The sequence below is a fragment of the Pseudochrobactrum lubricantis genome (genome assembly GCF_041929865.1).
Classification (GTDB): Bacteria; Pseudomonadota; Alphaproteobacteria; order Rhizobiales; family Rhizobiaceae; genus Pseudochrobactrum; species Pseudochrobactrum saccharolyticum.
In genome coordinates, this window is record NZ_JBHEEE010000009.1 from 1 (window position 1) to 115,343 (window position 115,343).

General features: G+C 50.2%; 106 protein-coding genes, 1 tRNA gene, 1 pseudogene and 1 other annotated feature (1 of these 109 running past the window's edge). Of the genes and pseudogenes, 65 read left to right on the top strand and 43 right to left on the bottom strand.

Annotated elements, in window-relative coordinates; all coding sequences use genetic code 11:
* The first annotated feature begins 418 nt into the window (after nucleotides 1-418).
* The 5 genes from JNC80_RS16295 (at nucleotide 419) to JNC80_RS16315 (ending at nucleotide 4,894) form a co-directional block, all read left to right on the top strand.
* Entirely contained in the window at nucleotides 419-982 is a 564-nt protein-coding gene (locus tag JNC80_RS16295) for a hypothetical protein (protein ID WP_376710905.1), read from the top strand.
* A 127-nt stretch (nucleotides 983-1,109) separates the two neighbouring features.
* A complete protein-coding gene (gene sseA, locus JNC80_RS16300) occupies nucleotides 1,110-1,943 on the top strand; it encodes a 3-mercaptopyruvate sulfurtransferase (protein WP_376710906.1) in 834 nt (277 codons plus the stop codon).
* Nucleotides 1,944-2,136: 193 nt separating this feature from the next.
* Nucleotides 2,137-3,477, top strand: coding sequence for a c-type cytochrome (locus tag JNC80_RS16305; RefSeq protein ID WP_376710907.1), 1,341 nt, complete (start codon nucleotides 2,137-2,139; stop codon nucleotides 3,475-3,477).
* Nucleotides 3,477-4,394 (top strand): c-type cytochrome, encoded by a 918-nt coding sequence (locus tag JNC80_RS16310; protein WP_220160267.1) that lies wholly within the window; start codon nucleotides 3,477-3,479, stop codon nucleotides 4,392-4,394. The genes JNC80_RS16305 and JNC80_RS16310 overlap by 1 nt, the downstream gene beginning before the upstream one ends.
* 248 nt (nucleotides 4,395-4,642) lie before the next feature.
* Entirely contained in the window at nucleotides 4,643-4,894 is a 252-nt protein-coding gene (locus JNC80_RS16315; RefSeq protein ID WP_075657136.1) for a hypothetical protein, read from the top strand.
* Between the two features lie 71 nt (nucleotides 4,895-4,965).
* On the opposite strand, the gene JNC80_RS16320 is transcribed toward JNC80_RS16315, so the two are convergent.
* The 3 genes from JNC80_RS16320 to JNC80_RS16330 all read right to left on the bottom strand — a co-directional run bounded on the left by JNC80_RS16320 (nucleotide 4,966) and on the right by JNC80_RS16330 (nucleotide 7,796).
* Complete coding sequence (locus JNC80_RS16320) at nucleotides 4,966-5,778, bottom strand: ABC transporter permease (RefSeq protein WP_376710908.1); 813 nt, start codon at nucleotides 5,776-5,778, stop codon at nucleotides 4,966-4,968.
* On the bottom strand, nucleotides 5,775-6,539 hold the full coding sequence (locus JNC80_RS16325) for an ABC transporter ATP-binding protein (protein WP_376710909.1): 765 nt from the start codon (nucleotides 6,537-6,539) through the stop codon (nucleotides 5,775-5,777). The genes JNC80_RS16320 and JNC80_RS16325 overlap by 4 nt, the downstream gene beginning before the upstream one ends.
* A gap of 207 nt (nucleotides 6,540-6,746) precedes the next feature.
* The gene (locus JNC80_RS16330) at nucleotides 6,747-7,796 is read right to left on the bottom strand and encodes an ABC transporter substrate-binding protein (protein WP_022710623.1); all 1,050 of its coding nucleotides are present in this window, start codon (nucleotides 7,794-7,796) and stop codon (nucleotides 6,747-6,749) included.
* Between the two features lie 496 nt (nucleotides 7,797-8,292).
* Here JNC80_RS16330 and asnB point away from each other — a divergent pair, with 496 nt between their 5' ends.
* From asnB to nadE, 4 genes are all read left to right on the top strand, one after another.
* Nucleotides 8,293-10,221: an asparagine synthase (glutamine-hydrolyzing) gene (asnB, locus tag JNC80_RS16335; protein WP_376710910.1), complete on the top strand. Its 1,929-nt coding sequence runs from the start codon at nucleotides 8,293-8,295 to the stop codon at nucleotides 10,219-10,221.
* A gap of 156 nt (nucleotides 10,222-10,377) precedes the next feature.
* On the top strand, nucleotides 10,378-10,632 hold the full coding sequence (locus JNC80_RS16340) for an acyl carrier protein (RefSeq protein ID WP_022710621.1): 255 nt from the start codon (nucleotides 10,378-10,380) through the stop codon (nucleotides 10,630-10,632).
* 21 nt (nucleotides 10,633-10,653) lie between these two features.
* A complete protein-coding gene (locus tag JNC80_RS16345; protein ID WP_376710978.1) occupies nucleotides 10,654-12,216 on the top strand; it encodes a class I adenylate-forming enzyme family protein in 1,563 nt (520 codons plus the stop codon).
* Nucleotides 12,209-13,201 (top strand): NAD(+) synthase, encoded by a 993-nt coding sequence (gene nadE / locus JNC80_RS16350; protein WP_376710911.1) that lies wholly within the window; start codon nucleotides 12,209-12,211, stop codon nucleotides 13,199-13,201. The genes JNC80_RS16345 and nadE overlap by 8 nt, the downstream gene beginning before the upstream one ends.
* 41 nt (nucleotides 13,202-13,242) lie before the next feature.
* Here nadE and JNC80_RS16355 read toward each other — a convergent pair whose 3' ends face one another.
* Nucleotides 13,243-14,358: a hypothetical protein gene (locus JNC80_RS16355; RefSeq protein ID WP_376710912.1), complete on the bottom strand. Its 1,116-nt coding sequence runs from the start codon at nucleotides 14,356-14,358 to the stop codon at nucleotides 13,243-13,245.
* A gap of 328 nt (nucleotides 14,359-14,686) precedes the next feature.
* Here JNC80_RS16355 and JNC80_RS16360 point away from each other — a divergent pair, with 328 nt between their 5' ends.
* The 4 genes from JNC80_RS16360 (at nucleotide 14,687) to JNC80_RS16375 (ending at nucleotide 20,189) form a co-directional block, all read left to right on the top strand.
* Nucleotides 14,687-16,894 carry a TonB-dependent receptor domain-containing protein gene (locus JNC80_RS16360; RefSeq protein ID WP_376710913.1) on the top strand — a complete coding sequence of 736 codons (2,208 nt, stop codon included), beginning with the start codon at nucleotides 14,687-14,689 and terminating at the stop codon, nucleotides 16,892-16,894.
* 247 nt (nucleotides 16,895-17,141) lie between these two features.
* Nucleotides 17,142-18,770 (top strand): MFS transporter, encoded by a 1,629-nt coding sequence (locus JNC80_RS16365; protein ID WP_213599024.1) that lies wholly within the window; start codon nucleotides 17,142-17,144, stop codon nucleotides 18,768-18,770.
* Nucleotides 18,771-18,958: 188 nt separating this feature from the next.
* Entirely contained in the window at nucleotides 18,959-19,354 is a 396-nt protein-coding gene (locus JNC80_RS16370) for a hypothetical protein (protein ID WP_376710914.1), read from the top strand.
* A 10-nt stretch (nucleotides 19,355-19,364) separates the two neighbouring features.
* On the top strand, nucleotides 19,365-20,189 hold the full coding sequence (locus JNC80_RS16375) for an AraC family transcriptional regulator (RefSeq protein ID WP_376710915.1): 825 nt from the start codon (nucleotides 19,365-19,367) through the stop codon (nucleotides 20,187-20,189).
* Here JNC80_RS16375 and JNC80_RS16380 read toward each other — a convergent pair whose 3' ends face one another.
* The 4 genes from JNC80_RS16380 to JNC80_RS16395 all read right to left on the bottom strand — a co-directional run bounded on the left by JNC80_RS16380 (nucleotide 20,190) and on the right by JNC80_RS16395 (nucleotide 24,945).
* Nucleotides 20,190-21,122: a phosphatidate cytidylyltransferase gene (locus JNC80_RS16380; protein ID WP_376710916.1), complete on the bottom strand. Its 933-nt coding sequence runs from the start codon at nucleotides 21,120-21,122 to the stop codon at nucleotides 20,190-20,192.
* Entirely contained in the window at nucleotides 21,115-21,777 is a 663-nt protein-coding gene (locus JNC80_RS16385) for a lysophospholipid acyltransferase family protein (RefSeq protein WP_022710611.1), read from the bottom strand. The genes JNC80_RS16380 and JNC80_RS16385 overlap by 8 nt, the downstream gene beginning before the upstream one ends.
* A 100-nt stretch (nucleotides 21,778-21,877) precedes the next feature.
* Nucleotides 21,878-23,170 carry a phosphatase PAP2/dual specificity phosphatase family protein gene (locus JNC80_RS16390; RefSeq protein WP_376710917.1) on the bottom strand — a complete coding sequence of 431 codons (1,293 nt, stop codon included), beginning with the start codon at nucleotides 23,168-23,170 and terminating at the stop codon, nucleotides 21,878-21,880.
* Nucleotides 23,170-24,945: a bifunctional alpha/beta hydrolase/class I SAM-dependent methyltransferase gene (locus JNC80_RS16395; RefSeq protein ID WP_376710918.1), complete on the bottom strand. Its 1,776-nt coding sequence runs from the start codon at nucleotides 24,943-24,945 to the stop codon at nucleotides 23,170-23,172. The genes JNC80_RS16390 and JNC80_RS16395 overlap by 1 nt, the downstream gene beginning before the upstream one ends.
* Nucleotides 24,946-25,057: 112 nt before the next feature.
* Between JNC80_RS16395 and JNC80_RS16400 the strand changes: the two genes are divergently transcribed.
* Nucleotides 25,058-25,663, top strand: coding sequence for a CDP-alcohol phosphatidyltransferase family protein (locus JNC80_RS16400; RefSeq protein ID WP_376710919.1), 606 nt, complete (start codon nucleotides 25,058-25,060; stop codon nucleotides 25,661-25,663).
* A gap of 6 nt (nucleotides 25,664-25,669) precedes the next feature.
* Here JNC80_RS16400 and JNC80_RS16405 read toward each other — a convergent pair whose 3' ends face one another.
* Nucleotides 25,670-26,830 carry an aminotransferase gene (locus tag JNC80_RS16405; RefSeq protein ID WP_376710920.1) on the bottom strand — a complete coding sequence of 387 codons (1,161 nt, stop codon included), beginning with the start codon at nucleotides 26,828-26,830 and terminating at the stop codon, nucleotides 25,670-25,672.
* 68 nt (nucleotides 26,831-26,898) lie between these two features.
* Nucleotides 26,899-27,822: a LysR substrate-binding domain-containing protein gene (locus tag JNC80_RS16410; protein WP_116088946.1), complete on the bottom strand. Its 924-nt coding sequence runs from the start codon at nucleotides 27,820-27,822 to the stop codon at nucleotides 26,899-26,901.
* 169 nt (nucleotides 27,823-27,991) lie between these two features.
* Between JNC80_RS16410 and lysA the strand changes: the two genes are divergently transcribed.
* The 6 genes from lysA to JNC80_RS16440 all read left to right on the top strand — a co-directional run bounded on the left by lysA (nucleotide 27,992) and on the right by JNC80_RS16440 (nucleotide 33,540).
* A complete protein-coding gene (gene lysA, locus JNC80_RS16415) occupies nucleotides 27,992-29,269 on the top strand; it encodes a diaminopimelate decarboxylase (protein ID WP_376710921.1) in 1,278 nt (425 codons plus the stop codon).
* 113 nt (nucleotides 29,270-29,382) lie between these two features.
* On the top strand, nucleotides 29,383-30,270 hold the full coding sequence (gene dapF, locus JNC80_RS16420) for a diaminopimelate epimerase (protein WP_376710922.1): 888 nt from the start codon (nucleotides 29,383-29,385) through the stop codon (nucleotides 30,268-30,270).
* Between the two features lie 122 nt (nucleotides 30,271-30,392).
* Nucleotides 30,393-31,139 carry an amino acid ABC transporter ATP-binding protein gene (locus JNC80_RS16425; RefSeq protein ID WP_022710604.1) on the top strand — a complete coding sequence of 249 codons (747 nt, stop codon included), beginning with the start codon at nucleotides 30,393-30,395 and terminating at the stop codon, nucleotides 31,137-31,139.
* A gap of 94 nt (nucleotides 31,140-31,233) precedes the next feature.
* Nucleotides 31,234-32,043, top strand: a complete 810-nt coding sequence (locus JNC80_RS16430; protein WP_151160177.1) for an ABC transporter substrate-binding protein — start codon at nucleotides 31,234-31,236, stop codon at nucleotides 32,041-32,043.
* Nucleotides 32,044-32,150: 107 nt separating this feature from the next.
* Nucleotides 32,151-32,849, top strand: coding sequence for an amino acid ABC transporter permease (locus JNC80_RS16435; protein WP_376710923.1), 699 nt, complete (start codon nucleotides 32,151-32,153; stop codon nucleotides 32,847-32,849).
* A gap of 4 nt (nucleotides 32,850-32,853) precedes the next feature.
* On the top strand, nucleotides 32,854-33,540 hold the full coding sequence (locus JNC80_RS16440) for an amino acid ABC transporter permease (RefSeq protein WP_022710601.1): 687 nt from the start codon (nucleotides 32,854-32,856) through the stop codon (nucleotides 33,538-33,540).
* Between the two features lie 142 nt (nucleotides 33,541-33,682).
* Here JNC80_RS16440 and JNC80_RS16445 read toward each other — a convergent pair whose 3' ends face one another.
* The gene (locus JNC80_RS16445) at nucleotides 33,683-33,937 is read right to left on the bottom strand and encodes a YjhX family toxin (RefSeq protein WP_028233546.1); all 255 of its coding nucleotides are present in this window, start codon (nucleotides 33,935-33,937) and stop codon (nucleotides 33,683-33,685) included.
* A 372-nt stretch (nucleotides 33,938-34,309) separates the two neighbouring features.
* Here JNC80_RS16445 and JNC80_RS16450 point away from each other — a divergent pair, with 372 nt between their 5' ends.
* Nucleotides 34,310-35,068, top strand: a complete 759-nt coding sequence (locus tag JNC80_RS16450; protein ID WP_075657119.1) for a gamma-glutamyl-gamma-aminobutyrate hydrolase family protein — start codon at nucleotides 34,310-34,312, stop codon at nucleotides 35,066-35,068.
* 45 nt (nucleotides 35,069-35,113) lie between these two features.
* Here JNC80_RS16450 and JNC80_RS16455 read toward each other — a convergent pair whose 3' ends face one another.
* Nucleotides 35,114-35,839: a FadR/GntR family transcriptional regulator gene (locus tag JNC80_RS16455; RefSeq protein WP_376710979.1), complete on the bottom strand. Its 726-nt coding sequence runs from the start codon at nucleotides 35,837-35,839 to the stop codon at nucleotides 35,114-35,116.
* A 274-nt stretch (nucleotides 35,840-36,113) separates the two neighbouring features.
* On the opposite strand from JNC80_RS16455, the gene JNC80_RS16460 reads away from it, so the two are divergent.
* The 9 genes from JNC80_RS16460 (at nucleotide 36,114) to JNC80_RS16500 (ending at nucleotide 45,041) form a co-directional block, all read left to right on the top strand.
* Nucleotides 36,114-37,115: an arabinose ABC transporter substrate-binding protein gene (locus JNC80_RS16460; protein WP_376710924.1), complete on the top strand. Its 1,002-nt coding sequence runs from the start codon at nucleotides 36,114-36,116 to the stop codon at nucleotides 37,113-37,115.
* Nucleotides 37,116-37,209: 94 nt separating this feature from the next.
* Nucleotides 37,210-38,745 (top strand): L-arabinose ABC transporter ATP-binding protein AraG, encoded by a 1,536-nt coding sequence (gene araG / locus JNC80_RS16465; RefSeq protein ID WP_151160173.1) that lies wholly within the window; start codon nucleotides 37,210-37,212, stop codon nucleotides 38,743-38,745.
* 3 nt (nucleotides 38,746-38,748) lie between these two features.
* Nucleotides 38,749-39,699: an L-arabinose ABC transporter permease AraH gene (gene araH / locus JNC80_RS16470; RefSeq protein ID WP_075657115.1), complete on the top strand. Its 951-nt coding sequence runs from the start codon at nucleotides 38,749-38,751 to the stop codon at nucleotides 39,697-39,699.
* A gap of 3 nt (nucleotides 39,700-39,702) precedes the next feature.
* The gene (locus JNC80_RS16475; RefSeq protein ID WP_376710980.1) at nucleotides 39,703-40,626 is read left to right on the top strand and encodes a 2-dehydro-3-deoxygalactonokinase; all 924 of its coding nucleotides are present in this window, start codon (nucleotides 39,703-39,705) and stop codon (nucleotides 40,624-40,626) included.
* A 16-nt stretch (nucleotides 40,627-40,642) separates the two neighbouring features.
* Nucleotides 40,643-41,284, top strand: coding sequence for a 2-dehydro-3-deoxy-6-phosphogalactonate aldolase (locus tag JNC80_RS16480; RefSeq protein WP_376710925.1), 642 nt, complete (start codon nucleotides 40,643-40,645; stop codon nucleotides 41,282-41,284).
* A complete protein-coding gene (locus JNC80_RS16485; protein ID WP_376710926.1) occupies nucleotides 41,277-42,155 on the top strand; it encodes an SMP-30/gluconolactonase/LRE family protein in 879 nt (292 codons plus the stop codon). The genes JNC80_RS16480 and JNC80_RS16485 overlap by 8 nt, the downstream gene beginning before the upstream one ends.
* 12 nt (nucleotides 42,156-42,167) lie before the next feature.
* Nucleotides 42,168-43,073, top strand: a complete 906-nt coding sequence (locus JNC80_RS16490) for an aldose 1-epimerase (RefSeq protein WP_376710927.1) — start codon at nucleotides 42,168-42,170, stop codon at nucleotides 43,071-43,073.
* Nucleotides 43,074-43,085: 12 nt separating this feature from the next.
* Nucleotides 43,086-44,234 (top strand): galactonate dehydratase, encoded by a 1,149-nt coding sequence (gene dgoD / locus JNC80_RS16495; protein WP_376710928.1) that lies wholly within the window; start codon nucleotides 43,086-43,088, stop codon nucleotides 44,232-44,234.
* A 27-nt stretch (nucleotides 44,235-44,261) separates the two neighbouring features.
* Nucleotides 44,262-45,041 carry an SDR family oxidoreductase gene (locus JNC80_RS16500; protein WP_376710929.1) on the top strand — a complete coding sequence of 260 codons (780 nt, stop codon included), beginning with the start codon at nucleotides 44,262-44,264 and terminating at the stop codon, nucleotides 45,039-45,041.
* Between the two features lie 20 nt (nucleotides 45,042-45,061).
* Here the strand turns inward: JNC80_RS16500 and JNC80_RS16505 are convergent, their stop codons facing one another.
* The 6 genes from JNC80_RS16505 to JNC80_RS16530 all read right to left on the bottom strand — a co-directional run bounded on the left by JNC80_RS16505 (nucleotide 45,062) and on the right by JNC80_RS16530 (nucleotide 51,792).
* Nucleotides 45,062-45,976, bottom strand: coding sequence for a carbohydrate kinase family protein (locus tag JNC80_RS16505; protein ID WP_376710930.1), 915 nt, complete (start codon nucleotides 45,974-45,976; stop codon nucleotides 45,062-45,064).
* Complete coding sequence (locus tag JNC80_RS16510; protein ID WP_376710931.1) at nucleotides 45,973-47,019, bottom strand: ABC transporter ATP-binding protein; 1,047 nt, start codon at nucleotides 47,017-47,019, stop codon at nucleotides 45,973-45,975. Before JNC80_RS16510 ends, JNC80_RS16505 begins: the two co-directional genes overlap by 4 nt.
* On the bottom strand, nucleotides 47,019-48,533 hold the full coding sequence (gene argH / locus JNC80_RS16515; protein ID WP_376710932.1) for an argininosuccinate lyase: 1,515 nt from the start codon (nucleotides 48,531-48,533) through the stop codon (nucleotides 47,019-47,021). The genes JNC80_RS16510 and argH overlap by 1 nt, the downstream gene beginning before the upstream one ends.
* Before the next feature lie 10 nt (nucleotides 48,534-48,543).
* Nucleotides 48,544-49,395, bottom strand: coding sequence for a carbohydrate ABC transporter permease (locus JNC80_RS16520; RefSeq protein WP_376710933.1), 852 nt, complete (start codon nucleotides 49,393-49,395; stop codon nucleotides 48,544-48,546).
* Nucleotides 49,392-50,315 carry a carbohydrate ABC transporter permease gene (locus tag JNC80_RS16525; protein WP_022710584.1) on the bottom strand — a complete coding sequence of 308 codons (924 nt, stop codon included), beginning with the start codon at nucleotides 50,313-50,315 and terminating at the stop codon, nucleotides 49,392-49,394. Before JNC80_RS16525 ends, JNC80_RS16520 begins: the two co-directional genes overlap by 4 nt.
* Nucleotides 50,316-50,544: 229 nt before the next feature.
* Nucleotides 50,545-51,792 (bottom strand): sugar ABC transporter substrate-binding protein, encoded by a 1,248-nt coding sequence (locus JNC80_RS16530; protein ID WP_022710583.1) that lies wholly within the window; start codon nucleotides 51,790-51,792, stop codon nucleotides 50,545-50,547.
* Nucleotides 51,793-52,098: 306 nt separating this feature from the next.
* On the opposite strand from JNC80_RS16530, the gene JNC80_RS16535 reads away from it, so the two are divergent.
* From JNC80_RS16535 to JNC80_RS16600, 14 genes are all read left to right on the top strand, one after another.
* Nucleotides 52,099-53,328, top strand: coding sequence for an ROK family protein (locus JNC80_RS16535; protein WP_213598978.1), 1,230 nt, complete (start codon nucleotides 52,099-52,101; stop codon nucleotides 53,326-53,328).
* A gap of 24 nt (nucleotides 53,329-53,352) precedes the next feature.
* The gene (locus JNC80_RS16540) at nucleotides 53,353-55,782 is read left to right on the top strand and encodes a PIG-L family deacetylase (protein WP_376710934.1); all 2,430 of its coding nucleotides are present in this window, start codon (nucleotides 53,353-53,355) and stop codon (nucleotides 55,780-55,782) included.
* Between the two features lie 114 nt (nucleotides 55,783-55,896).
* Nucleotides 55,897-57,024 (top strand): LLM class flavin-dependent oxidoreductase, encoded by a 1,128-nt coding sequence (locus JNC80_RS16545; RefSeq protein ID WP_376710935.1) that lies wholly within the window; start codon nucleotides 55,897-55,899, stop codon nucleotides 57,022-57,024.
* Between the two features lie 63 nt (nucleotides 57,025-57,087).
* The gene (locus JNC80_RS16550; RefSeq protein WP_376710936.1) at nucleotides 57,088-57,762 is read left to right on the top strand and encodes an FMN reductase; all 675 of its coding nucleotides are present in this window, start codon (nucleotides 57,088-57,090) and stop codon (nucleotides 57,760-57,762) included.
* 75 nt (nucleotides 57,763-57,837) lie between these two features.
* A complete protein-coding gene (locus JNC80_RS16555; RefSeq protein ID WP_376710937.1) occupies nucleotides 57,838-58,875 on the top strand; it encodes an LLM class flavin-dependent oxidoreductase in 1,038 nt (345 codons plus the stop codon).
* 121 nt (nucleotides 58,876-58,996) lie between these two features.
* Complete coding sequence (locus JNC80_RS16560) at nucleotides 58,997-59,647, top strand: NADPH-dependent F420 reductase (RefSeq protein ID WP_376710938.1); 651 nt, start codon at nucleotides 58,997-58,999, stop codon at nucleotides 59,645-59,647.
* A gap of 30 nt (nucleotides 59,648-59,677) precedes the next feature.
* Complete coding sequence (locus JNC80_RS16565) at nucleotides 59,678-60,001, top strand: GNAT family N-acetyltransferase (protein ID WP_022710576.1); 324 nt, start codon at nucleotides 59,678-59,680, stop codon at nucleotides 59,999-60,001.
* 503 nt (nucleotides 60,002-60,504) lie between these two features.
* Nucleotides 60,505-63,261, top strand: coding sequence for a xanthine dehydrogenase family protein molybdopterin-binding subunit (locus JNC80_RS16570; RefSeq protein WP_376710939.1), 2,757 nt, complete (start codon nucleotides 60,505-60,507; stop codon nucleotides 63,259-63,261).
* Entirely contained in the window at nucleotides 63,258-63,797 is a 540-nt protein-coding gene (locus JNC80_RS16575; protein WP_022710574.1) for a (2Fe-2S)-binding protein, read from the top strand. Before JNC80_RS16570 ends, JNC80_RS16575 begins: the two co-directional genes overlap by 4 nt.
* Entirely contained in the window at nucleotides 63,794-65,056 is a 1,263-nt protein-coding gene (locus JNC80_RS16580; RefSeq protein ID WP_376710940.1) for a c-type cytochrome, read from the top strand. Before JNC80_RS16575 ends, JNC80_RS16580 begins: the two co-directional genes overlap by 4 nt.
* 76 nt (nucleotides 65,057-65,132) lie before the next feature.
* Entirely contained in the window at nucleotides 65,133-66,056 is a 924-nt protein-coding gene (locus JNC80_RS16585) for an XdhC family protein (RefSeq protein ID WP_376710941.1), read from the top strand.
* On the top strand, nucleotides 66,049-66,639 hold the full coding sequence (locus JNC80_RS16590) for a nucleotidyltransferase family protein (RefSeq protein ID WP_376710942.1): 591 nt from the start codon (nucleotides 66,049-66,051) through the stop codon (nucleotides 66,637-66,639). The genes JNC80_RS16585 and JNC80_RS16590 overlap by 8 nt, the downstream gene beginning before the upstream one ends.
* Nucleotides 66,640-66,991: 352 nt before the next feature.
* Nucleotides 66,992-67,558: a YceI family protein gene (locus JNC80_RS16595; protein WP_022710570.1), complete on the top strand. Its 567-nt coding sequence runs from the start codon at nucleotides 66,992-66,994 to the stop codon at nucleotides 67,556-67,558.
* Nucleotides 67,559-67,589: 31 nt separating this feature from the next.
* On the top strand, nucleotides 67,590-68,801 hold the full coding sequence (locus JNC80_RS16600) for a lactate oxidase (protein ID WP_022710569.1): 1,212 nt from the start codon (nucleotides 67,590-67,592) through the stop codon (nucleotides 68,799-68,801).
* A 62-nt stretch (nucleotides 68,802-68,863) separates the two neighbouring features.
* Here JNC80_RS16600 and arsC (JNC80_RS16605) read toward each other — a convergent pair whose 3' ends face one another.
* On the bottom strand, nucleotides 68,864-69,277 hold the full coding sequence (arsC, locus tag JNC80_RS16605) for an arsenate reductase (glutaredoxin) (RefSeq protein WP_376710943.1): 414 nt from the start codon (nucleotides 69,275-69,277) through the stop codon (nucleotides 68,864-68,866).
* Nucleotides 69,278-69,499: 222 nt separating this feature from the next.
* Here arsC (JNC80_RS16605) and JNC80_RS16610 point away from each other — a divergent pair, with 222 nt between their 5' ends.
* Complete coding sequence (locus JNC80_RS16610) at nucleotides 69,500-69,760, top strand: DUF7683 domain-containing protein (protein ID WP_376710944.1); 261 nt, start codon at nucleotides 69,500-69,502, stop codon at nucleotides 69,758-69,760.
* A 414-nt stretch (nucleotides 69,761-70,174) separates the two neighbouring features.
* Here JNC80_RS16610 and JNC80_RS16615 read toward each other — a convergent pair whose 3' ends face one another.
* Nucleotides 70,175-70,645, bottom strand: a complete 471-nt coding sequence (locus tag JNC80_RS16615; protein WP_376710945.1) for a GTP pyrophosphokinase — start codon at nucleotides 70,643-70,645, stop codon at nucleotides 70,175-70,177.
* Nucleotides 70,646-70,778: 133 nt separating this feature from the next.
* A pseudogene (locus tag JNC80_RS16620) lies at nucleotides 70,779-71,500 on the bottom strand (IS5 family transposase).
* A gap of 217 nt (nucleotides 71,501-71,717) precedes the next feature.
* Here JNC80_RS16620 and JNC80_RS16625 point away from each other — a divergent pair.
* Nucleotides 71,718-71,999, top strand: coding sequence for a hypothetical protein (locus JNC80_RS16625; RefSeq protein WP_220158821.1), 282 nt, complete (start codon nucleotides 71,718-71,720; stop codon nucleotides 71,997-71,999).
* A 436-nt stretch (nucleotides 72,000-72,435) separates the two neighbouring features.
* Here the strand turns inward: JNC80_RS16625 and JNC80_RS16630 are convergent, their stop codons facing one another.
* The 4 genes from JNC80_RS16630 to JNC80_RS16645 all read right to left on the bottom strand — a co-directional run bounded on the left by JNC80_RS16630 (nucleotide 72,436) and on the right by JNC80_RS16645 (nucleotide 78,125).
* The gene (locus tag JNC80_RS16630; RefSeq protein WP_376710946.1) at nucleotides 72,436-73,386 is read right to left on the bottom strand and encodes a metallophosphoesterase; all 951 of its coding nucleotides are present in this window, start codon (nucleotides 73,384-73,386) and stop codon (nucleotides 72,436-72,438) included.
* A gap of 130 nt (nucleotides 73,387-73,516) precedes the next feature.
* Entirely contained in the window at nucleotides 73,517-74,668 is a 1,152-nt protein-coding gene (locus JNC80_RS16635; protein ID WP_376710947.1) for a response regulator receiver protein, read from the bottom strand.
* Nucleotides 74,665-75,129, bottom strand: coding sequence for a response regulator (locus JNC80_RS16640; RefSeq protein WP_376710948.1), 465 nt, complete (start codon nucleotides 75,127-75,129; stop codon nucleotides 74,665-74,667). The genes JNC80_RS16635 and JNC80_RS16640 overlap by 4 nt, the downstream gene beginning before the upstream one ends.
* Nucleotides 75,126-78,125 carry a hypothetical protein gene (locus JNC80_RS16645; RefSeq protein WP_376710949.1) on the bottom strand — a complete coding sequence of 1,000 codons (3,000 nt, stop codon included), beginning with the start codon at nucleotides 78,123-78,125 and terminating at the stop codon, nucleotides 75,126-75,128. The genes JNC80_RS16640 and JNC80_RS16645 overlap by 4 nt, the downstream gene beginning before the upstream one ends.
* A gap of 191 nt (nucleotides 78,126-78,316) precedes the next feature.
* Here JNC80_RS16645 and JNC80_RS16650 point away from each other — a divergent pair, with 191 nt between their 5' ends.
* Together JNC80_RS16650 and JNC80_RS16655 are read left to right on the top strand one after the other, a co-directional pair.
* Entirely contained in the window at nucleotides 78,317-78,937 is a 621-nt protein-coding gene (locus JNC80_RS16650) for a recombinase family protein (RefSeq protein WP_376710981.1), read from the top strand.
* A 159-nt stretch (nucleotides 78,938-79,096) separates the two neighbouring features.
* Entirely contained in the window at nucleotides 79,097-79,846 is a 750-nt protein-coding gene (locus tag JNC80_RS16655) for an NYN domain-containing protein (RefSeq protein ID WP_376710950.1), read from the top strand.
* A 98-nt stretch (nucleotides 79,847-79,944) separates the two neighbouring features.
* On the opposite strand, the gene JNC80_RS16660 is transcribed toward JNC80_RS16655, so the two are convergent.
* The 3 genes from JNC80_RS16660 to JNC80_RS16670 all read right to left on the bottom strand — a co-directional run bounded on the left by JNC80_RS16660 (nucleotide 79,945) and on the right by JNC80_RS16670 (nucleotide 81,686).
* Nucleotides 79,945-80,328: a YbhB/YbcL family Raf kinase inhibitor-like protein gene (locus JNC80_RS16660; protein ID WP_376710951.1), complete on the bottom strand. Its 384-nt coding sequence runs from the start codon at nucleotides 80,326-80,328 to the stop codon at nucleotides 79,945-79,947.
* A gap of 83 nt (nucleotides 80,329-80,411) precedes the next feature.
* Nucleotides 80,412-81,185 carry an outer membrane protein gene (locus JNC80_RS16665; RefSeq protein WP_376710952.1) on the bottom strand — a complete coding sequence of 258 codons (774 nt, stop codon included), beginning with the start codon at nucleotides 81,183-81,185 and terminating at the stop codon, nucleotides 80,412-80,414.
* A gap of 186 nt (nucleotides 81,186-81,371) precedes the next feature.
* Nucleotides 81,372-81,686: a hypothetical protein gene (locus JNC80_RS16670; RefSeq protein ID WP_376710953.1), complete on the bottom strand. Its 315-nt coding sequence runs from the start codon at nucleotides 81,684-81,686 to the stop codon at nucleotides 81,372-81,374.
* A 221-nt stretch (nucleotides 81,687-81,907) separates the two neighbouring features.
* On the opposite strand from JNC80_RS16670, the gene JNC80_RS16675 reads away from it, so the two are divergent.
* Complete coding sequence (locus JNC80_RS16675; protein WP_376710954.1) at nucleotides 81,908-82,168, top strand: helix-turn-helix domain-containing protein; 261 nt, start codon at nucleotides 81,908-81,910, stop codon at nucleotides 82,166-82,168.
* 54 nt (nucleotides 82,169-82,222) lie between these two features.
* Here JNC80_RS16675 and arsK read toward each other — a convergent pair whose 3' ends face one another.
* From arsK to JNC80_RS16720, 9 genes are all read right to left on the bottom strand, one after another.
* Nucleotides 82,223-83,428, bottom strand: coding sequence for an arsenite efflux MFS transporter ArsK (gene arsK / locus JNC80_RS16680; protein WP_376710955.1), 1,206 nt, complete (start codon nucleotides 83,426-83,428; stop codon nucleotides 82,223-82,225).
* The gene (gene arsH, locus JNC80_RS16685) at nucleotides 83,425-84,129 is read right to left on the bottom strand and encodes an arsenical resistance protein ArsH (RefSeq protein ID WP_376710956.1); all 705 of its coding nucleotides are present in this window, start codon (nucleotides 84,127-84,129) and stop codon (nucleotides 83,425-83,427) included. Before arsH ends, arsK begins: the two co-directional genes overlap by 4 nt.
* A 2-nt stretch (nucleotides 84,130-84,131) precedes the next feature.
* Nucleotides 84,132-84,545, bottom strand: coding sequence for an arsenate reductase (glutaredoxin) (gene arsC, locus JNC80_RS16690; RefSeq protein WP_376710957.1), 414 nt, complete (start codon nucleotides 84,543-84,545; stop codon nucleotides 84,132-84,134).
* Entirely contained in the window at nucleotides 84,545-85,594 is a 1,050-nt protein-coding gene (arsB, locus tag JNC80_RS16695) for an ACR3 family arsenite efflux transporter (RefSeq protein WP_376710958.1), read from the bottom strand. Before arsB ends, arsC (JNC80_RS16690) begins: the two co-directional genes overlap by 1 nt.
* A gap of 92 nt (nucleotides 85,595-85,686) precedes the next feature.
* Entirely contained in the window at nucleotides 85,687-86,049 is a 363-nt protein-coding gene (locus JNC80_RS16700; protein ID WP_075657084.1) for an ArsR/SmtB family transcription factor, read from the bottom strand.
* Nucleotides 86,050-86,159: 110 nt separating this feature from the next.
* A complete protein-coding gene (locus JNC80_RS16705; protein WP_075657083.1) occupies nucleotides 86,160-87,647 on the bottom strand; it encodes a SulP family inorganic anion transporter in 1,488 nt (495 codons plus the stop codon).
* Between the two features lie 61 nt (nucleotides 87,648-87,708).
* Nucleotides 87,709-87,764: a sequence feature (sul1 is cis-regulatory element that is thought to sense ions involved in sulfur or methionine metabolism; They are found in Alphaproteobacteria), on the bottom strand.
* Nucleotides 87,765-87,861: 97 nt separating this feature from the next.
* Entirely contained in the window at nucleotides 87,862-88,554 is a 693-nt protein-coding gene (locus JNC80_RS16710; protein ID WP_075657082.1) for a hypothetical protein, read from the bottom strand.
* Nucleotides 88,555-89,305: 751 nt separating this feature from the next.
* Nucleotides 89,306-90,664: a DUF6538 domain-containing protein gene (locus JNC80_RS16715; RefSeq protein WP_075657081.1), complete on the bottom strand. Its 1,359-nt coding sequence runs from the start codon at nucleotides 90,662-90,664 to the stop codon at nucleotides 89,306-89,308.
* Nucleotides 90,665-90,744: 80 nt separating this feature from the next.
* Nucleotides 90,745-90,834 (bottom strand) — tRNA-Ser (locus JNC80_RS16720).
* A 517-nt stretch (nucleotides 90,835-91,351) separates the two neighbouring features.
* Between JNC80_RS16720 and JNC80_RS16725 the strand changes: the two genes are divergently transcribed.
* The 3 genes from JNC80_RS16725 to JNC80_RS16735 all read left to right on the top strand — a co-directional run bounded on the left by JNC80_RS16725 (nucleotide 91,352) and on the right by JNC80_RS16735 (nucleotide 93,595).
* Nucleotides 91,352-91,660 (top strand): hypothetical protein, encoded by a 309-nt coding sequence (locus JNC80_RS16725; protein WP_022709275.1) that lies wholly within the window; start codon nucleotides 91,352-91,354, stop codon nucleotides 91,658-91,660.
* A gap of 110 nt (nucleotides 91,661-91,770) precedes the next feature.
* On the top strand, nucleotides 91,771-92,415 hold the full coding sequence (gene msrA, locus JNC80_RS16730; RefSeq protein WP_376710959.1) for a peptide-methionine (S)-S-oxide reductase MsrA: 645 nt from the start codon (nucleotides 91,771-91,773) through the stop codon (nucleotides 92,413-92,415).
* A gap of 187 nt (nucleotides 92,416-92,602) precedes the next feature.
* A complete protein-coding gene (locus tag JNC80_RS16735; RefSeq protein WP_376710960.1) occupies nucleotides 92,603-93,595 on the top strand; it encodes a BMP family lipoprotein in 993 nt (330 codons plus the stop codon).
* Between the two features lie 70 nt (nucleotides 93,596-93,665).
* Here JNC80_RS16735 and JNC80_RS16740 read toward each other — a convergent pair whose 3' ends face one another.
* The gene (locus JNC80_RS16740; protein WP_022712433.1) at nucleotides 93,666-93,878 is read right to left on the bottom strand and encodes a SlyX family protein; all 213 of its coding nucleotides are present in this window, start codon (nucleotides 93,876-93,878) and stop codon (nucleotides 93,666-93,668) included.
* 254 nt (nucleotides 93,879-94,132) lie between these two features.
* Here JNC80_RS16740 and JNC80_RS16745 point away from each other — a divergent pair, with 254 nt between their 5' ends.
* The 7 genes from JNC80_RS16745 (at nucleotide 94,133) to deoA (ending at nucleotide 101,066) form a co-directional block, all read left to right on the top strand.
* A complete protein-coding gene (locus tag JNC80_RS16745; RefSeq protein ID WP_122093547.1) occupies nucleotides 94,133-95,683 on the top strand; it encodes an ABC transporter ATP-binding protein in 1,551 nt (516 codons plus the stop codon).
* The gene (locus JNC80_RS16750; RefSeq protein WP_376710961.1) at nucleotides 95,683-96,240 is read left to right on the top strand and encodes a cysteine hydrolase family protein; all 558 of its coding nucleotides are present in this window, start codon (nucleotides 95,683-95,685) and stop codon (nucleotides 96,238-96,240) included. The genes JNC80_RS16745 and JNC80_RS16750 overlap by 1 nt, the downstream gene beginning before the upstream one ends.
* On the top strand, nucleotides 96,237-97,373 hold the full coding sequence (locus JNC80_RS16755; protein WP_022712436.1) for an ABC transporter permease: 1,137 nt from the start codon (nucleotides 96,237-96,239) through the stop codon (nucleotides 97,371-97,373). Before JNC80_RS16750 ends, JNC80_RS16755 begins: the two co-directional genes overlap by 4 nt.
* 5 nt (nucleotides 97,374-97,378) lie before the next feature.
* Complete coding sequence (locus JNC80_RS16760) at nucleotides 97,379-98,350, top strand: ABC transporter permease (protein ID WP_220160214.1); 972 nt, start codon at nucleotides 97,379-97,381, stop codon at nucleotides 98,348-98,350.
* A gap of 176 nt (nucleotides 98,351-98,526) precedes the next feature.
* Nucleotides 98,527-98,919 carry a cytidine deaminase gene (locus JNC80_RS16765; RefSeq protein WP_022712438.1) on the top strand — a complete coding sequence of 131 codons (393 nt, stop codon included), beginning with the start codon at nucleotides 98,527-98,529 and terminating at the stop codon, nucleotides 98,917-98,919.
* A gap of 4 nt (nucleotides 98,920-98,923) precedes the next feature.
* On the top strand, nucleotides 98,924-99,733 hold the full coding sequence (locus JNC80_RS16770) for a purine-nucleoside phosphorylase (RefSeq protein ID WP_376710962.1): 810 nt from the start codon (nucleotides 98,924-98,926) through the stop codon (nucleotides 99,731-99,733).
* A gap of 19 nt (nucleotides 99,734-99,752) precedes the next feature.
* On the top strand, nucleotides 99,753-101,066 hold the full coding sequence (gene deoA / locus JNC80_RS16775; RefSeq protein WP_376710963.1) for a thymidine phosphorylase: 1,314 nt from the start codon (nucleotides 99,753-99,755) through the stop codon (nucleotides 101,064-101,066).
* 101 nt (nucleotides 101,067-101,167) lie between these two features.
* Here the strand turns inward: deoA and upp are convergent, their stop codons facing one another.
* Nucleotides 101,168-101,794, bottom strand: a complete 627-nt coding sequence (gene upp / locus JNC80_RS16780) for a uracil phosphoribosyltransferase (RefSeq protein WP_183956655.1) — start codon at nucleotides 101,792-101,794, stop codon at nucleotides 101,168-101,170.
* Between the two features lie 411 nt (nucleotides 101,795-102,205).
* Here upp and ubiE point away from each other — a divergent pair, with 411 nt between their 5' ends.
* From ubiE to JNC80_RS16800, 4 genes are all read left to right on the top strand, one after another.
* Nucleotides 102,206-103,033 (top strand): bifunctional demethylmenaquinone methyltransferase/2-methoxy-6-polyprenyl-1,4-benzoquinol methylase UbiE, encoded by an 828-nt coding sequence (ubiE, locus tag JNC80_RS16785; protein ID WP_022712442.1) that lies wholly within the window; start codon nucleotides 102,206-102,208, stop codon nucleotides 103,031-103,033.
* 76 nt (nucleotides 103,034-103,109) lie between these two features.
* Nucleotides 103,110-104,678 carry a 2-polyprenylphenol 6-hydroxylase gene (gene ubiB / locus JNC80_RS16790; protein WP_376710964.1) on the top strand — a complete coding sequence of 523 codons (1,569 nt, stop codon included), beginning with the start codon at nucleotides 103,110-103,112 and terminating at the stop codon, nucleotides 104,676-104,678.
* 86 nt (nucleotides 104,679-104,764) lie between these two features.
* Nucleotides 104,765-106,144: a bifunctional phosphopantothenoylcysteine decarboxylase/phosphopantothenate--cysteine ligase CoaBC gene (gene coaBC / locus JNC80_RS16795; RefSeq protein ID WP_376710982.1), complete on the top strand. Its 1,380-nt coding sequence runs from the start codon at nucleotides 104,765-104,767 to the stop codon at nucleotides 106,142-106,144.
* Nucleotides 106,145-106,444: 300 nt separating this feature from the next.
* Entirely contained in the window at nucleotides 106,445-107,764 is a 1,320-nt protein-coding gene (locus JNC80_RS16800) for an ammonium transporter (RefSeq protein ID WP_376710965.1), read from the top strand.
* 96 nt (nucleotides 107,765-107,860) lie between these two features.
* Here JNC80_RS16800 and JNC80_RS16805 read toward each other — a convergent pair whose 3' ends face one another.
* Together JNC80_RS16805 and JNC80_RS16810 are read right to left on the bottom strand one after the other, a co-directional pair.
* Nucleotides 107,861-109,450, bottom strand: a complete 1,590-nt coding sequence (locus JNC80_RS16805; protein ID WP_306402370.1) for a peptide chain release factor 3 — start codon at nucleotides 109,448-109,450, stop codon at nucleotides 107,861-107,863.
* Between the two features lie 132 nt (nucleotides 109,451-109,582).
* Complete coding sequence (locus tag JNC80_RS16810; protein WP_022712447.1) at nucleotides 109,583-110,152, bottom strand: HdeD family acid-resistance protein; 570 nt, start codon at nucleotides 110,150-110,152, stop codon at nucleotides 109,583-109,585.
* 417 nt (nucleotides 110,153-110,569) lie between these two features.
* Between JNC80_RS16810 and JNC80_RS16815 the strand changes: the two genes are divergently transcribed.
* Together JNC80_RS16815 and cls are read left to right on the top strand one after the other, a co-directional pair.
* Nucleotides 110,570-111,637 carry a linear amide C-N hydrolase gene (locus JNC80_RS16815; RefSeq protein WP_376710966.1) on the top strand — a complete coding sequence of 356 codons (1,068 nt, stop codon included), beginning with the start codon at nucleotides 110,570-110,572 and terminating at the stop codon, nucleotides 111,635-111,637.
* A 287-nt stretch (nucleotides 111,638-111,924) separates the two neighbouring features.
* Nucleotides 111,925-113,397 carry a cardiolipin synthase gene (gene cls, locus JNC80_RS16820; protein ID WP_116088901.1) on the top strand — a complete coding sequence of 491 codons (1,473 nt, stop codon included), beginning with the start codon at nucleotides 111,925-111,927 and terminating at the stop codon, nucleotides 113,395-113,397.
* On the opposite strand, the gene JNC80_RS16825 is transcribed toward cls, so the two are convergent.
* Nucleotides 113,394-114,236 carry an endonuclease/exonuclease/phosphatase family protein gene (locus JNC80_RS16825; protein WP_175576120.1) on the bottom strand — a complete coding sequence of 281 codons (843 nt, stop codon included), beginning with the start codon at nucleotides 114,234-114,236 and terminating at the stop codon, nucleotides 113,394-113,396. The genes cls and JNC80_RS16825 overlap by 4 nt on opposite strands.
* Before the next feature lie 185 nt (nucleotides 114,237-114,421).
* Nucleotides 114,422-115,343, bottom strand: partial view of a sensor domain-containing diguanylate cyclase gene (locus JNC80_RS16830; protein ID WP_151160126.1) — the 3' portion only. The gene runs 131 nt beyond the window's last position; the window shows 922 of its 1,053 coding nt (coding positions 132-1,053); its start codon lies beyond the right edge, outside the window; its stop codon occupies nucleotides 114,422-114,424.

The following is a 115,343-nucleotide window of genomic DNA, read 5'->3' on the forward strand; positions in this document are numbered from 1 at the left end:
CGGGGTGGAGCAGCCCGGTAGCTCGTCAGGCTCATAACCTGAAGGCCGCAGGTTCAAATCCTGCCCCCGCAACCAAACAAACAGCCCGCTCTTTGAGCGGGATTTTTTTTGGTAACGGGTCGTAGATTTTAAGCCTAGTCAGGGGCCCGCAAGGAGGCAAAGCCGACAAAGCGGGAGACAAAACCACAAATCCTGCCCCCGAAACCAAATCTCCTGAAATACATCCCAAGCCCCGGCAGAAATGCGCGGGGCTTTTTTGTGTTTAAAACATGCGAATGAGAAAAACAGGGGAGGGGGGAGCGAACTTAGAAAATCACTTTTACTAATTCTAACCATTGCTATGATTATGGGCAGACTGATCAATTTTTAGTAATGAAATGATATTTGTGACTGTTCCACAAGAATGCGGAGTGCCTGAATGATTAAACTATTGTGTGCCGGTGTTCTTGTAAGCCTGATATTGCCGTTGGAAATGGCATCAGCTCAAACCTTTCGTGTCTGTCACGGTTATGATTGCTATTACCGAACCAAAGTGACGCTAAGTTCAAAGGATGAGAGCCGTATCCGTAATCTGTTGCAAAAGGCTACTCGTAGCGCAAATGACGAGAGAAAAGCGTTGCGGATGGCTGTTGCAATATTCGAAGAACGCGGTACAGCAATTATCAGTGTTCGTGACAAACCAAAAATGCAGTTCGGCAAAGCCCGCATTAAAGGCCAAATGGATTGTGTTGATGAATCGATCAACACGGATAATTTCCTACGTTACTTAGAAACACGCGGTTGGTTAAAGCATCATACTGTCGCTAAACGAATGACACGTGGTTCATTCATCGATGGCCGTTACCCGCATTGGACTGCGGTAATCAAAGATATGTCGGGTCATAGCTGGGCTGTCGATTCCTGGTATGAGGCAGGTGGCGGAATGCCTGATATTATGCCGCTTCAGGAGTGGAAACGCCGTGGATATGGCGGCGAGCGTTAATCCCGCAGACATAAGAAGCACTGTAACCGGATACAGACAGCTAATGTGCAGAGATCATACAGATTTCTGCAATTCATTCCTTGCCATTGATAAAGACACTTATATTCTATGTGTGAATGAGTGACATATGGGGAATGAAATGACTCCGGAAGAAATTTTTGTATCGCCGCAATGGGTGAAAGACCGTCAGAAATCAGGCGGTCTGAAAATCGTTGACGGTTCTTGGTATATGCCGGCGACAAAGCGCATCTGCGGTGAGGAATTTGAGCAGGTTCATATTCCGGGCGCAGTCTTTTTCGATCAGGATAAGATTGTCGATCCGAGCTCTTCTTTCCCGCATACTGTTCCTTCACCGGAAGTCTTCGCGGATGCAGTGGGCAAGCTGGGCATCAGCGTTGATGATGAGATCGTTATCTATGAAACCGGTGATTTGTTTGCCGCGCCCCGCGTCTGGTGGCTGTTTCATATTATGGGCGTGCAAAAACTGCATATTCTGCGCGGTGGTATTGCTGCATGGCAGGCTGAGCGCTTTGAAACAGAGAGCGGTAAAGTCGCACCAGAGCCTGTTGCATTCAAACCGGTCTATGCCGGTGAAAAAGTTGTTTTCATTGAAGAAATGGTGCTGATTGCCAAACATGCAAAAGCACATATTACGGATGCCCGTTCGGCTGAACGGTTTACCGGTGCCGTACCAGAGCCGCGTGCGAATGTCCGTTCCGGCTCAATTCCCGGTTCTGTCAATGTGCCTTACGGATCGCTCGTAGAAGACGGTGCTTTCAAAGCGCTTGATACAATGAAGGTTATTTTTGAAGCACAGGGTGTGAAGAAGGATAAGCCGGTTGTAACAACCTGCGGCTCAGGTGTGACAGCCGCTGTGTTGTTTCTTGCGCTCAATTTGCTGGGTTATGAAAATGTCCGTCTGTATGACGGTTCATGGACAGAATGGGGCACAGTGACCTGAGCGGTTTTTCTGCGTAAATGCCAGTTAATGGTATAATTTTCTTTGAATTTACACCATAGAAAACTGTTGTTCTTGTAATTGGCTATGTTTTGGAACGTAAATATCGTGAATGCATGAAGTCATTGATCTGAATCAATGAGAAACATTCCTGACAGTCTCAGATGGAGGTGAAGAGACGACTCAGGAGTTCAACATGAAGCTTGTTAAAACACTGGTCCTATGTGGTCTGGGCTTGTTTGGAGCAAGCTATGCTATCGCAGTCACATCACACCATTGGTACGCACCAAAACAGGAAGCTGACGTTAATATTCAGGATCCGGCACTGATTAAGCAAGGTGAATATCTTGCCCGTGCCGGTGACTGTATTGCTTGTCACACTGCACCCGGCGGCAAGGAATTTGCCGGTGGTCTGGGTATGCAGACACCGCTCGGCACGATTTATTCCACCAATATTACGCCGGATAAGAAAACCGGTATCGGCAATTACAGTTACGGCGATTTCGAGCGTGCTGTACGTCGTGGTGTGCGACCTGATGGCGTGGCACTCTATCCGGCTATGCCTTATGTTTCCTATGTCGTTGTAAAAGATGACGATATCAAAGCGCTTTATGCATATTTCATGTCGCGCGTGGAAAAGGTTGAGCAGGAAAATCAGGCTTCCACTTTGCCTTGGCCGATGAACATGCGCTGGCCGCTGGCCTATTGGCAGCTCGCTTTTGCGCAGCCGCGTGAATTTACTTCGGCAACCGGTATGGATGCGATGATTGATCGTGGTGCCTATCTGGTTGAAGGTTTGGCCCATTGCGGCGCCTGCCATACACCGCGTGGTATCGGCTATCAGGAAACTGCACTCAGCGATGACAAGAAGGGCAATTACCTGTCCGGCTCTGTTCTCGAAGGCTGGTATGCGAAGAACCTGCGTGATGAAGGCACCGGCCTTTCCACCTGGACTGAAGTGGAAATTACTGACTTCCTGAAAACCGGCCGTAATGATCGCACCGCCGCCTTTGGTGGTATGGCCGATGTGGTTGCCCATAGCACCCAATATCTGACAGATGATGATCTGACATCGATTGCCCGCTATCTGAAGAGCCTGCCTGCGCGTGACAGTCATCCGCAGCAATGGACTCCGAAGCAAGATGTGACAACTGCAGCTCTGCGCGCCGGTGATTTCTCCGCTCCGGGTGCCGTTGGTTATGTGGATAATTGTGCGGCCTGTCACCGTCTGGATGGTCGTGGTGCGGAACGGGTTTTCCCTGCGCTTGCCGGTAATTCTATTGTTTTTGCGGAAGATCCGAGCTCACTGATCCAGCTGACACTGGATGGTGCTGCAATGGCTGACACGCCGCATGATCCGATGGTGTTCAAGATGCCGGGCTTTGCCCATCTCACCAACAAGGAAATCGCGGATATTCTGAACTTTATCCGTAACGGCTGGGGCAATCACGGCTCACATATCAAGGATAGCGATATTGCCCGCATGCGGCATCTGATTGAGCACAAGCCTGTGCATTATGTTCCGGAGGCAAAATAATGAGTAAGCAATTCTGGATCGGTACAGTTGCAGCACTTGTCGTAACAATCGCAGCTGCAGGCGCAGGCTGGACATTTTTGGTGAAGCCGTCGCGGGTGGATGCACCGCCGCTGCCGACCTATGATGTGGTGGATGCAGAAGGCAAAGTCGTTGGCAAATATACGATCCCGAGCGATGATCTGATTGCCAAAGAACCGGATGCGGAAGCCATTATGTATGGCAAGCGCCTGCTCAATGAAACAGCCCGTTTACTGCCGGAAAATGTCGGTGCGGGGCTGAATTGTAACTCCTGCCATCTGGCGCAGGGTAAGCTGGATAAAGGCGCGCCTTATATTAACTCCTATAATTTCTATCCGCGGGTGATGCCGCGTGCGGGTAAGGAAGTTAATCTGGTGATGCGTATCAATGGCTGCTTCCAGCGTTCGATGAATGGTAAGCCGCTTGATCCGAAGTCCGAGGAAATGGGCGCTATGATTGCCTATATGAAATGGCTCGGTCAGGGCTTGCCGAAAGAGCATATGGTGAAAGTGTCCGGTGCCGGAAAAATTGATGAGTCACTGGTGCCTGATCCTGTCAAAGGCAAGGCGATCTATGCAACCCAATGCGCCGTTTGTCATGGCAATGACGGTGAAGGCAAAAAAGACCAGTTCGGTGATTATGTCTTCCCGCCGCTTTGGGGTGATGACAGCTTCAACATCGGTGCGGGTATGGCGCGTACCTATAAGGCAGCGGCATTTGTCAAATATAATATGCCGGTCAGCGTCCATCAGGACGGTATGCTCGGGCAGGGTGGCGTGCTGACCGATCAGGAAGCGGTTGATGTGTCTGAATATTTCACACATATGCCGCGTCCGGATTTTGCCGGTAAGGTCAATGACTGGCCGAATGGCAAAAAACCGAAAGATGCCCGCTATTAGAGCGCCGTGCGCCCCGCTGGGCGCACAAAGGTCGCTCTAACACTTTAAAAATAGAGCATAATTTCTTAAGCTGATCCAAGTTTAAGGAATTATGCTCTATACTCACGTGTGGTGCGTGATCGGAAAACCGGCAGCAAGAAATTGCTGCCGGTTTTTTGTTCTTGCTTGCTGGATATTTAGGTGACAAACAGATTTCTCATTCTGAACCGCTGCTTTGTTGTGCGGAAAACGTAAAATTTTGAGGTCCCGTGAATAAGCTGCTGCGAATTATTCTGATTGTTGTGATTGCTGCAATCGCTGTTGCCGGACAGCGTTGGTATAGTTATGTGACCAATACTACAGATCCGTTTGATGAGGTTGGGATTGATCTGCAATCCTATATGCCTGCACCGATCCGCCATTGGGGTTGTATGCAGCTGAAAAAGAATTTCGGCACGAAAACTTTGCCGCCTTATGGTTGTCAGTCACCGGATAACAGCGCAAGCTGGATTGAGGGATAAGTCCTTCAGCAAGATACAAAAAAGGCGCGGACAGGTTATATTGTCCGCGCCTTTTTTGTTGTTATGCCGGATCAGCGCCAGCTGAGGAAATAATGTTCAACCCTGCCGATCATCCAGCTGGTAATCAGCCCCATGACGGAGAGGATAGTAACACCGGCAAACAAGCGCTCCAGATCATAGAGCGAACCGGCTTCCAGAATATAGGCGCCGACGCCATATTGCGCGCCGAGCATTTCAGCAGCAACCAGCAGAATAATGGCAATAGCGATGGAAACGCGCAGGCCTGACAGAATGCCGGGCAGGGCACCGGGCAACACGATCTTGCGGATGATTGACCACCAGCGCAGGTTAAAACTTTGCCCCATGCGGATCAGGCTGCGATCCACATTATCAACTGCACCATAGGTTGCCACGACGGTCGGAGTGAAAGTACCGAATGCAATCAGCGCATATTTTGACATTTCATCAATGCCGAACCAGATCACAAACAGCGGCAGCAATGCAATTTTCGGGATCGGGAAAATAGCGGCGACAAGCGGTACCAGACCGGCACGGACATAGGAGAACAGTCCGATCATTGTGCCAAGCAGCACACCGGCGAAAATCCCCAGCGATGCGCCGACAATCAGTCGTTGCAATGACGGCAACAAATGTTGCCACAGCAGGCCGGTATCATAGAGCTGATAGAAGGTGCCCAGCACCGCAGAAGGACGCGGCAAGGTCAGATTAGAAATAAAACCTGTACGGGTGCCGATTTCAGCCAGTGCAATCAGGGCAATAAACAGCAAAGGCGCTATGAAACGTATTTTTACCGGTGCAAAACCGCCGCCGCGAAAGGGTACAGGACGGGTGATGATTGTCTGGTTATCTGATGGTTTTGTCATTTCAGCAGCTCCTGATCCGCAGCCATCGCTTCATCGCGCATAAGAGCCCATAGTTCCTGCTGCTTGGCATCCAGTACAGGGTCAGCGAGATGGCGCTGATCGAGAGGCGTGTCGATTGTCACAACCTGATTGATCCGCCCCGGACGGCGGGACAGCACCACAATCTTATGGCCGAGGCGGACGGCTTCAGCCAGATTATGGGTGACATAGACAGCGGTGAAAGGCTGGCGTGTCCAGAGCGATACCAGATCGTCCATCAGCAATTCGCGGGTCTGGCTGTCGAGTGCCGAGAGCGGCTCATCCATCAGCATGACATCAGGGCGCACAGCCAGCGCGCGGGCAATGGCAACGCGCTGCTTCATCCCGCCGGAGAGCTGTTTGGGATAGGCATCTGCAAAATCCGAGAGACGGGTGCGGGCCAGCACATCACTGATGATTGCATCCATCTCTTTGGTGGACAATTTGTGATCTTCCAGTACCAGCCGGATATTACCGGCAACAGTGCGCCAGGGCAGCAATGCAAAATGCTGGAAAACATAGGTCAGCGGATTGAGAGAGGACGGGGAAGGTTCCCCGACTTGCAGAACCTGACCGGATGTCGGCTGTTCAAGACCGCCGATAAAACGGAGCAAAGTGGATTTGCCGCAACCGGAAGGGCCGATCAGACAGACGATCTGCCCCTGATTGATTTCAAGCGTGATATCACGCAAAACTTCGACCTTGCCGTAATGGTGGCCGACATTTTTTAACAGCAAATCCATGCCAGTTTTTACTTCTTCTTGTCAGGGCGGCAGGGTTAAAGTGTATCCCGAAAAGTGTGAAGCGGTTTTCGGATAAGATACACGTAATAACAAAAAGATAGAGTATTTCTATAAATTAAAATAAACTAGAAATACTCGATCGCTACGGGCCCTGATATTTCGCGGAGGGCAGCCGGTTGAACAAAAGAACCGGCTCAGAATAGAAAATCAGATGGTTTTGACGTAGCTGGTGTCAAACAACATTTCAGGGGTGATGGTGTCTTTTACCATCTTCTCGTCTTTGAACCAGTTGAGCTGTTCAGTGACAGAGGCAAGAGACAGGGCAAGACCCTTGTTGATACGCATTGCGCCATTGACCAGATTGGTTTTGGCCTGTTCAAACGGCAAATCCATTTCCACATATTTATGGGCGATCTTGGCAATCGCATCGACTTCTTCCGCAGAGGCGGTTTTGTCGACCAGAGCCGCGTTATAATCATCAATGGCTTTGGAATAAGCGCGGATGAAAGCTTCGGTTTTCGCGCGTTCTTCCGCAGCATTTTTGGTGGAAGTGAAAACAGTGGTCACCTGATAATCCGGCGCAACATCAGAGACCAGACCGATCTGCTTGGCTGCGCCTTCAGCAATCATCTTCTTGGCAATGCTTGGCTGAATAGCCCATGCATCAATCTGGCCGGAAGTCAGAGCGCCGACAACAGCGCCGACCTTCTGCAACGGGCGCAGGGTGATTTCAGACAGCGGAATATTGTTAGCCTTGGCAATTTTGTAAGCCATGAAATGGAAGGACGAACCGGCAGTGGTAATGCCAAAGCTCTTACCTGCCAGATGCTTAGGCTCGGTGAGGCCTGCTTCATAGGCTTTGTTTGAAGCAAGAATGATCTGACCAGCGAGGCCTTTTTCTTCCTGCAGAGAACCGCCGATGACTTTTACCGCATTTTTTTCGGCGAGATTGATCAGACCGCCGCTCATGGCTGTAACGCCGTAATCGACATCACCACCGGCAATGGCTACGGCCATCGGCTGTGCAGCTTCAAAATATTTGAATTCCATATCGAGGTTTTCGGCTTTGAAATAGCCGCGTTCCTGCGCGATGAAGCTTGGTGCCTGACTGGCAAGGCGGATAATACCGAGCACGGCTTTAACCTGTGTGCTTTCCGCTCGGGCACTTAAAGAAAAAGGAGCACCCAGCACAGTCATGGCACCGGCTGCGCTGAGCCCTGCGAGAGTCTGACGGCGGGAGAGCTGGAATTTCTGCATCTGTATATCCTTACCAAAAGCGGTCAGGTGTATTGTTATAAGCGACAATATCCGATGTTCCGCTGTCCGTGCCCGACGCTTTATTACGCAAAGACATGGAATTTTTTGCAATGATTTCGTGCGTTCTTGTAGAGCAAATTCATCGGGATTTGAAGTTAAAAGCAGTCAGATAGCTGTTTCTTCCTCGTAATTGTGAACGGAAACAGCGATTTTAATTGTTGTCCGGCATAAAAATTTTGAATGAGCTTTGTGGTGCAGGGACAGGCATAACAGATCTGTGAAAGCAGAGTCGTTGCATGTGCTTCTCACCAATGAGCGTGCAAAATGCTGTTTGTTAATATTAAACTGACATTTCTTATCGTGCTGCCCTGTTCGTGAAAATGTTGTTTGGTCACAAGGCAGACTCTGCGATACAAGATTATGTCAGGCGGGCTTTTGCTGGCAAGTCCGGATTTTTCCGGTTGCTATTGCCGCCTATGTCAGCGGGAGCGTTATCGTGTGCGGATTAGCAGGCTATGTCGGGCAGATAAAAACAGATCAGGCGCCGGAGATTTTACTGCGCCGCATGGCAGATGCCGTTGCTCATCGCGGCCCTGACGAGCAGGGCGCTGTTGTTCTGAATGGGGCAGGTCTGGCGCATAAGCGTTTGTCCATTGTCGGGATCAGCGACGGCCAGCAACCGATGACAATGGCCGATCAGCGCTACGTGCTGGTCTTCAACGGTCAGATCTTTAATCATGCAGAACTGCGCCGTGATCTGGAAGCACAGGGCGCACAGTTTCGCACCCATAGCGATACGGAAGTGATCCTGCATCTTTATGCCCGTTATGGCACGGATTGCCTGCGCTTCATGAACGGTGATTTTGCCTTTGCTTTATGGGATGTGCAGTTAAAGCGCATGTTCATTGCCCGCGACCGGCTGGGTGTGCGTCCGCTTTTCTATACCCAAACGGACGGGGTGTTATATTTCGCTTCGGAGATCAAGGCATTGCTGCGCGTGCCGTCAGTACAGGCGGAGCTTGATCCGGTTGCGCTGGATCAGATTTTTACGCTCTGGGCACCGGTTGCGCCGCGTACAGCCTTCCGCAATATCTATGAGCTTGAACCGGCGCATATGATGATCTGCGACGAAAACGGTATGAAAATACAGCGTTACTGGACGCTGGATTATCCGGATCGGGATGATGCCGCCGTCATTCATGATGCGGATGCTGCCGCAGAAGAACTGGAAGCTTTGCTGCAGGATGCCACAAATCTGCGTATTCAGGCAGATGTGCCTGTCGGCACTTATCTTTCCGGCGGGTTGGATTCATCATTGATTGCTGCTTTTGCGCAGCCGCTGACAAAAGGTGAATTGCATAGTTTTTCCGTGGGCTTCGAGCAGGCGGATTATGACGAAAGCCGCTATCAGAAAATGGTGGCGCAGGCATTGCATACGCATCATCATTCAATCTCCATTGCGGAAGATGATATTGCCGCTATTTTTCCCGATGTTATTCAGGCTGCCGAAGTGCCGCTGGTACGCACCGCACCGGCACCGCTTTATCGTCTTGCACAATTGGTGCGGGAAAGCGGTATGAAGGCGGTCTTGACCGGTGAAGGCGCGGATGAGGTCTTTGCCGGCTATGATATTTTCCGCGAGGCAAAAGTCCGCCGTTTTTGCGCGCGGCAACCGCAATCGCAAATCAGGCCGCAATTGTTTCGCAAGCTTTATCCTTATTTGCCCGGCTTAAAAGCACAGACACCGGAAACTCTGGCTGCGTTTTTCGGTATTCACGGTACTGATCTGGCGGATCCGCTTTATTCACACCGGCCGCGTTTTAAGGCGACAAGTGCCGCCAAATTATTTTTCTCCGGCGATCTGAAAGGGGAACTCGGCGATTATGATGCGGGTGAGGAGCTGGCTTCCAAACTGCCGGAGCGGTTCGGGCACTGGCATGAGCTGCATCAGGCACAATATCTGGAGTGTCGTTTTCTGCTGCCATCCTATATTCTCTCCAGTCAGGGAGATCGTATGGCTATGGCGCATGGTGTGGAAACGCGCTTTCCGTTTCTGGATTATCGTCTGTCTGAATTTGCAACAAGGCTGCATCCGTCGCTGAAGCTGCATGGACTGACCGAGAAATATCTGCTGCGCCGTGTTGCAAAACAGCGTGTTCCGGCTGAAGTTTTACAGAGGCAGAAACAGCCTTATCGTGCGCCGGACAGTCATTCTTTCACCGGAAAGGGTGAGAAGGAATATGTCCGTGACCTGATGAGTGAAAACCGCATTGAGGAGAGCGGCTATTTTAACGCTAAAGCCGTATCTAAATTATACAATAAGAATAAAGAACAAGGTCTGACTGGCTTCCGTGACAATACAGCCTATGTCGGTGTGCTTTCTACACAAATATGGCTGAAAAAATTTACAAGTTTACTGAGCTAGTTCGGAAAATTTAAGAATCCTATAGACTTTACTGTCAAAGTTATGTGTTAAAACAGCGAATAAAGTATAGTATTTTACGGACTTCATTAGAGTATTCTCAGATTGTTGCTGCGGCAGCTCTGGGAGTGTCAGAAATGATCGAAACAGGATAAGAGCATGAGTGATACAATCAAAGACCGCTTACGTGCGTTCATTATTGAAAATTTTCTTTTCGGCGACACGGATTATGCGCTGGAAGATGATGCATCGCTGATCGATAATGATGTGATGGATTCCACAGGCGTGCTGGAACTGATTGCTTTTATTGATGAGGCCTTCGGGATCAAAATGGCGGATGCAGATATTGTTCCGGCTAATCTCGACAGCCTGTCCAAAATCACTGCCTATGTAACTGCCCGCAAAGCTGCCTGATAGCAGGCAATCTGTCCGATGATGCGTATCGAGAACCATCTTAAATTCCATGCACACAATACCGGCCACAAGACTGTGCTGGTAACCGGACAGGTACGTCTTTCCTATGCGGAATTTAATGCCAAAGCCGAGGCTTTGGCGCATAGTCTGCGGGCGCAGAATGTACAGCGCGGGGATCGCGTTGTCATTTTCATGGATAATTGCTGGCAGGCAGCGGTATCGGTTTTTGCTATTCTGAAGGCCGGCGCGGTTTTCACACTGGTGAACCCGTCAACCAAAGCAGATAAGCTTGGATATATTCTGAACGACTGCACGCCCTCTGCTTTGCTGACACAGGCTAAATTATTGCCGGTTGTTGATGAGGCTGAGGCTTTTGCTGCAATACCGGCTTTGATTGCCGTTAAAGGCCCAAGCCGCTCCAAGCGTCCGCATCTGCTCTTTGAGACGGCAGTTGAGCCGCAGGAAAATCAGGCTGAAATTATCAGCGGTGGCATTGATATTGATTTGGCCATGCTGATTTATACATCCGGCTCAACGGGGCGCCCCAAAGGCGTGATGATGACACATCGCAATATTGAGGCGGCGGCGACCTCTCTGACAGGGCTGCTGAAAAATACAGCTGATGATATTATCCTCTCTGTATTGCCGCTGTCTTTCAATTACGGGCTGTATCAGTTGCTGATGACAGTGAAGCTCGGCGCAACGCTGGTGCTGGAAAAGTCCTTTGCCTTTCCGCAGGCGGTGTTTGATATGATGCGCGCGGAGAAGGTAACCGGATTTCCTATCGTACCGACAATGTCTGCGATTATGATGCAGATGCGTGATCTGACATCCGGTTTTCTGCCCGATCTGCGCTATGTTACCAACACTGCCGCACAATTGCCGGTGCCGCATATCGAGTTTCTGCAACGCATTGTGCCGGATGCAGAAATTTATTCCATGTATGGCATGACAGAATGCAAACGCTGCACATGGTTGCCGCCGCATATGATCAGCGAGAAGCCGGAATCGGTGGGTATCGCACTGCCGAATAGCGAAGTTTATCTGATCGATGAACAAGGCGGATCGGTGCCTGTGGGTGAAGCCGGTGAAATGGTGATACGCGGGCCGAATGTGATGCAGGGCTACTGGAACAATCACGAAGCCAGTGCTGCGGTGCTGAGAAGCGGGCGTAATCCGTGGGAAAAGGTTCTGCATACCGGTGATCTGCTGCGTATGGATGCAGACGGATATTATTATTTCGTCGGACGCAAGGACGACATCATCAAATCGCGCGGAGAAAAAGTACCGCCGAAAGAGGTAGAGACTGTGCTTTACACGCATCCCGCTATTCGGGAGGCTGTTGTAGCCGGTGTGCCTGATACAATGCTGGGGCAGGCGATCACCGCGATGGTGACCACCGCAGATGCAGAACTGACTGATAAGGAGATTATCCGGTTCTGCCGTCAGCATCTGGAAGATTATATGGTTCCGGTTTTTGTTCTGGTTACGGATGAATTGCCGCGAACCGATACAGGTAAAGTCAGCCGTCGTCTTGCGGCGGAAATATTGGCCAAACAATACAGGCAGTTTCAGGATGAATAAGATTCAAGAATTTTCTGCACAGACAATGGTGATTGATGCGGAAGCTGAGGTGGAGAAAATCACCGCTGCCTTGCGTCGTCAGCTGCGCAGTCTGCGCCGCCGTGGTCTGGTTGTCGGTATTTCCGGCGGTATCGATTCCAGCGTGAGTACGGCATTGGCTGTGCGCGCTGTAGGTGCGGATAAAGTTTTTGGTATTTTTATGCCGGAAAATGATTCCGACCCGCTGTCGCTGGCGCTGGGGCAGAAGCTTGCAGGCACCTTTGGCGTGCAGACAGTGATTGAGGATATCGGTCCTGCCTTGGCCGCTATGGGCTGCTATCGCCGCCGCGATGATTTTATCCGCTCGGTTGTACCTGCTTATGGCGAGGGCTGGGCGTCGAAGCTGGTGATCAACAATGCTTCTGAAAATGGCGGCTATAATATTTCCTCGCTGGTGGTGCAGTCACCGGATGGTCAGCAGGAAAAAATCCGCCTGACACCGGAAGCCTATTTAGGCATTGTTGCTGCTACCAATATGAAGCAGCGCACCCGCAAACAGTTTGAATATTATCACGCGGATCGTCTGAATTTTGCGGTCGTCGGCACGCCGAACCGGCTGGAATATGATCAGGGTTTCTTTGTGAAGAATGGTGACGGTGCGGCGGATGTGAAGCCGATTGCCCATCTTTATAAGACGCAGGTCTATCAGCTTGCCGACTATCTGGGTGTGCCTGCAGAAATCCGTCAACGTCCGCCGACAACGGATACTTTCTCGCTGGCGCAGACACAGGAGGAGTTCTACTTCTCCCTGTCATATAATCTGATGGATCTTTGCCTTTACGCGCTCAATCACAATATCAGCGCGGCAGATACAGCTAAAGCCACCAATCTGGGTGAAGATCAGGTGCAGCATGTCTGGGCGGATATTGCGGCTAAACGCAAAACCACCAAGGCGCTGCATGAGCCACCGCTCTTGGTTGAGCCGGTTAAGGACTTCCTGTCATAATAAGAAAAAGCCGCCTTTTCAGGCGGCTTTTTTATCGGTGTTTAAAGCGGATTGGCATAGAGCCTGTTCCAGAATTCTCCGGCAAGGCCGTTCAGTAAGGCTTTTCCTTCAACAAAAGGCGGCAATAAAGCCGGATCCTGCGCCCAGACCATTGTTGAACATAAATGGGTGAAAGCAATGCGTTTCCCGAGCATCGCTTCCATCAGATCCGGTTGTGTGCGGCCGCGAATGGCGACAGCGCCGTTGGAAGCTGCATGGTGGATCAGCGTATCAATCATCTGGCTTGCTGCTTTCGGGTCGCTGAAGAATTCCAGCACGCGCGCTGTTTTGCCAGACTCTAAGTGATAGAGGAAAAGGCCGAGATTTTTGCCGGATTTAGTACCTGCTTTGACCATATAGGCCTTGCCATATTCAGGCTTTTGCACGGCATCTTCCAGACGGTTCAGCAATTGCTCCGTATTCCATTGCGGCCGGCAGGAAAAGCTTTGCGCGTAATGCTGGTAGAGCTCAGCAAATTCTGTTGCATCAATATCCGTGCAGGTCAGTTGCTGAGCCGTTGGCCAATCCGATGGTGTGGCTGACCAGCGCAGGCTTTTACCATGCATGGCATTGCGTTTGCGATCATCAAATTTGCGGGCGAAGGGTTGCAGCATTGCGAGAGGTTTGAGCTTGCTGCCTGCGATTTCTGTCATGAAGCTGAGCGGGCGAATAATCCGCAACCAGTCAAGGCTGTAATTGGTGAGCTGAACCGCATCCAGTTTTTTCCAGATCGCTGCTGCAACCTCACTGGCTGTTTCGGTTATCATCAGATCATAACCGTCTTTTTGCAGACTGCGCATCAGTTTGACACCACCCAGAGGATTATGCTGATGATCCTCAACCATCAATGTGCTGACAATGGCGGTGCGCAGTGTTTTATTGGTCGCCTCACAAAAATAATCAAAATAATTCACGCCGAGAAAGCCGCAGACATTGCCGTTTTTATCGAGCAGAATTTTGGAGGCGGGCACCGTCTCTCCGGCAAAACGGATATAAAGCCGCTGAAGATAGGCGATCAGTTCAGCAGACGGTTCCTTGTCGCTTTTCCGGAATATTTTTTGAAAAAGCTTAGCGACTACCGGTATATCCGCTTCTGCTAAGGATCGGATTTCAGTCATGGTCAGTTTATCCCGTCGTTAGAGTCTGACATTCTGCACATTCATCTGCGCATTATACCTGCTCTGCTTCCCGCTTCTGCTGCTGACAGCTGTCGCTTGGCTCTTGATTGATAGTCATACTATGCGGGAGAAACCCTTTAAAATCTTTTACTTAAATGTTGGGACTGTCCCACAGAAAATTGTGATGAAGATAAACTTGATTTTTTTTATCAAGTTTATTATTCCCGAGGCATAAGAGCCAAACTTACTCTTTCAATTGCTGCTTTTCAAAACTTGTCATGATTATGCATGGCAGGAGAGACGACGTCTGCCTGCCAAAGGGGGTACTATGTCTGTTGTCACGCACTGTCTGCGCGCATCTTTCGCCGGTACGATTTTGAGCCTTACGGGTTTGAGCATAACCGGTCTCGGAATTTTTACAGGTATGGCTGCGGCACAGCAGCGGGAAACAACCGCACAGGATGTGGCAAAAGATAAAGCTGCGGGGAGTGCCACACAGCTGCAAACAATTACAGTCACCGGTGGTCTGAACGGGCCATTTGCTCAGGGTGACGGAATATATCGCACACCGGCACCAGTCAGTTCTGTCAGCAGTGATGCGCTGCAGCAGCGTTTTGGCGGCGATCCGCAAGCGGCATTGCGCTCGACACCCGGTGTATTCACCCGTCAGCAATCCAGTCAGCCCGGCATTGAGGTGAATATTCGCGGGATGAGCGGTTTCGGCCGTGTGAATGCGATGATTGATGGTGTGCCGCAGACATTCCGCAATGTGGCAGGCCATGCTTCATCCGGCGGTACCTTGCTCTATGTGCAGCCGGAACTGCTTGGCGGCATTGATGTGAGCAAAGGTGCCGTAGGAGGCGCCGCCGGTATGGGGACTCTGAGCGGCGCCGCAAATTTCCGTACACTTGACTTTGACGATATTGTTTTGCCGGGGCGTGATGTCGGTGTGCTGACACGCTGGAAAGCCGGAACCAACGGGTTCCGCGGCTCGGGTATGCTGGCAGGTGCCGCGCGTGCCAATCTGAACAATGATAAATCCAGCAATGTCAGTATTCTCGGAGCTTTTGCGCGCACGTCTTACGGTACATTTAAAAATGGTGACGGTGTTTATGTCGATAGCGGGCGCGATGCTACCAACCGTCCGGGGGGCGGGCTGATCAAATTTGAAATTGCACCATCCGCCGAGCATAATCTCAAACTTGGTGCGCGCTGGTATGAGAACCGATTTACCTATGCCAATTACGAGCAGGATCTGAAGAACGCGTCTTACACTGCCAATTATGCCTATACGCCGGATGATAATGACTGGATCGATCTGAAGGTGAATGCCTATTATAACCGCACCAATATGGATTATGCGGCGACCGGCGGCAGCTATCGCGGGCGTAAAACCGATGATCGTGGCTATGGTTTTGACATTTCCAATACCAGCAAAACAATGCTGAGTGATGATGTACAGCTCAAACTGTTCTATGGCGGGTCTTTTGGCAGCGATGAATATGTCATCAACAGATATCGCGGTGCGAACCCTCCGGGTAGCTTAAAGAAATCCAGCGGTTTTACCGACGCAACTTTGTCGTGGAATATTTTTACGCTGACCGGCGGTCTGCGTTACGATCACTGGAATGTTGAAGGCTATCAGCCTGCCTATGCGGCAGGCACAGGGGATTGTCCTGCTGGCGGACCTGTCTGCGGCAATAAGGATATTGAGCGCAGCAGCGGCAAATGGTTGCCGAAAGTCTCTCTGACCGCACAGCCTTATGACGGGCTGGAGCTATATGCGACTTATGCCCATACTTTCCGTCCGCCGACGGTGCAGGAAATGTTTTTCTCGCTGATCCCGATCGGTGCAGGACTCGGCAGTGGTATTGCCAATAATCTCAGTCTTGAACCGGAATATAGCAAAGGCTGGGATATCGGTGTGAATATTACCGAAGACGGCTTGTTACGCAGCGATGACAAGTTCCGTCTGAAAACCGGCTTCTTCCACAATTCCATAGAGAATTTCGTCGTCAATGATTTTGTTAATGTGCCTAATCGCGGCCCGACAGCAATGTGGATCAACCGTCCGGGCATTACCAAAATGTATGGCTGGGAGATTGAAGGCAGTTACGATCTCGGCTTTTTCTATACCAATGTTTCTTATACCAAAGCCAAAACAGATCAGCCGATTGGTGAGGGGGCCGGTGCGGGGAATGGTGATGCCTTCATGATACCGGATCAGTATGGCACGCTTGATGCAGGTTTCCGTCTGTTTGACGAGAAGCTGACTTTGGGTGCGCAGGCACGTTATTTCGGCAAAAGCAGCTATGCCGGATTTGGTACAGATTTTGGCCAGAAATTCGCACTGCCAAGCTATATTCTCTATGATCTCTACGGTTCGTATAAGCTGAAGGAAAATGCGGAATTGTTCTTCTCGGTTGAGAATGTGGCCAATAAAAATTACCGCGTCGCTGTTTCCGGCCCATTAGGTGAGAATGAATATTCAGGAAAAGGCCGCAGCTTTATATTCGGTGCCAGTGCCAAATTCTGATCTTTGCCAGATACTCTGATTACAAAAACCGCCGGACAAGTTCCGGCGGTTTTTTATTGTTTGAAGAAAAAATTTCACAGTTGCGTCAAAATAGCCAGTACGTCTTTTTTCAATGTTGCCTATGGTACGGGCATAAGGTTCGCTGGCAGCTTGCACATTGATTTTACAGGCTGTTTGAATTTTTCAGTGTGATTATTACACCGAACCATGCATGATGGAGCATCTGCTTCGGATAGGAAATTCTGCGGTGTCGCAAAGTGTATCCCCTTTAGCCCCGTTTAAACATAAAGCTTTTCGCTCTTTATGGACTGCAACGCTTGCTTCCAATCTTGGCGGGCTGATCCAGACAGTCGGTGCAGGCTGGATGATGACGACCATCGCGCAATCCTCCAATATGGTGGCGCTGGTACAGGCCTCCACCACTTTGCCGGTGATGTTTTTCTCGCTGTTTGCCGGTGCTTTAGCTGATAATTTTGACCGCCGCCGTATCATGCTGATTGCCCAGTTTATGATGTTGCTGGTGTCGCTGATGCTGGCGATTTTCGGCTATATGGGCTGGCTCACACCATGGCTTTTGCTGAGTTTTACATTCCTGATCGGCTGCGGCGGAGCCTTGCATAATCCGTCATGGCAGGCCTCGATGGGCGATATCGTGCCACGCTCTGATCTGCCGGGAGCGGTGGCACTCAACAGCATGAGCTTTAATGCCATGCGCAGTATCGGCCCTGCCATTGGTGGTTTTATCGTGGCCGTTGCCGGTGCTGCTTTTGCGTTTATTATCAATGCTGTTAGCTATATTCCATTGATTGTTGCGCTGCTGCGCTGGAAGCCGCAGGTGACGCAATCCACGCTGCCGCGTGAGACCTTTGGTCGTGCCGTTTCCGCCGGTCTTCGTTATGTTTCCATGTCACCTAATCTGATCAAGGTGATGTTTCGCGGCTTTCTTTTCGGCTTGTCAGCCATTGTTGTGCTGGCTTTGCTGCCGCTGGTTGCGCGCGATCTGGTACAGGGAACGGCGCTGACCTATGGTATTATGCTCGGCGCATTCGGCCTTGGTGCGATTGCCGGTGCATTCACCTCCGGTGAGTTGCGCGAGAAATTCGCCAATGAAACCATTGTGCGCGGTGCATTCATCGCTTTTGGTATCAGCGTCTATCTGCTGTCTTACAGTCATTCGGTTATTTTAAGCTGTCTGTTATTGCTGCCTGCCGGTGCGTCATGGGTGCTGGCTTTATCGCTGTTCAACGTGACCGTGCAATTGTCCACGCCGCGCTGGGTGGTGGGACGTGCTTTGGCGCTTTATCAGACCGCTACTTTTGGCGGCATGGCCGCTGGTAGCTGGCTCTGGGGTTCAGTGGCTGATGGTTACGGCCCTGAAACGGCTTTAAGCGTTGCAGCCTTCACGCTGGTTGGCGGAGCGCTGGTCGGACTGGTGTTCAAATTGCCGGAATTCGACAAGCTCAATCTTGATCCGCTCAATTCTTTTTCCGAGCCGCAATTGCGTCTGGATATCCGTCCGCGCAGTGGTCCGATTATGGTGATGGTGGACTATCATATCGAACATCATAATGTTCATGCCTTTCTGGAAGCGATGGCTGCGCGCCGCCGTATCCGCATTCGTGACGGTGCACAGCAATGGGCATTGCTGCGCGATCTGGAAAATCCGGATATCTGGACAGAGACTTATCATGTGCCGACATGGGTGGAATATGTCCGCCATAATCAGCGCCGTACCTATGCGGATGCTGCGGTATCCGAGAAGTTACTGTCGCTGCATAAAGGGCCGGAAAAACCGCGCGTTCATCGTATGATCGAGCGCCAGACTGTGCCTTTGCATGATGATATGCCGCTGAAACCGCATATTGAAATCACCTGATTGGGACGCCAGCCGGAAATTTTAAAACGCCGGTCTGATTGTCAGACCGGCGTTTTTTATTGGCACCACTGTGTTGGCCGGAATGAAATATTTTATGGCACCATGACAGAATGACGCCAGCATGATAAAACTATACTAATTATCTCATATTTAACGCCGATAACAGGCGTATAGTTTATGAGGCAGATATGCAGATTGATATTCAGGATTTTCCGCTGGTGCGGATGGATTATTCCGGTGCAGGTAAGCAGAGTATTGAAGAAACATTGCAGATTTTTGAGCAATGCCTGCAACGCAAACAAGCTTTTGTTTTTCTTGGCTGGGGTGCTGATTTTGACAAGGATCCGGGCGAAAGTGTTGCTGACCGCCGTGCTGTCTCTCTGTGGATGAAACAGAACAAAGCTGATTTACGTGATTACGTGAAGGCGATGTATTATGTGGAACAGAGCACAGTTAAACGGCTGGCTGCAAAAGCCTTCTCTGTCATTTATGGTAAGTTCTGGGGGCATCCGATGATTGTCACGGAGAGCCGCGATGAGGCTGTAAGACAGGCCTATGAACTTTTAGGATTATCATCAGAGTAACGGTGACTTGATGTTTTTCACGACAGATTTTCCTGATTATGCTTTGCCGGATCAGATCAACCGTCCCGTGGTGGTCATGGGCTTATCGATGGTTGTTGATGGCTGGGAGTTTCCGCGCCATTCCCATCGCAAAGCGCAGCTTTTATTCAGCGCCAGTGGTGTGGTGACAGTTGAAACGGATAGCGGTGTCTGGGTTGTGCCGCCGCAATGCGCTGTATGGATACCGGGTGGGCTGTTTCATAAAGCCAGAAGCTCCGGCGAGGCACGCGGTTTCGGTCTGTTTGTTGCGCCGGACGTCGTTGATGGTTTGCCGGAGACGTGTTGCAGCGTTTCCGTCTCGCCTTTGCTGCAAAGCCTGCTGGAAAAAGCTGCGGGCTTTGACCCCTGCTATAATGAAGATGGTGCAGAGGGCAGGCTCATCACTGTGTTGTTGGATGAATTGGTGGCTGCACCGCTTGAACAGTTGCATCTGCCGATACCGGCGGACAGCCGTTTGCGTAAACTGACCGATATTTTGCTGGATGATCCGGCAAGCTATGCGACACTGGAAGAATGGGCACATCGTATCGGCATGAGCGAGCGTAGTCTGAGCCGGTTGTTCAGCCATGAAACCGGCATGAGTGTCGGGCGCTGGCGGCGACAATTGCATGTGATTACCGGTGTGCAATTGCTCACACAGGGACGATCAATCCAATCGGTGGCTTTTGATCTGGGCTATGAGAGTGCCGGTGCTTTTGTCACGATGTTCCGCAAAGCGGTCGGTACGCCACCGGGGCGTTTTCTGGCCGAGCGACGCTCATCATGGAACCTGTTTCGCGGCGCAGCTATACATTAATTACGTCCAGAAATAGCGGATCAGGTGGAAGAACACTGGTGCGGCGAAAACCAGACTATCGGCGCGATCCATCATGCCGCCATGGCCTTCAATCATATGCCCCCAGTCTTTAACGCCGCGGTCACGTTTAATCGCTGAAGCGACAAGGCCGCCGAAGAAACCCATAATACAGGCAATGGCTGCAAGGCCGCCTGCCTGTAGCGGGGAAAAAGGTGTGAGCCATGAGAGCGCTGCACCCAGCAAAGAGGCGCTTGCCACACCGCCGATCAGGCCTTCCCATGTTTTCGACGGGGAGACTTTCGGCGAAATGCGGTGTTTGCCGAATAATTTGCCGAAGATGAATTGCAACACATCGCAGCCCTGCACCACGGCGATCAGAAAGGCGATCAGCAGCATTTGCCGGCCTTCAAAACCCTCAATATGCAATGTCGCGAGAGCAGGCACATGGCTGATGCAATAGACCGAGAGCATAATGCCCCATTGCTGCTCGGAAATGCGCTCCAGAAACCGGCTGGTATTGCCCCAAAGTGCTGTCAGAACCGACATGGCCAGAAACACATAAACGGGAATGAAGATGGAATAGAGCCCGTACCATTCCACCCAGACCAGATAATATTGTACCGGAATGACAATCAGGAAGGCACCGAGCAGCAGCCATTGATCGCTGCGATGGGTATGGGTGAGAGTTACATATTCCCGAAGTGCTGCGAAAGAAACCAGTCCGAACAGAATAACGACGCCGGTCTTTCCAAACAGAAAAGTGATGCTGATCGCGGCAATCATAATCCACCACGCACGGATGCGTGCATTGATATTGCTGAGTGTGGAAGGCAGTGGTTTGGCACTGCGCCAGCTGATTAATGCGGCAGCAAGGCTTGCAACTGATAACAGCACGACCAGTCCGATCAGCAGAAGATTGGTTTCTTCAGTCACGATGTTCTCCGTCGGAATGGGGGCTGAGTGTCAGCAAGGCATGTTGTGCACGGTGCAGAAAATTTTTGCGCTCTTCATCCGGTTGCAATTGCAGCGGCGCACCGAAAATCACGCGGCATAATAGCGGCACCGGTAAGAACGTGCCTTTCGGCAAAACGCGGGACATATTCTCAATCCAGCAGGGCACCAGTTCCACATCAGGGCGCGCTTTGGCCAGATGATAGAGACCGGCGCGAAAACGCAGCAGCGGATCGTCTGTCATATTGCGGGTGCCTTCAGGGAAAAAGATCAGCGACTGGCCGCTGTCGATTGCACGCAGCATCACCAGTAACGGGTCTTCACTGCGCTCAATCCAGTTCCGCTCCACCAGCACTGTGCCGAGCAGCCGCGTGGCAATGAAGCGGCGCAGGCGGTTGCTGTTCCAGTAATCGGCACCGGCAACGGCGCGGGTTCTTGCGCGTTCGCCTAAGGGCAGTGAGGAGGACAGCAGGATGAAGTCGCCATGGCTGGTGTGGTTAGCAAAATAAATGCGCTGTTTGCGGGACGGGACCGTACCGCTCCAGATCGGGCGCACACCGGTAATGGCGCGGGAGAAAAAAGCCAGAACCATGCCGGAGAAAATCTGTAATACTGAATGCGAGTCCGGATCGGCCATGAAGAACAGTCGTTTTTATTTTGCTTCACATTAAATTCAGCAAGTAACAGAATAAAAGCACTTTTCGCAATCATTTCTTATTTGCGTGAATTACGCTGTTTTATTGATGATCCGGATAAAGACGCACCGGCCTGCCGGTTTTGCGGATCAGTTCCTCGGCCTGCTGACTGTCCGCCACATGGCCGCTTTCAACCAGCCAGCGGGCAATGAGATTGGCACTGCGCTGATAGCCCAAGGCACAACAGATCAGTGTCGGGCGCGGCGCATTATGCATTGCCATGACTGCGGCCTGCATGGTTGCAGGCTCCGGCTTTGCAAGATCCATCAGCGGAAAAGCCTGCCAGCGGGATTTGATATGGCGTGGTGCGATACATTCCGCTGTCATATCAATGATACAGGCATAATTTTGTGCTTCTGATCGTTTCGGGAAACGACCGAGATAGAGACCTTCAGTAATTTTGACCGCTGCCGGTTCGCGCCATGTCCATGCGATACGGTTGAGCCTGAAAAAAATTCGCAGCGGTAAAAAGAGCCAAAAGGAAGCGAGGCTGACAGAGCCGTCAGGGCGCTTTTGAAAGATTTTTGCGCCGCTGCCGCTATAGCCAAAGCTCAGCATCAGCAAGGCCAATGCAGGCCAGAGCAGGAGCAGAATTGCCGGATGCCCGCCGGTAAATGTGAGTGCAAGTAGCGTAAGACCGGCAGCACCATAGATGTACATGAACTTGCGGGACTTGGGATCGCGGGTGAAGCGGTAATTCTGCCAGGGGGCATCGCCTTCACGGGGAAACAGCCACAGAGCAAACAGACCGAGCAAAGCACCGGCCGGAACATCAATGAAATGATGCTGCCAAGTGGTGAGAACAGACAGGGCAATGAGCAGGCACCAGCCATGCCAGATCATGCGCCAAGGTGCGGGTAGTCTGTCATGCAGATGCTCCCAGATGATAATTGCCAGTGCAATATGCAGCGAAGGTGCCTGATTGAATGGTTGGTCGAAATTTCCGAGCATGGTGAATAGCCAGCCGGAAAATCCGGTTGTGATTGGTTTTTCCCATGTGATGGTCAGCGGAAAAGCGATGAAACAGACAAAGGCAATGAATTGTGCTGTGAGATAGCGACCAATCAACCGGTTTTGCGATTGATTGCTGGTGCTGACTAAAACCGCGACAGCGTAAAACAGATTGAGCGACCAATAGGGAATGATCGTCCAGCCCCAGAACGGGATTTGCTGTTCCCAGTCAAAGACAATCTCCGGCACTGCAATACGCTGCGATGCCAGCCAGTTCGCCAGCCCATAAGTGGCATAGAATAGCGGGGCAAGCAGGAGCAAACACAGCACGCCTCGCTTTACCAATACCGGATCTGTTTTATGCACTTCGGATTTAAGCTGCATTATTGCTCAATACGTTGCGCCAGTGACACGGTGAAAATGCCCCACTGGTCGATACGCTGTTCAATCTTGCGGAAACCTGCGGCCTCCACCAGTTGATCCATTTCATTCTGCGTGCGGCGGCGCATCACCCATGCCTGCCCGCCTCTATGGGAGGTGAGGGCTCGGGCGATCATTTCCAGCTGCGGATGCCAAGGCTGGTTTGTATAGATCAGATAACCGCCACTCTGAACTGCTTGTGCCAGCCCTTCCAGTGATTGTGCGATCTGGTCATTATCAGCGAAGAGTTCATAAAGACCGGAAACAATAGCGAGATTTGGCGCTGTCTCCGTATCTGTGCCAAGGGCAGAGAGCACCTTGGTGTCGAACGCATCACCTTCATGAAATTCGGCTTTGCCTGAGAGATTGCGTTCCGCAATCAGTTGACGACCGGCCAGCACATTGATCGGTGAGTAATCCTGCAAGCGCACGGAAGCAATTTCATCATCTTTGGTGGTGAGTGCATCCAGTACATAGCGTCCGTGACCGGCGGCGATATCGAGAATACGTGCCGGTTTCCCGTCATCCTGCAAACGGGTGACAGCCTGCCGGATCAGCTCTTCCAGATGGGTTTTACGCTGGCGGATACCGCGCCAGCCAATAGCGTTGAGGAAGGTCTTGTCGGTATAGCGGCCACCCCAGCCTAAGCCCTTCACCTCATTGCGATAAACATAATCGAGCGTAGAGCCGGAATCGAAACCGGTGCGGATGCCGGTTTTCAACCCTTCCGAGAACAATCCGCCGATACGGATAGAAGCACGGGTCATGCCCCAATAAGCCCCGCGCGGACTGGTAATCGCCAAAGGTGTGGACAGACGGTCCGCTTCATCACGGGTAAAGCCCTGAATATGTGCATCAAGCAGTGAGCTTTTCTGCGGCGCCGTGGCAAATTGTTGCTCAATGAAAGGCCGGATCTTGGCAAAAGCCAGTGCGCGGTCACGCTCGCCCAATGTGTCGTGATAGAAACCTTTCAGCACATGGCGCTCTTTAATCGGGCCTGCGAGATTTTCGTAAAAACGGTGTTGCGGCGCATCACGCACCACCCAGTCACGACCGGAAATCAGTACCTGTGTCGGCGTGGTAATCGCACGGGCATCGCGGACAATGCGCTCTGCATTCTCATAGAGCTCCAGCAGAATATTGGAGGCAATCGGGCGGGTAATCAGCGGATCATTTTCAAAGGATGCAATGCGCTCTTTATCATGGGTGAGAAAGCGGGCTTTGACATAGGAATTGACGAAGAATGTGCCTTTGAGCTTCTGCCAGAGCCAGATGCCTTCTTTGGCCAGCGGCACATAAAGTTTAACGTCAAAAGCCGGAGCAGCCAGCACCATAGCACGGATCGGCGGCGCATAATCATGCACCCATGTAGCACCGATAACCGCGCCGACACTTTGCGCAATCAGCGCCATATCCTGCAAGGCGAAACCGTCTGTCTCGGTGATATGGCGGGCAAAGCAGTCAAGGTCGTGCACCGTGGTTGCAAAGGAAGGCGAATAGCCGCGCTGCCCTTGGGTCAGGCCGTGACCACGAGCGTCCCATGCATAGAAGCTGTAATTATCCAGCCCGAGCTCTTCGACAATATGCGCGATACGGCCGCTATGTTCGTGACCGCGATGCAGAAGAATGATGGCACCTTCCGGCTTTTCGCTCAAAGCTGGCCAGTAGCGGAAAAAGATTTCCTGCCGGTCATGGCTGATAAAATGCCGCTCAGTGCAATCGCGTTTTACCGAAGTCATAGGCCTGTCTTTCATATGGCGATATATAAATATAGATGTTGTTTTGCTATTTATTGTAAGTCTTTTAGCCTAAACGATGTTTAAGAAAAATGATTTTGCAAAGAGTTATACCGTGTCTGTTTATCAGCTTAAGAGCCGTTTTCAGGATTTATTACGTCCGCTGGTCAGCCGATTGGCACAATGGGATGTGACCGCCAATCAGGTGACTATTGCGGCGATGCTGATCTCTGTGGCAGTCGGTTTATGGCTGGTGATTGCTGAAAACAAAATATGGTTCTGGCTCATCCCCGTATGGCTGTTTATCCGCATGGCGATGAATGCGATAGACGGGATGCTGGCGCGCGAATTTAACCAGCAAAGCATTTTGGGAGCCTATCTCAACGAGCTTGGTGATCTTGTCTCTGATATTGCACTGTTTGCACCGTTTCTGTGGGTCGCACCGTTTCAGCCGCATTGGATGGGGCTGATTATTGTGCTGGCATTGCTCACCGAATTTACCGGATTGCTGGGCTTGAGTATCGGTGCATCACGACGCTATGACGGGCCGATGGGCAAGAGTGACCGTGCTTTATTGTTCGGTATTCTCGGTGGCTGGCTGGCCGTTGACGGCTTTCTGCCAGAGTGGATGGTCTGGTTGCAGCCGCTGCTGATCGCCCTGTTAGTGTGGACGATTTTCAATCGTATTCGCAGAGGTTTAGCAGAGGCTGCAAAGGGCTGAGATTGCTCAGCTCTGTTTCTCACGCCAGTCGCGCAGTCGGTTAATGGCAGTCTCCAGCGTATCAAGTTTTTTGGCAAAGCAAAAACGCACATGGCTGGTGATATTGCGCTCTGAATAGAAGGACGATACCGGCACCGGCGTTACACCGGCCTCGCGGGTGAGGCGCTGGCTGAAGGCCAGATCATCACCTTCTTTGTCGAGGTCGCTGATATCGGCAACCGCGAAATAAGTGGCCGGAGCGGGAGCCATGCTAAAACCGGCTTCACGCAGACCGGCATCGAGATAATCACGACGTTTAGCCAGTTCTTCCCGCAGGCCGGTGAAATAGTCGTCCGGCAGATTGAGGCCGACCGCTACCGCTGTCTGTAGGGCCGGTGGTGTGGTGAAGGTCATATATTGATGGACGCGGGAGATCACTTTCAGCAATTGCGCATCAGCGGTGATATAGCCAACCTTCCAGCCGGTGAGCGAAAAGCTTTTACCTGCAGAGCCGATCCGTACCACACGGTCGCGGATTTCCGGCAGTGAAAACAGCGAGATATGTTTATTGTCATCAAAGGTCAGATGTTCATAAACTTCATCGGCGATAATGAAGAGGTTATGCTTCACCGCCAGTTCCGCAATGAAATTCAGCTCCTCGCGGGTAAAAACCTTGCCGATCGGGTTCATCGGATTATTCACAACGATCATGCGCGTGCGCGGGGTAATCGCATCGCTCAGGGCTTGCAAAGGTAATTCCCAATGGGGCGGCGCAAGACGCACCGGCACAACCACACCACCGGCGCGGCGGATCACTGGACTATAAGAATCATAGGCCGGCTCCAGCACAATCACTTCATCACCGGAATTCATCAGCGCGAAGAAACTGTCGGCCAGAGCTTCTGTCGCGCCGGAAGTGATAAGCACTTCTGTTTCCCAATCCGCATCAATATTGAAGAACCGGCGGGCATTGTCGGCCACAGCTTTGCGCAGGGCAGGAAGGCCTAGCATCGGCGGATATTGATGGGAACCGTTATGCAGAGCATCTGTTGCAGCGGCAATCAGTTCCTGCGGCTCCAGTCCTTCCGGAAAACCCTGTCCGAGATTGATGGCACCGGTTTCTGCGGCCAGTCTCGACATGATTTCAAAAACAGATATGCCGGATGCTGCGAAAACCGGATTGACCATGATATCCCCCTGCAAATAATGCCGTATTATAGAGTTATGTTTTTAAACAGGAAAACAGGTAACACCTTTCAGGCGCACAGATTACGCTGTCGCAGTGTTGCAACGCGTTCTTCAACGGCACTGACGATTGATTGCACAAATTCTGCGCCAAGCGCACCGCGGCGGATATCTTCCGGCTGCCAGACATTCACATAATAAGGGATGGAATGGCGGATCGGACGGATCAGCAGATTTTGCCCTTCAAAGGCCAGTGCGCTCAAAGGATTGATAACGGATATGCCAATGCCGGCTGTCACCAGAGAACCGATGGAGGATGCGGTGGTCGCTTCAATGGTTAGTTTGCGGCTGATGCCGGCATTGCTGAACCACTGATCGACCTGACGGCGATAATAATCCTCATCAGAGTAATAAATGAAATTATGGCCGGAGAATTGTTCAATATCGAGACTGTCATAATCCGCCAGCGGATGACCGGCAGGCATTATGCACAGAAGGTCGCCGGTATAAAGCTCGCGTGTTGCCGAGGCACTGAGCGTAATATTGCCTTCCACCATACCGACATCAAAGAATTTGCTGAGGAGATCGCGGGTGAGGGCACTTTCTTCCAGCGAGTGAATTTTCACAGATGCTTGCGGATGTTCGTTGAGAAACAGTTTGGTGGCCTGCGGAATAATCGCATGGGCATAGGCAGGCAGGCAGGCAACGGATACGCGTTGTAAATTATCGCCGCGAATAGCGCGTGCGGTACGGGCAATTTCTTCAATACTGACAAAGGAACGCTGTACAATCACGTTGAGCGCGGCAGCTTGTTGTGTGGGTTTTAGCCGTCGGTTATCACGGTGAAATAGCGTAAAGCCGAGTGTCGCTTCCAGATCTTTCAGCTCGCGGCTGATGGTTGGCTGCGAGGAGCCGAGATGGTCTGCCGTTTCAGTTACATTGAGGGTGTGCATCAGCGACTGAAAAATTTCCAGCTGGCGGTGTGTCAGACGCATAAAATCTCCCCTTTGGCAGCAAGACCTTTCCAGTATTAAGCATATCGAAAATGAATAATAAAGAGATTATTATGAATTTGACCGCAGATGGATGTCTGATAGCTTGATGGTAGTAATGATGAAGCGGTGTGTCTTGTGAGACCCTCCGCTTCGAGTGTTTGAGGGTAGAATGACCACTGAGTTCTCACGTCCGCATGTTGCGCATTTCGGCTATAAAAACGGTGCTTTAAGCGTTGAAAACGTTGCTGTTTCTGCAATTGCAGAAAAATACGGCACGCCGTTTTATGTCTATTCGGCTGCTGCTGTGCGTGAACGTGTTGCGAGATTGCGTGCTGCGCTGAGCGGACTCAATGTGCAGATCTGCTATGCGGTGAAAGCCAATAACAACCTGTCGCTGTTGTCACTGCTGGTCGGTGAGGGCTGCGGCATGGATATTGTTTCCGGCGGTGAGATGCACCGCGCATTGGCGGCCGGTTCGCCTGCGGATAAAATCGTATTCTCCGGCGTTGGCAAAACCGATGAGGAAATTGCAGCGGCACTCAATGCCGGTGTGCATCAGCTGAATATTGAATCCATCGAAGAGCTGGATGCGATTTCCCGTGTTGCCCGCCAGCTTGGCAAAGTGGCAACTGTGGTGCTGCGCATCAATCCGGACGTAGATGCACTGACCCATCCGAAAATTACCACCGGCACCAGCAAGAACAAATTCGGCATTGCCTATGCTGATGCGCTGAATACCTATACAGCCGCTTCTGCCCGTGAAGAAATCAATGTGGTTGGTATTGCTGTTCACATCGGTTCGCAGATTACCGATGTCACGCCATATCGTCAGACTTTTGAACGCTTGGCACAGCTGACACGGGCTATCCGCGCCAAAGGCCTGAATATTTCCCGTCTTGATCTCGGCGGTGGCCTCGGCGTTTCCTATGATGGTTCTGCCGGCATTGATGTCGATGCCTATGCACAGACAATCCGCGATACACTTGGCGATATTGATTGCGAACTGACGATGGAGCCGGGTCGTTTTATCATTGCCGAAGCCGGTGCGCTGGTGACCAAAGTTCTCTATGGCAAAAATCAGGGCAATGCCAAATTCTCCATCGTTGATGCAGCGATGAATGATCTGATGCGTCCGGCACTTTATGATGCCGTGCATCCGGTCTGGCCGGTGCGTGAACCGGCAGCAGATGCAGAAACCCTGCCGGTCAATCTGGTTGGCCCTGTTTGCGAAAGCTCGGATACATTCGGCGAGTTTGATCGGTTGCCTGCGCTGGAGCGTGGCGATCTGGTGATGCTTGGTGTTGCCGGTGCCTATGGTGCAACAATGTCTTCAACCTATAATGCGCGTCCGCTTATTCAGGAAGTGCTGGTTGAGGGTGATACATTCAGACTGGTTCGCCGTCAGTGGACGGTAGAAGATGCACTTATGCTGGAACGCGATCTTTGATCGCGTAAGGAGACAAGAGGTACGGGATCTATAGGACCCGGTCAGTACAAGGGAACGGTTGGGAGGCCGTTTCCTGAGGCTGCTGCTAAAGTAGCCCGAAGAGAGGGGGAAATATGAGGCCATATTCCGAAGCGGCGCAAACAGGCGCAGCAGGAATTTTCTTCGTCAAGACCCACGGGCTGGGGAATGACTTTGTGCTTGTTGACGGTCGGGAAAAGTCTTTCCGGCCGCAGGCTGCAATGATTGCGCAGATTTGCGATCGTCATCGCGGTGTCGGCGGCGATCAGTTGCTGGTACTGGAAGCCCCGCAAAATGCCCGCGCTGATGTGCGGATGCGCATTTATAATGTGGATGGTATGGAGGCTCCGGCCTGTTTTAATGCCAGCCGTTGTGCCGCTTTTCTCTGGATGCAGGAAGCAGGAAAAAATTCCGTCATTTTAGAAACGCTTGGTGGGTTGATCGAAGCCCGTATGGCAGAGGCTGAAAACGGGCAGCCGCGTATCAGCCTGTATCTGGCGCCAGCTGTCACAGACTGGCAGGCCATTCCACTGGCAGGGCCGCTTGCGAACCATGACGGGCTCTTGAACCACGGCCCGTTGTCCGAACCTTTTGCCGTCAGTATGGGCAATCCGCATCTGGTTTATTTCGTGCCGGATTTTGATGCCGTGGATGTGCGGCTTGAGGCCGCTGTGGTGCAAAACAGTGCCTATCTGCCGGAGCAGGCGAATATTGGTGTGGCTGAACTGCTGCCGTCTGAAGGTGACGAGGCGCGGCTGAAACTGGTGGTTTATGAACGTCCCGGTATTCTCACGGAAGCCTGTGGTAGCGGCGCATGCGCAGCGGCAGTTGCGGCGGTACGCAGCGGACGCACAAATCAGAAAAAATTCCGTGTTTTAATGCCGGGCGGGGCTTTACAGGTCGAGTTATGTGCTGATGATACAATTATCCTGACAGGGGATGTTGCTGTCGCATTTTACGGATTTCTGCCTGACGAAAAATAAACAGAATTCAATAAGGATAACGCAAAACTGTCCGTAAGAGACAGCGTTAGTTCTGATCATTACGCAGTTTCGAACGGAAAACCGGTATCCACTTTTCCTGAAACTGCTTGAGAGGGGAAATAATGACTTTTATATCTGTTGAGCACGTCAGCAAGACCTATCCTGCGACCAGCAATGGCAAGGCGCATCGTGCATTAGGCGATGTCTCTTTTTCCGTAGAGAAGGGGGAGGTTCTGGTAATTATCGGTCCTTCCGGCTCCGGTAAAAGCACTTTGCTGCGCACGCTCAATGCACTGGAAGCTATCGACAGCGGCACGATCACCGTCAATAATCTGGCAATCTCCGATCCTAAGACTGATCTCAATCATGCCCGCTCTGAAATCGGCATGGTGTTTCAGCATTTCAATCTGTTTCAGCATAAAACAGCGCTGGAAAACGTGGTTCTGCCACAGACTGTGGTGCTGAAGCGCTCCAAGGCGGAGGCGCTGAAAATTGCGCAGGATATGCTGGCGCGTGTGGGCATTGCGGAGCGTGCAGGACATTATCCGAGCCAGCTTTCCGGCGGTCAGCAACAGCGCGTGGCGATTGCCCGCGCCTTGGCGATGAACCCGAAAGTGATGCTGTTCGATGAGGCAACCTCGGCGCTCGATCCTGAAATGGTTGGCGGCATTCTCGATCTGATGAAAGAACTGGCAAAATCCGGCATGACCATGGTGGTTGTCACCCATGAAATGGGCTTTGCCCGTGAGGTGGCTGATCGTGTGATCTTCATGGATGAAGGGCAAATTGTTGAAACCGGAACGCCGGATGTGCTGTTTTCCAAGCCGGTTCATCAGCGCACACAGCATTTTCTCGAACAGGTGCTTTAAAGGGAGGGAGCAGACGTGGGGGACGTCTGTTGAAAGTTACGGAAATGAATGCCCGTAAATAAGGGTAAATCCATATAATAGTGAGGAGAACATTATGAAATTTCTGAAAAAAATCGCTCTGTCGATCGGGATGCTGGCGGGTGTGGCCGCTATGTCTGTCGGTGCTGCAAGCACCGCCAAAGCAGATATTATGGAAGAAATTCTGAAACGCGGTGAGCTGCGTGTTGCCGTGCAGACGCAGGGTGCGCCGGTCAGCTTCATCAATAAAGATGGCAAGCAAACCGGTCTGGCCGTAGAACTTGCCCGTATGATGGGCGAAGACCTCGGCGTTAAAGTCGTGTTTCAGGATTATGACTGGAAAGGTCTTATTCCGGCATTGCTGGCAGGCAAAGTGGATATGATTGCCGCCGACATGACACCGACCCCGCAGCGTGCGGCTCAGTTGCTGTTCTCCCGTCCGATGTTCTACGAAGAAACCGTTGCGGTGGTGAAGAATGATTCACCGCTGGCCAAATGGGAAGACCTCAATCAGGAAGGTCTGAATATCGGCTCGACACAGGCCAGCTCATACAGTGAAGCCATTAAAAAGTTCATGCCAAAGGCAACGCTGAAAGAGTTCACCGGCGGTACTGCTGCTGTGGCACAGGCATTGTCTGCCGGTCGTATTGATGCAACGGTTTCCGATCTTGGCAACGTCACCAATTTCGTTAATGAATTCGGTAATCTGAAAATTCTTGACGGCATTATCGTCAAAAACCCGCTGGCCTTTGCCGTGCGCCCTGATGAAGCGCATCTGAAGTTCTGGCTCGACAATTATGTTGAACTGATCACCTCCGACAAGCGTCTCGACCAGATGGTCAACTACTGGTGGAACACCACCGAGTGGGAAAAAGACCACAAGTAACAGAAGCCATCTCCTGCCTGCCATTCGGGCGGGCAGGAGCCTTACTGTTTTAAATATTTTGCGCCACGGCAGACTGTCTGCCTGCGTGAAATATCCGGGACCGGATAATGTCATCATTCATTCTTGATTATTTCAATTACCGCATCGTTGCGCAGTATCTCGACCGCTTTGCAGAAGGTCTGGGCAATACGCTGATTGCAACCGGTGTGAGTTTTGTGCTGTCTTTTGTGCTCGGCACGATCATGGCTGTTATCATGTTTACGCAGTGGAAAGTGCTGCGCAATCTGATACAGGCTTATGTCACATTCATCCGTTCGACCCCGCTGCTGGTGCAGATTTATCTGGTCTATTTCGGTCTGCCGGTTCTGCTGCCGTTTACTGCCAAATGGCCGGAAATGTGGCTTGGCATTGCCGCGCTGGTTATTAACTGTGCGCCTTATATGTCCGAAATTATCCGTACCGGTATCGGCTCTGTGCCGCGCGGACAGGTTGAAGCCGCCAAAGCTGTGGGCATGAGTTACGGACAGCGGCTGATCCATATTGTATTGCCGCAGGCTTTTGCCAATGTGATCCCGCCTGTGCTCGGCCAGACGGCCGTGCTGATTAAAGATACATCGCTGTTGTCGCTGATTACGGTGTTCGAATTCACCAGTGCGGGGCTGCTACTCAACAGTGAGCGCGTGCGCCCGAATGAGAGCTTCCTGACAATCGCTGCCGGATATCTCGCTATCTATTGTGTGATGCTGTTCCTTTCGCATCATGTGAAAAAGAAGCTGGCAGGTCCTGCCTGGGCTGCGAAAGGCTGATATGATGTTTGAATATTATTGGAAGCTTACAGTCTCGGTGATGCCGTTTCTCTGGCAGGGGTTCAAAGAGACTTTTACGGTTTCGCTGGTCGCAATTCTGGCGGGATCAATCATAGGGACTGTGATCGGAATTATACGCAGTTACCGTATTCCCGTTTTGACACAGTTGTTTGGTGGTTATGTGCATATTTTGCGCGGCACACCCTTTCTGGTGCAGCTCTATGTGTTCTATTTCGTGCTGCCGAATACAGGGATTGAATGGCTGAGCTGGGATTCCACCACAGCGGCTTTTGTGGCGCTGTCGCTCTATACATCCTGCTATGTGGCTGAAATTGTGTGCAGTGCGATTGATGCGGTGCCGCGCGGCCAGTGGGAGGCTGCAACTGCGGTCGGTATGAGCCAGTTGCAGAAATTGTGGCATGTGATTTTGCCTCAGGCACTGAAACTGACCATTGCGCCGATGAGCTCTGTCTATGTTATTATCATTAAGAGTACTGCCATTCTCTCGGTGATTGGGATTGCCGAACTGACCCGTCAGGGCGAAGTGTCGATGCTGCGTTTCCCGCGCGATGTGTTGTTTATCTATGGTCTGATTGCGCTGGTTTATTTCGTCTATTGTTATCCGATCCTCAAATTTTCCAAATGGGCGGAGAACAAGATCAGCGGTTCACAGCGTCTGTCGTTAGATTAGAGCGCCGTGTGCCAGACTTGGCACACAAAGGTCGCTCTAACACTTTAAAATTAGAGCATAATTTTACCTTAAACTGATCCAAGTTTAAGGAATTATGCTCTAAAAATTAAAAAGCGCAGCATGTGAGTGCTGCGCTTTTTACCTATGCATTGCGGGCGATTTGCAGACTTTGAATGCCTTGTTTGGAAATGCGATAAGCACTGCCGTTAAACGAGGCGATCAGCCGTTTGGCGCGCAGTTTTTTGAAGGTTTGTAAATCTGTACCGTCAAGAAACCAGCCCTCGCGGGAGATGAAATCGACATCAATAATTTTGCCATTGTCATCTTTTTCCGGTTCGATACGGCCGCCTTTGGCCAACATATCGAGAATACGGCGTTCAAAACGTGAAATATTCATGGCTGTCTCCGTTGTTGGAAACGGACGAACAGTGCACAGAAACCGCCAACATATGGCAGCATGATCTGAGTCATCATGGGAATTGTCCTGATAAGGAGAGAAAGTCGGGCGCAAGCCGTTGGATCCTGTGTGTGACAGGCGGCTCTGCATAAGCAGAGGATCAACGATGAAGGATGCTGCGCATAAATCTCCTTAAGACGACTGCCTGAAATATAATGCGAAAATGTAATAAAAACAAGTATGACTATGATGTGCAGGTAAGGCGATTGCTGATCGCAAAAATGCATGAGGCCAGATGATAATAGCGCTTGTTTTCGCTCAACAGGACGTATTCATTCAGGCACAGAAATTTCATTATAAAAGCACGGCACAATGACACAGAAAACACTATTCCGGCCGATCATCGGCGTGACACTCGACAGCGAAGAGGGCGGCGGATTTTCGGATTCTCCATGGTATGCAATCCGTCAGAATTATCTGTCCTGCCTTGAAGAGGCGGGCGCTGCGCCGGTTGCCTTGCCGCATCTCACAGAACTGGCTGAAACCTATCTGAATATGATTGACGGGCTGGTTGTAACCGGCGGCGCTTTTGATGTGCCGCCTGCAATGTTCGGCGAAGAAGCGCGTACGGACACGATCCGTCTGAAACCGGCACGGACAGAATTTGAAGCGGCTGTTCTGCGCGGTGCGCTGGAGCGCGATATGCCGGTGCTGGGGATTTGCGGCGGTCATCAGCTGCTGGCTGTTATTGCTGGCGGAACACTGGTGCAGCATATTCCGGATGAAGTCTCAGACGCATTGGAACATTCGGTTTCCAAAGACACGGAAAATGCCGGTGGCAAGGAACGTGCAGGGCACAGTATCGCAATTGAAGAAGACAGCTTGCTGGCGAAACTGGTTGGCACAACCGGCCAGCATGTGAATAGCTCGCATCATCAGTCGGTGCGCACAGTCAAAGCACCGATGCGTGTGACAGCTACGGCTGAAGACGGTATTATTGAAGCGATTGAGCACACGGAAAAGAGCTTTGCCATCGGTGTGCAATGGCATCCGGAATATAAACAAATGGAAGGCGATGTGCATCTGCTGGCAGCATTTTGCGCTGCTGCCGAAGCCTATCATAATCGCTGAGCTGTTTTCGCTTATAACGGCCTGTGCTCAATTGTGCTGGCCGTTTTACTTATCTTTCATACCAAGATCGCGGGCGGCAAGATCCAGCATTTTATTGGAACTGTTGCGCGCCCGCTCTTTATCGCGCAGCCGTATGGCTTCAATCAGTTCCAGATGTTCGGAGATTGCCTCATCGCGGCTCGCAACTGCATCATTGGATGTGTAAAGCGTATAGCGCAACGCGGCTTCAATAATGCCGCAAAGCTGGCGAAAGACCTGATTATGGCTTGCCCGCAACAGAGCGATGTGGAAGTCAACATCGCCCTGCGTGAAGGCTTCAATATCGCTGCCCGCCTCATTCATCTTGCTCCATGCTATTTCCAGCGCTGCAATATCCATGGCGGATGCGCGTTGTGTTGCCAGTTCGGCAGCGACCGGTTCAATTGCGCGGCGGGCTTCCAGAACGCAGAGCAATAAATCCAGATCGACGATACGCGGCCCCAGCCAGTCCAGCACCTGCTGATCCAGCAGATTCCATTCATCCTGCTCACAAACGACTGTGCCGATACGCGGCTTACCGCGCACCAGCCCTTTGGACTCCAGTGTTTTTATCGTTTCGCGGATGACCGTGCGGCTGACGCCATATTCTTCACACAAATCATTTTCGCGGGGTAGCATTGAGCCCGGCTTGAAGCGGCCGTTGAGAATGTCAGCGGCGAGCGTCGCAGTGATGCTTTTTTGTACCCTTGGCCGCGTTGTGCGGGAAGGGGCATGCAGGCTCTGCTCAGACATTTCGGTCACGGCTTTTCTTTCGTTTTAATCCGGCCATCCGGTTGTTCAGTTTCCGGCTTTAATGCGGGCTCTGATCATAGTCATAGGGTTTGACAGACGGAAACCGCAAGGCACTCAGTTGTTTAATTATGTATAATGAACAATTTTAAATCATCATACAAGAATTATTGACTGGTATGATGATTTGTTTTAGCGTGACCGGCGATGGAGGACATCAACGTCATGACAAGGCTGTGGGAGCTTGAGATGACGTGCAATCTTTGGGAGGAAAGATATGCGCTTTTTTAAAACGGCTGCTTTAGCCGGAATGATGGCCGGTGTGGTTTTCACGGCTGTTGCAGGAGCATCTGCTGCCTATGCGGCGGATGTGAAAATCGGCTTTGTTGTGAAGCAGCCGGAAGAACCATGGTTTCAGGATGAGTGGAAATTTGCCGATGTAGCGGCAAAGGAAAAAGGTTTCACTCTTGTCAAAATCGGTGCGGAAGACGGTGAGAAAGTGCAGTCTGCACTGGATAATCTGGCTGCACAGGGCGCTACCGGTGTGATCATCTGTACACCGGATGTGAAGCTCGGGCCGGGTATCGTCGCCAAGGCCGAGGCCAATGGTCTGAAATTGATGACTGTCGATGACCGTCTTGTCGGTGCGGATGGCAAGCCGCTGGAAGATGTGGCGCATATGGGGATTTCCGCCACCAAAATCGGTGAGGAAGTTGGCCGCGCCATCAGCGAAGAAGTCAAAAAACGTGGCTGGGACTGGAAGAATGTCGGTGCAATCCGTGTTTCCTATGACCAGTTGCCGACTGCCGTTGACCGTGTTGAAGGCGCGCTTTCGGTTATGAAAGAAAACGGATTGCCGGAAACCAATATTTTTGCGGCACCACAGGCAAAAACCGATACTGAGGCCGCGCTGAATGCATCCACTGTTGTTCTCAACAAGAATGCGGATATCAAATATTGGGTTGCCGTTGGCCTCAATGATGAGTCCGTGCTTGGTGCGGTACGCGCAACGGAAAGCGTTGGCATTCCGTCAGAGAATGTTGTGGCGGTTGGTATCGGCGGTGCGGAATCTGCGATTAATGAGTTTAAAAAGCCTAGCCCGACCGGTTTCTACGGCACAGTTATCATTTCACCGAAGCGTCATGGTTATGAAACAGCGATGAATATGTATGCGTGGCTGGCGGATGGAAAAGAGCCTGAAAAGCTCATTCTGACATCCGGTCAGCTAGCCTTGCGCGATAATTACGCGGAAGTCCGCAAGGAACTCGGCATCGAGTAATCCTGCACGGGGCCGGAGCATTGAGTGTTCCGGCTCCCATTTCTCAGAAATTATTGTTCAAGTGGTGCAACCACTGCTGAGAGACAGGTGCGGCATGGCTGACTTTCTGACCTTTAAAAATATTTCAAAGTTCTATCCCGGTGTTAAGGCGCTGACAGATGTGTCTTTCAGTGTTGCTCAAGGGGCTGTCCACGGGTTGATGGGAGAAAACGGGGCGGGTAAATCCACGCTCATCCGTGTTCTTTCCGGCGATCAGCAGGCGAATAGCGGTGAGATCATTATTGACGGTGTGGTGCAGAAATATGCATCCGTGCGCGATGCTTTTCATGCCGGTGTGATCGTTATCCATCAGGAACTGCAATTGGTGCCGGAACTGAGTGTTGCGGAAAATCTGTGGCTCGGGCGCTTTCCTGCCAAAGCGGGAATTATCAGTTTTAAAGCACTGGTCAGTGCTGTCGGCGAAAAACTGCGGGTGATCGGCATTGATATCGACCCTGCCACCAAGGTTGCACAGCTTTCGATCGGTGAGCGGCAGATGGTTGAAATCGCCAAAGCTGTGATGCTGGATGCGCGTATCATCGCGCTCGACGAGCCGACGTCATCCCTGTCATCTCGGGAGAGCGAAATCCTGTTTCGTCTGATCGGCCGTCTGAAGGCTGAGGGCAAGATCATTCTTTATATCTCGCATCGTCTGGATGAGATATTCCAGCTTTGCGATAGTCTGACTGTGTTGCGTGACGGCAAACTGGCCGCTCATCATCCGAGTCTTGAGAATGTTACCCGCGACCAGATTATCTCTGAAATGGTAGGGCGGGAGATCAATAATATCTGGGGTTGGCGCGGTCGCGATATTCGCCAGAATATATTGCTGAAGGTTGAAAATCTCAGCGGCAGTAAATTACCGGAGCCTGTGAATTTTGAGGTGCGTGCCGGTGAAATCTTAGGATTTTTCGGTCTGATCGGTGCCGGACGTTCCGAGATGAGCCGCCTGATTTATGGTGCCGATCAACGACGCGCCGGTGCGGTGTATGTTGATGGTAAGGTTGTGAAGGCTGATGATCCGCGCAGTTCCATCCGTGCAGGTATCGTCCTTTGTCCTGAAGACCGTAAATTTGACGGTATTGTTCAGGGGCGTTCGATTGAAGAGAATATCGCTATTTCTGCCCGCAGACATTTTTCCCCGTTTGGCTTGATCCGCCCGAAAAAAGAGGCGGAACTGGCTGAAACCTATATCGGAAAATTACGGGTACGTACGCCGTCGCGCAAACAGAATATTGTCAATCTCTCCGGCGGCAACCAGCAGAAGGTTATTCTCGGCCGCTGGCTGGCCGAGCAGAATATCAAGGTACTGATTATTGACGAGCCTACGCGCGGTATTGATGTGGGCGCCAAGGCAGAGATTTATGAAATTCTCTATCAGCTTGCTGAAAGCGGTATGGCGATTGTGGTGATCTCCAGCGAACTGCCCGAAGTCATGGGCATCTCAGACCGGATTATGGTGATGTGCGAAGGGCGGATTGCCGCCGGATTTGATCGTGCTGATTTTAATGACCGCGCCATTCTCACGGCGGCACTACCGGATAAGACCGTCGCTGAAACGGCAGCCGGATCATTACAAAAGGTATCCTGAACGATGGTTTCAATTAAAAAAATTCTGCTTGGTGAACAAGGGCTTGTGGTGATTTTTCTGCTGGCCTTTGCAGTGGTGGCGCTGACAGTCCCTAATTTTCTGACTGAACGGAATATGCTCGGGCTTCTGCAATCGGTGGTAACCATCGGCATTGTTGCCTGCACGATGATGTTCTGTCTTGCATCGCGCGATTTCGATCTTTCCGTCGGTTCCACTGTCGCCTTTACCGGCATGATTGCGGTGATGGCGTCCAATGCTACCGGTTCTATTTTTCTCGGATTGCTCGCCGCTTTGGCAGGCGGTTTTATCGTCGGACTGTTCAATGGTGTTGTGATTGCGAAATTTCGTATCAATGCGCTGATTACCACGCTGGCGACAATGCAGATTGTGCGTGGATTGGCGCTGATCTCCAGTGATGGCCGTGCGGTTGGTATTAATGATCCGTCTTTCTATCAGCTGGCACTGTCAAAATTTTTAGGCATTCCGACGCCGATCTGGGTGATGGGACTGCTGTTTGTCATTTTCGGATTTGTGCTCAACCGCACAGTCTTCGGTAAGAATACGCTGGCAATCGGCGGTAATCCCGAAGCATCGCGCCTAGCCGGTGTGAATGTGGATTCCATGCGTATCTGGATTTTTGCCCTGCAGGGGCTGGTCTGCGGTATTGCCGGTATTTTGTTGGCATCGCGTATCACATCCGGCCAGCCGAATGCGGCAACAGGACTTGAATTATCTGTCATCTCGGCTTGTGTTCTTGGTGGTGTTTCTCTGGCTGGCGGTCGTGCTGCAATGCTGGGCGTGATTGTTGGCGTGCTGATTATGGGGATTGCCGAGAATGTCATGAACCTGCTGAATATTCAGGCATTTTACCAATATGTCGTGCGCGGCTGCATTCTTCTCATTGCTGTGCTGCTGGATAATCTGCGCTCAAACATGATCGGGTTCAGAGGGTAAACACTGATGAATGACGCTGTTTACGCATTGGTTGATTGGGGAACGAGCAGTTTTCGCCTCTGGATTGCAAATGCACAGGGGCATGTGCTGGGTGAAAGCCGCAGTGATGAAGGTATGATGCATTGCGCTGCAACGGGTTTTGCACCGGTGCTGGAAAAGCATTTGCATAAGCTGGAAGCAGGACCGGATCTGCCGGTTATGATCTGCGGTATGGCCGGTGCACGGCAAGGCTGGGCAGAGGCACCTTATATCAGCCTGCCAGCTGCGCTTGATGGTCTGGCAGATTATGCGCTCAAATTAGAAAACCAGACACGCGATATCCGTATTTTGCCCGGACTTGCGCAGCGTGATGCATCCGCAGCCAATGTAATGCGCGGTGAGGAAACCCAGCTTGCGGGTATTGCCACATCGATGCCTGATGGTCTGATCTGTATGCCTGGCACGCATAGTAAATGGACGAGACTGGAAAACGGTGTTGTGACGCAGTTTGCGACTTTCATGACCGGTGAGCTCTTTGCGGTACTGTCTCAACATTCCATTCTCAGACATGCGGTGGATACGGATGCGGCTTTTGATGAAAACACACCTGCTTTTCTCCGTGCTGTTGAAAAGACATGCGCGGAACCGGCACGGATGGCCGAGGATGTTTTTGGTATCCGTGCAGCACAATTGCTTGGTTTTGAAGAGCAGTCTGAGGGAGCCGCTCATCTTTCCGGTCTGCTGATCGGTGCAGAGGCGGGCAGAGCAAAACAGCTTTATGGCGCGGGTACAATCGGGCTGGTGGCTTCGGGAAAACTCGGCCGGTTGTATCAGGCTGCTCTGGAGAAAAACGGTTTCAGCATCACTCTGCTGGATGGCGAAACTGCAGTCCGGCAGGGATTATTTGTGGCGGCAGCCAGAGTGTGGCCGGTAACACATCATGCGTGATGGAGAGGGAAGCACAATGTCATCTGTCATCTGGCCGAATTTGAAACGCTCACTGGTGGCGATCATTCGCGGTATCCGCAATGATGAGGTTGAGCCGGTGCTTGAAGCTCTGATTACAGAAGGGTTCGAGATTATTGAGATTCCGCTGAACTCACCGGAGCCGTGGGTTTCGATTGAGCGCGCGGTGAGGTTATTCGGTGACAAAGTGCTGATCGGTGCCGGAACCGTGCTGACAACAGAAGATGCGCAGCGGCTGGCAGATATTGGCGGGCGGATTATGGTGAGCCCGAATACGGATGCCGATGTTATCCGCCATGCAACTTCCTGCGGGCTGATTACCATGCCTGGTTGTTATACGGCGAGTGAGGCTCTGCTGGCGATCCGCAGTGGCGCTTCCGCATTGAAATTTTTTCCTGCCGGTTCCCTTGGTCCTTCAGGCATTGCGGCGATTAAAACCATTCTGCCGAAGGATGCTGTTGTCGGGGCTGTCGGTGGTGTTTCCGATCAGAATTTCGGAGATTATGCCCGCGTGGGTGTGCGCACATTCGGCATAGGTTCCAGTTTGTATAAACCAGAGGATAGTGCGGAAACTGTGCAGGCAAAAGCCCGACTGACAATCACGGCCTATGACGAGGTTTTTGGTGGTGAGCATGGCTGAGATATTTGTGCCCGCTGCGTTGAATACACCTTTGTGTAAGCTGGGTGAGGGGCCGGTCTATGACCCGCACACAGATACAGCATGGTGGTTTGATATTCTGCAATCCAAACTCTGCGAATATCAGTTTCAAAGTGGTGTAAGCAGGCAACATGATCTGCCTTTTGCCGCCAGTGCCCTTGCGCGGGTGGATGAGTATCGCCAGCTCCTTTTCACAGAGCGCGGCCTGTATCTGCGCGATGTGGCAACGGGCGACTTGTCTCTGCATTGTGAAATCGAAGCGGATAACCGACTGACCCGCTCCAATGATGCGCGGGTGCATCCATCAGGGGCATTCTGGCTTGGCACAATGGGCTGGCAGGCTGAGCAGGGTGCAGGTGCAATCTACTGGTATTTCAAAGGTGAGTTGCGCAAGCTTTACGGCAATATCACGATTAGCAATGCGATTTGTTTTTCATCGGATGGCACGGTCGGATATTTTGCCGATACAGCTTTACGTCAAGTGATGCGCGTGCCGCTTGACCCTGAGAATGGTTTGCCGGTCGGGGAGCCGGAACTGTTTCTCAATGATTTTCCCGCAGGTAATCCCGATGGTGCGGTTGTGGATGCGGACGGTAATTTCTGGGTTGCATTGTGGGGTGGCTCGCAGATTGCCGGATATGCACCGGATGGCAGTTTTCTGCGTTCAATTGTTTTGCCGGTTTCTCAGCCTAGCTGTCCTGCTTTTATCGGTAAAACTGCCAGCCAGATGCTGGTGACATCCGCATGGGTCGGGCTGGATGACGTGACGCGGCAACAAGAGCCGGCGGGGGCGATATTCATCATGGATCTGCCCTTTAAAGGCAGGTTTGAACCCGATGTCAAAATCATCTGACCGGAGGCTGCCATGAGCATCATCACGTTGAAAAACCAACAATTTGAAACGCATATTGCTAGCCAGGGCGGTACGGTACATGGCTTGTGGTGGCACGATCAGGGGCGGATTATTCCCCTGCTGCGTGAAGCAAAACATGCCGATGCGGCACCGGTTGAAACAGGTGGTTTTCCGCTCATCCCGTTCGGCAACCGTATTCCGCAAAATCACTTCAGTTTTGAGGGGCGGGATTATCATTTTCTGGCCAATACAGATGATGATCCGCTCTATATTCACGGCGAAAGCTGGCAGGGTCTCTGGCAAATTGCAGAACAGACTGATGACAGGCTTGTACTGCGCTTTACCCATAACAAAGCCGATGCTGCTTTTATCTATGAAGCGGAACAGAATTTTACACTGGATGAAACCGGTTTCACTCTCTCCATGCGTGTGACAAATAAAGAGGACAGAGCCATGCCTTTCGGCCTTGGCTGGCATCCTTATTTTCATCTGACTGAGCAAACGCAGCTACAGCTCAATGCGCAGAAAATGTGGACGCAAGGTGCGGGTTATTTACCGGAAAACCGCGTCAATATTCCCGATGATCTGAATTTCAGCAGCATGAAAAAAATTCCCGATCATTGGGTGAATAACGGGTTTGAGGGATGGGACGGCACTGCGACACTTGTCTGGCCGGAACAGAATACAGCCCTGACCATGAGTGCCGACCCGTTGTTTGACCGGTTTTTTCTCTATGCGCCGCATGGTGTGCCGGAGTCGCAATCCCGCTCGGATTATTTTTGTCTGGAGCCGATGTCTCATATGGCGGGCGATCATTGCCGTGACGGTTATGGTGGTCTGAAAATATTGCAACCGTCTGAAAGCCTGTCGGGAGCAATACGCTTGCAGCCTGAGCATATTCAAACATCAGGTCTATAAAAGGGTAACAGAATGAAAATCACCAAGCTCACGACCTATATTGTGCCGCCGCGCTGGCTGTTTGTGAAAGTGGAAACCGATGAAGGTATTTCAGGCTGGGGAGAGCCGATTGTTGAAGGTCGTGCGTTGACAGTTGAAGCGGCTGTGCATGAGCTGTCTGATTATCTGATCGGCAAAGATCCGTTTCTGATCGAAGACCATTGGAATGTCATGTATCGCGGCGGGTTTTATCGTGGTGGTGCTGTGCATATGAGTGCCATTGCCGGTATAGATCAGGCGCTGTGGGATATTAAAGGCAAGGCACTGAATGTGCCGGTGCATCAGTTGCTGGGCGGACAATGCCGCGACCGGATTAAAGTCTATTCATGGATCGGCGGCGACCGTCCGTCTGATGTGGCACGCAATGCCAAGGAAATGGTGGAACGCGGTTTTACAGCATTGAAGCTCAATGGAGCGGAAGAGCTGCAGATCGTTGACAGCTATGCCAAGATTGATGCGATTGTCGAGACGATCGGCACCGTGCGTGATGCGGTCGGCCCGCATGTCGGGATTGGGGCGGATTTTCATGGCCGTGTGCATCGCCCGATGGCCAAAGTGCTGGCCAAAGCGCTCGATCCGTTCCGGCTGATGTTTATTGAAGAGCCGGTTTTATCCGAGAATTATGAAGCACTGAAAGAGATCGCCAATCATACGTCCACGCCGATTGCTCTGGGGGAACGTCTTTATTCCCGCTGGGATTTCAAGACTATTCTCTCCGGCGGTTATGTGGATATTATTCAGCCTGATCTGTCCCATGCGGGCGGGATCACCGAATGCCGCAAGATTGCATCGATGGCTGAAGCCTATGATATTGCACTGGCGCCGCATTGCCCGCTGGGGCCGATTGCTCTGGCTGCCTGCCTGCAGATTGATGCGGTGAGTTATAATGCCTTCATTCAGGAGCAGAGCCTGAATATCCATTATAATCAGGATAATGACATTCTGGATTACATCACCAATCGTGAGGTCTTCGATTACAAAGACGGCTTTGTTGCTATTCCGCAAGGGCCGGGTCTGGGTGTCGAAGTGGATGAAGCCTATGTGATTGAACGGGCTAAAACCGGCCATCGTTGGCGCAATCCGGTGTGGCGTCACGAAGATGGCAGTTTCGCTGAATGGTAATGCGGGCGTTCAAAAAGGATAAATATCATGGCTGATCGTCTGATCGGAAAACGCATTGTTGTCACCGGCGCAGCACAGGGGATCGGCCTTGCGATTGCGCAATGTTTTGGCCGCGAGGGCGCGGCGCTGTTCCTGATTGATACGGATGGGGCATTGCTGGAAAAAGAGGCGCTGGCTTTGCGGGAAAGCGGCGTTACGGTGAGCTTTGCTCAGGCGGATATCTCCGATGCCAAAGCGATTGAAAATGCTTTTCTGCAGGCCGATGCAGAAATCGGACAGATTAATGCACTGGTCAATAATGCGGGGATCAATGTCTTCAGCAAACCGCTGGAAATGGATGATGAAGCATGGAACCGTTGCTTCGATGTTAATCTGAAAGGCGCGTGGAATTGTTGCAAGACTGTGCTGCCGCGTCTGATTGAGCAGGGGGGCGGTGCTATTCTCAATATTGCTTCCACCCATTCTTTCACGATTATCCCGCACACATTTCCTTATCCGCTGGCGAAACATGCATTGCTCGGCATGACCAAATCTCTGGGGCTGGAATATGCGCCGCAGCAGATACGTGTGAATGCTATTGCACCGGGCTATGTGCTGACGCAGAAGAATGTCGACTATTGGAACAGTTTTCCTGACCCAGAGGCAGCAAAAGCTGAAACCATGCGGTTGCATCCGGGCGGGCGCATTGCCCGCACGCAGGAAATTGCGATGGCCGCTGTGTTTATGATTTCAGATGAGTGTCCGTTTATGACCGCAACCTGCCTGACAATCGACGGCGGTTTAAGTGTTTTGCAACACGCGGTCTAATAGTGCGTAAGAGTGGAAGATCAGTCCGCCGGACTGATCTCCTGTTTTTGCAAGAAGGCTGTGCCACCGGCTGCCTGCACAGCCAGACTACCGGACTGAATACCGGCATTGAGTGCCGTTTGTGCATCTGCCCCTGAAAGCCATGCATTGATGAAACCGGCATTGAAGGCATCACCTGCACCGGTCGTATCAATAACCGGTACATTTTCAGCTTTGGCGTGTAGATTATGCTCTTTTGAACGCAGCCATGCACCTTCCGCACCGCCTTTTAATACGGTGACGGGAAAGGTTTCCGCGAGTTTATTGAGAGCGTCTTGCGGGTCTTCAAAACCGGTAATCGCCAGTGCTTCTTCTTTATTGGGCAGGAAGATATCAATACCTGCGCAAGCCTTGAGCAAGGCCGGATCATAGATCAGGGTCTCATCCCAGCTTGGATCGAGCGAGACTGTGAGGCCGTGTGCCTTGGCACGGCGCACAAGATCAGGAATCTCATGCAGCGTTGCATATTCCGCGATGTGCAAGTGGCCTGCCTGTGACCAAGTGAGCGCAGCATCCAAAGTTGCAGGCAGTGCAGTGCCTGCACGCCGCGACAGGAAAGCACGGTCATTGCCGATGACGCTGGCGACAGTCACCTGAGGGCCGGCATCTGCCGAGCGCTCCAGAAATTGCAGATCAATGCCTGCGGCTTCCAGCTCCGGTGCCAGACCGGAGGACAGAGCATCCAGACCGAGCCGCGCCACAAGCGCGGTTGTGCGGCCGGTATGTGCCAGATGCGCGGCGGTGATATAGGCACCGCCACCGGCTGCCATTTTCAGATTGTCGGCAAAGACTTCACGTCCCGGTTCCGGCAAAGCTGCCAGACCGGTAAAAATCAGATCGCAGTAAATCCGCCCGATGCTGAGAACGGCCGGATGCTGATTGTCTTTCAAACTCATAGACGTCCCAGACTTTTCTCTGTCGCCTTGTCAAACAGATAGAGACTGCCACTGGCTGCGCGTGCAGTCAGCGTGCTGCCGGTGGCCGGAATGAATTTGCCCGATGCAGTAGCGATTACTGCTGTACCCTGTACATCAATATGCACCAGTGTTTCAGGCCCCAGCGGTTCAGCCGCGGTGACGGTGCCGGTCAGCTCAATGCCTGCCGGTGCGGAGGCGTCATCACCGGTGACAACCATCAGATCATGCGGACGGATGCCGACCAGAACATCGCCATCCGGATTGAATTCGATGTTGTTACCGTTTTTACGGCCTGCAATGAGGTTCATCGACGGGCTGCCGATAAAGCGGGCGGTAAACACATCAACCGGATTTTCATAAAGTTCGGTCGGTGTGCCGGTCTGCAGAATGTTTCCGTCGCGCATCACCACAATACGATCAGCCATAGTCATGGCCTCCACCTGGTCGTGGGTCACATAAACGGTTGTGGTTTTGAGGCGCTGGTGCAGACGTTTGATCTCAATACGCATCTGGGCGCGAAGCTGCGCGTCAAGATTGGAAAGAGGTTCATCAAACAGGAAAGCAGACGGATTGCGCACCATCGCACGGCCAATGGCAACGCGCTGACGCTGGCCACCGGAAAGGGCGGCAGGGCGGCGATCCAGATATGGCTCAAGTCCGAGAATTTTTGCGGTTTCTTCAATACGGGCATTCTTATCCGCATTGGAGATTTTGGAGGTATAGAGGCCGAAACCGATATTCTGACGTACAGTCATATGCGGATAGATCGCATAATTCTGGAACACCATCGCAATATTGCGCTGTTTCGGGTCACGTTCATTGACGACTTCATCGCCGATTTTCAGTTCACCGCCGGAAATATCTTCCAGACCGGCAATCATGCGCAGCGTCGTGGATTTACCGCAACCGGACGGGCCGACGAAAACCACAAATTCACCATCGGCAATTTGCAGGTCAATGCCGCGCACGGCCTCAACCTTGCCATAGCGTTTAACCAGCTTGTTCAGTTCGATCGTTGCCATCAGCGTTTCTCCACCAAGGCCTGAAATTTATCATTGAGCTCGCGCGCGGCTTTGGCCTCGTCTGCGGCTTGTGTGTCTGCAAGGCTTGCAAAGGCATTGGCCTGATCGCGGTAGGCTGCAAGTGCCTCAGTCATTGGCTCCGGTGCAGGGCCGCCGAAACGATCACGCACGGCGATGAAATGCTCCGGTGAAACCAGCTCTTCAAACTTTGCGCGGTCGAAAGACGGTTCTCTGCCAGCCGCATGTTTGAAGGCTTCCAGAAACGGCTCATAGCCGTCCTGTGCGAGGCCACCACCTTTGGCAACAACAGCCTTGGCCACGGTTGCTGCAATTTCATGCGCCTGACGGAAGGACAGACCTTCAATACGCACCAGTGAATCTGCCAGTTCGGTAATGGTGATGCAGGAACGGCGGATATTGTCGGCAACACGTGCCGGATCAATACGGATGGCCTGCACAAAGGCTGCCAGCAGATCGAGAACGCGACCAGCAGAAGCAAAGGCTTCATAACCCATTTGCTGAGTTTCACCTTCACTGTCATTCATATCGGTGAAAGGCGTATTATGGATCACATCCAGCACAGTGCGGGCGCGTCCCATAGTCTGACTAGCCAGATGGCGCATATGCTCAATCGGTACCGGATTGCGCTTCTGCGGCATGATCGAGGAGATCTGCACGAAAGCATTCGGCACATAGATCTGGCCAACCTCGAAGCTCGTCCAGAACTGGAAATCCTGAATGAGACGGCCGAGATGGATAAACATCAGCTCAATCGCGGAATAGGTTGAGGTGATGTAATCCGAAGCGGCAATACAGCTGTAAGAATTGCGCAAAGGCGCGGCAAAGCCCAACAGGTCAGCCACGCGTGCGCGGTCGATGGGAAAACCTGAGGTGGTGATGGCTGCCGCGCCCATAGGTGACAGGTTGACGATTTCACGCGCTGTTGCAAAACGCTGCATATCGCGGATCAGAACTTCAATCGCTGCGGACAGATAATGGCCGAAGGTTGAAGGCTGTGCAGGCTGACCATGCGTATAGGCAACGATCAGTGTTGCCTGCTCGCGGTTTGCAGTTTCAATCATCGCATTGAGCAGATGACGGGATTTGGCCAGCAGAATATCAATATGTTCTTTGAGGCCGAGTTTGAACAGCGTGTGGTCGATATCATTACGTGAACGTGCAGTGTGCAGGCGACCAGCAATATCCGCACCAAGGCGGGACTTCAGTTCCTTTTCAATCAGGAAGAAGAAGTCCTCAACTTCACCGGTATAAGTGAGCGATGCCGGATCAATATCACGGTCGATCTGTTCCAGCGCACCGGCGATTGCCGATGCCTGTTTTTCGTCGAGAATGCCGGTTTCCGTCAGCATGACCAGATGGGCGCGGTCAATGCGGCGGAAGCTTTCGACATGATGGGTTTTAGCGCCGTCAAAAAGCGGTTTCAGCACGGTCTCCTTGTAGACCGGATCAGGGAAAACGCTTTTATCGGCAAGGCGCGGATCGTTTACAGACATGATAGTATCCTTATCCCTTCAGGCCGGCCAGCATGACGCCGCGCACGATATAGCGCTGCAGCAACAGGAACACGAGCAGGGTTGGCAGGGTGGCGATTGCGGCGCCGGTCATAATCATTTCCCACTGAATCGATTGCTCGACCGCGAAACTCGAAAGCCCGACAGGTAATGTGTAAAGTTCCTTGCTGGTGGTGACGATCAGCGGCCAGAAGAAGGCTGTCCAGTTACCGAGGAAGGTGAAGATTGCCAGAGCCGACAGTGCCGGTGTGACCAGCGGCATGGCCACTTTCCACCAGATCTGGAATTCGTTCAGACCATCCACACGGGCGGCTTCGAGGAAGTCATTCGGCACGCCTTCAAAGAACTGCTTCATCAGGAAGGTACCAAAAGCCGTCATCATGCCCGGGAACATGATGCCCCAATAGCTGTCGAGCCAGCCGAGTTTGCTGGACATCAGATACCAAGGGATCACCAGCATTTCGGTCGGGATCATCAGCGTTGACAGAATGGCGAGAAAGATGAAGTGGCGGCCACGGAACTGGAATTTCGCCAATGTGTAGCCGACCAGACTGTCGAAGAACACATTGGAGAGCGTGACAATCACAGCAACCAGCATTGAGTTGAAGAACCAGCGCAGGAAGCGGCCGTCTGCCAGAATGGTGACATAGTTCTGTACTGTCGGTTCAGCCGGTATCAGACGCAGATCATAGACCTGACTGGCGGTTTTGAACGAGGTAGAGAACATATAGGCCAGCGGTGTGACCATGATGATGCCGCCGATAAACAGCAGTGTCCATGTGAGGACGCGGCCTGGCCGGATATTTGCAAACGGGAGTGCCGGTGTTTTGGTTTCAGCGGTCATTTCTTTTCCCTCAAGATCCACAGCTGCAACAGTGAGACAACCAGCAGAATGGAGAACAGCACGACTGTCTGCGCAGCGGCATAGCCCATGGCGTAAGACGAGAAGGCGGTTTGATAGATCATCAGCACCAGTGGCTTGGTGGAGCCAAGCGGGCCGCCCGGATCATAGGTGGTCATGTTATAGACCTGATCGAAAATGCGCAGGAAGCCGATGGATGAGAAGACGACCAGAAACACGGTTGTCGGTTTCAGCAACGGAATGGTGATTTTGCGCAGGATTGCCCATTCACCCAAGCCGTCAATGCGGGCGGCTTCGTAATAGGTGTTGGGAATAGCGCGCAGACCTGCCATGAAAATGATGATCTGAAAACCGAGGCCTGCCCAGATGGATGTTGCCATAATGGAATAGAGCGCCTGATCGACAGACCGCAAAAATGTCTGCTGTGGCAGGCCGATGGTATTGAGCATATTATTGATCACGCCGATCGGAGCCGGCTGATAGAACCAGCGCCAGACCCAGCCCATTGCCGCGGCAGTGGTGAGAAACGGCAGGAAATACAGACCACGGATCAGCCCGTGCATGAAGCGCACGCGATCAAGATAATAAGCGATCACAAAAGCCAGAAACAGGCTGACCGGCGTGCCGATAAGCAAGTAAGTGAATGTATTTTTGAACACTTTCCAGAATTGCGGATCAGCGAACAGCTTTTCATAATTCGCAAGGCCGATAAATTTCGGCGGTTTCATCAGATCCCAGTTGGTCAGCGACAGCCAGAAGGCTTCAACCGTGGGATAAAACCGGATGACCGTGTAAAACAGAATAGGCAGGGCGAGAAAGCTCCACACCCAGATGAGCCGCCTTGTGCGCATGGGCAGGCGGTTCCAGAAAGTATCACCGGAGCGGGCAGCCGTCACAGTCATGGTTCAAAATACCTTATGGTACGGAAGCATATCCGGCAAAATGCGATGCGGTTTTGCGGGACTATGCGTCAAACAAATTTGGGGAATATAGCCGGAGGTTCAGCACATACCGGAAATATTCTGGCGGAGAGCCGGAACTCATCCGCAGTTTCATGCAGTCTGAAGATGATGAAACGATATTCCGGTGTGCCGCCGATTGATGACAGCGGCACACCGTCTTTTTCAGAGATTACTGCGCATCATCGATGATGGTCTGTTCTGCTTTTGCAGCTTCAGCCAGCGACTCTTTCACAGGTTGTTTTTCCAGAACCACACGGTTCACCATATCCATAGCGGTCTGACGCTGGGCTGCTTCATCCACAAACATGGTGGTGTGCGCATAGTCCAGACCTCTGAGGAACGGGCCGTAGATCGGGTCTGCCAGATTGGCTTCAGTCTGGGCAACCGCACGACGTGCAGGTAGTTCACCAACTTCCTTGAGCCAGATTTCCATCGCTTCCGGCGAGGAGATGTAGTTCAGGAATTTCTTGGCAGCTTCCAGTTTTTCGCCTTTTGCATTGGCGCCGATACCATTTGCAAAATAGCTGGCATAGTTGGAACGTACACCTTCAGCATTGGCCGGCAGTTCGGTAACGCCCCATTCAAAATCCTTGATGGTGCGGAATGCGCCGAGGCGGAAAGTACCGTCAACAGTCATGGCAGCCATGCCTGCACGGAACGCAGCCTGACCTTCATCCATGAATTTCAACTCGCCGACTTTTTTCTCTGTCTGCAGGTCGGTGTAGAATTTCAGAGCCTTTTCACCGGCTTCGGAATCGTAGGTGACTTTGCGGTCATTGTCGGTGTAAGGCGCGCCGCCATACTGGCGGATCAGCACTTCACGCCACCAATGGTGATCCTGTCCGGCCATATCCAGAGTGATACCGGCAGTGGTCAGATTGCCGTTTGCATCGCGCTTGGCTGTCTTTTCTGCTGCTGCAACCAGTTCATCCAGTGTTTTTGGCGGGTTTTTCGGATCCAGACCGGCTTCTTCAAACAGTTTCTTGTTGTAGAACAGCGCCAGTGAGCGCACGGCAGTCGGCAGACCATAATAGTCTTCGCCGCGCTTCATCGCACTGGTGATCGGGAAGAAATCACTTTCGATCTTATCATGCGGGAATGTATCGGTTGGCAGCGGCTGCAAAATTCCGCCTGCTACGAATTTATCAAGCCAGCCGTAGAAAAGCTGCATGACATCAGGGCTGTTGCCAGCCATTTTGGCTGCAATCACGCGGGTCTGATAATCATCATAAGGGAAGGTGGTGTGTTTGACCTTGATGTCCGGATTGGCTTTTTCGAAATTCTCGATCAGCTTATCCATCGCTTTAACGCGCGATTCAAAGACATATTGCCAATATTCAATTTCAACAGCCTGCGCTGCATTGAGCGCCATTGTGCTGAAGCCTGCGAGCAATCCCGCAAATAATAGTTTACGCATGTGAACCTCCCCTTATGACCTCCGGCTGTTGCCGGTATCAGGCAAAAATACAGTTTTATGCATGTTGTTTCCGAAACGGCAGCCCGTTTTGGGGTGACATGCGTCAGCGATCAGTGTTCGGAAATTGCATCTCGTCAAAGACCGGTTGGCAGCTTTGCCCCTTCAGATGCGTTTTCCTCCGCAGAGCTGCCCTCTACGGTCACTATTTTACAGGCTTTTGTCAATAAGATAATTTACTTGAGTTAATCTATTGCGGTTATGAAGGCTCTCGCTTATCATTTTTTGAGACGGGCAGGACGGAGCAGCATGGGCGCACAGCCGGCAGGTACACAATCGGGCACAGAATCAGGCACACAGCTGATTACTTTGGGTAAAAACCCCGAGCGAATCCGCGATCACAATCGTCGGGTGGTGCTGGATATTGTGCGTCAGCACGGCTCTTTGGGGCGGATGCATATTGCGCGTTTGACGCATCTGACAGCTCAGGCAATTGCCAATATTGTCGATGAACTGGTCTGCGAAAATCTGTTGATGGAGACCGGAAGGCTCAAATCCGGCCGTGGTCAGCCGCCTAAACAATTCGCAGTCAATCCTGACGGCGCTGTAACGATGGGTGTTGAAATGGCATCCGATCACATGGTGACGACGGTGCTTGATCTGACAGGACAACCCCGTTCCCGCCATATTACACCCGTGCATGATACCAGCCCTGACGCGCTTTCCGGCTTGTTGCGTATACAGGTTGATACTGTGAAAGCGGAGTTTTCTGCACCTTTGCTGGGTGTCGGTGTGGTGATGCCGGGCCCGTTCGATATTGAAGGCATGACCTCTGTCGGGCCGACCACTTTGCCCGGCTGGTCAGATGTGGATGCGGCAGCCATTTTAGGTCAGGCTTGCGGTGAACCGGTTACTATCGAGAATGACGCGAATGCGGCAGCGGTGGGAGAGCGCCTGTTTGGTGCGGGGCATGCCATTTCCTCTTTTGCGATGATCTATTTCGGTGCCGGTGTCGGTCTTGGCATGATTCAGGACGGTGTGCCGTTTCGCGGTGCTTTCGGTAATGCCGGTGAAATCGGACATATTGTGGTGGCGCCAAAAGGGCGAGCCTGCCCCTGTGGTCAGTCCGGTTGTCTGGAGCGCTACGCCTCACTGTATGTCCTGCGTGAAAAGCTGGCTTTGGCGGGCGTTACAGAAACAGATTTTGATGATCTGCAGAAATTGCATGACAGCGCTCATCCGGTGCTGATGGAATGGATGGATGAGGCCGCACTCTATCTGGCGCCGATGATTGCCATGATCGAAAATATTCTCGATCCGGAAACGGTAGTGCTGGGCGGTATGTTACCCGATGCGATTATCGACGGATTGATTGCACGGATGGGGCAGTTGCCGATTTCCGTTGCCAGCCGCCGCAGCCGTGCTTTGCCGCGTGTATTGCGCGGCCATACCGGACAATTTACGGCGGCTTTGGGTGCCGCAGCTCTGCCTTTGTTTGAAGCGATGACACCGAAACTGGATACGCTCGCTGACTTGTAATTCATCTTTGTGAGGAGGCATCCGGTGCTGACTGACCGCCAACGTATAGAACGACAAAAATCGGCACCGGCTCTTATGCGCCTGCATCATGCATTAAGCCGGTTGCGCTCGGTGGTTACAGTGATGAATACAGGCGCACACCCTGATGATGAGCAAAGCGGCTTACTGGCTTATTTCCGCTTTGGTGCGGGTATGCGGGTGATTGTCGGTTGTTCCACAAGGGGTGAGGGCGGGCAGAATGCACTGGGGCCAGAACGCGGCGGTGCATTGGGGCTGATGCGCTCCCGTGAGATGGAAGAAGCTGCGCGGATACTGGATTGCGATATTGTCTGGCTTGGTCACGGGCCTGATGATGCAGTGCATGACTTTGGCTTTTCCAAAGATGGTGACCGTACATTTGACCGCTGGGGCGAGGAGCGTATTGTCGAGCGTCTTGTGCGTGCCTATCGCAGTGAGCGGCCGGATATTGTTATTCCGACATTTCTTGATGTGCCGGGTCAGCATGGTCATCACCGTGCGATGACCCGCGCAGCGGAACGAGCGATTGCGCTGGCTGCTGACGATCAGGCTTTTCCTGAGCATTTTGCGCAAGGGCTTAAGCCTTGGCAGGTTGCGAAATATTATCTTCCTGCATGGTCGGGAGGTGGTGATACCTATGATGATGAAGTGCCGCCGCCTGAAGCTACAGTGATTGTCCATGCTGACAAGCGCGAACCGGCAACGGGTGCGGATTATGACCGCATCGGGGAATGGTCGCGTTATTATCATGCCTCGCAGGGCATGGGGCATTGGCCGGAACAGCCAAAAACGCAATGGCCACTGCATCTGCTGCTGGCAGAGAAGACCGGTGCGGAGGTTTCCGTTCTGGATAATCTGCCAGCTGATCTGACGGCCTTAGCGGCTCATGCGGAGATGTCTGAAGTTGTCGCCCAAGCATTGCAAGCTGCGCAAAAAGCAATTGATACTGCGATTGCCGCGTTCCCTGACCGTGATGCAATCATCGCTTCTTTGGTATCGGCTGCGCACAATATTGATACTATCCGCGCCAATGCACCGGAAGATTTTCTGCTCGCGCATGAGCATCGTCTTTTACGCAAGAAGACCGAGATTGATGCTGCGCTGATTGAAGCTGCAGCGATTTTTGATAGTGCAGAGCTGAACCCGCCGGTGATGTCACCTGCCGGTGAAGCTTTGTTGCAAGTCTGGCTTGGTACTGGCCATGCGCAGTTTCAGGCGCAGGTTGAACCGGTTTTGCCGGAACATTGTGCGGCTTATGCACATGAGACAACCGCAACCATTCAGTCCTTTGATATAAAGGCCGGAGCAGAGGCGGCTTTCAGTCCGCTTTACCGGCCGGTCTGGTCTTCGCTTGGAGGCAATGGCGAATTCTATGTGTGTGTGACGGCACAATTCTCGGACTATCAGGCCAAAGCGAGTTTCGATCTTGCTGAACAGTTTGCGCTGGTGCCTGCCCAATCAGTGCGGATTGAGCCGGAAGCGGTAATTGTTCCGCTTGATCCGGCAGGCGAGACACAATGGCCGGTGAGTGTAACTGTCAGTGGTGATCCGCAGCCTGTGCGTTTTATCAGCAATGGTGGCTGGACGGTTGTGCAGAGTGCCGATAGCACGATACTTCACGCGCCGGAAAAACGGGAAGCCGGACTGTTCCGCTTACAAGCACAAATTGCCGGTCGTGATGCGGTGCGGCAGACGCCAATTGCCTATCCGCATATCGGGCGGGTGATGTATCGCGAGCCGGAATTATTGAATGTGCTGGTGCTGGATCTGAAACTGCCGCAAGGTGCGCGCATCGGTTATATCGGCGGCGGTGCTGATCGTGTTGGTCTGTGGCTGAGCCGTATGGGGCTGGATGTGACAGAGCTGGAGCCGAAACATCTGGCCGGTGATTTGCAACAATTCACGAGTATTGTTGTCGGTATTTTTGCTTTTGGCCTAAGGAGCGATCTGGCGGAGGCAACAGCACACTTACATGCCTATGTTGAAAATGGCGGTCATTTGCTGACGCTTTATCATCGCCCGACCGATGGCTGGAAACCTGCTGTTACTCCACCGCGGCATATAAAGATTGGCTCGCCGTCTTTGCGCTGGCGGGTGACCGATCCCGCAGCGACTGTCACCGTTCTGGAACCGGAGCACAGATTGCTCAACTGGCCGAATTGTATAACAGATGAGGACTGGCAGGGCTGGAATAAAGAGCGCGGGCTGTATTTCGCCTCCCATTGGGATGAGGCCTATCAGCCGTTATTGTCGATGCATGATGCCAATGAGCAACCTTTGACCGGTGCGCTTCTATCTGCACGGATTGGCAAAGGGCGGCATACGCATACCAGTCTTGTGTTGCATCACCAGATGGACAGGCTGGTTGCGGGGGCATTTCGTCTGATGGCCAATCTGGTGAGTGGTGCGGATGATGAGAGTTTGTCTGATATTTAGGACAGTCTAGTGCAATTCTACTGACTACTGCAAAAATCTGAACTGATTATGTTTCTGTCAACAACGCACTTTGGTGCTTATTCCTGACACAGGAACAAACGGACAGGTGTACTCATGCAGTTTGGAATTTTTACCGTCGGTGACGTAACAACTGATCCGACAACCGGCAAAACCCCGAGCGAACATCAGCGGCTGAAGTCGATGATGAAATATGCGCTGAAGGCGGAAGAAGTCGGTCTCGACGTTTTTGCTACCGGCGAACATCATAATCCGCCATTTGTGCCGTCTTCACAGACGACCATGCTCGGCTGGATTGCGGCTAAAACCAGCAAGATTCAGCTGACGACCTCGACAACGCTGATCACTACCAATGATCCGGTGAAGATTGCCGAGGATTTTTCGATCCTGCAGCATCTGGCCGATGGTCGTGTTGATCTGATGATGGGGCGCGGCAATACAGGGCCGGTTTATCCGTGGTTCGGTAAGGATATCCGTGAGGGTATTCCGCTGGCGATTGAGAATTATCATCTGCTGCGCCGTTTGTGGCGTGAGAAAACAGTGGATTGGCAGGGTCAGTTCCGCACGCCTTTGCGCGGCTTTACGCTGGCTCCGGCACCGCTGGATGATACGCCGCCATTTGTCTGGCACGGCTCAATCCGCAGTACGGAAATCGCTGAACAGGCTGCGTTCTACGGGGATGGTTTCTTTGCAAACCACATCTTCTGGAACAAGGAACATACCCAGCAGATGATTGATCTGTATCGCTCACGCTTTGAACATTACGGTCATGGCAGTGGGGATCAGGCGATTGTCGGTCTTGGCGGGCATATTTTCATGCGGAAAAACAGTCAGGATGCCATTCGTGATTTCCGGCCTTATTTCAATAATGCGCCGGTCTATGGTCACGGACCATCCATGGAAGATTTTATGGAAATGACCCCGCTGACTGTCGGCTCGCCGGAGCAGGTGATCGAGAAAACACTGAGTTTTGCTGATTATGCCGGTCATTATCAGCGTCAGTTGTTCCTTGTCGATCATGCCGGTCTGCCGGAAGAGATGGTGCTTGAACAGATTGAGCTTCTCGGCACGGAAGTGGTGCCGGTATTGCGCAAAGAGTTTGAAGCACGGCGTCCGGCGCATATTCCGAGCGATCCGCCAAGTCATGCAAGCCTGCGTGCACAAGGGCCGGATGGTAAACACCGTAAGGTCATTCCGGTTGAAAGCGCAGAACAGCCAGCCTGAGGCAGGTTTGATTAAGGGGCAGGGATATCTCTGCTCCTTCCCTGCCAATGAACGGAGATAATTATGACACGTCGTATTCTTGTATTGAGTGCAGGTCTGTCACAGCCATCATCAACCCGTATGCTGGCAGATCAGATTGCACAGGCAACAGCCGCGCAAATCGGTGCGCGGGGTGAAGAGGCGCAGATCGAGGTCATCGAGCTGCGTGAGCTGGCTATGGATTTGGCCACGACTATGGCAACCGGTGGCATACCGACACCGCATCTCTCTGAGGTTAAAGAGAAAATCTCTGCGGCTGACGGGCTGATTGCAGTCACGCCGGTTTTCACCGCCAGTTATAGCGGATTGTTCAAAATGCTGTTTGACAGTCTGGATACCAATGCATTGAACAATATGCCGGTGATTATTGCGGCAACAGCGGGAACAGCACGCCATTCATTGGCGCTGGATCATGCTTTGCGGCCGTTATTTTCTTACCTGCGGGCGACAGTTGTGCCGACCGGTGTATTCGCTGCGACAGAAGATTTTGGCAGCGGTGAAGCCGGACATGATCTGTCTTCGCGCGTGCAACGTGCGGCCAGTGAATTTGCAGCGCTGGTTGTAGCGGAAAAGAACGGTGTCGGTGGTTTTGTCCCGAATATCGGCGATCAGCGCAAACGGGATTCCGGTGTGCAGCTCAGCCAGACGGTCACGCCATTTGCACAATTGCTCAAAGGGCGCACCGGCACAACCGGTTGATAAACAGACAGCGACACATATTTAGAAAATTCAAAGTGCGGGCATTGAGATGCCGCACTGAAAGGAGCCAGTATTATGGAACTTGGCGTTTATAGTTTCGGCGACGTACAGAAAAATGCACAGACCGGTGAGCTGGGCTCAACGGCAGATGCAACACGCAACCTTCTGGAAGCCATTCAGCTGGCCGATGAAGTGGGGCTGGATTATTTCGGTATTGGTGAACACCATACACGGGAAATGCCTGCTTCTGCGGCAACGGTTATTCTTGGTGCTGCGGCAGCCACAACCAAAAACATTAAGCTGGGCAGCGCGGTAACCGTGCTGAGCACCGATGATCCGGTACGCGTTTATCAGCAATTTGCGACGCTGGATGCGGTATCGAACGGACGTGCAGAAATCACAGCCGGTCGCGGTTCTTCGACGGAGTCTTTCCCGCTTTTCGGTCATAGTCTGAATGATTATGACGAGCTTTATGCGGAAAAACTTGATCTGCTGTTGAAGATCAATGAGAGCGAAAGTGTGACATGGCAGGGTAAATTCCGTCCGGCTTTGAATGAGGCGCTGGTTGTGCCGCGTCCTGAAAGCGGCTCGCTGCCGATCTGGCTGGCAACCGGCGGTAATCCGCATTCATCGGTACGCGCAGGTATTCTCGGACTGCCGATTTCCTATGCGATTATCGGCGGGCAGGCTGCGCGTTTTGCACCTTTGGCCGAGTTGTACCGCCGTGCGGGCGCTCAGGCTGAGATTGCTCCGGAGCAGCTGAAAGTCTCGGTCGCAGTACCGGGTTTTGTTGGCGAGAATGCCAAACAAGCCAAGGATTTTTTCTGGACGCACTGGCATGCGGTGATGGAACAGCTGGGCAAAATTCGTGGTTTCGCACCACCGCCACGCTCGCATTATGACAGTGAAGCCAGCGGTGGTGGCGCGATTTTTGCCGGTGAGCCGGAAGAAATTGCAGAACGTATTATCACCTTGCAGAAACAGCTCGGGCATATGCGCCAGTTTCTCCAGATGGATGTGGGGCAGATGCCGCATAAAGACTTTCTGCGTTCGATTGAATTGCTGGGAACCAAAGTGAAGCCTCTGGTTGATGCGGAGCTTGGCGTGGATTGAGTATTTTCGGTTTAAACCGAATTGTTGAAAATACTCCATCCATTTGTTTCTGCGCGTATCTTATCCGAAAACCGGTTCCCACTTTTCGGGATACGCTTTCAAGTAACAGGAGATTGCTGATATGCAAATCACCGAAGTGAAAACAATTGGTATTCTGGGTGCCGGCCGTGTCGGCACAGCTATAGCCCGTCGCGCGATTGCGGCGGGTTATGCGGTGAAGATTGCGACATCCAAATCACCGGCAGAGATTGCGCTGTTGCTCGAAATCATGGTGCCGGGTGCCGTTGCTGCAACCGCGCAGGACGTGATTGCAGAAAGCGATATCGTCATCCTTGCGCTGCCTTTGTCCAAATATCGTCAACTGCAGCCGGAACTGCTGGCGGGCAAAATCGTTATTGATGCAATGAATTACTGGGCACCGACAGACGGAACTCTTGCTGAGTTTGAAACAGGAACTTCCAGTAGCGAAGTGATCCAGAAATTCCTGTCGCAGTCGCGGTTGGTACGCAGTTTCAACCATATGGGCTATCATGAGATTGATGAGGAAGCCCGACCAAGCGGTGACCCACAACGCCGTGCGCTGGCCATTGCCGGTAATGATGCGGAGGCCCGCAGGCAGGTTGCCGGATTTATCGACCGGATTGGTTTTGATCCGGTAGATGCGGGGCTTCTGATTGAAAGCCGGATGTTTGATACCGGTACGCCGGTTTTCGGTGCGCCGTTTACCCGTGCGGATATGCTGGAAGCACTTACTCTGAAACAGGCAAGCTGACAGGCTACAAGTTCAAAAGGAGAGGGTTGAATGACTGATATTCGAATGAGCAAGGAAGACACAGACACACGCCACGGGCGCTATGTGGCGCGTGTTGACGGTGTTGAAGGCGAAACCGAGATTACATTTACCCGCCGTGCGAACGGCGTTATCAGTGCGGATCATACCGGCGGGCCGGATTCCATGCGCGGTACCGGTGCGGCTGCTGCACTCGTAACCTATATGGTTGAGGATGCACGTAAAAATGGTTTTCGCATTCTGCCGCTTTGCCCTTATGTGCGGGCGCAATATCGCCGCCATCCCGACTGGGCGGATGTTATGACGCTGGCACCGGGTGAAGAGCCGTCGCTTTAAAATAATACTGGATAGTTTTACTCAAGTATAATTGTTTTGACGTCCAGAATACCTGATTGTTCGTGATTTTTAGATTCGATTGTCAAAAATAGCTTTATATTCGTAGGAATATAAGGCTATTTTTTATGGAAAAATGATTTAAAATCAACGTGTTAAATGTTCTCGTTTTCGTGATCTTGAAACTGTTCTAAAATGTGTTAGCCCTATTATATTAGCTGAATATTGGTCGGGTTTGCGCAGATTTCACTCATTCTCGTCGATGGTAATTTCGTTTGAAGAATGATGATTGAGTAAGGCATAAATACACCAAATCTATATCCGGACGGATAAATATGCAGGCATTGATTTAATCTGTCTGTGCTCTAATTCCGGATATTTAATACTACGTAATGTTGAGTAGTTTCAGTAAAATTCAGATCTGAATTCACCGTTTCTTCGTCGGAGGAGCCGGTTCGGACAAAGATTGTTTTGTAATATTGTAAGTAACGCTGGGAGTAATTCATATGACACCGACACGCAGGGACTTTCTCAAGTTTACAGCGTCCGGAATTGCGGTCACTATTCTTCCGATCCGTGCAGCCCGTGCTGCATTGTTTGAAAAGCAGATTCTGGACTTACCACTCCCGCAAGGTACAACCCAGCTCAAGCGTCGTGTTGACGGCGTGGCAAAGGTGACAGGTTCCAAGGTTTTTGCCCGTGATATCCGCGCCAAGGATATGACAGGCTGGCCGAAAGAACAGGCGCATGCTTTCGTGGTCTGGTCGACCCGAGCCGATGCACCGTTCCTTGATCTTGATCTGTCTTTGCTGGGTGAAGATCTGCAGCCGGATTATCTGGTAACCGCAGAGGATACAGTTAAAGCCGGTCTGGATTTCTACGATCCTTATACTTACGGCCAGAAAATGCTGTCGCCGAAAGGCGAAGTACCGCTGTTTCTCGGTCACCCGCTGGCAATCCTGATTTATCGTGATTTTGCCCGTTTCTCTGTTGCCAAGCGCATTTATAAAACCAAGCGTGATGAGATCATCCGCTATGGTGAAACAACCGCGCCTGTTGAGCAGGGACCGCTGGCCAATTTCCGCTTTGTCCGTGTTGAGGGCGAAGGTGGTGCGAAAGCCGAGAAAGACCTGTTTAATCCGGTCGATGACGGTTATGTTTTTGCCACTTATGACAAGAATGATGTCAACTGGCCGAAAGCTGATGCATCCGGCGATGCAATGGGACGCGGCATGGCCTATGCCGAAGGTATTCGCGCAGAGCTGAACACGCCGCCTGAAGACTGGCATGTGATCGAGCGCGAATATTATTCGCCGTTCATTGATGCGGCAGCGCTTGAGCCGGACAATTGCAATTGCTGGTATGATGCAAAATCCGGCAAACTTGAAATTGTTATGGCGAGCCAGAGCCCGCATGAGGTGATGACCGGCACCGCTGCCATGCTCAAGAAAAGCACCTTTGATGTGCGCGAACTGAAAGGCCATCCGGCCTATACGGTTGGTTACGGTACCAAGGAACACAGCCCGTTCCCTTATTACGGTATTGTTGCTGCGCTCTTTGCTGAAGGCCGTCCGGTACGTTTGGCACTGGATCGTGAAGAACATTTCCAGACAGCAATCAAGCGTCACCCGCTGCGCATGAAATATCGTCTGGGTATCAACCGCAAGACACTGAAAATGCAGGCTCTTGCAGCTGATCTGGAACTGGATGGCGGTGGCCGCCAGAACTATACCACACCGGTCACGCAGGTTGCTGCCGGTGCGGCGCAGGGAATTTATTATTTCCCTAAAAACGATATTGCCGCCATTGCCCATTCATCCCGTGCGCCGATGTCCGGTTCTGTGCGTGGTTTCGGCTCGCTGGAAGCACAGTTCGGTACAGAAATGCTGGTCGAAGAACTGGCTGAAGAGCTGGGCGTGGACGTGATGGAATTGCGTCTGATCAATGCGTTGCAGGACGGCGAACGCAGCTCTGCCGGTGCATTCCCACTGAGCCTGTGCCGTATGCGCGAAATGATCGAAGCTGATCGTGCGCATCCGGTCTGGGCAAACCGCGCCAAGCGCAAAGCAGAGTTCGAAGCAGAAAACCCTGCGCTGAAATATGGTGTTGGCTATGCGATTGCCAAAAAGGGCTTCGGTAACTCGAACGAAGCTGTGGCAGCCTCGATTGTTCTGACACCGGAAGGTAAAATCCGTCTGCATCATATTGCCGTGGAAATCGGCACCGGTGCGGTCAGCACGCAGGCACTGATGTGCTCGCGCTGGTTGGGTAAACCTGCCGATGAGATTGAAAGCGCTGCTCTTGACTGGGCACCGCTGGAAATGTTTGCCACGCTCAATCCGTTTGTGATGGACAAAGCCCATCAGGATGAGATGTCGCCGGATCCGCGCTGGACACCGGCAATGGCTTCGGCATCGAGTGCCACCAATAGCGCGTTCTACTTTACTCATGGTACCCATGAAGCTGGCCGTCTCATTTATGAGCGCGGTATTCTGCCTGCGGCAGCGGCATTGTGGAATGTCTCACTGGAAGAGGCAGCTGCTGCCTCGTGGAAAGATGAGAAATTCACGCTTGCCGATGGCCGTGCGCTGACGCTGGCAGAACTTGCCGCCAAAGCCTATGAGCTGAAAGGCATTACCGGCGCGATGGTTCACGCCTTTGACCGCTGGGGCTGGGGTGAAGCCGACTATGATATTCTTGGTGAAACCAGCCGCCGTCCGATTGACGGTCTGGCAATTCAGACCGGTTCCGATCAGTGGCAGCGTATTGAGCGCCGCAATGTGCATTATATGGATCCTCAGGTGGATAATGCCAGCTGGTCACGTTTTGCACCGGCATCGGCACTGATTGAAGTCAGTGTCAACCGCGGTACCGGCGAAGTGAAAATCCTGTCGCATCATTCCTCCATGGATTGCGGTCGTGTGCTGGTTCCGGAATTTGTATCCGGTCAGTTACAGGGTGGTATCGGCATGTCGGTCGGTCATGCGCTTTATGAAGGCATGCCGCTCTATGAAGAGGGTCCCGGCAGCGGCGACTGGAACTTCAACCGCTATCGTCTGCCACGCGGTAAAGATGTAGCTGTCTGGAACCAGACGGCAAATATTCTGCCGGTTACAGAACAGGAAGATCATCCGAAAGGCATTGCAGAAGTGGTACAGATTCCAACCATTCCTGCGGTCGCCAATGCGGTTGCGCATGCCGTTGGCAAATATCTGCGCGAACTCCCGCTGACGGAAGAAAAGATTAAAGAGGCATTGTCATGAGTATCCCGACACGCGAAATTAAGCTGAACATCAACGGCCAGCAGGTAGGGCCGATGACGGTTCCTGAAGAATTGTCGATGGTGGATTTCCTGCATGAATATGCAGACCTGACCGGCAGCCGTTTTGGCTGCGGACAGGGACTTTGCCGCGCCTGTACCGTGATTGTGGATGAGCCGGATGGTACCAGCCGTGAAATGCGCACATGCATTACCGGTGCCCATTATTTCAACGGCCGTTCTATCCGCACAGTTGAAGGTCACGCGACCAAGGGCGAAGACGGTCAGCTGAAGCTTTCTGCCATTCAGGAAGCTTTCCTCGATCATTTCTCCTTCCAGTGCTCCTATTGCGCACCGGGCTTTGTGAATGCTGCTACCGTTCTGGTGGAGCGTTTGCAGAAAGAGCCTGTGGCAAAAGAAGACGTGAAGCAGGTCATCGAAGATTCCCTCAATGATCATATCTGCCGCTGCACCGGCTATGTCCGTTATTACAGTGCGGTGCATGATGTTGTCATGAACACGCCGGGGCTTGTTAAATGAAACCAGTAATCAAATGGATTCTCGGGCTTGGTGTTATCGGCGGTGTGGTTGCGGCCTCCGTACCGTTCTGGCCGGCAAAATCTGCCTATGATGATAAGGCGGCCGAACAGCGTCTGGCTGTAAGTGGTGAAGATAAAGCCAAGCTTATCAAGCGCGGTAAATATCTTGCCGCTGTAGCAGACTGCGCGGCCTGTCACCAGTCGCCGGATGGTGCGCCTTATGCCGGCGGTCATCCGATTGAAACGCCTTTCGGCGTGATTTACGGCACCAATATTACGCCGGATAAAGAAACCGGTATCGGCAATTATACATCGGCTGATTTCTATCATGCGGTGGTGGATGGTGTACGGGCAGACGGCAAACGGGTTTATCCGGCGATGCCTTATGTGTCCTATCACACAATCCGTCCGGAAGATTCCGATGCGATCTATGCCTATCTGATGGATCAGCAGCCGGTAAAACGCGCCAATCCGGAACTGGGCCTGTCTTTCCCGTTTAATCAGCGCTGGGCACTGTCTTACTGGAATCTGGTCAATCCGAAGCTGCAAATGCCTGCCAATGCCACACCGGAGCAGGCCAATGGAGCTTATCTGACCGATGTTCTCGGCCATTGTCAGGAATGTCATACGCCGCGTAATGCGATCGGCGGTCTGAAACTGGCGTCAGCCTATGAAGGCAGTGTGCTGGGCAAAATTACAGGTCCGAGCCTGAAGCCTGAAGCGCTTGCTGCCCGTGGCTGGACGACTGAGGATCTGCGTAAATTCCTCAAGACCGGTATGTCGCCACAGGGCACGATGACACTGGAAATGTATCCGGTATTGCTGCACTCATCCCAATATATGACGGATGAAGATATTGCTGCTATTCAGACCTATCTGACCGGCGACAAGCTTCCGGCAGCACCTGAACAGACACCGGTTGCGATTGATGCTGCACTGCGTCAGAGCGGTCGTGATGCCTATATGGCTGTCTGCGCCGGTTGCCATGGTGTGGATGGTGAAGGCAAGCCGCATATTGCGCCCGCGATGACCACCAATACCAGTGCGATGCTGGCTGATCCGAGCAATCTGATCCATGTGATTGTGGATGGTATTGCCGAGCAGCGCCTTGGCAATGGTGAAGTGATGCAGGCGATGCCGGGCTTCAAAGATGCGCTGACAAAGCAGCAAATTGCTGATCTCGTCAATTATATGCGCGCTGAATGGGGCGGCCAACCTGCCAATATCACCGTGCAGGACATAGAAAAAGCAAGCCACTAAATCAGCTTGTTTAAACCGGCGGGTGCAAATCCGCCGGTCTGTTTTTGAGACATAATTTTTATAGGGCATCATTGCTATGGACGATGGTATCGTACCCGATAAAGTCGATGTGCATCGCTTATTTCATACAGATCAGACGATTGATGTGCTGCGTTTTGCGCATGAAACTGTGCAGCAGGGGCAGCCTTGCGCGCTGGTTATGCTGACTGAAATTATCGGCGGGTCTTCCCGTGCTGCCGGTGCGATGATGGCGGTTACTGCGACTGGCGGTTATTGCGGTATGGTCTCCGGTGGCTGTGTTGAAGGTGTCGTTGCACGCGAGGCTGTGCAGGCGTTGGCAGAGCAGCAGGACAGAATATTGCGGCTCGGCAAAGGGTCTTCCTATTTTGATGTGGTACTGCCCTGCGGCGGCGGGATTGTGCTGGCTATCCATGTGCTGCGGGATGCGCAGGCACTGGATGCGGTGCTGGGCTATCATGCGCGCCGACAGAGCGCAGCATTGCTCTATCACCCTCAGCACCAGACTTTGACCTGTTCGGAAATATCGCGCAATACCGGCTGGCATGAAGGCCAGTTCGCTGTTGCTCTGCCGCCTGCATTGCGCCTTGTGCTGCTGGGGCAGGGGCTGGAAAGTGAAGTGCTTTACCAGGCTGCGACAGCACTGAATATTGAAGCCATGCGCGATACACTGCCTGCGGATCCAGATGATGCGACGGCCGTGGTGTTTCTCCAGCATGATCTTGATAAAGAGCTGCCGCTGCTGAAACAAGCGCTGAACAGCCGTGCTTTTTATATAGGCTGTCTCGGCAGCAGGCGCACCCATGCGGTTCGGCTTGAGCAATTGCTGAAAGACGGTTTTTCACAAGAGCAGATTGCGCGGTTGTCCGCGCCAATAGGCCTGTTTGGACCCGTGCGTGATGCACGCTCATTAGCTGTATCGGTTTTGGCTGAGATTATGGCGCGTAAGACAGAACAAGCCAAGGATGTGCGTCATGGTTGATGCGTCTTCGATTGCTGTTCTGGTGCTGGGGGCAGGGGCAGGTTCGCGCTATACAGATGGCGATAAGCTGAATGCCATGCTCGGCAGCAAGCCTGTGGCGCATCACATATTGCAGGTGCTTGACGGGTTTTCATGGGGTAAACGGATTGTAACCTGCCGTAGCTTTGCGCCGTGGACGAATGCCTATGCGGATGCAGGCTTTACGCTGGCGCTGACAGAAGATGTTGAGGCAGGCATGCTTGGCTCCCTGCATCGCGGTCTGGCGGAAATTCAGGCGCAGTCACGGGTGCTGATTTGTCTTGCGGATATGCCGCTGGTGCCGCACTCCCATATTGAGCGTTTATTGCACTTAGCTGTGCACAGCACAGCGCCGGTGATTGCATCTTCATCCGGTGATTATAGCGGCCCTCCGGCCTTGTGCATGACAGAGCATTTGAGAAATTTACCGCTTGCAGGTGAGGGTGGAGCCCGCAGTCTTTTGCCTCAGGCAGAATTTGCAGAAATGGCTGCACCGGCCTTTGCCGATATTGATACGATGACGGATTTCGAGCAGATCCGGCAGATTTTACAGGCATCGCTCTGACAGCTCTTTTACCCCTATAGAAAGCGCATTTTGGCGCTTTTTTATCATTCGTACAGGTCGAATCCCTGTCCTTATTAGTCCATACTGAATAATTGTCCTGTTTTTAGAACAGTGCTTATTAAAATCCGCTCTACTCAGCAGCGCGCCAGAGGCTTATTGTTTAGCCATACGAGCGGAACTGGTTTTCAGTTCATTCCCTAGCTCTCCACCACAGAAAACAGTGCATGTCGAAATACAGGTTTGAACCGGATGATAACAAAGCAGAGTGACTCATTCTGTTTTGTGCCACACGCCGGTTGAAGATCGCATTTGCTGTACTAATTTTCGAATACCTAAAACAGGAATAACAAAAATGAAGAAAATTATATTGCCGCTTCTTGCTTCTTTGCTGACCGTTTCTGCTGCGCAGGCGGCTGACTATAAGCTGGATCCCGATCATACAAAGGCAGTATTTTATATCGATCACTTTAATACCTCCACCAATACCGGTGGCTTCTACGGTATTAAAGGAGACATCAGCTATTCACCGGAAACGCAGACCGGTTCTGTGAAAGTGTCTATTCCTGTCGATACTTTGAATACAGGCATCAAGGGTTTCGATGCGCATATGAAAAGCGCTGATCTTCTTGATGCAGCGAAGTATCCGACAATCGACTTTACATCTACCAAATGGAATGTCGCTGATAACAAACTGGTTTCGGTTGACGGTAATCTGACCATCAAAGGCCAGACACATCCTGTGCAGCTCAAAGCGACCAAGTTCAACTGCTATCAGAACCCGATGTTGAATGCTGAAGTTTGTGGCGGTGACTTCGAAGTCACAATCGACCGCACCAAATGGGGCGTGGATTTCCTTGTCAAAGAAGGCATGGAGAAAATGGTCACTCTGAAAATTCAGGCAGAAGCTGTCAAACAGTAAACAGTCAATCGGCGCGAAGCCGGGAGTTTGTATGATGAAAACATTTCTTAGCAAAAAATATGCAGTCTCGCTGAGCGCAATTGCGCTTGCTCTTTCCCTCGGCGTTGCTCATGCCGCTGACTATAAAGCCAGCACCGCGGAAGGCCCTGTCAAGATCACCAATCTGGGTGAACTTGAAGCTCAGGTTAAGGCCAATATGGATAAAGGCGCCTTCGGTTATATCCGTGGCGGTGCAGAAAATGAGCAGAATCTGCGCTCCAACACATCGGTGTTTGACAAGAAATATATCATGCCGCGCGTCATGCAGGGCATTGAATTGTCAGATATTGATCTCAAGACTAATTATCTTGGTATTGATCTGAAAACCCCTGTTATTCAGGCACCGATGGCGGCACAGGGGCTGGCACATCAGGATGGTGAAATCGCTACGGCAAAAGGCATGGCAAAAGCGGGTTCGATCTTCTCTCTGAGTACCTATGGCAATAAAACCATTGAAGAAGTGGCTGCGGTATCCGACGGTAATCCGTTCTTCTTCCAGCTCTATATGAGCAAGAATGAAGCGTTTAATGAGTTTACTCTGAAACGTGCCAAGGATAGCGGAGCCAAGGCGATTATTCTGACTGTTGACTCACCGGTCGGCGGTTATCGTGAAGACGATATCAAGAATAACTTCCAGTTCCCGCTGGGCTTTGCCAATCTGGAACTGTTTGCCAAGCAGAATGATGATGGTTCCAAAACCGGTAAAGGTGCAGGCATCAGTGAAATCTATGCACAGGCCAAACAGGCATTCACACCAGCCGATATTAAATATGTAAAAGACATGACTGGTCTGCCGGTGATTGTGAAAGGTATTCAGTCGCCGGAAGATGCTGATGTGGTGATTAAAGCCGGTGCAGACAGTATCTGGGTTTCCAACCACGGTGGCCGTCAGCTCGACAGTGGTCCTGCTTCTTTTGATGTTCTGCCTTCGATTGCCAAAGTCGTGAATAAACGCGTTCCGATTGTTTTCGACAGTGGTGTGCGTCGCGGTTCACATGTGTTTAAGGCGCTGGCAAGCGGTGCGGATGTAGTCGCTGTTGGCCGTCCGATCCTCTATGGTCTTAATCTCGGCGGCTCGGAAGGTGTCAACTCTGTTATCCAGCAGCTGAATAAAGAACTGACCATCAATATGATGCTGGGTGGTGTGAAAAACATTGAAGAAGTGAAGAAAACAAAGCTCTATAGCGATAAAGACTTCGAATAATTATTATCGATATGCAGTGCATGAGGCGGCCGGTTTTCCGGCCGCCTTTTTATGTCTGCAGGTCACAATTGAGAAATGACATGAGTAATTTGTTCGCCGTCTTCTTTGGTGAAACTGGCAACCGGATTTTCCAGAAGATCGAGAACAAGCTCTGACGGACGACAAAGCGCAGCGCCACGTGGTGACGCGACAATCGGTCTGTTCATCAGGATGGGATGCTGCACAATGAAACCGAGCAATTGGTCGTCAGACCATTTGGGATTTGCCAGATCCAGTTCCGCAAAAGGTGTTCCTTTTTCCCGCAATAAATCACGCACCGGGATTTTCATGGTTGCAAGAAGCTCTGACAGTTGTTCTTTGGAAGGCGGTGTTTGCAAATATTCAATGATGACAGGTTCTTCACCGCTGGCGCGGATCATGGCGAGTGTATTGCGCGAAGTACCGCATGCAGGGTTATGATAAATTGTAACGGACATCAGAGATTGACCTGCCTTGGTTCGATCATTGCCTTACATATACCAGTTTTTTGGCGGGTTCATCATCTTGATGATGAAAGCATAAGGTGCCTAAATATCGGGATCAACGCACTAGATGATTGATGTGTTTTAGAATCGATCTTTGATTAGCTCTATCCATGAAAGAGTGGTAATTTCGTTGATTGCCTTAGATGGTTAAACCTTAGGTATGGGGACAAGATTATGAGCGGAAATGTAGACTATAGTGCCATAACTTGGTCTGTCGAGATTTATGAGAAAGACGGTGATAAGTTTATAAAAGAGTATGTGATTGATAAAGTTTCTGTAAGCGATATCCGTAGGATTTTAAATAAAAATACATATGATTCAATATTTGATACATATTTTTTTGACGAAGAAATGGCGAATTTTTTTCAAAACTATATTGATGAAAAAATAGATCTTTCTAAGTATGATTACTTTTTTGGCGGGTATAGAAAGTAGTAGGTGTAGCTGCGTCGTCAAAATTGAAATAAAATATGTCTAAGTTGAATGGATTGTAAAAATGAGGCCTAAGAATAATTTAACCTTGTTTTTTAGGGAAGAAGTTAAGGCGAGCTGATTGTTTGAATCAACGTTATGTATGTTAATTGATACTCAATAAGTATCGTCGGCTATATTTCAGAGATTTATTGGTTTTCAAAGGGAGTTGGTGAGTATCTAACCTATACTTGTGAACTATTCAGATGCATTAAATGTTTAAACTTGATAACTGGCGGAGAGAGCGGGATTCTGTTTTCGTCTTTTAATCTATTAACATGTTGATTTTTATAGGTATATTAAAAATTCAAAAAAGAATTTTGTACCAATTTTTGTACCATAATTGTGATGGGTTTTTTTTGAAGTAGAAGGTTTGTCTTACGGTGTTGGCTGTGGATTGTTATGTCTGTCAGTCAAAAAAGCATAAGCCTTTGCATATTTCGCAAGGCGCATTTCATCTTTTTCAGATACTGAATTCAGACGGGATCGATCCATGTTGTGGGTCAGGTCTGCAAGTTTAACGATTTTCGCTAATGAGTCAGCTTTGACCGTTTCAAGGTAAGCAAAGTAGTCGACATCTAGCTTCGTTAAGAGCTGCACTACGCGCGAAATAGTCAAAGCTTGCTGTTCAGTAATTCCACCTTCCATTAATTCGAATTCAAGTTGCTTTGGTGCGATATCACAGTCTTCTATGATGTCGTGGAGATAAGCGATTGCTTTCGCTAGTTCGTTGTCGTGAATCTGAGATGCGACAGCGGTTAAGTGTCCTGAAAAGTAATCAACGCCTGCTTTATCAACCTGCCCTTGATGGTACTTTCGCGCAATCGCTATCGCTGTTTCAGTTATCATTTTTGTTCTCCTTGCTGATCTGTCTGTAAAAGTGAAGCCAAGCCCCGACACGTCCATAGAAGTAACCATATTGATCGCTGATGTAAGTTGCTACCACGGCATCAGAGTCTGATTCATAGGGATGGCAATGATATCAATCTCTTGCGATGCGCCGTGTTAGAAAATGAATGTTGGTGGGGTAAAGCTGCGCCTCGGTAAAAGCGATGGTTATCTCGAAGTCTTTTGTCAATGTTCGGCATCGTCTCAATCATGCAAAGATGCGTTCGACAATCCATCTGCATGATAGGAGTTCAAAGCCTAGTGCTTGATCTGATCGCTTGATGATCCCCATTGTGAATTTACCGACCTTTTCCAGTCTGCCTTTGAACTTAGGCCCAGCGTATCCGCCGTTAGCAAAGATATACCGTAACCACGGCCAGCGCGTGAGGATGGATTTAAAGATATCCGGCGCACCGTCTCTGTCCTGATGCACGCCGAGTGTATCAATCGCAATGTGTCGTTTTCTCCCAACGATCTTCTTACCTGCATCAAATCCCCATATTCCACCACTTTCGGTGGTTTTGACCGACTGACTATCGATTGCACCAGCCGTTGGGCTGGGTTGTTTATTCGCCTGCTCACGCGTGGCCATCACAAGCGTGTTGCTGATAGTGTGCCACAAGCCTGCACCCCCCCCCATTCATAGAAATGTACTTGGACGGTTGAATAAGGTGGCAAATTCTTGGCCAGCATACGCCGCTTACAACCAGTTGATGCTATATAAAACAAAGCATTCACAACCTCACGTAATTCAGTGATACGTGAACGGTCAAGATGTCGGCAAGCGGTAATCAATGCCCATTCTTTTGCGGTCATATCACTTACGTAACGCGAACTCTGTCGTTGATAATCAGGCCGGTGGGTCTAGTTTAGTGCATCGTGATCTCCATCTTATATAAGAAATCCGATTGAACTATAACCTACTGAAATCACACAAGCCTTTCAGGTCAGGTTCTGAAAAATGTTATTCATTTGTCGTTCAGAATAGTTGTAATACTATATTTATGGTTAACTTAAATGGGAGGTGTTTATTATGAATAGTAAGAATATAAAAATTGCTTTTGTTGCATTTATTTTTGCAGCTTCAGTTGTTCCAGCTAATGCTTATAAAATCATATATGACAGCGACACCAAAAAATGGTCGGGGCAGTGTAAGGATGGGCATCAATTCGTAGTTGGAGATGGTACTTCTCAGCTTAGTGAATCTCAAGCGGCAAAAATATGCGCTAAGCATGGTGGTCTGCGCACAAATGATAAGCTCAATGGAAAAGTTAAGCAGGACAATAAGAAGCCTGCTGGCCCATTGAAAAACTGAAGAACCCAGATCAAATGAGGGCAAGTGGTTTCAGTCTAGGACATCGTGATCTCCATCGTATATCAGAAATCCGATTGAATCATAACCTACTGAAATCACTCATGCCTTTTCAGGTCAGGCTCTGAAACCTGATTTTGTAATCTTTATTTGCGGTGTATGAAAAGTAATAAGGGTGATACGCCTTCAGAGACATTTCGATGAAATGTCGAACAAAGGTCCTGATCTTGAATATGTGTAATGCAGGTGTTTTGCCAAATAAACGAGATGACGGGATTTCACCAAATCGGAAGTTCATAGAACTGTAATACTCAGCAAGAACACGCCTGTGCCATTTTGAAATTTCGACATCAATAAACATATAAATGCATTATCACGATATGAAATAACATAGGCAATACCTTCAATATCAATGCATTGCTGTATATCCAAGTCTCGATTAACTTGCTGATGTTATAAAGTTATTGATTGAATAAGGTTGCCCGATATTGTGGCGATAAGCAACGAGATCACCGCCTTTACCTGCGCTATAATCAACGCAAATGACATTGGAGGATAATGGCTTCGGCTTGCCCGTTAACCAGTAGTGACCAATGAAAAGCAAGGCATCTTCATTGTAGCGGTACGCATCAAGGTTTGGGATTGTATCCCTTGGCAGGGTCTGGGTTATGGCTTCAGGCAACAACGCAAGGGATGCATAATCATTGGCTGTGCTGTCCCACCATTTCACGCGTACGGATTGGCGTTCATGACCATCTGCATCTTGAAAAATGATGCCATTGGGAAGAGGGAGTTCCAATCCTTTCAATAGCAATTCTGTTGCTTCAAAGGCTGTACTGCCCTCCTTAGCGCTTTCAATGATCCCTGCATCTGTCAAACAGTTGTCGTTGGTTAAATACGGTTTCAGTTGGCTTTGTTTCTGCATATTCCAGCAAGCATGAACGACGCGGATGTCATCAACTTCAAGCCAGAGGGGGAGTGTCTTAAAGAATGAAATAACTTCATCGTACAGAACGGGGTCATACTGAACCTCATTCAGGAATGCGGCGTGTTGTTGGTAGTTCTTCTTGCCCGTGTTGCCTAAATGAGTACGTAAATAGTCGTTGGGATGACGTGGATTTGGAGTGGCATAGCAAATAGCGTTGTACTCGTGATTACCCATTACCGCTAATGCGGAGCCGCTTTCAATCATAGCTTTGGCTGTCAGGACCGTATCAAGTTGCTGTGGCCCGCGATCAATAAAATCGCCAAGGAAAATTATTTTTCTTTCAGAGTGGGTGTATCCGCTGGAATTACTACTTTTAGTATACCCTAATTTATTTAGGAGTTTATGAAGCTTTACGCTGTTTCCATGGATGTCTCCAATAATATCGTAGCCACTTAAGTTCATAAAAATTCTTCCATTATTTGTGGATGTTTATTATTTTAAGATAAAATATTTTTTAGAATATATATTTATACTTTATTATGGTATTATATTTAATTTATAGTATGGCGCCATACAGCGCCATACTATATTCTTATTTCTTCATCGATATTAGTTCTGCAATCATTTCCATAGTAAATTTTGCCGATATATATGATCCATACTCGTGAAGATCATCTTTTTTCTTATTATTCGCCTTATCTACAACAACTTTCGAGCTAAATGCATGTAAATTTTGACCGGATAGCTCTACGGCTCGATGAAAACCATAAATCTCCATATCAATACCAGCCACTTTCCTGTGCTGTTGCTCCAGATTGTTGAGTCTTTTCTCGCTGGCAATCACCGCTGAACCGCTGGAAAAGATTGTAAGGATTGGGTCGCTTTTAATCGGAGGGCGATTTTTTCCGTTATAACCAGTTTCCAACTCCGTTAAGAGCGAGGTGCTTTCTAAACGTTTCACTATTGAAATTCGTGTGTGTTGCGGAATATTGACTTGGTATGGTTCGGCTTTATGGACTTCGTCTAACCATTTTCCTGACTGATATTCCCAGCAGAGGTCTGTAACCAGTAATTGCCCCAAATTGGCATTGTTTCCGATCCCGCCGCATATTCCGCTCATGGCGACCACTTGCGGTGAATAGCAATTGAGGACTTTCGCAACAATCGCTGTTGCATTTACAAGACCCATTCGTGGAAGGAGAATGATTGAGCCACTATACTCACCGGCGTCACATTCCCAGTGGTCAATTCCCTCTCTCTCTACACTGGAAATCTTTAGGTTTTCGAGTTTGGCATATGGGTCTCGCTCTTCCCCTAGCGCGGTAAAAACTAAAAAATCATACTTATTACGATCTCGTGCTTGAGAAATAAATATATCTAAAGCCTGTGACCAAACATGCTTTTGATCAAAATCATATATCATACAACCATGTGCTGAGAATGTTTCACGAAATTGATCGGCATCCTCAGGAAAAGCAGTAATAGCTAAAATTGGAACTTTATTTTTTCCACTATATGCAAGCATACTAAGTATTTCAGAGCCTGCATTATTTGCAGAAGTGCCATTTAGTGATGGCATTCTGATGTCTATTATGCATAAATCAAAATTTTTACTAAAAACTGATGCATATTCAGCAACAGTACATATTCTAATGATGTTGTTTGGTGTAATATTTTTTTCTATAAGAACATTTGAGATTGCATCAAATTTAACGTCGTTATCCTCAAACAAAAGTACTTTCACTTACTCATTGCCCCCAAAAGTTTATCAAAGTTCTCTTCCCATGCGATTGTTTTAAAGGAATACAGAACTACTCCTAAGATGTTTTGGTTGTATCTGCGAGACACAACTTTTCCTATTTGGTTAAGCTTGACTCTCTCTCCACTAATAATAATTTCAGGATACTGAGTAACGATTATGATGTTGCACATCTGGTTCGCACTTTGAAGTGATCTCAAGACTTCGACCCCACCAATCGCCTGAGAAACGCCTCCCCCTCCTTCATCTCTGCTTGCATCAGAAAATGTTGGTAAAGCCATATCTAGGACAACGAGCTCAAACTCATTTTCCAAAACCTCTAAGACCGCCTCGCGAACGCTTCGGGCCACGTGTAAGTTGAGTTTTGGAAAAGCGAAATTAAGCCTATTTACCAAATCCGTGGTCTTATGCTCTTCATCTTCAACTAATAGTACTCTTAACTTCATACTGTTTCAGCCAATTCGACAGTCAAGGTAAAAGAAATCTTGCAAATGTCATTAGTAATTACATGTTTAACGTCAGATGATCTCTCGCAACTGGAAACAATATATCTGAGCTTTTTTATGCCAGAATATCCCTCCTTCATCATAGCGGTTCCTATATCATTTTCTTCAAAACATTTTACTAATCGTGCAACGTTTTCTTGCTTTGAAGCATCATCTTTCAGCCAAGAAGCTACGTGGACTGTTACTTTTGCGATGTTTGCCTTTTGAGCTTGTTGGGCATCGACATCAACATTAATCGGAACGTTCACTTCTCCGTATTTGCAAGCATTTCGTATTAACACAGATAGGCAGTCGTACATACGGTGGACAGAAAGGCCATCCATGGGGATGTCATACCCATTACCTGACCAATTTATTTGCTGGTTAGTAGGTACTGGCCCGTTTGTGGCTTCCATAAAAATGAGTTCCCCAAGCTGTTTGATCGATGCGCTTACGAACCCGCTGTCGGGCTGCCTGAACCAACTCCCCAAGCGCGTAAATCTATCATGAACCTCATTTTGCAGTTCAGCCAAAAATTGTCTCTGTAGGTCGCTGTTGAAATTTGCAAAGTGTGCATTGAGGCGACTAGTTGTGTTGTTTAATACATCAACTGTCACAAATTTTGCAGCAGTATTAAGTTGTGGGTCGATCTCCTGCCAGCAGAAGCGAATTAACATTTCATTGAATAGTTCGATACTATTGGCCGACGTTGCCATACCTCTGAGAAGAGCGATATTAGTTTTCGTCGGTTCTGTATCTACATTCATGTCTGAGTAGAAAATCCCCTTAGGTTTTTGAATTGTTTTGAACTGCAGAATATCTTTACGTAGATGCTCAATTATAGATCGGTAATCTTCGACCCAGTCAGCATGCGCTTGAAGGAATGCATCATCGTAGGTCAAGATATGATAATTTCCCTTTTCTAGAAGAGTCTCCACACCGCCACGCATCATACCAGTTAGCGTGTTATGTCGTATTCTGCGGCCCAAATAAGACTCAATACCGAAGTTTGTATTGATGCAAAACTGAGTAAATGCAGCTTTAGCAACTTCGAACAACATGTAGTCGTACGCTGAAAGCGTCCATGTTTCTGCCTTAAATTCTGAGCCGGAACGGCTAATTGCTACTTTAAGGACTGACAAATTTTCTGCGTGATGCTCGAGAAGTTGTAAATATTGTTGCTGATAAGCACTAGGGTTATCAATAAGCCATTGTTTCATGGCGTATCCGTCAACATACATTCGGCTATCGTCAAAATACATTTGAATTTTAGAAACTTGGGCCTTTGCCTCAATGGCATCGGCTTCGACAAAATATTCTAGTCGCCCTTTAGTTTTTCCCACAGCTCGCAAAATGTCTTGCCTAATTTGATCGGCTTCACGAGGGTTTTTAACGAGCCAATACATCTTTTGTAATGTAGGTCCATCAAGTACATTCAAAAGGAAATTTGCGACCTCAGGAGACGACGGCAATAGCCATTCTATGTAAGATACAATACTTCCTTGAAATTTATCAATAACAGTTTTGCATAAGTTTAATCGAAATTTAAAGTCAACATCATCGTCATTTGATCTTGATTTATAAAGTGCTAATGCTAGTACTGTTATTAATGAACGAGATTCATCATTAGAAGTTGCGTAAAGCCTTTCTATTTCATCTCCTGATAAGAGAATATTAAGGTACATAGTATTATTTAAAATTGTTCTTACGTCGTTGTGTGAAAATGCACTCAGTGTACGATTTCTATCTATGTAAATTAGAAACCAAATTGTTCTGAGAAATACTCCAGAATTTTGTATATCTATATACTTAGATGATTTTCTAAATCCATTCAGGGTCTTCGTTAGATCACGTACACTTGGAGTTGTAATAATTGAATTATCCATAGGAGGAATGTAATTATCCATCAGTCGTGGACCAATGATCTTGTCTACAAACAATCGATATTTACAAGGCTCTTCAAATTCAACAAAAGCTGCAGCACGACGGTAATAGACGATATCTGCAGAGTAAGGGTCTACGTCATCATAAAGCCGAGATGTATCAAATGGTATCTGCATAAATTTTAGTATAGCTGCATAAATTTCCGGACTAAGAAAACTGTTGATCTGATCGATAATTTCTGGCCACTGTTCTTTCAAAATAAATATTTGCACAAGTGAAACAACTTCGTCGACAAGCGACATAGAATGAGATTTTCTAAGGTAAGAGCCCAAATCTTTTTTAGACAATGGTACGGGGATTACATTATGTAGCGGTAAAAGCTGTCTAAAGTCTCCATCGCTCACATACTTTGACAGTAATTGCACACGATTTGAAATACGGGTGAAATAATCAAAGTCTGAATCCATATCCTCCATTGCTGAAAAGAAAGGGGTGGGATACTTTCGTTGCTCTAGTAAGTCGCTAATTTTCGAAAGAGGCTCTATTAATTCCGCATCTTTACCTGCTTTTGAAGCAATATAAGCAACCTTCTTAACTAAGTAATTGGAAGCGCCCCATTGTTGGGCTACTAAGAACAGTGCATCTAAAGCGTCAACTGGATGAGCATTTGGTAAAGTAGCCATTGTTTCCATGGCGCCGAGAATTTTCCGGACTTCCATAGACCAGCCATTTAAATGACCGATAAGATAATAAACCTCATTCTCAGGAATAATTACATTTAAACTATGCGTCCTAAGCAAGTTTCGATAGCTCGACCCTACATTTGAAAATGGGTAGCCTCCATTAATGCCAAGGATGATTTGAGTTGCACTTGATAGGTCTGGCCCTGCGGCCTCGCGGCGGATAGCCTGCATTCCTGTTGGGCTTACGGTTGCTTTCTTCTCGCTTGCTAAAATTCCCCGAATTACATTTTTAGTTCTTATTTGCCTTATCAGTTGCAGTTGTTTGTAAACTGATTTTCGTTGTTGGTTGAATTGCACATTCGTTGGATGTTTGCGTTGAAAAGTTTTCATTATCCCTCCCCCAATGAAACCTAAACCCAACGTCAATGCGTACCAGTATGTAGTGGGTTCGTAAATCGGGTTTGTTTTATTAGTATGCCTTAAGCGAACCATACTGATCTTGGTTCCATAAATATCATTTGATAACTTATAACGAACCATCTATAATGGAACCATGTAAATGGAACTTTATGGTGGTTAGTATGTTTGTGAGAGCTTACCTTCGTGCATCGACGAAAGAGCAAGATGCCAGCAGGGCGAAAAACGATTTGTTTCAGTTCGCTAGTGATAAAGGCCTGAAGATTGCAGCCACGTATGTTGAAAATGAAAGTGGCGCATCGCTAAACCGTCCGGAACTTTTTCGTCTGCTATCCGACTGTCAGGCAGGTGATATTTTGCTGATAGAGCAAGTGGACCGCTTAAGTCGTTTGAATGCTAAAGACTGGGAGCGTTTGAAGTCTGAAATTCGTGACAGACAGGTTAAAGTGGTTGCTCTTGATTTGCCGACATCATGGGGAATGGCATCTTCGAATACGGATGAATTTACTACCCGTATGTCGGAGGCCATTAATAATATGATGCTGGACATGATCGCGGCCATTGCTCGTAAAGACTATGAAGATCGTCGTAGACGACAAAAGCAGGGAATAGCTAAGGCTAAAGAGCAGGGGCTTTATAAAGGCCGTCCGGAGAATAAATCCCGTAATGAAGCTATACTGAAAATGCTTGAAAGTGGCCAAAGCTGGAATAGCATTATACAGGCGACCGGTTGTTCCAGATCGACTCTTTCACGTCTAAAGAATGGGGCGCTGGCCTCGCTATAAACGTTTGCTAGATCATTCGATGGGGGGGCTTGTCTTAGAGCGAGGCAAAGGCAACTCTAGTCATACTTTTCAGTGTTGAAGGTCGCCGAGTTAGTTTGTTATTGTTCAACTTGTTGCAAGCTACAAAAGCTCTGTGTCGGATTATGAAGCGGATATATTATGATAGTTGAAGGTCGCTCTCCACGTCTTGCAGTTCTTATCGACGCTGACAATGCATCCGCAAAAATTGTCGATGGGTTGTTCGAAGAAATTGCAAAAATTGGTGAAGCTAGCGTTCGACGTATATATGGTGACTTCGTAAGCGCACGTTCTAAGTCATGGATAGAGGTTCTCGCAAGGCACGCGATCATTCCGCAGCAACAGTTTGCATATACAACGGGTAAGAACGCCTCAGATATTACTTTGGTTATTGATGCAATGGATTTGCTGCACAGTGGTCGCTTTGATGGTTTCTGTTTAGTGTCGTCTGATAGTGATTTCACACGGCTTGCCGCACGCATCAGAGAACAAGGGGTGGACGTTTTCGGTTTTGGGGAACAAAAAACACCGGAGAGTTTTCGCCAAGCGTGCCGTAGGTTTATCTATACAGAAAACTTGCTTCCGCCGACCATATCTAATGGTAACGAAACAGGTAGCACGCCAAACGCACTTCAGCCGCCAAGTGCCGCCATTCCAGTAATCAAGAAAGTTATTGGACAGATGGAATCCGAAGATGGTTGGGTACAGCTAGGGGCTGTGGGCACTCAGCTTGCCAATCTAGCGTCTGACTTTGATCCGCGGAATTATGGTTTTCGCAAACTTAGTGATTTGGTGCGAAAGACAAATGCATTCGATATTGAACAGGTTGAGGGAAAACCTCTACGAATTCGTATCCGGAAAGTAATTACCAAGGCGAAGAAGAAAACTTAAATGCCTTCATGTTAACGTCATCTGAACCATGTGATCACTGATGATTGTTTCGTGAAGTGTAGCAAACCCCGCCTTATGCGGGGAGAGCTGAAAAGCGATTATTTTTTAGAGAATGGCTGTGTTGCGGAACCGCTGCTTAGGGTTTTTCCTGATGCATCAACAGCCTTGACAGTAATTTTATAGAAGTGCGTTCCTGATGGCGGGCATGGACCTTTGTATTTAAAGGCGCCATAAGGAAGTTGTGCCTGCCCTTTGAAGGCTACGCTGCCGCCGCCATGATCAAAGCTCGATGCATTTTGATCAATCATTTTGATCAAAAGTTTTGCTGTGCCTTGTGGAACATTGGAGAGTTTGATTGGCGGAGACTTTGAATCAAAACATTTTTTTGTTGGGCCCCATTCAAAGGCAACACCCATGTCTGCCGCGAATGCATTGCTTGAGACAATTAATGTTGCTGCACTTATCAATAGCAGTTTATTCATGATGTTCTCTTGTGATTTTGCGAATAGGCTTTCATGTCAAAGCATGATATGAAAATGGGCAGTTAAACTGCCCATTTAAGTGATTAGAACTTCACACGAATACCAGCAGTAACACCTGCGACACCAATGTTCTTGGCTTTCAGCATTTCCCCGTCATTCATATATTGAACATTAACTGTTTTGTTTGTTTCAGCTTTGCCGAGCCAGTGGTAAGTACCTGTAACGGTGAAGTCTACGTTTTCTGTAACTTTATAACCAACGCCAAGACCGAGGCCGCCAGCAAAGTTTGTCTGGCTTTTAGATGGGAATGAAGCGAAATCGTCAGGATAAAGGTTTTCGCCCTGCTTGGCAGAGGCTTTCAAGAAAGACGCGCCGATTTCACCAAATGCATCTACGTAAAAACGGTCTGTGAGGTCATGGATATAACCTGCGCCTACGAATACACCATGTGCGCGAACGCGAAGGTCTTGATCGTAGTCATCGCCACCGAAGGTCGCATTCCCGCTATAGTCGTGTTGACCGAAATAACGATACGAACCTTTAACGTAGTAGTTAGGGGCAAGCATATAGCCTACGCTAAATACTGCTGCGACGGAGCTATCTTTTTTATCGGTATCGTTCAGGTGGATGCGGTCGCCTGATACTGCATTTTCCGTAAAAGCTGTACCAATTGGATTGATGAAGTGGAGCGCACTTGCATTAGACCATGCGCCGCCCACACCTGCATCAACGAACCAACGAGGTGAATCTGTGGTAATAGCCGCTGGTTCAATAACTGGCGCTACGATAGCATCAGCAGCTACAGCCAAAGTGGTGGAAATTGAAAGTGTGGTTGCCGCGATGACTAAGATTTTCATGTTTATCCCTGTAAGTCATGTTGTTCGTAGTTTATGTGATTTAGTTATTTTACGGTTAATTAATAGTTAATTTTTACATTTGTATTTATAATTTTAGTTGTGTTGTTTAAATGGCACATTTAATTTTGAATTAAATTAAATTTATCTAATTTAATTATTGTTAAATTATTGGTTTATAGCGACTTATTATTGTTTTTCGGCGACATGAACATTGATCATGTTTTGATTGGCCATCATGCCCATTCCCATAGCTGCGCCCGTTGGTTTAAAACCTTTTGATACAAGCCAATTGTAATGCCAGTTGTTGTAAACAAACATAAACACAATGCTTGCAAGGCCTAAGGTGCAGAGAACGGCAAGTAGGATGACTAAGAAACCAACAAAGTGACCGCGAAACAATGCGGGGAATGGACCAAAGAATAAGCAGGTCCAAGAAATTCCTTTGAAACCAACTGCTGTTCTATGGGTAACTGGTTCTATCATTTGAATTGGGTATGCCATCGAAGTGACCTTTGTTTTCCGACCTTAGTCGTGTTGCGTATGTTTCTGATGGGTTGCAGCTGATTGGCTGATTGACCCGATACGTTTGATCGCTTCGCTCTGCACTTCATTTGCCCCCGACATTGTTATGTGAATCCATTGGATTCACTAACGTGTGCTGAAAATTAATATGTGCCCAGCAGTCCGTCGATTGTCAAGCCGTCTATACTGTTAATCGTTCTATGAACTCAAGACAGATTATCGGTTGGAATTTACGGAAACTTCGCGTGGCTAAAGGCTTCTCTCAGGAGCGGTTAGCTTTGGAGTCAAATGTTGACAGGTCATATGTAGGGAGGGTCGAACGGGGTACAGAGAACGTCACGATTTCGACTCTGGAAGCATTGGCTGATGCACTGCAAGTGACAGTCAGTGAGCTTTTTGAAGTTCCTGATAAAGACGCACTGCCACCGCAGCCAATGAAGGCGGGGAGAAAATATAAATAATTGGAAATTTGCCGTGTTATGTGGCTTAGCTTACAGACTAAGCGCGCAGTAGGCTCAATTCAAAGCTCTGGTCTGTAAGCCTTGCTTTATTATGAAATACAGACCGCCTCCCGCTATCGATACGACGATGATTATCGCCAGAGTGATGTAAACACTCGTATTCTTTAATGCGAAAGCCATGGCAAATGGCGCTATGGCAGATAGCACCAATCTCGCAGACATCAGTTTTCCCTGCATCGCACCATATCCGGCGCTTCCAAATAAATATAACGGTAGGGAACCGCTTATAATGCTGAACAGACCATTCCCGAAACCAAACAAGCAGGCGAATAATATTGCTGCAGGAATATAAGGTGCGCCGATCATCAATATCATAACGGATAAGGCAATGAACGAGGCTGCGATGACGGCTAAGTTCACGGGGGATAGGTTTTTTCCCGCCATCATATTGATAAGGCGGCTGGCGACTTGCGATGGTCCGAACACAGCGCCGATAAAGGCTGCTGATTTTGCCAAGCCCAATATGGCCAGTAACGGGATCATATGAACAAGGATTGCAGAGGATATCAATGCTTGCAGGCTGAAAGCTGTTAGAAGTACTGCGAAACCTTTACGTCTTAATGCCAAAGGCAGTACGCCAGCTACAGAAGGTATTGCTTTGCCGTCATTCTTACGTTGATCATGAGTTGTTTTGCTGGTGCGTGTCAGGGAATAATGCAGCGGCAGGCATATCACCAGATGGAGACCGGCAAAAACCAGATAGATTTGCTGCCATGTCAGCCATTGCAGTAGTAATGATGTGAGTGGCCAGAAGATGGTGGATGCAAAACCGGCTATCAGTGTCAGATAGACAATGCTGCGCTGGGCAACCACTGGTTTGATCTGCACAAGCAGTGCAAAGGCGGCGCCGTATTGTACAAGATTGGCTGCAATCTCCACGATTGTAAGCGTTACAATGAAGGCCAGCGAATTGGGGGAGACTGCGCAAAGGATGAGAGAAAGCGCTGCAAAAGCAGAGCCGACTGTCATAATTTGTGCAGCACCTAAGCGGTCAATGAGTTTGCCCAGCCACGGTGCCAGCACACCACCTGCTAGCAGTGCCATGGATAATATTCCATAGACCCATTCCGTTGTTGCCTGATAGCCATGCGCAATGGACGGAGCCAGCACACTGAATGAATAGTAGAGTGTGCCGTAGCCGATGATTTGTGTGAGGCCAAGGCTCAGTATTGCATAAGCAGGAAGGCGCTGATCGGTCATATGGATTTCAACGAAACACGGGTTTCCAGTTTCTCTGCGGCTTCTTTTCGTTCACTGTAACGGTCGGTAAGGTGGTCAGATATGCCCCGTGTCAGGATAGTGAATTTGATGAGTTCTTCCATGACATCGACAACTCTTTCATAAAATGAAGAGGGTTTCATGCGACCTGCTTCATCAAACTCCTGCCATGCTTTGGCGACTGATGATTGGTTGGGGATTGTAATCATGCGCATCCATCGACCTAAGACACGCATTTGGTTCAAAGCGTTGAAAGACTGAGAGCCGCCGGAAACCTGCATCAGTGCCAGTGTGCGACCTTGCGTCGGGCGTACAGAGCCGCCCGCTAAAGGTATCCAGTCTATTTGTGATTTCATGACAGCACTCATTGCGCCGTGGCGTTCAGGGCTGGTCCAGACTTGCCCTTCTGACCACAGCATTGCTTCACGCAACTCCTGAACCTTGCTGTGATCAGCAGTACTGTCATCTGGCAATGGCAGGCCATCGGCATGATATATCCGTGTTTCTGCCCCCATAAACTCCAGTAACCGCTGTGCTTCCAGTGTTAAAAAGCGGCTGTAAGAACGTTCTCTCAGCGAACCGTATAGAAGCAGGATGCGCGGTTTATATGTCAGTAAAGGTGCTTGGAGCTTATCGTAATCGGGTGTGCGAAACGCCTGCAAGTCAAGATTGGGTAGTGTCATGACTATCTGTCCTTCCGCTCATACTTTATCTGTTCCCCGTCTTCTTTGGTGAAACTGACAGCGGGATTTTCCAGAAGATCAAGAACACGTTCTGACGGGCGACAAAGGGCGGTGCCGTGTGGCGTCACAACCACCGGTCTGTTCATCAGGATCGGATGTTGCACAATAAAATCCAGTAATTGATCGTCTGACCATTTCGGATTGGCTAAATCGAGTTCAGCAAAAGGTGTGCCTTTTTCCCGTAGCAAATCCCGCACGGAGATTTTCATGGCAGTAACAAGTTCTGACAATTGTTCTTTGGATAGCGGTGTTTGCAGATATTCAATGATCACAGGCTCTTCATCACTGGCGCGGATCATGGCGAGTGTGTTGCGTGAAGTTCCGCATTTAGGGTTGTGATAGATTGTAACGGACATCAGATATCACCTGTCTTGGTTTGATTAGTGCCTTGTTCGTACCAGCCTTTTGACCGGTTCACGATCCAGACAACGGAGAGCATAACGGGGACTTCCACCAATACGCCGACAACTGTTGCAAGGGCGGCACCGGAACTGAAACCGAAAAGGCTGATCGCGGCAGCAACGGCTAATTCGAAGAAGTTTGAAGCGCCAATCATGGCAGATGGGCCTGCAATACAATGTTGTTCGCCTGACATCCGGTTCAGGACGTAAGCCAGACCGGAGTTGAAATAGACTTGGATCAGGATCGGTATTGCCAGCATGGCAATGATCAGTGGCTGGGCTATGATCTGTTCCCCCTGAAAACCAAACAGCAAAACAAGCGTGGCAAGAAGAGCAATCAGCGATAATGGCTGTAATGCCTTCAGCAGTTTGTTTAAGGGCTGGCTACCATTCTTGGAGAGCAGGCTGCGTCGTATCAGTTGTGCGATGATGACGGGAAAGATGATGTACAAAACCACTGAGAAAATCAGTGTATTCCACGGCACTGTGATCGCTGATAATCCTAAAAGCAGGCCGACAATCGGGGCAAAAGCAATGACCATGATCGCGTCATTCAGTGCTACCTGAGACAGGGTGAAATGGGGTTCGCCCTTAATCAGGTTAGACCAGACAAAGACCATTGCTGTGCATGGCGCTGCGGCCAGAATAATCAGTCCGGCAATGTAAGAGTCGATTTGGTCTTGCGGGAGATATGGCCGGAACAGCCAACCGATGAACAGCCAACCCAACAAGGCCATAGAGAAGGGTTTGACTGCCCAGTTGACGAAGAGTGTCACACTGATGCCACGCCAATACTGGCCGACCTGACGCATCGCTGAGAAGTCGATTTTGAGCAGCATGGGAATGATCATCAGCCAGATCAGGATGGCAACAGGTATATTGACCTTGGCAATCTCTGCTGCCCCGACCATATGGAAGGCTGTGGGAAACAGATGCCCCAAGGCAATCCCGATGATGATACATAGGGCAACCCAGAGTGTCAGATATCGTTCAAAGACAGACATGGCTTTTCCTTGGCTGGTTTTATGCCATGGAGCGAAACCGGCCTTATTCAGTTGTGATAATCAGTGAATTTCAGATTGTTATGCAGGAGGATTCAGACTGGATGATCCGGCTGTTCCTTTGACGTACAGCAGGGCGTAAGACTCCGGATAAGGGGAGTGCAGAGTTCTTCACTGCCGCCACAACAATCCTTGATCATGAAAAGCGTCAGTTCCCGAAATGTATCAAGATCAGCACGGTAGATGATTGACCGGCTCTGACGTTCTCCTTTGATCAATCCTGCGCGGGACAGCGTGGACAGGTGGGCTGACATTGTATTCTGGGGCACATCCAATACACGTGCCAGTTCACCTGCCGGTAAACCGTTCGGTTCGTGTTTGACCAGCAACCGGAAAGTTTCCAGTCGTGTGGCCTGTGCTAAGGCTGCGAGTGCAGTGATTGCTGTTTCATTTTCCATATATCTAGAATAATAGATATATGGACTGTGTCAACACAAATGATAAATTATTAGGGGGGGCTACCTGAGGGGGAGTGCTGGCATAGTTTTCGACTATGCCAGCATTGTTTTTAATGAAGCGAATTACTGGCGGCTTGTCGTTCTGCTTTGTCATGCAGAGCAAACTTGTCGATCATATCTGCGCTTGCACGGTTAAAACCGCGTACTTCGACCTGTGCTCCGGAAGATCGAAGCTTTAAGACGACTTTATCAAGAGCCCCAACAGCAGTTATGTCCCACAAATGCGCTCGGCTGACATCAATCATGATAAGAGCGTGTGTGCTGCTGAAATCGAAAGAATGGATAAAACTCTCAGCTGAAGCGAAGAAAATCTGTCCTTCAACCATATAGGTAAGTGTGTTTGTGCTCTCGTCGCTTTGTTTGGTAACAGTAAAAAGTTTAGCAACTTTTCCAGCAAAGAATATGCCTGATAACAGCACTCCAACGATGACGCCTTTTGCCAAATCATGCGTTGTAATGACTGTTACAACTGTAGCAATCATGACGACTGAAGAAGGCAGCGGATTGCGTCTCAGATCAAGCACAGAGCGCCAAGAAAATGTTCCGATTGAAACCATAATCATTACTGCAACAAGTGCTGCCATTGGAATGATTTTGACAAGATCGTTAAGCACAACAATCAGGAAAAGAAGAAACGCGCCTGCTACAAATGTTGAGAGTCTGCCGCGACCGCCTGACGACACATTGATCACGGACTGGCCGATCATGGCACAGCCACCCATTCCGCCGATAAGTGCAGAAGCTATATTGCTTGTTCCTTGTCCGTAGCATTCCTGATTTTTATTGCTGGGCGTATCAGTCATGTCATCAACAATTTGAGCTGTCAGCAATGATTCAAGCAAGCCAACAGATGCCAGTGTTACGGAATAAGGGAATATGATCTGCAGAGTTTCGAAGGTGAGGGGTACTTGTGGCAAGGCGAAAATTGGAAAAGCTGAAGGGAGTTCCCCTAAATCACCGACTGTCCGTAACTCCATACCAGTTGACCATGCAATGAACGTCAGTACGACAATTGCGATTAATGGCGAGGGGATTGCCTTGGTCAGATAAGGGAAAAGATAGATTATCCCCAGTCCGGCTGCAATCATCCAGTAGGTTTGTGTCGGAACATCGATCAGTTCCGGTAGCTGAGCCATAAAGATCAAAATGGCCAGTGCATTTACAAAGCCGGTAATGACGGAACGGGAAACAAAACGCATTACCCGCGCCAACTTTAATGCTCCGGCAAGTATCTGAAGAATACCCATTAAGATTGTGGCTGCGAAAAGATATTGCAGTCCATGTTCTTTAACGAGTGATACCATGACGACAGCTGTGGCCGCTGTAGCCGCTGAAATCATTGCAGGGCGACCACCGGTAAAAGCTGCCACACATGCAATTGCAAATGAAGCATACAAACCAACTTTGGGGTCCACGCCTGCAATAACAGAAAACCCTATCGCTTCAGGAATAAGAGCGAGAGCAACAACGATACCCGATAAGATATCGCCACGAATGTTTGAAAACCACTGACTGCGGTATTCTTTTAATCTTAGCATTGGGAATTTTACACACTGATGCAACGAACTGAAAATTTGGCTTTTAAGAATGCCGTTGCAGTGTTGTCTGGCGGATAGGCGGCCAGAAGAGCCACTCGGAATTGCACCGAGTCCTTGTTAATGCCCCATAAATATCGGAAATCTTGTATTTTGCAATTATATCCCACTGAGTATTTATTCGCTGCTATGGTTGCGCGATGATGTCTATTGATGATTAATTCCGGTATCGCTTCAGTGCACTGCTATAATATCTCAGTTCGTTCTCTGGAATTTCGTTCAGAGCGGAGTTCCATTTCTTGTTGGATTTTGGATAGATATCCCATGGGAACAGGTTGTTGCCAGATTTCGCACTGGATTTGTCAAACTTCAACGCGTAACTTACAAACTCCTTCATTCCTTCGACGCCGTTGAACGTCGGTTTGAATGACACTTCTTTGAAAGCCCATGGCTTTTGCAGTAAGTACCGTCGTTCGTTGGGGCGTTTTTCTGTAATATCTATAAACTTTTCGAAGGTGGCATCATGAATGAGCAACAGACCATGAATATGTGGGTATACGCTGCGGGCTAGGCTTTGACGTTGTCTTGTACCTTCGTGATCAAAGAAGCATACCAGCATTGGCTGCTTATGAAGGTTCTTAGTAATAGTCCAGTTGTTCCCCAGTAGTGAGCGACTTAAATGGCTGTGAAAGTCACAGCACATCTTATCCATACCGAACTGTAATTCAGTCGTTCTTCTATCAGTGTTGTTAAAGTGTGCGGTGAGTTCGTAAACGTGTTTTTGGTGATCAATTTCATTCCCCAGTGACCATATTTTGTCTGGTTCTGAATGGTACTGAAATCGTCCGTATGCATTCATCAAGTTCGGAATGTGCGTTACTAATTCTTCATGTAAAAATACTTTTCTCATATTGTTTCTCATAATAGTATACCATCAGTGCAAGGAAATCCTTGAACTGTTGAATGTAAATGAAATCTATTTCCACGTTCTCGATGCATTTTTGCCTTCGATACTTGCTATTGGAAATAGCTTGTGCCGCTCATACATTGATCTCAATTCTTTTCAGAAGTAATGAATGATGTGACCCTGATTTATCAGGACGCATTGGGCTATGGTGATATTAGTTCTATTGCTTTTTTGCTCTGTTATGAACAACAAAGAGAACTTTACTGTGTGATGAGGCAAGTATGCAGGAAGCAGTAAAGTACTTTTGCCGAACATCTACGTTGTATTTATCTTGCTGCACCGACCAGAAATAACATGTGCTCATGCTGCAGAGGCAAAGTTCCTCTGTCTGGTATTTATCGATGAGAGTGGTTTGCTGAGTGTTGCCTTCGGAAGGTATTATCAGGCAACGAATACGCATGAATTACGGGAAGCGTATTAATCCCATGGTGCAATCATCGAGTTTTCATAGGCTTTGACTGCGTTCCATTCAGCAGTGATTTTTCGAAAACCGTTATGATCATTATTTTTTCTGAGCATATCCCCGACTTCTTGCAGGCATGCTTTATAGTTATCAAGGTCAATGTGTTTGTATTTATCATGCATTGATCAATGCATCGATGTCCCTTCTGTTATGCAGTCCTGACTTTGGTCTTCATCACGAATGGTTGTGCGATGAGGGTGAATGACCTGCAGAGCCTGCTAACAAAAGTATTTATCTAGAAAGTCGATTTTCTTTATCATTCAAAGAGAGATATTTCCAATCGGCACTCATTCGTTGTAAATATGTCACGGTTTCTTCTAGCGGATAACCATTTCCGTAATGGGAACCCATTCCTTGATCTTTATGTCCCATTAAGTCGTGCTGTAGTTCTTCAGGGATGCCGTGCTTTCTCAAGCGGTCTTTAAACGTGTGGCGTAGACTGTAGACGGAGTGTTGATCGGTTTCTAAAAGCCCATTGTTCTGCATATACTTATTTATCAGACCTGATGCATTTGATGGGCCATTGTCTGTCGCGTACTGTGTGAAACCCGCTGGAAAAGTCTTAAAGGCCTGCAAGGAATACCCTGTGAGCGGGATAGTACGTTTGCGATGTGTAGTCTTTAACTGCCGATGTTCATTTCCCTGAATGATAATGTGTGGAATAGCGACGTTGAGGCGGATATCTTTTTCTGGATCGAGGCCACAGAGTTCTTTAAATGAACAACCCGTGTCTATCACAGCAAAAAGAAGTGCCTTTGCACACGGGTTTAATTGTGTGAATGCATCCTTTTTGAACCAGCGTTCGTTTAAGAAGTCGATTGTAAACGGAGGTCGCGCATTCTCTTGTGCTTGGAAGTTTAGTCCATCAAAGACAGTTTCTGTTTCGTCATCATGTGCGATTTTGTAGGTTTTGATAAGGACGCGTAAGTGTGTAATATATTTACTAGCGGTGTTTGCTTTAATTTCTTGCGTTGCAATCTTGTGCTTTAAGTGTCTATGGAAATTTCGTGCCTGCTGACGATCTAAGGAGGACAGATCGATATCTTTTCCTAAGAAGGACGTTAACTGCGTAACGGCATTCTTCAATGGGGTTAGTTTTTTTGATCTTTCTCTGTCGTTTAAAGAACTCAGCATATGCACCTGATCATCTTCGTAGAATGCGACTAGATTGGACAGCTTCATGGTAGCTTCGGCTGTGCCAAAGTAGCTTGAAAATTCGCGCCCTTTCGGTTTGCCTGCTTTTGTCCATTCGCTGTGGGTCTGCATTAATTGTGCTGGATTTTGGATAAGCTGATCAAGCGGTTTGTAAATTCGTCCGGTGACTTGTGCCATACGCATAACTTCTTCGTAGCTTAGCTCTGAATAGTTGGTCAGGTCTTCACCATTGCGAAGTTTTTCCATAAGGCTTTGATAATATGGTTCGACTTCGCCATATTGCTTCATGGCGACTGAAAGGTCTTTGGTTTTCAGTGAAGCTTTGAATTCTGATTTCCCTGCAAGGCTGCGCAGATGTGCAGGTATGACAAGGCGAAAGACGAAAGTCTTTCGTCGGACGTACAAATGGGGGATGTCAGGGGAGTATTTTTTCAATGATTTTGTACCACCTTTTGTACCATAATATTATGGAAGATGATGAAAATCAATGTTTTCAACGGCTTGGAACGGTAATATGGCGGAGAGAGCGGGATTCGAACCCGCGATACGGTTCCCCGTATACACACTTTCCAGGCGTGCGCCTTCAACCACTCGGCCACCTCTCCACTCAAGACTGATATTTATAAGTGATATCAATCACAACGGCGTATCTTCAAACAGTGGTCAGCTGTTAAACGACCGTTTCGGCGCGGAATATAGCTATAAAAGACGGATGTTCAACCATTATTTCGTGTTTCACTGAATTCATTTGATTTTACAGGCAAAAAACAGTGAAATTATATGAAAAATCGAATGCTTTATTTATTTAACTTATTGAATTTATTGATTTTAATATTTTTGAGGCTCTGTGGAAAATATCGTCGAATTTCGTGCCGCCAGAGCTTGGTTTTGAGTGTTTTGAACTGATCTGGCTGAAATTCGTGACGAAACTGGTCGAATCTTATGTCCGAAAGGGCAAATGTTTTTGTTCAACGGCGGAGGGAAGTTACAGACTTTTCCGTGAATTATAATTTTATATTAGAAAAATTTAATAGCCTGTCTGTCAGGAAAGCTCCTTGTGATAGAATGATATTCAGAGTTGTTTTTTGAGTTCTGAATTTCAGAAGACGGATATGGGTTATTATGCGTGTATTTTTTAATTTTCTGGCGCTCTGGTCGTTGGGTGTCAGCTTGTTATTTGCTGTTTTTGATATTGCGCGATCAATTGCGCAGCTTCGTTTGGTTGTGACGCCATTTCTGCAGAGTTTGCAGGACTATCTGCCTGAATATTTGGCTGCTTTTGCCGGTTTTATACGGCAGGTTTTCTGGAACGGATTTTGGGACAACTGGATGGTTCCGGTGTTGAATATGCCCGGATGGTTCTTATTTTTAGTGCTGAGTATAGTGTGTTTTGCTGTCGGAACGATTGGGCGTAAATCTTATGCACGTTAAGAGTACAGATATGTGTAAGCCTGTTCCGGCTGCCTGCCGTTAAAACTAACAAGTATGCAGCATTTCCGTTATTGCTGTTTAAACCGGAAATGCATCAGACAGGGACTATGATGATGTTCAGACAATATCCCGAACACAAGTTGCGTATGCCGACCAGTAACGAGGCGCTTGCCGGTCGTACTGAGGCGATTGCGACTTCCGAAGACCATTTTGTTTCCGGACTTCCTCTGCACGGGCCATGGCCGCATAATATGAAGAAAATTCTGTTCGGTATGGGCTGTTTCTGGGGCGTGGAGCGTTTGTTCTGGCAGGTGCCCGGTGTTTATGTCACCGCTGCCGGTTATAGCGGCGGTCTGACACCGAACCCGACCTATGAGGAAACCTGTACGGGCCTGACAGGGCATAATGAAGTGGTGCAGGTGGTCTATGATCCGGCTGAGGTGACGCTGGCACAGCTTTTGCAGATTTTCTGGGAAGAGCATGATCCGACGCAGGGTATGCGGCAGGGTAATGATATAGGCACAACATATCGCTCGGGGATTTATGTTTATTCGGATGAAGATCTGAAGGCTGCTGAAACGAGTAAAGCAGCTTACCAGCAGGCGCTGACCGCCCGTGGTCTTGGCGCAATTACGACGGAAATTCTGCCTGCTTCTGATTTTTATTATGCTGAAGGCTATCATCAGCAATATCTGGCGAAAAACCCTCAGGGTTATTGCGGCTTGCGCGGTACAGGCGTTTCCTGCGTGATTTAAGGGCGGCGCGGTGTGTTCTGGCAATGAAATATGTGTAAGCGCATAAATTTAAGATGAAAAAAGTTCCGGACCGTGCCAGATTGCCGATTATTAAAATCTGAGCGGGCGGTAAAAAACAGCATAATTTACCGAACACGGGTGGATATTTTCTCGCGCAGAATTACTGCGCTATCGGAGGTGAGTGGTAATGAAGCGTATCGTTATGGGCCTGTTGGCCGCGACCCTGAGTGTTTCAGCAGCTTATTCGGCAGAACTGAAGCCGGCTGTTGTTTATGACTTTGGCGGAAAATTTGACAAGTCTTTCAATGAAGCCGCTTATAATGGCGCTGCCAAATATAAAGCAGATCACGGTACTAATTATCGTGAATTTGAAATTCAGAACGATGCGCAGCGTGAACAGGCTCTGCGTAAATTTGCACAGGATGGCAACTCACCGGTTGTGATTGCCGGTTTCTCGGCTGTTTCCGCAATTGAGAAAGTTGCAAAGGAATTTCCGGATACGAAATTCGTAATCATTGATGCTGTCGTGGAAGCGCCGAATGTGCGCTCCGTTGTGTTTAAAGAAGAAGAAGGCGGCTATCTGGTTGGTATGCTGGCAGCGATGGCTTCTAAAACCGGCACTGTAAGTTTTGTCGGTGGTATGGATGTGCCGCTGATCCGTCGTTTCTATTGCGGTTATGCCGGTGGTGCAAAAGCCGGTAAAGAAGGCACAAAAGTTCTGAATAACTGGACCGGCGATACACCTGCCGCGTGGAATGATCCGGCTAAAGGCAGCGAAATCACCAAGGCTCAGATCGATCAGGGTTCTGACGTGATTTATCATGCTGCCGGTGGTACCGGTATTGGCGTGTTGCAGGCTGCGGCTGATGCGGGCAAGCTCGGCATCGGCGTTGACTCCAACCAGAACGGCCTGCATCCGGGTCATGTTCTGACCTCGATGGTTAAGGGTGTTGATACTGCCGTTTATAAGGCTTTTGCAGATGTTGCCGCTGATAAATTCACAGCCGGTATCGTTCAGATGGGTCTGAAAGATGATGGTGTGAGTTATGCGATGGACGAAAACAACGCCAAGCTGATTACACCTGAAATGAAGGCTGCGGTTGAAGCTGCAAAAGCCGACATCATCTCCGGTAAAATCAAGGTGCATGATTACACCACAGACAATAAGTGCCCTTACTAATCCGGTAGGGCTATTCATAGAAAAGGGCAGTGGTGACACTGCCCTTTTCCATTTGAAATTTCTTTGTGGCTTACCAGTGGGGCGGTTTGGTCACGGAGACTTCCGGCGCTGTTTGCTCTTCCAGCTCTAAAAAACGATCAGTCAGCGCGCTGAGCTTTTTGTTCAGCGCAGTAATCAGCTTCCATTGCTCGGCAATCTCACCGGACAGGTCTTCAATTGTCTTTTCCTGTTCCGCATTGCGAATTTCCAGCTCTGTAAGCCGGTCGGACAGATTTTCAGACATGGGTGGTTTCCTGACAGATCAGAGGGTGTTTTGTATTCATATAGTGCACGGAAGTGATATTTCACGCTATTATGAGGGGTGAAATGCGGCTTTGTGGTGGTTTACACACAGCTTTATGCAATAGCATATATTGTTAACTGCGTGGCGGAATCAGTTAAAGCAGAACATGTCAGATGTTTTCATTTGATGTTCGCGATATGTTATTTGATAAAAATGCTCCGGCAATGCGATGTCGATGATTAACGGATGGGATAATGGCGCAGCCTGCACTTGAACTGACAGGAATTGATAAGCGTTTCGGCGCTGTGCACGCAAACCGTGCTATTGATCTGCGGATCGAAAAGGGAACCATCCACGGGATTATCGGCGAAAACGGCGCCGGAAAGTCGACTTTGATGTCGATTATCTACGGTTTCTATCAGCCGGATAAAGGCACGATCAAAGTCAATGACCGGCAGGTGCATATATCCAATCCGGATGCGGCAATCGCTGCGGGCATCGGTATGGTGCATCAGCACTTTATGCTGGTTGATAATTTTACAGTGCTTGAAAATGTGATGCTGGGTGCGGAAGGCGCGCCTTTATTATCCGCCGGCATTGCAAAAGCACGCGAGCAGCTGAAAGCGCTCGAAAAAGAATATGCGCTGGATGTTGACCCTGACGCGGTGGTCGAAGATCTGCCGGTTGGTCTGCAGCAGCGCGTGGAAATTCTGAAGGCGCTGTATCGCGGCGCGGAAATTCTGATCCTTGATGAACCGACCGGTGTTCTGACACCGTCCGAGGCTGACCATCTGTTCCGCATTTTGCGGCAGCTGAAAGATCAGGGCAAAACCATTGTTCTGATTACCCATAAGCTGCGCGAGATTATGGCAGTGACAGATAATGTTTCGGTGATGCGGCAGGGCACGATGGTTGCCACCCGCAAAACCGCTGAAGCAAGCGTGGAAGAACTGGCTGAACTGATGGTTGGCCGCCGTGTTTTGCTGCGCGTGAACAAGCAAGCTGCGACACCCGGTGAGCCTGTATTACAGGTGAAGAACCTTGTCGTGCGTAATGCGCAGAAAACCACAGTCGTGGACACGGTGTCTTTTGATGTGCGTGCCGGTGAGATTGTCGGCATTGCCGGTGTTGCCGGTAACGGCCAGTCAGAGCTGATCGAAGTGATTGCCGGTATTCGCCGTGCCGAGAGCGGTGTGGTGATGCTGAATAGTCTGCCGGTGAATGTGACCGGTAATGCGCATCCGGCAGAATTGCGCCGTCGCGGTCTCGCCCATGTGCCGGAAGACCGCCACCATATGGGTCTGGTGCTGGCCTATGAGGAATATGAGAATTCCATTCTCGGCTATCATGATGATCCGCGCTATCTCAAGGGCCCGTTCCTGAATATTGAAGCGATCATGCAGGATGCTAAGGGCAAGATTGCGCAATATGATATCCGCCCTGCCGATCCGCGTCTGAAAACTGCGAATTTCTCCGGTGGTAACCAGCAGAAGATCGTGCTGGCGCGTGAGATGGAACGTAATCCGGATGTGCTGATCGTGGCGCAGCCGACGCGCGGCGTGGATGTCGGTGCGATCGAATTTATTCATAAACGTATTATTGAAATGCGCGATGCCGGTAAGGCCGTGCTGTTGATTTCTGTTGAGCTGGACGAAATCCGCTCGCTGTCCGACCGTATTCTGGTGATGTTTGCCGGACGTGTTGTCGGCGAGTGCGGGCCGGAAGCCGGTGAGGGGGAAATCGGCCTGCTGATGGCGGGTATTCAGAATGAAGATAATAAGAAAACCGAAAAGGGTCTGCATTGATGATTAGCTCAACACCGGCATTGCTCATCATTGATATGCAAAAGGCTATTGATGATCCGAAATGGGGTCGCCGCGGACAACCGCAGACAGAGGCAAATTTACAGCGCCTGCTGGAAGCATGGCGCGAACGCCGTCTGCCAGTGGTGCATGTGCGCCATGATTCAACCGATCCGCAGTCGCCTTATCGCGCGGGAACGACAGGTAATGAATTCAAAGCAGAAGTCGAGCCGCAGATCGGTGAACCGGTCGTGGATAAACGTACCAACAGCGCTTTTATCGGCACAGACCTGATGGATGTGCTGGATGAGTTACAAATCCGCACGCTGGTTATTGGCGGTGTGCTGTTGGAAAATTCTGTTGATGCAACAGTGCGTATGGCTGCTAATCTCGGTTTTGAGGTGATTGTGCCGGAAGATGCGGTTGCCAGTACAGACCGCACCGATTTGCAGGGCCGTCTCTGGAGCGCGGAAGATGTGCATGCGCTGACACTGGCCGTGTTGCAGGGCGAATATGCGCAGGTAAAAACCACTGAAGCCGTGATCGGAATGTTGCCATGAGCCAGCCTTTTGCAAAATTACCGCGCTGGGTGGATTATGGTCTGATCCCGACACTGAACCTGCTGGTTGCGTTTCTGGTCGCAGGACTTGTGGTGTTGCTGGTCGGAGAAAATCCGCTGGATGCGGCGCTGCTGATGGTCAAAGGTGCCTTCGGTTCCGGTGAAGGCATTGGCTATACGCTGTTTTATGCCACGAATTTTATCTTTGCCGGTCTGGCTGTGGCTGTCGCGTTTCATTGCGGCTTGTTCAATATTGGCGGTGAGGGGCAGGCTTATATCGGTGGTCTTGGCGTGGCGCTGATCTGTCTCTGGCTGGATGCATCCATGCCGTGGTGGATTACCATGATTGCGGCATTGCTTGGCGGTGCTATTTTCGGTGCGCTCTGGGCGCTGATACCGGCATGGCTTCTGGCAAAACGCGGTTCGCATATCGTGATTACCACGATTATGTTCAACTTCATCGCCGCCAGTCTGATGGTCTATCTGATTATCAATTTCATCAAGCCGATTGGCGTGATGGCACCGGAAAGCCGCGGTTTTGCGGAAGGTGGGCAACTACCGAAACTCGACTGGCTGATGAACCTGTTCGGTATGGAAATCCGCTCGGCACCGCTGAATATCAGCTTTTTGCTGGCGCTTTTGGCCTGTTATCTGGTGTGGTTGCTGATCTGGCGGACAAAAATCGGCTATGAAATCCGCACCATGGGGCACAGCCCGCGTGCCGCTGAATATGCCGGTATCAATCCGTCGAGAACGATTATTATCACCATGCTGATTTCCGGTGCACTGGCCGGTATGATGGCGCTTAATCCGGTGATGGGTGCGCAATATCGCCTGCAACTGGACTTTGTGGCCGGTGCCGGTTTTGTGGGGATTGCGGTGGCACTGATGGGGCGCTCGCATCCGGTGGGGATTATTCCGGCGGCGATCCTGTTTGGTATGCTTTATCAGGGCGGTGCGGAAATCGCTTTTGATATGCCGAATATTTCCCGCGACATGATTGTGATTATTCAGGGTCTGGTGATCCTGTTTGCCGGTGCGATGGAGCATATGTTCCGCCCTGCTTTCCAGCGGTTTTTCATGCGTTTTGCATCGCGAAATGCTGCCGGTGCAGCCACGAAAGCAGGAGAGTAAGCGCCATGGACAGCTATGTAACTCTTATTCAGCTGCTTGATTCAACCTTGCGCCTGTCCGCGCCGCTGCTGTTTGCCTGTCTTGCGGGGCTCTATTCAGAGCGTGCAGGGATTGTTGATATCGGTCTTGAAGGCAAAATGCTGGCTGGTGCCTTCGCTGCCGGTACAGTTGCGGCTATCAGTGGTTCCGCCCTTGCCGGTCTTGGTGCGGCTTTGCTGGTTTCTATGCTGTTGTCGCTGGTGCACGGTTTTGCCTCGATCACCCATCGCGGCAATCAGATTGTTTCCGGTCTGGCGATCAATTTTATCGCGGCCGGTACAACAATCATTCTCGGTCAGGCATGGTTCGGGCAGGGTGGTCGTACACCGTCTTTGCCAAACAGCGCTCGTTTTACATCTATTAATTTTCCGGGCGCGGAAGCCGTTAAAGACGTGCCAGTTGTCGGCTATCTTTATGCGGAGCTGATTTCCGGCCACTCCATTCTGGTTTATCTGGCTTTCTTGATGGTGCCGCTGACATGGTGGGTTTTGTATCGCACCCGCTTTGGTCTGCGTCTGCGTGCGGTGGGTGAAAATCCTGCGGCGGTTGATACAGCCGGTATTTCAGTGACATGGCTTCGCTACCGTGCAGTCATTATCTGCGGTCTGCTCTGCGGTATGGCCGGTGCCTATCTGGCGACAGCACAGGGCGCAGGCTTTGTGAAGGATATGACTGCCGGTAAAGGGTATATTGCACTGGCTGCGCTGATTTTTGCCAAATGGCGTCCGGTACAGGCGATGTATGCTTGTTTGCTGTTCGGCTTTCTGGATGCGCTGGGCATTCGTCTGCAAGGCCAGTCGCTGCCGCTGATCGGTGATGTACCGGTGCAGTTCATGCAGGCTCTGCCATATATTCTGACCGTTATCCTGCTGGCAGGCTTTATCGGTAAGGCCATTCCGCCGAAAGCGGGTGGTATTCCATACGTGAAAGAACGCTAAATGCCTGTTTCAAAAGACACCAGACCGGCCTGCAAATAGCAATTTCCTGTGTTCCGGTGCTCACGTACCATTAAGTACGCTGCGCTCCGTTACTCGGAAATCACTATTTTCGTCACGGCCTGCTGCTTTTTAATTCAGGTATTGAAACCAAATGTGAAAAATGAGGAGGGGCTGATATGGCTCAGGATCTATTTGATGCAGCTTATGCTGCAATGCAGAAATGCCATGCCCCTTACTCGAAATTTCCCGTTGGTGCCGCATTGCGCACCAAAGACGGGCGGATTTATTCCGGCTGCAATATTGAGGTCATTTCCTTCCCTGAAGGCTGGTGCGCTGAAACCACCATGCTGTCGCATTATGTGATGGACGGTGGTGGTGAGATTGCTGAAATTCTGGTGATGGCTGAGAAACTGGAAAAATGCTCCCCTTGCGGCGGTTGCCGTCAGCGCTTGGCAGAATTTGCGGGTGCCGATGTGCCACTGCATTTGTGCGACAGTTCCGGTGTTGTGCAGACTGTGACGATGCGCGAATTGCTGCCATTCAGTTTTCAGACCGATGTGATTGGTTAAGGCCATGACCGAAGCAGCTTTGATTTTACGCGCCCGTTTGAATGAAGCTTTTGCCGGTGAAACGCTGAAAGTTGCTATTGTGCTGGGTTCCGGCCTTGGCGGACTGGTCAGCGAACTCGATGATCCGGTGCATATCCGCTATTCCGATCTACCGCGCTTTCCGAAAAGCGGCGTCAGCGGCCATGCGGGCGAAGTGGTTGTCGGTCGGCTAATGGGCAGGCTGGTAATGGTACTGGCAGGGCGTGCGCATTATTACGAGCAGGGCGATGCGGCGGCGATGCGCCCTGTGCTGGAGACATTGAAAGCGCTTGGGATCGAAACGCTAATCTTGACCAATGCTGCCGGTTCTGTAGTGCAGGAGATGACACCAGGCAGCGTGATGCTGATTGACGATCACATTAATTATTCCGGCATGAACCCGCTGATCGGCGAACATACGGATGCGCGTTTTACCGGAATGACAGCGGCCTATGATGCAGAGCTGAAGCAGGCTTTCCGCGATGCAGCACGTGCAGCGGATGAGAAGCTGTATGAAGGTGTCTATATGTGGTTCTCCGGCCCGTCTTTTGAGACACCGGCAGAAATCCGTATGGCGCGGGTGCTGGGTGCCGATGCTGTGGGCATGTCCACTGTGCCGGAAGTGATTTTGGCGCGTTTTCTGGGGCTGCGGGCTGCCGCCTGTTCGGTCATCACCAATTATGGTGCAGGCATGAGCGGTGATGAATTATCGCACCATGAAACCAAGACTATGGCACCTTTGGGCGGCCAGAAACTGCAAAAAATTATCAAGATACTGGTTGGCGAAATCGGCTGATCGTTAAAAAGGTGCCGCTATGCTGCCACAGGAAATCATTCGGGCAAAACGCGATAAGCAGATTTTGAGTGCGGAGCAAATCAAGGCATTTGTGCGCGGTATTACCGATGGCAGTGTGAGTGAAGGGCAGATTGCCGCCTTTGGCATGGCGGTTTATTTCAATGGTATGACCCGTGATGAGGCTGTGGCGCTGACAACGGCCATGCAATATTCCGGCGATGTGCTGGAGTGGCGCGATCTTGACGGGCCTGTGGTAGATAAACATTCGACAGGCGGTGTGGGCGATAATGTTTCGCTGATGTTGGCACCGATTGTTGCTGCCTGCGGTGCCTATGTGCCGATGATTTCCGGTCGCGGCCTTGGCCATACCGGTGGTACGCTGGACAAAATGGATGCCATTCCCGGTTATCAGAGCTATCCTGATAAGGCTTTGTTCGACAAAGTTGTGCGCGATTGCGGTTGCGCCATTATCGGCCCGACCGGCGACCTCGCTCCGGCGGATAAGCGCTTTTATGCCGTGCGTGATGTGACCGCGACGGTGGAATCCATTCCGTTGATTACCGCCTCTATTCTTTCCAAAAAGCTGGCTTCCGGTATTGGCGGGCTTGTGCTGGATGTGAAAACCGGCAGCGGTGCTTTCATGCCGACATTTGAAGCTTCGCAGGCTTTGGCGCAAAGTCTGGTGCAGGTGGCTAATGGTGCGGGGTTACCGACCAGTGCGCTGATTACCGATATGAACGAGCCGCTGGATGATTGTGCCGGTAATGCAGTGGAAGTGCGCAATGCGGTTGATTTCCTGACCGGTGCCAAACGGCAGTCGCGTCTCGCGGAAGTTGTGCTGAATTTTGCCGCCCATATGCTGGTCACAGCAGGGCTGGCTCAAACTGTTGCTGATGGTCTGGCAAAAGCGCAAACAGCTCTGGATAATGGCAGTGCAGCAGAAAAATTCGGCCGTATGGTTTCTGGCCTTGGCGGACCTGCGGATTTCGTTGAAAGAGCAGCACATTATCTGCCGGTTGCACCTCTTCAGGTGCAGGTGTGTGCTGAGCGCGATGGCTATATCAGCGCCATTGATACACGTGCAGTCGGTATGAGCGTTGTCGCATTGGGCGGTGGGCGTATGCGCCCGCAGGATCAGATCGACCCTTCAGTCGGTGTGACCAATATTCTGCCGTTGGGCAGCGCAGTCAAAGCGGGTGACGTGCTGGCGCTGGTTCATGCGCAGACGCAAGACAAAGCCGATCAGGCGGTGCAGATGGTGCGGCAAGCGATGATGCTGAGTGATAGTGAACCGCAGCTCAATCCGGTGATTTATGAAACCGTAACCGCATAAAAAAAACGGCGCTCAGAGCGCCGTTTTTTATTTCATCTTTGGTGCCGACCATACGGTCGCAATCTTTACTATTTGGTACCGTACATACGGTCGCTTTTTAGTTATTTGGTGCCGTACATACGGTCACCGGCATCACCAAGACCGGGAACAATATAGCCGTCTTCATTCAGCTTCTCATCAATGGCCGCTGTGTAGATCGGCACATCCGGATGCACTTCCGCAAAATGCTTGATGCCTTCCGGCGCTGCCAGCAGGCAGAGGAAGCGGATATTGCTTGCGCCGCGTTCTTTCAGCTTGGTGATCGCTTCAACAGCAGAATTGCCGGTTGCCAGCATCGGATCAACCACAATAATCAGGCGGTTGACGATATCTTCCGGTGCTTTGAAGTAATATTCCACCGGCTGCAAAGTCTTGTGATCGCGATAGAGACCGATATGGGCAACGCGTGCCGCAGGCACCAGATCAAGCATACCTTCCAGCAGACCATTACCGGCACGCAGGATGGATGCGAAAACCAGCTTCTTGCCGTCGAGGATTGGCGATTCCATCGGCTGCATCGGTGTTTCGATCATGGTGGTTGTCAGATCGAGATCGCGGGTCACTTCATAGCAAAGCAGAAGGGAAATTTCTTTCAGCAACCGCCGGAAGCTGGCGGTTGAAGTTTCTTTCATGCGCATAATGGTGAGCTTGTGCTGAACAAGCGGATGACTAACTACCGTAACGCTCATAATATCCCGCTGCTTTCAAAATTTATTTTTTGCATTATTAGCCGAAGCCGATGAATTTTCCAGACCGCAATAAGCGAAAATACAGGTATGGAAAAGCAGCAGGGCTTAAATTTATCCCGTTTTATACAATTCTCTCAAAGAGAATGCAGGCTTTATGGATGAATGCGCAGAGCTACACGAAACTGTGACGGGTTTTATGCGCCAAAAGAATCATTATTACCGGCGCTTTGCGACGCAAATTTTGTTAAGTCATATCAAACTTTGCCGTATTTGCTTGTAACATCGCGCCCAGCCTTTATATGCTACTGGGCAGATGTTTCATCAGGCATAGCTTGAAATTTGCAGTTTCGGGTCTCTATGCAGTGCTTTGGTTCCGACGGGTAAGTTGGGCGGGCAGGACAGGATAAATAAATGAGCCAGCAACACGAAAATTCTACCGTGGATCAGGGTGCAGATGAGAGCCGTGTCGGTGCCCATGGTGGTATGGAGAATTCTTTCGGCTTTCAGAAAGTCGATGAAGAGTCCAAACAGGGGCTGGTGAATGAAGTTTTTCACAGTGTAGCCAAGCGCTATGATGTGATGAATGATCTGATGTCCGCCGGTCTGCACCGTGCATGGAAAGATGCGATGGTTGCCTGGCTGGCACCGCCGAAAATCCCGTCGCATATTCAGAACTGGCGTTCGCTCGATGTGGCCGGTGGTACCGGTGATATTGCGTTCCGTATTGTTGAAGCATCAGACCGTCAGGCGCATACAACTGTGCTTGATATTAATGGTTCCATGCTGGCTGTCGGGCAGGAGCGGGCGGCCAAAAAAGGCCTGCTGAATAATGTGGATTTTGTCGAGGCCAATGCTGAAAAACTGCCTTTCGACGATAATTCCTTTGACGCCTATACGATTGCTTTCGGTATCCGCAATGTGCCGCATATTGACTGGGCGCTGGAGGAGGCTTTCCGCGTGCTGAAACCGGGCGGCCGTTTCCTCTGCCTCGAATTCTCCGAAGTGGAAATGCCGCTGCTGGATAAAATTTATGATCAGTGGTCGTTCCATGCCATTCCGGCCATTGGCAAAATGGTGACCGGTGATGCGGAATCCTACAAATATCTGGTTGAATCCATCCGCAAATTCCCGAAACAGCAGGATTTTGCCAATATGATCACAGCGGCCGGTTTTTCCCGTGTGACATGGCGCAATTTCACCGGCGGTATTGCCAGCCTGCATTCTGGCTGGAAAATCTGATTATTATTTCCCGCGCATTTTAATTCCGGAAATGACTACAGGATTTCCGGAATGCGCTCTGTAAAGTGAGTGAGTTATGGGCCGCATTGCTGCTAGTTTCCGACTGATCCATGCCGGTTGGGTGATGACCCGTGAAGGTGTAATCAGCGCATTGCCGGCAGAAGGCCTGAGCGGTTTACCTGCTTTTGCTCACCGTGTTGCAGGGGCTCTGGCACGTAAACGCTCGCGCGATACAGCGCGCTCAGAACGCATGTCGCGGGCGATGAACCGGTTGGGGCCTTCTTATGTAAAGCTCGGTCAGTTTCTGGCGACGCGTCCGGATTTCGTCGGCAAGGAAGTTGCGGATGATTTGCAGCTTTTGCAGGACCGGATGGATTTCTTCTCTGAAGAGGCTGCAAAGCGCACGGTTGAGGGCTCGCTCGGCCGCACAATTGATGATCTCTATACGGAATTTGATGCGCCGATTGCTGCCGCCTCTATGGCGCAGGTGCATCCGGCTTTTGTTGGCAGTACGCGCAAAGTTGCGGTGAAAGTCATTCGTCCGGGTGTGCGTCAGCGTTTCGCGCAGGATCTCGAAGGCTTCTTCATGGTCGCACGCCTGCAGGAGCGCTTTGTGCCGGTGACACGCCGTCTGCGTCCGGTCATGGTGGCTGAAACGCTTGCGCAAACCACACGCATCGAGATGGATTTGCGGCTGGAAGCGGCGGCATTGTCTGAAATTGCCGAAAATATCAAGGGTGACGAAGGTTTTCGTGTGCCTGCCGTGGATTGGGAGCGCACCGGCCGCGATGTGCTGACCATGGAATGGATTGACGGCATTAAAATGTCGGATGTCGATGGCCTGCGTGCTGCCGGTTTTGATCTGCAGAAACTGGCGCGTACATTGATCCAGTCCTTCCTGCGCCATACGCTGCGCGATGGTTTTTTCCATGCGGATATGCATCCGGGCAATCTGTTTGTGGATGCAAAAGGCACAATTGTTGCAGTGGATTTTGGCATTACCGGCCGTCTCAATAAGCAGCAGCGCCGTTTTCTGGCAGAAATTCTCTATGGTTTTATCACGCGCGATTATCGCCGTGTGGCCGAGGTGCATTTTGAAGCGGGCTATGTGCCGCATCATCATGATGTGGCGAGCTTTGCGCAGGCCATTCGTGCGATTGGCGAGCCGATCCATGGACAGCCTGCGGAAACCATTTCTATGGCCAAGCTTTTGACCCTGTTGTTTGAAGTAACAGAGCTTTTCGACATGGAAACCCGTGCCGAATTGATTATGTTGCAAAAGACTATGGTTGTGGTTGAGGGTGTGTCGCGTACACTCGATCCGAATTTCAATATGTGGAAGTCGGCGGAGCCGGTTGTCGGTGGCTGGATCCGTAAAAATCTGGGGCCTGTCGGTATTGCGGCTGATGTAAAAGAAAGTGGCATGGCATTGCTGCATTTCATGCGTCAGACACCGGAGCTGACCAAACGGCTGGAGCGGCTTTCCGGTGAACTGGACAATATGGCTGCCAATGGTCTGCGTTTTGATGATGCGACCGCTGCAGCTATCGGCAAAGCAGAAGCACGGCATACGCGCTCAGGCCGGATTGCCCAGATTGTGATAGCGGTCTGCGTGGTGATCCTGACGGTAAAATTGCTCTTTTGATTGCATTGATTGCATAAATGATTGCAAATCTGAGTTTAAAAGCGGTATTCTGAAAGGAGTATCGCTTTTTTGTCGGGGCTTTAATGATGGCCAGCATCACAATCCGTAATCTTGATGAAGATGTAAAAGAGGCACTGCGCCGTCAGGCGGCAGCCAATGGCCGCTCTATGGAAGAAGAGGTGCGGGTTCTGTTGTCGGGTGAAACGCAGGTGTCTGCGCCTTTGGCTCCGGCATCTGACCCTGTTGTCCAGAGCTTGAGCGGCAAGCGGATATTGCTGATTATTGGTGGTGGTATTGCTGCCTATAAGGTGCTGGATCTGATCCGTCGTTTGAAAGAGCGTGGCGCGCAGGTGCGACCGGTGATGACAGAGTCCGCGCAGGCTTTTATTACGCCGCTGTCTGTCGGTGCTTTGGCTGCCGACCATGTTTATACGGATTTGTTTTCCCGTGAGGATGAACAGGATGTAGGTCATATCAGGCTGGCGCGTGATGCTGACCTGATTGTGGTAGCTCCTGCGACTGCTGATCGTATGGCGCAGATGGTGGCAGGGCTGGGCGGTGATCTGGCAGCGGCTATTCTGCTGGCGCGCAAAGTGCCGGTATTGATAGCGCCTGCAATGAATCCGGCGATGTGGAATAATCCGGCAACACAACGCAATGTGAAAGTGCTGCATCAGGATGGTGTGCATTTTATCGTCCCTGAGCGTGGTGAAATGGCTGAGAAAGGCGAGGCAGGCACAGGGCGCATGAGTGAGCCTTTGCAGATCGTGGCGAAGATCGAGCAATTGCTGTTACCCGTGCAGTCTTTGCCGCTGGCTGGAAAGAAGATCATCATTACATCGGGTCCAACCCATGAGCCGATTGATCCGGTACGCTATATTGCCAATCGCTCGTCGGGCAAGCAGGGGCATGCGATTGCTGCGGCTCTGGCGCGGCTTGGTGCGGATGTGCGGCTGGTAGCGGGGCCGGTGACCATTCCTGATCCGCAAGGTGTTAAAACCATCCATGTGGAGACAGCGCGGCAAATGCGCGATGCTGTTGAGGCGCAATTGCCTGCTGATGCGGCGGTGATGGTTGCGGCTGTTGCAGACTGGCGCACAGCCAATGCGGCGGATCAGAAGATTAAAAAACAGGCGGGCGAGGCGGCGCCGTCTTTGCAGATGGTGGAAAACCCCGACATTCTGGCGACGATCGGCCATCACGCACAGCGTCCGCGTCTCGTTGTCGGTTTCGCTGCCGAGACGCAAAATGTGGTCGAAAATGCCCGCAAGAAGCTGGATAAAAAGGGCGCGAACTGGATTGTTGCCAACAATGTGAGCTTTGCCGAGGATGGTTCCAGCGTGATGGGCGGCGATCATAATCAGGTGCTGCTGGTCAGCCGTGATGGCGTGGACGAATGGCCGCTGCTGGATAAGGATGAAGTGGCATTGCGGCTGGCTGAAAAGATTGCTGCTTCTTTAAGCTGAATAATTACTCTTAAATTGATTGCCTAAAAATAAGGCTTGCATATATGTGCTGCTTTATTTTTAGGCAAGTCTGCTTTTGACGAGTGTCTGCTCTTTGTGCTCAACGAATATCAATATTACTTGTCGTTAAAAAATCCATTTTTTAAGCGGAAATATTTTTAACATAAAATCAGCAGCTTATTATTTTAACCTTGCTCCCAATTAATGATTTTTCACAGTTTGGCATGAAAATTGCTTTGTCTCTGTTGAGCCACAGAAGCCTGCCTGTTGCGGGGCTTCCGGCAGATACGGGAGATTTTGATGCTTATTTTCAGAGAGCCCAGATTATCAGCACGCAGTTCAATCAAAACTGCATTCGGTGCTTTGGCTGTATTGATAGTTTTTCCATATGCGCAGGCATTTGCGCAGGATGCGACAGCTGTAGCAGACACCGGTGATACCGCGTGGATGCTGACCTCCACAGTGCTGGTTTTGCTGATGACCATACCGGGTGTGGCACTGTTTTATGGCGGCATGGTGCGCGGTAAGAATGTGCTTGCAACCACTATGCAAAGTTTTGCAATTGCCTGTGTGGCTTCCGTATTGTGGATGGTGGCCGGTTACTCGCTGGCTTTCAGTGACGGCGGCAGTGCCAATGCTTTTATCGGCGGATTGTCGAAAGCGTTTTTTGCGGGTGTCACTCCGGCATCCCTGACCGGCACAATTCCTGAATATGTGTTTATCACCTTTCAGATGACATTTGCGATCATCACGCCCGCGCTGATTGTCGGTGCATTTGCCGAGCGGATGAAATTCTCAGCGCTGCTGATCTTCACCATTTTGTGGCTGTTCATTGTCTATGTGCCGGTGGCGCATTGGGTGTGGGGCGGCGGTTTTCTCGGTGGTGACGGCGTGCTGGATTTTGCCGGTGGCACGGTCGTGCATATCAATTCGGGTATTGCCGGTCTGGTTGTGGCGTTAATGCTGGGCAAGCGTGACGGCTACGGACAGGTGAATATGGCACCGCATAATCTGGTCTATTCGCTGATTGGTGCATCGCTGCTTTGGGTTGGCTGGTTTGGTTTCAATGCCGGTTCTGCCGGTGGTGCCAATGGTATTGCTGCCGTGGCCATGGTGAATACGCAGGTTGCCGCTGCTGCGGCTGCGCTGAGCTGGATGGTTGTGGAATGGCTGGCGACAAAGCGGCCGAGTGTGCTGGGTATTATTTCCGGCGCGGTGGCTGGTCTTGTGGGGATTACACCGGCTGCAGGCTTTGTTAATCCGGCAGGGGCGCTGATAATCGGCGTGGCGTCCGGTGCAGGCTGTTATTTCGCGGCGGTCAAACTTAAGCACTGGCTCGGCTATGACGATAGTCTGGATGCTTTTGGTGTGCATGGTGTCGGCGGTATTATCGGCGCGCTTCTCACCGGCCTGTTTGCAGATGCGGCGATCAATCCGCTCTCGGAAGGCGCGACGGTTCTTAAGCAGCTTTATGGTGTGGTGGTGACCATGCTTTATACGGCGCTGATGACTGCCCTGATTGTTTTTGTCATCAGAATATTCATGGGGCTGCGAGTGTCTAAGGCCACGGAAATCGAAGGCCTCGATATCAATCTGCACGGCGAGACTGTGCATTCATAAAAAACAAGTTCAGCCGCAGAGGGGCTGCCGCGTAACCGGTTCTGTCAGACCATCCGCAGAAGATGACAGCAGAAACCGGTTGCGCGGATTTTTGGGTTACTTCTTAATGTCGCGAACCTGATAATCTTTGATCGCGGCAAATTTGATGGCTTTCCAGCGTTCTGCTTCATAATTCAGCGAGAATGCATTTGGCGTCAAATAGACCGGATCATTGTCCAGATCATGAGCAATATCAGCGCGATGGGTAGCGATGAAACGGTTCAACTCAGCCGGATCATCGGAAGAAATCCAGCGGCACAGGCTGAAGCGTGACATTTCAAAGCCGACTGGCAGCGAATATTCAATCTTGAGACGCTCGGTCAGAACGTCGATCTGCAGCGCGCCGACCACGCCGACAATCGCCGGAGAGCCGTCATCCGGCAGGAACAGCTGTACCACGCCTTCTTCAGCCATCTGCTGGAGAGCTTCGCGCAGTTTCTTGGCCTTCATTGCATCATCAAGACGCACGCGACGCAGAATTTCCGGCGCGAAGTTTGGTACGCCACGGAACAGCAGGTCTTCACCCTCGGTCAGCGTGTCACCAATGCGCAGAGTTCCGTGGTTCGGAATGCCAACCACGTCACCGGCAAAAGCTTCATCGGCGATCTGACGTGACCGGGCAAAGAAGAACTGCGGAGCGGAAAGACTCATCGGCTTGCCGGTGCGCACCAGCTTGGCTTTCATGCCACGGGACAGTTTGCCGGAGCAGACGCGCAGGAAGGCGATGCGGTCGCGGTGGTTCGGATCCATATTCGCCTGAATTTTGAAGACAAAGCCGGTCATTTTTTCTTCATCGGCTTCAACACGGCGGGTATCGGCGTCCTGAGCACGCGGGCTCGGGCCGTAATCGCAGAAAGCTTCAATCAGATCGCGCACACCGAATTTCTTCAGCGCAGAGCCGAAATAAACCGGTGTCAGATGACCTTCACGGAACGACTGCAGATCAAACTCACGGCAGACGCCGCGTGCCATTTCCACGCTTTCAACGAAGTTTTCGCGTTCATTTTCCGGCAGCAGACCGGCAGCCAGCGCATCGTCAGGGCCGCTGACCGGTGTCGGCTGCTCTTCGGTATCCTGACGGCGGATAGTATTGTTGTGCAGATCATAGGTGCCGGCAAAGCTTTTGCCGGAACCGATCGGCCATGTGATGGGTGCGGTATCCAGCGCCAGTTTTTCTTCGATCTCGTCGAGAATTTCAAACGGGTCGCGGGCTTCACGGTCCATCTTGTTGATGAAAGTGACAATCGGAATGTCACGCATACGGCAGACTTCAAACAGTTTCAGCGTACGCGGTTCGATGCCTTTTGCGGCATCGATTACCATGACGGCACTGTCAACGGCTGTGAGCGTGCGATAGGTGTCATCCGCAAAGTCTTCGTGACCCGGTGTATCGAGCAGGTTGAAGATGCAATCTTTATATTCAAAGGTCATCACCGAGGTGACAACGGAAATACCGCGGTCGCGCTCAATATTCATCCAGTCGGAACGGGTCTGGATGCGGTCTTTCTTTGCCTTAACTTCACCGGCAAGCTGAATAGCGCCGCCGAATAGCAGCAGTTTTTCAGTCAGCGTGGTTTTACCGGCGTCCGGATGCGCAATGATCGCGAATGTGCGACGATGCGAGGCGGGGGTCGTTTGTTCAGGCATAAAGAGCTCGGATAATATAAAATTGGACAGGTGTGCCTTCTAGCAGCATCGTGGCAGTTCGTCGACCTGAAATGCAAAAGGGCATTTTCTGCCGTTGAAAGCAGAAAACGCCCTTATTGCTTATGGATGGCGTTAGCCGCGCATGGTCTTGAGGCCAAAGCCCAGTGCGATCATTGCCCAGCCCTGGAAGACCAGATCAATGGCAAGGAACATGCCGAGAATCCACAGGCTGTTGACTGGCCAGCCGATTGCAATAACGATACCGGCGAGGGCAGTGATGAGACCACCGGCGAGCATCCAGCCCCAGCCTTTAACGCTGCGGCTCTGAAACGCGACCCACATACGGAATACACCCGAACCAAGCAGTGCGGCGGCGATGAAGATTGTGAAAATGCTGGATGCGAGCAGCGGGTTGAGGAAGGTCAGAACACCGGCTGCCGCATAAAGCGCACCGCTGATCATCCAGAAGAAGAAGCTCTTCCATGTCTGAACACTGAATGCATGGATGATTTCAACAATACCAGCAATCAGAATAGTGATACCTACGTAATAGACCGATGCCACGGTCGCAAAAACGAGATTACCGAAAGCAATACCACCGAGCATCAGCATGACAATGCCCAGAACGATAAACCAGCCCCATTTATGAGTGAGGGAGCTGATGGCTTGTGCCGGAGTTTTAATATCTGATGATAAAGACATGAGTGTCATCCTGTTGATGAAGTAACGCAACTCTTATTAAAAGATGATCATATTAAATTTATTGCAAAATTCAAATGATTATAATGTGATCCTGCTTCACTATATTAAAATCAGGATCTTTAATGCGGCTGAAAAACGGGTCGGGAACTGCAGGTTTTGCTCTGTGTTTTTAAAATGAATATGCTGTAATTGCCTCCATTTTTCAGGTGGGTTTCAATTTTTAATTGGCATTAAGTTGGAGATTTCAACCTTATCGATACGGGGTATACCTGTCTGTGCTCCAGACAGGCAGGCTATGATCGCTTTGACTCCCACAGACTGCAACAGCTCTGCATGTTCTGGATGCCTGACAGCTTAAACAACAAAATTTTAAGTTTAAGTCATGTTTGTTTTAATTTTAATAACTGGATTTACTAGATGAAAAAAACATTTTGCAAAGTGCTCTCAAGCAGTATTGCCATTGCTACAGCTATTGTCCCGTTCAGCTTATTTCCTGCGTTCAATGCAGAGGCCTGTACCCGCCTCCTTTGGAACAATAAACTTGGTGTCGTAGTAGGGCGTACGACGGATTGGCCGGTTACGACTGAGCCGGTTATTAATGTTTTCCCGCGGGGTATATCTCGTAATGGGGGGCAACTCGATCATAAAACTGTTGTTGCGAAAAATCCGCTGAAATGGACATCCAAATATGGAAGCATGGTCACCACGATGTTTGGCGTTGGAACGGTTGATGGTTTCAATGAACGTGGTCTGGGAGCGCATCTTCTCTATTTAACCTCGACTGATTTTGGTACGCGGGACACAAGTAAGCCCGGACTACAGGCGGCGCTTTGGGCTCAATACGCGCTTGACAGTGCAGCAACGGTTTCAGAGGCGCTTATGCTGCTTGATAAAATTCAGCCCGTGATGGTTGAGGTGAACGGGGGCACTAAAGCGACCGTTCATCTGGCATTGGAGGATGCTGCCGGTGACTCTGCTATTGTTGAATATATAAATGGTAAGGCTGTTGTTTATCACAATCCTGATTATCGGGTGGTGACGAATGATCCTTCTTACGATAAACAGCTTGCATTGTTAAAAAAGCTTGATTTTTCTAATGCGAGCAGAGAAACGCCACTTCCCGGAAATGTCAGCCCGACAGATCGGTTCCAGCGTGCCTCCTATTATCTCCGTACTATACCGGAGCCTAAAACCGATCATGAAGCGGTTTCCACCATGTTGTCCGTTGCGCGAAATGTTTCAGTACCGTTTGGTGCACCGTATAAGGATTCCGGACAGTATAATACGGAGTATCGTACGGTCTCTAACCTGGCAAAAAAACGCTACTATTTTGAAATGACAACCAGTCTGAACGTTGTTTGGGCGGATTTAAACAAGTTCAATCTGGCGAAAGGAGCCCCTGTCATGTTCCTCAAGCCCGATAATTTTAATCTGTCAGGAGATGTAACGGCGAAGTTCCAAAAGGTTAAACAGGCATCATTTTGATGACCGGTTTATTATATAATTCGCTGCTGAGCTGATTGCTTGTTATCAGGCTCGGAGTTGTTTCAATAATTTGCGATGCTGCCTCCCTTTGGTTTGAAAGGATCAAAGGGAGGTGTTTTGATGAGAGATGTTTTTTGTTGTTATAGCTGCAAATGCGGCGGGTGGATGTGTTGCGAATATATTCTCAAAGACGGCTATGAGAGTATACGGCTTTTAAGAGCTGTGTATTATAAATCAGGCGCGAAATTCTTTTGCCAAAGCTCGGTGATTGCTGATAATTTGCCTGCATGTTTGACGCGTTGATTTCATATTGGCCGGTTTACTGGCCGCATATTGTGCTTGGTTTTTCGCTGATTATCGGTGCGATTGCTGCCATTCATGCGACTATGACCAAAGAGGAGGTCCGCTCCGCTCTCGGGTGGGTCGGCGTTATCATGCTGTCGCCGATTATCGGTGCCGTGGTCTATGCCATTGCCGGTGTGAACCGTATCAGACGAACCTCGCTGAGTATGCAGCGTGCGGGCATGACCGATATCGAGCTTTATCACTTGTCGCATTATGATGCCTCGCCGGATGAAGTGCGCGATGCCAGCGGCAATAATTTTATTGCGATGAAACGGCTGGGCGATGTTGTCAGTCGCTGTAATCTGACATCGGGCAATAATATTGAGGTTTTGCAGAGCGGTGATATCGCCTATGCAGCCATGCTGGAAGCAATAGGCAGGGCAAAACGCAGCATTCTGCTGGAAACCTATATTTTTGATAATGATGAAATCGGCAAGCAATTTGCCGAGGCGCTTGGCAAGGCCGTTATCCGCGGTGTGGAAGTCCGCGTGCTGGTGGATGCTGTCGGCGCCCGTTATTCCACGCCGAGTATCGTTGGTTTGCTGCGCTCCAAGACCGTGCAGGCAGAGGTGTTTAACGGCAAGCTGATTATGGGGCTGCGTTTGCCTTATGCCAATCTGCGTACGCACCGTAAAATTCTGATTATCGACGGGGAAATTGCTTTTACCGGCGGTATGAATATCCGTGCGGGCTTTACGACAGAATTTGCCCGCGATCATGCGGCACAGGATACACATTTTCGCCTGACAGGGCCGGTCGTGACAGATTTGTTCAATACGGCATCCGAGGACTGGCGCTTTACCACCGATGAGCATTTAAGCGGTGCCGCATGGTCTGTGACGCCGCCGGCTTTTTCACCCGGTGAAGGGCTGCTGGTGCGTGCTGTGCCTTCGGGGCCGGATAAGAGTCTTGAAACCAATCATAAAATCATGATGGGTGCTTTTTCCGTCGCTGAAAAACATATCCGTATCATGACGCCCTATCTGCTGCCGGATCGTGAACTGGTCAGTGCGCTGGTAACGGCTGCGCGGCGTGGTGTTACTGTTGATATTGTTGTGCCTGCGCAGAATAATCTGGTGCTGGTGGATATGGCGATGACGGCGCAGTTCGATCAGTTGCTGAAAGACGGTTGCCGGATCTGGCGAGCCAAAGGCGCGTTCAATCACTCGAAGCTGATGAGCGTCGATGATGTCTGGGCTTATGTCGGCTCGAGCAATCTTGACCCGCGTTCTCTGCGTCTGAACTTTGAGATTGATCTTGAAGTCTATGATGCCGGAACGGCGAAATCCATTTCCAGACGCATCGATCAGCATGTCGCGCTGGGTACAGGTGTCAAGCTGGCCGATCTGAAGGCGCGGCCATTCTCCCGCCGTTTGCTGGAGCGGATTGTCTGGCTGGGGTCGCCTTATCTTTAAGCAGAAAAGCGCGCTTGCATCGGATTGGGTAAGTCCAGTGCTCTGAGGTCGAGATGGGCTTTGATGGGCAGGTGATCCGATGCGATACGGGCAAGCGGCGTGTTATGTACTTCTACCGAGGTAACAAGCTTTTGCGGGCTGCTGAGGATACGATCCAGCGCCAATACCGGAAATCTTGATGGAAAGCTCGGAACAGCACCCGCTGTGAGGTTGAACACCGGTTGCAAAGTTGCCAGCGAGGAGCCTTTGCCGACGCGCCATTCATTGAGATCGCCGATCAGGATGGTCGGACGCTCATTATCCTCACGGATCATCGAGAGCAGGGTTTCTGCCTGACGGGAACGGGAATGTTTCAGCAGGCCGAAATGCGCGGCAATAATCCGCAGCGGGCCTTCCTCCAGATCAATATCTGCAACCACGGCACCGCGCGGCTCCACACCCGGTAATTTCAGCTGGTGAATATCTCTGATAAGCCCCTGCCGGAACAGCAGCAGATTGCCATGCCAGCCATGGCCGTTGGGCGACATAGTCTGGATCGGCACCGGCACTAAGCCACTGTCTCTCTCCAGATGTTGCAGATTGAGCAGGCCGTGGCGTTCACCAAAACGCTTATCCGCTTCCTGAATAGCGATGATATCGGCATTCAGTTCGGAGATGACCTGAGCCGTGCGTTCGGGGTCGAATTTTTTGTCAATGCCGATACATTTATGGACATTGTAAGAGGCGACGATTGTATCGCCGCTCGGATTATTATCTGCCAGCGGCCGGTAGCCGCGCCGGTTGCGTATTGCTCTCAGAACCGTCTGGGGTAATTTCCTGTCATGCAATTTCTTACGCAAGCGCAGTTTCCTCATTGCAGATCACTAGAGCATCTCCGGATGTTGTTAAGGTGCCGGAATAGTGCAGTCAGAGATCGTGTATATAGGGTGCTGAATGACCCCGAGCAATATCATGCGTGATTTTTGCCAGACCCGCAGATGATACTCTCGTATATTTATAGCCCAAGAATACGGTTTAAACAGGTCTAAAGCATCGACTTGTCAAAACGGACGGCACAATTTCGGCCACGGGCTTTGGCTGTGTAAAGTGCTTTATCCGCATGACGGGACATTTGCTCGCTGGTGCGGCCGTCCTCCGGTACCAGCAATGTGCCGATACTGACAGCTGAATGAATATCATGCCCGTTGATTTTGAACGGGATGCGAAATGCATCAACCAGACAGTCGGCAATCGTTTTCAGCGTATCATCGCTTTGTGTTTCCGGCAGAATGATACAAAATTCATCGCCGCCGATACGGACGGGAATATCATCAGACCCCAGAACGGAACGGATTCTTTCTGCCGCCTGCCGCAACAATCTGTCACCGGCCGGATGTCCGTGCGTGTCATTGATGGTTTTGAAATTATCCATATCCAGCAACAGGATGCCAGCAGAGCGTTTTTCATCAAAATGCTGACGGAGAAACGGCGAGACATATTCCTTCAATGCGCGGCGATTGTAGAGCTGCGTCAGCGGATCAGTCAGAGAATTTTTCCATAAATTGGTTTTGTCATTTTGTAAAACAACATTCTTGCGCTGCAGCCGGAGCAGGGCGCTGGCGAGAAGGGCAAAGCGGCGCATCTCCTCACAATCATCATCGCTCAGGGTGCGTGGCTTTGTATCAATGATGCACAAGGCACCCAATGTCAGCCCTGTATCAATCTCCAGCGGAAACCCTGCATAAAAGCGGAAGGACGGATCGCCGGTAACATAGTTTTTGCTGTTGAAAGCGGGATCGCTCGTCATATCCTGCACAATAAACTGACGGCCGGATTTGACGACATAGGTACATGCAGATTGCTCACGCGGACAGTCTTCCGCCTTGATACCTGCCGTTGAGGCGATGCGTTGCCAGTCTTCATCAATAATCGTCACGGCGCAGGATGCCGCGTGGAAAATATTTTTG

Coding starts and splice junctions, on each gene's coding strand:
- JNC80_RS16295 (WP_376710905.1), top strand. CDS start 419: ATGATTAAACTATTGTGTGCCGGTGTTCTTGTAAGCCTGATATTGCCG.
- sseA (WP_376710906.1), top strand. CDS start 1,110: ATGGGGAATGAAATGACTCCGGAAGAAATTTTTGTATCGCCGCAATGG.
- JNC80_RS16305 (WP_376710907.1), top strand. CDS start 2,137: ATGAAGCTTGTTAAAACACTGGTCCTATGTGGTCTGGGCTTGTTTGGA.
- JNC80_RS16310 (WP_220160267.1), top strand. CDS start 3,477: ATGAGTAAGCAATTCTGGATCGGTACAGTTGCAGCACTTGTCGTAACA.
- JNC80_RS16320 (WP_376710908.1), bottom strand. CDS start 5,778: ATGACAAAACCATCAGATAACCAGACAATCATCACCCGTCCTGTACCC.
- JNC80_RS16325 (WP_376710909.1), bottom strand. CDS start 6,539: ATGGATTTGCTGTTAAAAAATGTCGGCCACCATTACGGCAAGGTCGAA.
- JNC80_RS16330 (WP_022710623.1), bottom strand. CDS start 7,796: ATGCAGAAATTCCAGCTCTCCCGCCGTCAGACTCTCGCAGGGCTCAGC.
- JNC80_RS16340 (WP_022710621.1), top strand. CDS start 10,378: ATGAGTGATACAATCAAAGACCGCTTACGTGCGTTCATTATTGAAAAT.
- JNC80_RS16345 (WP_376710978.1), top strand. CDS start 10,654: ATGCGTATCGAGAACCATCTTAAATTCCATGCACACAATACCGGCCAC.
- nadE (WP_376710911.1), top strand. CDS start 12,209: ATGAATAAGATTCAAGAATTTTCTGCACAGACAATGGTGATTGATGCG.
- JNC80_RS16355 (WP_376710912.1), bottom strand. CDS start 14,358: ATGACTGAAATCCGATCCTTAGCAGAAGCGGATATACCGGTAGTCGCT.
- JNC80_RS16360 (WP_376710913.1), top strand. CDS start 14,687: ATGTCTGTTGTCACGCACTGTCTGCGCGCATCTTTCGCCGGTACGATT.
- JNC80_RS16370 (WP_376710914.1), top strand. CDS start 18,959: ATGCAGATTGATATTCAGGATTTTCCGCTGGTGCGGATGGATTATTCC.
- JNC80_RS16375 (WP_376710915.1), top strand. CDS start 19,365: ATGTTTTTCACGACAGATTTTCCTGATTATGCTTTGCCGGATCAGATC.
- JNC80_RS16385 (WP_022710611.1), bottom strand. CDS start 21,777: ATGGCCGATCCGGACTCGCATTCAGTATTACAGATTTTCTCCGGCATG.
- JNC80_RS16390 (WP_376710917.1), bottom strand. CDS start 23,170: ATGCAGCTTAAATCCGAAGTGCATAAAACAGATCCGGTATTGGTAAAG.
- JNC80_RS16395 (WP_376710918.1), bottom strand. CDS start 24,945: ATGACTTCGGTAAAACGCGATTGCACTGAGCGGCATTTTATCAGCCAT.
- JNC80_RS16405 (WP_376710920.1), bottom strand. CDS start 26,830: ATGGTCAATCCGGTTTTCGCAGCATCCGGCATATCTGTTTTTGAAATC.
- JNC80_RS16410 (WP_116088946.1), bottom strand. CDS start 27,822: ATGCGTCTGACACACCGCCAGCTGGAAATTTTTCAGTCGCTGATGCAC.
- lysA (WP_376710921.1), top strand. CDS start 27,992: ATGACCACTGAGTTCTCACGTCCGCATGTTGCGCATTTCGGCTATAAA.
- dapF (WP_376710922.1), top strand. CDS start 29,383: ATGAGGCCATATTCCGAAGCGGCGCAAACAGGCGCAGCAGGAATTTTC.
- JNC80_RS16425 (WP_022710604.1), top strand. CDS start 30,393: ATGACTTTTATATCTGTTGAGCACGTCAGCAAGACCTATCCTGCGACC.
- JNC80_RS16430 (WP_151160177.1), top strand. CDS start 31,234: ATGAAATTTCTGAAAAAAATCGCTCTGTCGATCGGGATGCTGGCGGGT.
- JNC80_RS16435 (WP_376710923.1), top strand. CDS start 32,151: ATGTCATCATTCATTCTTGATTATTTCAATTACCGCATCGTTGCGCAG.
- JNC80_RS16440 (WP_022710601.1), top strand. CDS start 32,854: ATGTTTGAATATTATTGGAAGCTTACAGTCTCGGTGATGCCGTTTCTC.
- JNC80_RS16445 (WP_028233546.1), bottom strand. CDS start 33,937: ATGAATATTTCACGTTTTGAACGCCGTATTCTCGATATGTTGGCCAAA.
- JNC80_RS16450 (WP_075657119.1), top strand. CDS start 34,310: ATGACACAGAAAACACTATTCCGGCCGATCATCGGCGTGACACTCGAC.
- JNC80_RS16455 (WP_376710979.1), bottom strand. CDS start 35,839: ATGTCTGAGCAGAGCCTGCATGCCCCTTCCCGCACAACGCGGCCAAGG.
- JNC80_RS16460 (WP_376710924.1), top strand. CDS start 36,114: ATGCGCTTTTTTAAAACGGCTGCTTTAGCCGGAATGATGGCCGGTGTG.
- araG (WP_151160173.1), top strand. CDS start 37,210: ATGGCTGACTTTCTGACCTTTAAAAATATTTCAAAGTTCTATCCCGGT.
- araH (WP_075657115.1), top strand. CDS start 38,749: ATGGTTTCAATTAAAAAAATTCTGCTTGGTGAACAAGGGCTTGTGGTG.
- JNC80_RS16480 (WP_376710925.1), top strand. CDS start 40,643: ATGTCATCTGTCATCTGGCCGAATTTGAAACGCTCACTGGTGGCGATC.
- JNC80_RS16485 (WP_376710926.1), top strand. CDS start 41,277: ATGGCTGAGATATTTGTGCCCGCTGCGTTGAATACACCTTTGTGTAAG.
- JNC80_RS16490 (WP_376710927.1), top strand. CDS start 42,168: ATGAGCATCATCACGTTGAAAAACCAACAATTTGAAACGCATATTGCT.
- dgoD (WP_376710928.1), top strand. CDS start 43,086: ATGAAAATCACCAAGCTCACGACCTATATTGTGCCGCCGCGCTGGCTG.
- JNC80_RS16500 (WP_376710929.1), top strand. CDS start 44,262: ATGGCTGATCGTCTGATCGGAAAACGCATTGTTGTCACCGGCGCAGCA.
- JNC80_RS16505 (WP_376710930.1), bottom strand. CDS start 45,976: ATGAGTTTGAAAGACAATCAGCATCCGGCCGTTCTCAGCATCGGGCGG.
- JNC80_RS16510 (WP_376710931.1), bottom strand. CDS start 47,019: ATGGCAACGATCGAACTGAACAAGCTGGTTAAACGCTATGGCAAGGTT.
- argH (WP_376710932.1), bottom strand. CDS start 48,533: ATGTCTGTAAACGATCCGCGCCTTGCCGATAAAAGCGTTTTCCCTGAT.
- JNC80_RS16520 (WP_376710933.1), bottom strand. CDS start 49,395: ATGACCGCTGAAACCAAAACACCGGCACTCCCGTTTGCAAATATCCGG.
- JNC80_RS16525 (WP_022710584.1), bottom strand. CDS start 50,315: ATGACTGTGACGGCTGCCCGCTCCGGTGATACTTTCTGGAACCGCCTG.
- JNC80_RS16530 (WP_022710583.1), bottom strand. CDS start 51,792: ATGCGTAAACTATTATTTGCGGGATTGCTCGCAGGCTTCAGCACAATG.
- JNC80_RS16535 (WP_213598978.1), top strand. CDS start 52,099: ATGGGCGCACAGCCGGCAGGTACACAATCGGGCACAGAATCAGGCACA.
- JNC80_RS16545 (WP_376710935.1), top strand. CDS start 55,897: ATGCAGTTTGGAATTTTTACCGTCGGTGACGTAACAACTGATCCGACA.
- JNC80_RS16550 (WP_376710936.1), top strand. CDS start 57,088: ATGACACGTCGTATTCTTGTATTGAGTGCAGGTCTGTCACAGCCATCA.
- JNC80_RS16555 (WP_376710937.1), top strand. CDS start 57,838: ATGGAACTTGGCGTTTATAGTTTCGGCGACGTACAGAAAAATGCACAG.
- JNC80_RS16560 (WP_376710938.1), top strand. CDS start 58,997: ATGCAAATCACCGAAGTGAAAACAATTGGTATTCTGGGTGCCGGCCGT.
- JNC80_RS16565 (WP_022710576.1), top strand. CDS start 59,678: ATGACTGATATTCGAATGAGCAAGGAAGACACAGACACACGCCACGGG.
- JNC80_RS16570 (WP_376710939.1), top strand. CDS start 60,505: ATGACACCGACACGCAGGGACTTTCTCAAGTTTACAGCGTCCGGAATT.
- JNC80_RS16575 (WP_022710574.1), top strand. CDS start 63,258: ATGAGTATCCCGACACGCGAAATTAAGCTGAACATCAACGGCCAGCAG.
- JNC80_RS16580 (WP_376710940.1), top strand. CDS start 63,794: ATGAAACCAGTAATCAAATGGATTCTCGGGCTTGGTGTTATCGGCGGT.
- JNC80_RS16585 (WP_376710941.1), top strand. CDS start 65,133: ATGGACGATGGTATCGTACCCGATAAAGTCGATGTGCATCGCTTATTT.
- JNC80_RS16590 (WP_376710942.1), top strand. CDS start 66,049: ATGGTTGATGCGTCTTCGATTGCTGTTCTGGTGCTGGGGGCAGGGGCA.
- JNC80_RS16595 (WP_022710570.1), top strand. CDS start 66,992: ATGAAGAAAATTATATTGCCGCTTCTTGCTTCTTTGCTGACCGTTTCT.
- JNC80_RS16600 (WP_022710569.1), top strand. CDS start 67,590: ATGATGAAAACATTTCTTAGCAAAAAATATGCAGTCTCGCTGAGCGCA.
- arsC (WP_376710943.1), bottom strand. CDS start 69,277: ATGTCCGTTACAATTTATCATAACCCTGCATGCGGTACTTCGCGCAAT.
- JNC80_RS16610 (WP_376710944.1), top strand. CDS start 69,500: ATGAGCGGAAATGTAGACTATAGTGCCATAACTTGGTCTGTCGAGATT.
- JNC80_RS16615 (WP_376710945.1), bottom strand. CDS start 70,645: ATGATAACTGAAACAGCGATAGCGATTGCGCGAAAGTACCATCAAGGG.
- JNC80_RS16625 (WP_220158821.1), top strand. CDS start 71,718: ATGAATAGTAAGAATATAAAAATTGCTTTTGTTGCATTTATTTTTGCA.
- JNC80_RS16630 (WP_376710946.1), bottom strand. CDS start 73,386: ATGAACTTAAGTGGCTACGATATTATTGGAGACATCCATGGAAACAGC.
- JNC80_RS16640 (WP_376710948.1), bottom strand. CDS start 75,129: ATGAAGTTAAGAGTACTATTAGTTGAAGATGAAGAGCATAAGACCACG.
- JNC80_RS16645 (WP_376710949.1), bottom strand. CDS start 78,125: ATGAAAACTTTTCAACGCAAACATCCAACGAATGTGCAATTCAACCAA.
- JNC80_RS16650 (WP_376710981.1), top strand. CDS start 78,317: ATGTTTGTGAGAGCTTACCTTCGTGCATCGACGAAAGAGCAAGATGCC.
- JNC80_RS16655 (WP_376710950.1), top strand. CDS start 79,097: ATGATAGTTGAAGGTCGCTCTCCACGTCTTGCAGTTCTTATCGACGCT.
- JNC80_RS16660 (WP_376710951.1), bottom strand. CDS start 80,328: ATGAATAAACTGCTATTGATAAGTGCAGCAACATTAATTGTCTCAAGC.
- JNC80_RS16665 (WP_376710952.1), bottom strand. CDS start 81,185: ATGAAAATCTTAGTCATCGCGGCAACCACACTTTCAATTTCCACCACT.
- JNC80_RS16670 (WP_376710953.1), bottom strand. CDS start 81,686: ATGGCATACCCAATTCAAATGATAGAACCAGTTACCCATAGAACAGCA.
- JNC80_RS16675 (WP_376710954.1), top strand. CDS start 81,908: ATGAACTCAAGACAGATTATCGGTTGGAATTTACGGAAACTTCGCGTG.
- arsK (WP_376710955.1), bottom strand. CDS start 83,428: ATGACCGATCAGCGCCTTCCTGCTTATGCAATACTGAGCCTTGGCCTC.
- arsH (WP_376710956.1), bottom strand. CDS start 84,129: ATGACACTACCCAATCTTGACTTGCAGGCGTTTCGCACACCCGATTAC.
- arsC (WP_376710957.1), bottom strand. CDS start 84,545: ATGTCCGTTACAATCTATCACAACCCTAAATGCGGAACTTCACGCAAC.
- arsB (WP_376710958.1), bottom strand. CDS start 85,594: ATGTCTGTCTTTGAACGATATCTGACACTCTGGGTTGCCCTATGTATC.
- JNC80_RS16700 (WP_075657084.1), bottom strand. CDS start 86,049: ATGGAAAATGAAACAGCAATCACTGCACTCGCAGCCTTAGCACAGGCC.
- JNC80_RS16705 (WP_075657083.1), bottom strand. CDS start 87,647: ATGCTAAGATTAAAAGAATACCGCAGTCAGTGGTTTTCAAACATTCGT.
- JNC80_RS16710 (WP_075657082.1), bottom strand. CDS start 88,554: ATGAGAAAAGTATTTTTACATGAAGAATTAGTAACGCACATTCCGAAC.
- JNC80_RS16725 (WP_022709275.1), top strand. CDS start 91,352: ATGCGTGTATTTTTTAATTTTCTGGCGCTCTGGTCGTTGGGTGTCAGC.
- msrA (WP_376710959.1), top strand. CDS start 91,771: ATGATGTTCAGACAATATCCCGAACACAAGTTGCGTATGCCGACCAGT.
- JNC80_RS16735 (WP_376710960.1), top strand. CDS start 92,603: ATGAAGCGTATCGTTATGGGCCTGTTGGCCGCGACCCTGAGTGTTTCA.
- JNC80_RS16740 (WP_022712433.1), bottom strand. CDS start 93,878: ATGTCTGAAAATCTGTCCGACCGGCTTACAGAGCTGGAAATTCGCAAT.
- JNC80_RS16745 (WP_122093547.1), top strand. CDS start 94,133: ATGGCGCAGCCTGCACTTGAACTGACAGGAATTGATAAGCGTTTCGGC.
- JNC80_RS16750 (WP_376710961.1), top strand. CDS start 95,683: ATGATTAGCTCAACACCGGCATTGCTCATCATTGATATGCAAAAGGCT.
- JNC80_RS16755 (WP_022712436.1), top strand. CDS start 96,237: ATGAGCCAGCCTTTTGCAAAATTACCGCGCTGGGTGGATTATGGTCTG.
- JNC80_RS16760 (WP_220160214.1), top strand. CDS start 97,379: ATGGACAGCTATGTAACTCTTATTCAGCTGCTTGATTCAACCTTGCGC.
- JNC80_RS16765 (WP_022712438.1), top strand. CDS start 98,527: ATGGCTCAGGATCTATTTGATGCAGCTTATGCTGCAATGCAGAAATGC.
- JNC80_RS16770 (WP_376710962.1), top strand. CDS start 98,924: ATGACCGAAGCAGCTTTGATTTTACGCGCCCGTTTGAATGAAGCTTTT.
- deoA (WP_376710963.1), top strand. CDS start 99,753: ATGCTGCCACAGGAAATCATTCGGGCAAAACGCGATAAGCAGATTTTG.
- upp (WP_183956655.1), bottom strand. CDS start 101,794: ATGAGCGTTACGGTAGTTAGTCATCCGCTTGTTCAGCACAAGCTCACC.
- ubiE (WP_022712442.1), top strand. CDS start 102,206: ATGAGCCAGCAACACGAAAATTCTACCGTGGATCAGGGTGCAGATGAG.
- ubiB (WP_376710964.1), top strand. CDS start 103,110: ATGGGCCGCATTGCTGCTAGTTTCCGACTGATCCATGCCGGTTGGGTG.
- coaBC (WP_376710982.1), top strand. CDS start 104,765: ATGGCCAGCATCACAATCCGTAATCTTGATGAAGATGTAAAAGAGGCA.
- JNC80_RS16800 (WP_376710965.1), top strand. CDS start 106,445: ATGCTTATTTTCAGAGAGCCCAGATTATCAGCACGCAGTTCAATCAAA.
- JNC80_RS16805 (WP_306402370.1), bottom strand. CDS start 109,450: ATGCCTGAACAAACGACCCCCGCCTCGCATCGTCGCACATTCGCGATC.
- JNC80_RS16810 (WP_022712447.1), bottom strand. CDS start 110,152: ATGTCTTTATCATCAGATATTAAAACTCCGGCACAAGCCATCAGCTCC.
- JNC80_RS16815 (WP_376710966.1), top strand. CDS start 110,570: ATGAAAAAAACATTTTGCAAAGTGCTCTCAAGCAGTATTGCCATTGCT.
- cls (WP_116088901.1), top strand. CDS start 111,925: ATGTTTGACGCGTTGATTTCATATTGGCCGGTTTACTGGCCGCATATT.